This window comes from Actinopolyspora sabaoui, assembly GCF_051225635.1.
Lineage (GTDB): Bacteria > Actinomycetota > Actinomycetes > Mycobacteriales > Pseudonocardiaceae > Actinopolyspora.
The window spans coordinates 1-115,343 of record NZ_JBMIHH010000001.1; the positions used below are offsets into that span (position 1 = coordinate 1).

General features: G+C 67.9%; 95 protein-coding genes and 2 rRNA genes (1 of these 97 running past the window's edge). 56 read left to right on the forward strand and 41 right to left on the reverse strand.

What is annotated here, in order from left to right; genetic code table 11:
* The 6 genes from ACOQFL_RS00005 to ACOQFL_RS00030 all read left to right on the forward strand — a co-directional run.
* A 23S ribosomal RNA gene (locus ACOQFL_RS00005) occupies window positions 1–116 on the forward strand; the annotation flags it as partial.
* A gap of 137 nt (window positions 117–253) precedes the next feature.
* Window positions 254–371 (forward strand): 5S ribosomal RNA (gene rrf, locus ACOQFL_RS00010).
* 105 nt (window positions 372–476) lie between these two features.
* Window positions 477–1,322, forward strand: a complete 846-nt coding sequence (locus ACOQFL_RS00015; protein WP_435542004.1) for a GNAT family N-acetyltransferase — start codon at window positions 477–479, stop codon at window positions 1,320–1,322.
* A gap of 32 nt (window positions 1,323–1,354) precedes the next feature.
* A complete protein-coding gene (locus tag ACOQFL_RS00020; RefSeq protein WP_435542005.1) occupies window positions 1,355–2,107 on the forward strand; it encodes a type 1 glutamine amidotransferase in 753 nt (250 codons plus the stop codon).
* Between the two features lie 179 nt (window positions 2,108–2,286).
* Window positions 2,287–5,367 carry a bifunctional [glutamine synthetase] adenylyltransferase/[glutamine synthetase]-adenylyl-L-tyrosine phosphorylase gene (locus ACOQFL_RS00025; RefSeq protein WP_435542006.1) on the forward strand — a complete coding sequence of 1,027 codons (3,081 nt, stop codon included), beginning with the start codon at window positions 2,287–2,289 and terminating at the stop codon, window positions 5,365–5,367.
* Window positions 5,368–5,517: 150 nt separating this feature from the next.
* On the forward strand, window positions 5,518–6,453 hold the full coding sequence (locus tag ACOQFL_RS00030) for an NADP-dependent oxidoreductase (protein WP_435542007.1): 936 nt from the start codon (window positions 5,518–5,520) through the stop codon (window positions 6,451–6,453).
* A gap of 249 nt (window positions 6,454–6,702) precedes the next feature.
* Here ACOQFL_RS00030 and ACOQFL_RS00035 read toward each other — a convergent pair whose 3' ends face one another.
* Window positions 6,703–7,212 carry a DUF6194 family protein gene (locus ACOQFL_RS00035; protein ID WP_435542008.1) on the reverse strand — a complete coding sequence of 170 codons (510 nt, stop codon included), beginning with the start codon at window positions 7,210–7,212 and terminating at the stop codon, window positions 6,703–6,705.
* A gap of 44 nt (window positions 7,213–7,256) precedes the next feature.
* On the opposite strand from ACOQFL_RS00035, the gene ACOQFL_RS00040 reads away from it, so the two are divergent.
* Entirely contained in the window at window positions 7,257–7,982 is a 726-nt protein-coding gene (locus tag ACOQFL_RS00040) for a MerR family transcriptional regulator (protein WP_435542009.1), read from the forward strand.
* A 111-nt stretch (window positions 7,983–8,093) separates the two neighbouring features.
* Here ACOQFL_RS00040 and glnA read toward each other — a convergent pair whose 3' ends face one another.
* Window positions 8,094–9,518, reverse strand: a complete 1,425-nt coding sequence (gene glnA, locus ACOQFL_RS00045) for a type I glutamate--ammonia ligase (protein ID WP_092628816.1) — start codon at window positions 9,516–9,518, stop codon at window positions 8,094–8,096.
* 193 nt (window positions 9,519–9,711) lie between these two features.
* Between glnA and ACOQFL_RS00050 the strand changes: the two genes are divergently transcribed.
* Window positions 9,712–10,167 (forward strand): RDD family protein, encoded by a 456-nt coding sequence (locus tag ACOQFL_RS00050; protein WP_435542010.1) that lies wholly within the window; start codon window positions 9,712–9,714, stop codon window positions 10,165–10,167.
* 280 nt (window positions 10,168–10,447) lie between these two features.
* Here the strand turns inward: ACOQFL_RS00050 and ACOQFL_RS00055 are convergent, their stop codons facing one another.
* Window positions 10,448–11,173 (reverse strand): DUF4191 domain-containing protein, encoded by a 726-nt coding sequence (locus ACOQFL_RS00055; RefSeq protein WP_092628724.1) that lies wholly within the window; start codon window positions 11,171–11,173, stop codon window positions 10,448–10,450.
* Between the two features lie 373 nt (window positions 11,174–11,546).
* Between ACOQFL_RS00055 and ACOQFL_RS00060 the strand changes: the two genes are divergently transcribed.
* Window positions 11,547–12,734, forward strand: a complete 1,188-nt coding sequence (locus tag ACOQFL_RS00060; protein WP_435542442.1) for a molybdopterin-dependent oxidoreductase — start codon at window positions 11,547–11,549, stop codon at window positions 12,732–12,734.
* Between the two features lies 1 nt (window position 12,735).
* Window positions 12,736–13,221 carry a hypothetical protein gene (locus ACOQFL_RS00065; protein WP_435542011.1) on the forward strand — a complete coding sequence of 162 codons (486 nt, stop codon included), beginning with the start codon at window positions 12,736–12,738 and terminating at the stop codon, window positions 13,219–13,221.
* A 73-nt stretch (window positions 13,222–13,294) separates the two neighbouring features.
* On the opposite strand, the gene lipA is transcribed toward ACOQFL_RS00065, so the two are convergent.
* Both lipA and ACOQFL_RS00075 read right to left on the reverse strand, forming a co-directional pair.
* On the reverse strand, window positions 13,295–14,296 hold the full coding sequence (gene lipA, locus ACOQFL_RS00070) for a lipoyl synthase (protein ID WP_435542012.1): 1,002 nt from the start codon (window positions 14,294–14,296) through the stop codon (window positions 13,295–13,297).
* Between the two features lie 266 nt (window positions 14,297–14,562).
* Window positions 14,563–15,498: an oxidoreductase gene (locus tag ACOQFL_RS00075; protein WP_435542013.1), complete on the reverse strand. Its 936-nt coding sequence runs from the start codon at window positions 15,496–15,498 to the stop codon at window positions 14,563–14,565.
* Between the two features lie 147 nt (window positions 15,499–15,645).
* On the opposite strand from ACOQFL_RS00075, the gene ACOQFL_RS00080 reads away from it, so the two are divergent.
* Window positions 15,646–16,593, forward strand: coding sequence for an LLM class F420-dependent oxidoreductase (locus ACOQFL_RS00080; RefSeq protein ID WP_435542014.1), 948 nt, complete (start codon window positions 15,646–15,648; stop codon window positions 16,591–16,593).
* Between the two features lie 132 nt (window positions 16,594–16,725).
* On the opposite strand, the gene lipB is transcribed toward ACOQFL_RS00080, so the two are convergent.
* The 4 genes from lipB to lpdA form a co-directional block, all read right to left on the reverse strand.
* A complete protein-coding gene (gene lipB / locus ACOQFL_RS00085) occupies window positions 16,726–17,472 on the reverse strand; it encodes a lipoyl(octanoyl) transferase LipB (RefSeq protein WP_435542015.1) in 747 nt (248 codons plus the stop codon).
* Between the two features lie 113 nt (window positions 17,473–17,585).
* On the reverse strand, window positions 17,586–18,470 hold the full coding sequence (locus ACOQFL_RS00090; protein ID WP_435542016.1) for a TIGR01777 family oxidoreductase: 885 nt from the start codon (window positions 18,468–18,470) through the stop codon (window positions 17,586–17,588).
* A gap of 217 nt (window positions 18,471–18,687) precedes the next feature.
* Window positions 18,688–20,499: a 2-oxoglutarate dehydrogenase, E2 component, dihydrolipoamide succinyltransferase gene (gene sucB / locus ACOQFL_RS00095; protein ID WP_435542017.1), complete on the reverse strand. Its 1,812-nt coding sequence runs from the start codon at window positions 20,497–20,499 to the stop codon at window positions 18,688–18,690.
* 66 nt (window positions 20,500–20,565) lie between these two features.
* Window positions 20,566–21,936: a dihydrolipoyl dehydrogenase gene (lpdA, locus tag ACOQFL_RS00100; protein ID WP_435542018.1), complete on the reverse strand. Its 1,371-nt coding sequence runs from the start codon at window positions 21,934–21,936 to the stop codon at window positions 20,566–20,568.
* Window positions 21,937–22,167: 231 nt separating this feature from the next.
* Between lpdA and ACOQFL_RS00105 the strand changes: the two genes are divergently transcribed.
* Window positions 22,168–22,518: an oxidoreductase gene (locus ACOQFL_RS00105; protein WP_435542019.1), complete on the forward strand. Its 351-nt coding sequence runs from the start codon at window positions 22,168–22,170 to the stop codon at window positions 22,516–22,518.
* 228 nt (window positions 22,519–22,746) lie between these two features.
* Here ACOQFL_RS00105 and ACOQFL_RS00110 read toward each other — a convergent pair whose 3' ends face one another.
* The gene (locus ACOQFL_RS00110) at window positions 22,747–24,240 is read right to left on the reverse strand and encodes a leucyl aminopeptidase (RefSeq protein ID WP_435542020.1); all 1,494 of its coding nucleotides are present in this window, start codon (window positions 24,238–24,240) and stop codon (window positions 22,747–22,749) included.
* A gap of 450 nt (window positions 24,241–24,690) precedes the next feature.
* On the opposite strand from ACOQFL_RS00110, the gene ACOQFL_RS00115 reads away from it, so the two are divergent.
* From ACOQFL_RS00115 to ACOQFL_RS00130, 4 genes are all read left to right on the forward strand, one after another.
* Window positions 24,691–25,938: an APC family permease gene (locus tag ACOQFL_RS00115; protein WP_435542021.1), complete on the forward strand. Its 1,248-nt coding sequence runs from the start codon at window positions 24,691–24,693 to the stop codon at window positions 25,936–25,938.
* A 155-nt stretch (window positions 25,939–26,093) separates the two neighbouring features.
* Window positions 26,094–27,197 carry a branched-chain amino acid aminotransferase gene (locus ACOQFL_RS00120; protein WP_435542022.1) on the forward strand — a complete coding sequence of 368 codons (1,104 nt, stop codon included), beginning with the start codon at window positions 26,094–26,096 and terminating at the stop codon, window positions 27,195–27,197.
* Between the two features lie 92 nt (window positions 27,198–27,289).
* Window positions 27,290–28,375, forward strand: a complete 1,086-nt coding sequence (locus ACOQFL_RS00125; protein ID WP_435542023.1) for a WD40/YVTN/BNR-like repeat-containing protein — start codon at window positions 27,290–27,292, stop codon at window positions 28,373–28,375.
* Window positions 28,376–28,439: 64 nt separating this feature from the next.
* On the forward strand, window positions 28,440–28,724 hold the full coding sequence (locus tag ACOQFL_RS00130) for a MoaD/ThiS family protein (RefSeq protein WP_435542024.1): 285 nt from the start codon (window positions 28,440–28,442) through the stop codon (window positions 28,722–28,724).
* Window positions 28,725–28,980: 256 nt separating this feature from the next.
* On the opposite strand, the gene ACOQFL_RS00135 is transcribed toward ACOQFL_RS00130, so the two are convergent.
* From ACOQFL_RS00135 to ACOQFL_RS00155, 5 genes are all read right to left on the reverse strand, one after another.
* A complete protein-coding gene (locus ACOQFL_RS00135) occupies window positions 28,981–29,724 on the reverse strand; it encodes an adenosylcobinamide-GDP ribazoletransferase (RefSeq protein WP_435542025.1) in 744 nt (247 codons plus the stop codon).
* A gap of 21 nt (window positions 29,725–29,745) precedes the next feature.
* The gene (cobT, locus tag ACOQFL_RS00140; protein ID WP_435542026.1) at window positions 29,746–30,900 is read right to left on the reverse strand and encodes a nicotinate-nucleotide--dimethylbenzimidazole phosphoribosyltransferase; all 1,155 of its coding nucleotides are present in this window, start codon (window positions 30,898–30,900) and stop codon (window positions 29,746–29,748) included.
* A gap of 132 nt (window positions 30,901–31,032) precedes the next feature.
* Window positions 31,033–31,590, reverse strand: coding sequence for a bifunctional adenosylcobinamide kinase/adenosylcobinamide-phosphate guanylyltransferase (cobU, locus tag ACOQFL_RS00145; protein ID WP_435542027.1), 558 nt, complete (start codon window positions 31,588–31,590; stop codon window positions 31,033–31,035).
* Window positions 31,587–32,573, reverse strand: coding sequence for an aldo/keto reductase family protein (locus ACOQFL_RS00150; protein WP_435542028.1), 987 nt, complete (start codon window positions 32,571–32,573; stop codon window positions 31,587–31,589). Before ACOQFL_RS00150 ends, cobU begins: the two co-directional genes overlap by 4 nt.
* A gap of 57 nt (window positions 32,574–32,630) precedes the next feature.
* Window positions 32,631–33,269 carry a DUF3043 domain-containing protein gene (locus ACOQFL_RS00155; protein WP_435542029.1) on the reverse strand — a complete coding sequence of 213 codons (639 nt, stop codon included), beginning with the start codon at window positions 33,267–33,269 and terminating at the stop codon, window positions 32,631–32,633.
* A 301-nt stretch (window positions 33,270–33,570) separates the two neighbouring features.
* Here ACOQFL_RS00155 and ACOQFL_RS00160 point away from each other — a divergent pair, with 301 nt between their 5' ends.
* Window positions 33,571–33,936 (forward strand): HesB/IscA family protein, encoded by a 366-nt coding sequence (locus ACOQFL_RS00160; protein ID WP_435542030.1) that lies wholly within the window; start codon window positions 33,571–33,573, stop codon window positions 33,934–33,936.
* 242 nt (window positions 33,937–34,178) lie between these two features.
* Here ACOQFL_RS00160 and ACOQFL_RS00165 read toward each other — a convergent pair whose 3' ends face one another.
* The gene (locus ACOQFL_RS00165; protein ID WP_435542443.1) at window positions 34,179–35,483 is read right to left on the reverse strand and encodes a glutamate-5-semialdehyde dehydrogenase; all 1,305 of its coding nucleotides are present in this window, start codon (window positions 35,481–35,483) and stop codon (window positions 34,179–34,181) included.
* Window positions 35,484–35,850: 367 nt separating this feature from the next.
* On the opposite strand from ACOQFL_RS00165, the gene ACOQFL_RS00170 reads away from it, so the two are divergent.
* Window positions 35,851–38,007, forward strand: a complete 2,157-nt coding sequence (locus ACOQFL_RS00170) for a glucan 1,4-alpha-glucosidase (RefSeq protein ID WP_435542031.1) — start codon at window positions 35,851–35,853, stop codon at window positions 38,005–38,007.
* A 215-nt stretch (window positions 38,008–38,222) separates the two neighbouring features.
* A complete protein-coding gene (locus tag ACOQFL_RS00175; protein WP_435542032.1) occupies window positions 38,223–39,650 on the forward strand; it encodes an FAD-binding oxidoreductase in 1,428 nt (475 codons plus the stop codon).
* A gap of 525 nt (window positions 39,651–40,175) precedes the next feature.
* Here ACOQFL_RS00175 and asnB read toward each other — a convergent pair.
* Window positions 40,176–42,104 (reverse strand): asparagine synthase (glutamine-hydrolyzing), encoded by a 1,929-nt coding sequence (asnB, locus tag ACOQFL_RS00180; RefSeq protein WP_435542033.1) that lies wholly within the window; start codon window positions 42,102–42,104, stop codon window positions 40,176–40,178.
* Window positions 42,105–42,468: 364 nt separating this feature from the next.
* Between asnB and ctaC the strand changes: the two genes are divergently transcribed.
* The 3 genes from ctaC to ACOQFL_RS00195 all read left to right on the forward strand — a co-directional run bounded on the left by ctaC (window position 42,469) and on the right by ACOQFL_RS00195 (window position 44,233).
* Window positions 42,469–43,413: an aa3-type cytochrome oxidase subunit II gene (gene ctaC / locus ACOQFL_RS00185; protein WP_435542034.1), complete on the forward strand. Its 945-nt coding sequence runs from the start codon at window positions 42,469–42,471 to the stop codon at window positions 43,411–43,413.
* Window positions 43,414–43,482: 69 nt separating this feature from the next.
* Complete coding sequence (locus ACOQFL_RS00190) at window positions 43,483–43,881, forward strand: cytochrome c oxidase subunit 4 (RefSeq protein WP_092628695.1); 399 nt, start codon at window positions 43,483–43,485, stop codon at window positions 43,879–43,881.
* Between the two features lie 70 nt (window positions 43,882–43,951).
* Window positions 43,952–44,233 carry an Lrp/AsnC family transcriptional regulator gene (locus ACOQFL_RS00195; protein WP_092927044.1) on the forward strand — a complete coding sequence of 94 codons (282 nt, stop codon included), beginning with the start codon at window positions 43,952–43,954 and terminating at the stop codon, window positions 44,231–44,233.
* 358 nt (window positions 44,234–44,591) lie between these two features.
* On the opposite strand, the gene trpD is transcribed toward ACOQFL_RS00195, so the two are convergent.
* The 3 genes from trpD to ACOQFL_RS00210 all read right to left on the reverse strand — a co-directional run bounded on the left by trpD (window position 44,592) and on the right by ACOQFL_RS00210 (window position 46,650).
* Complete coding sequence (trpD, locus tag ACOQFL_RS00200; protein WP_435542035.1) at window positions 44,592–45,644, reverse strand: anthranilate phosphoribosyltransferase; 1,053 nt, start codon at window positions 45,642–45,644, stop codon at window positions 44,592–44,594.
* Between the two features lie 22 nt (window positions 45,645–45,666).
* Complete coding sequence (locus ACOQFL_RS00205) at window positions 45,667–46,077, reverse strand: hypothetical protein (RefSeq protein WP_435542036.1); 411 nt, start codon at window positions 46,075–46,077, stop codon at window positions 45,667–45,669.
* 108 nt (window positions 46,078–46,185) lie between these two features.
* The gene (locus tag ACOQFL_RS00210) at window positions 46,186–46,650 is read right to left on the reverse strand and encodes a hypothetical protein (RefSeq protein WP_435542037.1); all 465 of its coding nucleotides are present in this window, start codon (window positions 46,648–46,650) and stop codon (window positions 46,186–46,188) included.
* A gap of 85 nt (window positions 46,651–46,735) precedes the next feature.
* Here ACOQFL_RS00210 and ctaE point away from each other — a divergent pair, with 85 nt between their 5' ends.
* From ctaE to ACOQFL_RS00235, 5 genes are all read left to right on the forward strand, one after another.
* Window positions 46,736–47,347 (forward strand): aa3-type cytochrome oxidase subunit III, encoded by a 612-nt coding sequence (gene ctaE / locus ACOQFL_RS00215; RefSeq protein WP_092628688.1) that lies wholly within the window; start codon window positions 46,736–46,738, stop codon window positions 47,345–47,347.
* Window positions 47,348–47,463: 116 nt separating this feature from the next.
* Window positions 47,464–48,270, forward strand: coding sequence for a cytochrome bc1 complex diheme cytochrome c subunit (gene qcrC / locus ACOQFL_RS00220; RefSeq protein WP_435542038.1), 807 nt, complete (start codon window positions 47,464–47,466; stop codon window positions 48,268–48,270).
* A gap of 11 nt (window positions 48,271–48,281) precedes the next feature.
* Window positions 48,282–49,466, forward strand: coding sequence for a cytochrome bc1 complex Rieske iron-sulfur subunit (gene qcrA, locus ACOQFL_RS00225; protein ID WP_435542444.1), 1,185 nt, complete (start codon window positions 48,282–48,284; stop codon window positions 49,464–49,466).
* Window positions 49,463–51,148 carry a cytochrome bc1 complex cytochrome b subunit gene (gene qcrB / locus ACOQFL_RS00230; protein WP_435542039.1) on the forward strand — a complete coding sequence of 562 codons (1,686 nt, stop codon included), beginning with the start codon at window positions 49,463–49,465 and terminating at the stop codon, window positions 51,146–51,148. Before qcrA ends, qcrB begins: the two co-directional genes overlap by 4 nt.
* A gap of 140 nt (window positions 51,149–51,288) precedes the next feature.
* Entirely contained in the window at window positions 51,289–51,711 is a 423-nt protein-coding gene (locus ACOQFL_RS00235; protein ID WP_435542040.1) for a PPOX class F420-dependent oxidoreductase, read from the forward strand.
* Window positions 51,712–51,727: 16 nt separating this feature from the next.
* On the opposite strand, the gene ACOQFL_RS00240 is transcribed toward ACOQFL_RS00235, so the two are convergent.
* The gene (locus tag ACOQFL_RS00240; protein WP_435542041.1) at window positions 51,728–53,443 is read right to left on the reverse strand and encodes a DEDD exonuclease domain-containing protein; all 1,716 of its coding nucleotides are present in this window, start codon (window positions 53,441–53,443) and stop codon (window positions 51,728–51,730) included.
* Between the two features lie 269 nt (window positions 53,444–53,712).
* On the opposite strand from ACOQFL_RS00240, the gene ACOQFL_RS00245 reads away from it, so the two are divergent.
* Entirely contained in the window at window positions 53,713–55,107 is a 1,395-nt protein-coding gene (locus tag ACOQFL_RS00245) for an NYN domain-containing protein (RefSeq protein WP_435542042.1), read from the forward strand.
* A 428-nt stretch (window positions 55,108–55,535) separates the two neighbouring features.
* A complete protein-coding gene (locus tag ACOQFL_RS00250) occupies window positions 55,536–56,603 on the forward strand; it encodes a C40 family peptidase (RefSeq protein WP_435542043.1) in 1,068 nt (355 codons plus the stop codon).
* A 212-nt stretch (window positions 56,604–56,815) separates the two neighbouring features.
* Here ACOQFL_RS00250 and ACOQFL_RS00255 read toward each other — a convergent pair whose 3' ends face one another.
* The gene (locus tag ACOQFL_RS00255) at window positions 56,816–58,630 is read right to left on the reverse strand and encodes an AMP-dependent synthetase/ligase (RefSeq protein WP_435542044.1); all 1,815 of its coding nucleotides are present in this window, start codon (window positions 58,628–58,630) and stop codon (window positions 56,816–56,818) included.
* 236 nt (window positions 58,631–58,866) lie between these two features.
* Between ACOQFL_RS00255 and ACOQFL_RS00260 the strand changes: the two genes are divergently transcribed.
* From ACOQFL_RS00260 to ACOQFL_RS00275, 4 genes are all read left to right on the forward strand, one after another.
* A complete protein-coding gene (locus ACOQFL_RS00260) occupies window positions 58,867–59,655 on the forward strand; it encodes a metallophosphoesterase family protein (protein WP_435542045.1) in 789 nt (262 codons plus the stop codon).
* A 59-nt stretch (window positions 59,656–59,714) separates the two neighbouring features.
* On the forward strand, window positions 59,715–60,158 hold the full coding sequence (locus ACOQFL_RS00265) for an SRPBCC family protein (protein ID WP_435542046.1): 444 nt from the start codon (window positions 59,715–59,717) through the stop codon (window positions 60,156–60,158).
* A 79-nt stretch (window positions 60,159–60,237) separates the two neighbouring features.
* Window positions 60,238–61,452 (forward strand): ArsA family ATPase, encoded by a 1,215-nt coding sequence (locus ACOQFL_RS00270; RefSeq protein WP_435542047.1) that lies wholly within the window; start codon window positions 60,238–60,240, stop codon window positions 61,450–61,452.
* Between the two features lie 6 nt (window positions 61,453–61,458).
* Window positions 61,459–61,962 carry a hypothetical protein gene (locus ACOQFL_RS00275; RefSeq protein ID WP_435542048.1) on the forward strand — a complete coding sequence of 168 codons (504 nt, stop codon included), beginning with the start codon at window positions 61,459–61,461 and terminating at the stop codon, window positions 61,960–61,962.
* Between the two features lie 100 nt (window positions 61,963–62,062).
* On the opposite strand, the gene ACOQFL_RS00280 is transcribed toward ACOQFL_RS00275, so the two are convergent.
* Window positions 62,063–62,551, reverse strand: coding sequence for a DUF308 domain-containing protein (locus ACOQFL_RS00280; RefSeq protein WP_435542049.1), 489 nt, complete (start codon window positions 62,549–62,551; stop codon window positions 62,063–62,065).
* Window positions 62,552–62,977: 426 nt separating this feature from the next.
* Between ACOQFL_RS00280 and ACOQFL_RS00285 the strand changes: the two genes are divergently transcribed.
* The 4 genes from ACOQFL_RS00285 to ACOQFL_RS00300 all read left to right on the forward strand — a co-directional run bounded on the left by ACOQFL_RS00285 (window position 62,978) and on the right by ACOQFL_RS00300 (window position 67,396).
* Window positions 62,978–63,745, forward strand: a complete 768-nt coding sequence (locus ACOQFL_RS00285; protein WP_435542050.1) for a lysophospholipid acyltransferase family protein — start codon at window positions 62,978–62,980, stop codon at window positions 63,743–63,745.
* A 189-nt stretch (window positions 63,746–63,934) separates the two neighbouring features.
* A complete protein-coding gene (locus tag ACOQFL_RS00290) occupies window positions 63,935–64,438 on the forward strand; it encodes a polyadenylate-specific 3'-exoribonuclease AS (RefSeq protein ID WP_435542051.1) in 504 nt (167 codons plus the stop codon).
* 262 nt (window positions 64,439–64,700) lie between these two features.
* Window positions 64,701–65,738 (forward strand): 6-phosphofructokinase, encoded by a 1,038-nt coding sequence (locus tag ACOQFL_RS00295; RefSeq protein ID WP_435542052.1) that lies wholly within the window; start codon window positions 64,701–64,703, stop codon window positions 65,736–65,738.
* A gap of 218 nt (window positions 65,739–65,956) precedes the next feature.
* Complete coding sequence (locus tag ACOQFL_RS00300; protein ID WP_435542445.1) at window positions 65,957–67,396, forward strand: class II 3-deoxy-7-phosphoheptulonate synthase; 1,440 nt, start codon at window positions 65,957–65,959, stop codon at window positions 67,394–67,396.
* Between the two features lie 164 nt (window positions 67,397–67,560).
* On the opposite strand, the gene ACOQFL_RS00305 is transcribed toward ACOQFL_RS00300, so the two are convergent.
* Window positions 67,561–69,600, reverse strand: a complete 2,040-nt coding sequence (locus ACOQFL_RS00305; RefSeq protein WP_435542053.1) for a Stk1 family PASTA domain-containing Ser/Thr kinase — start codon at window positions 69,598–69,600, stop codon at window positions 67,561–67,563.
* 200 nt (window positions 69,601–69,800) lie between these two features.
* Here ACOQFL_RS00305 and ACOQFL_RS00310 point away from each other — a divergent pair, with 200 nt between their 5' ends.
* Window positions 69,801–70,166: an Rv2175c family DNA-binding protein gene (locus tag ACOQFL_RS00310; RefSeq protein WP_435542054.1), complete on the forward strand. Its 366-nt coding sequence runs from the start codon at window positions 69,801–69,803 to the stop codon at window positions 70,164–70,166.
* A gap of 187 nt (window positions 70,167–70,353) precedes the next feature.
* Here the strand turns inward: ACOQFL_RS00310 and ACOQFL_RS00315 are convergent, their stop codons facing one another.
* Window positions 70,354–71,475, reverse strand: coding sequence for a polyprenyl synthetase family protein (locus tag ACOQFL_RS00315; protein WP_435542055.1), 1,122 nt, complete (start codon window positions 71,473–71,475; stop codon window positions 70,354–70,356).
* A 189-nt stretch (window positions 71,476–71,664) separates the two neighbouring features.
* The gene (locus ACOQFL_RS00320) at window positions 71,665–72,339 is read right to left on the reverse strand and encodes a DUF3153 domain-containing protein (RefSeq protein ID WP_435542056.1); all 675 of its coding nucleotides are present in this window, start codon (window positions 72,337–72,339) and stop codon (window positions 71,665–71,667) included.
* A gap of 121 nt (window positions 72,340–72,460) precedes the next feature.
* Here ACOQFL_RS00320 and ACOQFL_RS00325 point away from each other — a divergent pair, with 121 nt between their 5' ends.
* Complete coding sequence (locus ACOQFL_RS00325) at window positions 72,461–74,143, forward strand: DUF885 domain-containing protein (protein WP_435542057.1); 1,683 nt, start codon at window positions 72,461–72,463, stop codon at window positions 74,141–74,143.
* A gap of 120 nt (window positions 74,144–74,263) precedes the next feature.
* On the opposite strand, the gene ACOQFL_RS00330 is transcribed toward ACOQFL_RS00325, so the two are convergent.
* Both ACOQFL_RS00330 and ACOQFL_RS00335 read right to left on the reverse strand, forming a co-directional pair.
* Complete coding sequence (locus ACOQFL_RS00330; protein WP_435542058.1) at window positions 74,264–74,842, reverse strand: GNAT family N-acetyltransferase; 579 nt, start codon at window positions 74,840–74,842, stop codon at window positions 74,264–74,266.
* A 94-nt stretch (window positions 74,843–74,936) separates the two neighbouring features.
* Window positions 74,937–79,562, reverse strand: coding sequence for an ATP-dependent helicase (locus tag ACOQFL_RS00335; RefSeq protein WP_435542059.1), 4,626 nt, complete (start codon window positions 79,560–79,562; stop codon window positions 74,937–74,939).
* 395 nt (window positions 79,563–79,957) lie between these two features.
* Here ACOQFL_RS00335 and ACOQFL_RS00340 point away from each other — a divergent pair, with 395 nt between their 5' ends.
* Window positions 79,958–80,152: a DUF3046 domain-containing protein gene (locus ACOQFL_RS00340; RefSeq protein ID WP_435542060.1), complete on the forward strand. Its 195-nt coding sequence runs from the start codon at window positions 79,958–79,960 to the stop codon at window positions 80,150–80,152.
* Window positions 80,153–80,184: 32 nt separating this feature from the next.
* Here the strand turns inward: ACOQFL_RS00340 and ACOQFL_RS00345 are convergent, their stop codons facing one another.
* Window positions 80,185–80,907 (reverse strand): DUF4383 domain-containing protein, encoded by a 723-nt coding sequence (locus ACOQFL_RS00345; RefSeq protein ID WP_435542061.1) that lies wholly within the window; start codon window positions 80,905–80,907, stop codon window positions 80,185–80,187.
* Between the two features lie 370 nt (window positions 80,908–81,277).
* On the opposite strand from ACOQFL_RS00345, the gene recA reads away from it, so the two are divergent.
* From recA to ACOQFL_RS00365, 4 genes are all read left to right on the forward strand, one after another.
* Window positions 81,278–82,354 (forward strand): recombinase RecA, encoded by a 1,077-nt coding sequence (recA, locus tag ACOQFL_RS00350; protein WP_435542062.1) that lies wholly within the window; start codon window positions 81,278–81,280, stop codon window positions 82,352–82,354.
* A gap of 17 nt (window positions 82,355–82,371) precedes the next feature.
* Window positions 82,372–83,049, forward strand: a complete 678-nt coding sequence (locus ACOQFL_RS00355; RefSeq protein ID WP_435542063.1) for a regulatory protein RecX — start codon at window positions 82,372–82,374, stop codon at window positions 83,047–83,049.
* Between the two features lie 146 nt (window positions 83,050–83,195).
* Window positions 83,196–83,876, forward strand: coding sequence for an HAD family hydrolase (locus ACOQFL_RS00360; RefSeq protein ID WP_435542064.1), 681 nt, complete (start codon window positions 83,196–83,198; stop codon window positions 83,874–83,876).
* 89 nt (window positions 83,877–83,965) lie between these two features.
* Window positions 83,966–85,021, forward strand: coding sequence for an iron-siderophore ABC transporter substrate-binding protein (locus ACOQFL_RS00365; protein ID WP_435542065.1), 1,056 nt, complete (start codon window positions 83,966–83,968; stop codon window positions 85,019–85,021).
* 176 nt (window positions 85,022–85,197) lie between these two features.
* Here ACOQFL_RS00365 and eda read toward each other — a convergent pair whose 3' ends face one another.
* On the reverse strand, window positions 85,198–85,821 hold the full coding sequence (eda, locus tag ACOQFL_RS00370; protein ID WP_435542066.1) for a bifunctional 4-hydroxy-2-oxoglutarate aldolase/2-dehydro-3-deoxy-phosphogluconate aldolase: 624 nt from the start codon (window positions 85,819–85,821) through the stop codon (window positions 85,198–85,200).
* Between the two features lie 22 nt (window positions 85,822–85,843).
* A complete protein-coding gene (edd, locus tag ACOQFL_RS00375; protein WP_435542067.1) occupies window positions 85,844–87,730 on the reverse strand; it encodes a phosphogluconate dehydratase in 1,887 nt (628 codons plus the stop codon).
* 194 nt (window positions 87,731–87,924) lie between these two features.
* Here edd and ACOQFL_RS00380 point away from each other — a divergent pair, with 194 nt between their 5' ends.
* Window positions 87,925–88,599, forward strand: coding sequence for a type 2 periplasmic-binding domain-containing protein (locus ACOQFL_RS00380; RefSeq protein WP_435542068.1), 675 nt, complete (start codon window positions 87,925–87,927; stop codon window positions 88,597–88,599).
* 141 nt (window positions 88,600–88,740) lie between these two features.
* Here the strand turns inward: ACOQFL_RS00380 and ACOQFL_RS00385 are convergent, their stop codons facing one another.
* From ACOQFL_RS00385 to ACOQFL_RS00400, 4 genes are all read right to left on the reverse strand, one after another.
* Window positions 88,741–89,607 (reverse strand): amino acid ABC transporter permease, encoded by an 867-nt coding sequence (locus ACOQFL_RS00385; RefSeq protein ID WP_435542069.1) that lies wholly within the window; start codon window positions 89,605–89,607, stop codon window positions 88,741–88,743.
* On the reverse strand, window positions 89,604–90,254 hold the full coding sequence (locus ACOQFL_RS00390) for an amino acid ABC transporter permease (RefSeq protein WP_092628642.1): 651 nt from the start codon (window positions 90,252–90,254) through the stop codon (window positions 89,604–89,606). The genes ACOQFL_RS00385 and ACOQFL_RS00390 overlap by 4 nt, the downstream gene beginning before the upstream one ends.
* Before the next feature lie 68 nt (window positions 90,255–90,322).
* Window positions 90,323–91,210, reverse strand: coding sequence for a glutamate ABC transporter substrate-binding protein (locus ACOQFL_RS00395; protein WP_435542070.1), 888 nt, complete (start codon window positions 91,208–91,210; stop codon window positions 90,323–90,325).
* A gap of 57 nt (window positions 91,211–91,267) precedes the next feature.
* Window positions 91,268–91,996 carry an amino acid ABC transporter ATP-binding protein gene (locus ACOQFL_RS00400; protein WP_435542446.1) on the reverse strand — a complete coding sequence of 243 codons (729 nt, stop codon included), beginning with the start codon at window positions 91,994–91,996 and terminating at the stop codon, window positions 91,268–91,270.
* A 525-nt stretch (window positions 91,997–92,521) separates the two neighbouring features.
* Here ACOQFL_RS00400 and miaB point away from each other — a divergent pair.
* On the forward strand, window positions 92,522–94,006 hold the full coding sequence (gene miaB / locus ACOQFL_RS00405; protein WP_435542447.1) for a tRNA (N6-isopentenyl adenosine(37)-C2)-methylthiotransferase MiaB: 1,485 nt from the start codon (window positions 92,522–92,524) through the stop codon (window positions 94,004–94,006).
* The gene (locus tag ACOQFL_RS00410; RefSeq protein WP_435542071.1) at window positions 94,000–94,524 is read left to right on the forward strand and encodes an Rv2732c family membrane protein; all 525 of its coding nucleotides are present in this window, start codon (window positions 94,000–94,002) and stop codon (window positions 94,522–94,524) included. Before miaB ends, ACOQFL_RS00410 begins: the two co-directional genes overlap by 7 nt.
* 128 nt (window positions 94,525–94,652) lie before the next feature.
* On the opposite strand, the gene ACOQFL_RS00415 is transcribed toward ACOQFL_RS00410, so the two are convergent.
* A complete protein-coding gene (locus tag ACOQFL_RS00415; RefSeq protein ID WP_435542072.1) occupies window positions 94,653–95,975 on the reverse strand; it encodes a DUF349 domain-containing protein in 1,323 nt (440 codons plus the stop codon).
* A gap of 419 nt (window positions 95,976–96,394) precedes the next feature.
* Between ACOQFL_RS00415 and miaA the strand changes: the two genes are divergently transcribed.
* The 4 genes from miaA (at window position 96,395) to ACOQFL_RS00435 (ending at window position 101,048) form a co-directional block, all read left to right on the forward strand.
* Entirely contained in the window at window positions 96,395–97,321 is a 927-nt protein-coding gene (miaA, locus tag ACOQFL_RS00420) for a tRNA (adenosine(37)-N6)-dimethylallyltransferase MiaA (protein ID WP_435542073.1), read from the forward strand.
* Window positions 97,322–97,411: 90 nt separating this feature from the next.
* Entirely contained in the window at window positions 97,412–98,290 is an 879-nt protein-coding gene (dapF, locus tag ACOQFL_RS00425; protein ID WP_435542074.1) for a diaminopimelate epimerase, read from the forward strand.
* 308 nt (window positions 98,291–98,598) lie between these two features.
* A complete protein-coding gene (gene hflX, locus ACOQFL_RS00430) occupies window positions 98,599–99,999 on the forward strand; it encodes a GTPase HflX (RefSeq protein WP_435542448.1) in 1,401 nt (466 codons plus the stop codon).
* Window positions 99,996–101,048 carry a hypothetical protein gene (locus ACOQFL_RS00435; protein ID WP_435542075.1) on the forward strand — a complete coding sequence of 351 codons (1,053 nt, stop codon included), beginning with the start codon at window positions 99,996–99,998 and terminating at the stop codon, window positions 101,046–101,048. Before hflX ends, ACOQFL_RS00435 begins: the two co-directional genes overlap by 4 nt.
* A gap of 124 nt (window positions 101,049–101,172) precedes the next feature.
* On the opposite strand, the gene ACOQFL_RS00440 is transcribed toward ACOQFL_RS00435, so the two are convergent.
* Together ACOQFL_RS00440 and lexA are read right to left on the reverse strand one after the other, a co-directional pair.
* Complete coding sequence (locus ACOQFL_RS00440) at window positions 101,173–102,375, reverse strand: MFS transporter (RefSeq protein ID WP_435542076.1); 1,203 nt, start codon at window positions 102,373–102,375, stop codon at window positions 101,173–101,175.
* A 730-nt stretch (window positions 102,376–103,105) separates the two neighbouring features.
* Complete coding sequence (gene lexA, locus ACOQFL_RS00445; protein WP_435542077.1) at window positions 103,106–103,876, reverse strand: transcriptional repressor LexA; 771 nt, start codon at window positions 103,874–103,876, stop codon at window positions 103,106–103,108.
* A gap of 974 nt (window positions 103,877–104,850) precedes the next feature.
* On the opposite strand from lexA, the gene nrdR reads away from it, so the two are divergent.
* From nrdR to ACOQFL_RS00470, 5 genes are all read left to right on the forward strand, one after another.
* Window positions 104,851–105,393, forward strand: a complete 543-nt coding sequence (gene nrdR / locus ACOQFL_RS00450; RefSeq protein WP_435542078.1) for a transcriptional regulator NrdR — start codon at window positions 104,851–104,853, stop codon at window positions 105,391–105,393.
* A gap of 157 nt (window positions 105,394–105,550) precedes the next feature.
* Window positions 105,551–108,394, forward strand: coding sequence for a vitamin B12-dependent ribonucleotide reductase (locus tag ACOQFL_RS00455; RefSeq protein ID WP_435542079.1), 2,844 nt, complete (start codon window positions 105,551–105,553; stop codon window positions 108,392–108,394).
* Window positions 108,395–108,647: 253 nt separating this feature from the next.
* A complete protein-coding gene (locus ACOQFL_RS00460; RefSeq protein ID WP_435542080.1) occupies window positions 108,648–110,450 on the forward strand; it encodes a Xaa-Pro dipeptidyl-peptidase in 1,803 nt (600 codons plus the stop codon).
* Between the two features lie 157 nt (window positions 110,451–110,607).
* Complete coding sequence (locus ACOQFL_RS00465) at window positions 110,608–111,717, forward strand: DUF4192 domain-containing protein (RefSeq protein WP_435542081.1); 1,110 nt, start codon at window positions 110,608–110,610, stop codon at window positions 111,715–111,717.
* Window positions 111,718–111,952: 235 nt separating this feature from the next.
* Window positions 111,953–112,534: a dihydrofolate reductase family protein gene (locus ACOQFL_RS00470; protein WP_435542082.1), complete on the forward strand. Its 582-nt coding sequence runs from the start codon at window positions 111,953–111,955 to the stop codon at window positions 112,532–112,534.
* A gap of 191 nt (window positions 112,535–112,725) precedes the next feature.
* On the opposite strand, the gene galE is transcribed toward ACOQFL_RS00470, so the two are convergent.
* The 3 genes from galE to ACOQFL_RS00485 form a co-directional block, all read right to left on the reverse strand.
* Entirely contained in the window at window positions 112,726–113,685 is a 960-nt protein-coding gene (galE, locus tag ACOQFL_RS00475) for a UDP-glucose 4-epimerase GalE (protein WP_435542083.1), read from the reverse strand.
* 118 nt (window positions 113,686–113,803) lie between these two features.
* Window positions 113,804–114,985, reverse strand: coding sequence for a galactokinase (gene galK, locus ACOQFL_RS00480; RefSeq protein ID WP_435542084.1), 1,182 nt, complete (start codon window positions 114,983–114,985; stop codon window positions 113,804–113,806).
* A protein-coding gene (locus ACOQFL_RS00485; protein WP_435542085.1) for an iron-dependent transcriptional repressor DtxR crosses the window boundary here: on the reverse strand, window positions 114,982–115,343 show its 3' portion. 334 nt of this gene lie beyond the right edge of the window; only the last 362 of its 696 coding nucleotides appear in the window; its start codon lies off the right edge, out of view — the gene reads right to left on this strand; the stop codon is at window positions 114,982–114,984. Before ACOQFL_RS00485 ends, galK begins: the two co-directional genes overlap by 4 nt.

Below are 115,343 nucleotides of genomic sequence, written 5' to 3' on the forward strand. Positions count from 1 at the left end.
CACCCCCCGTACGGGGGGATAAGGCACCCAGCAGATGACTGGGTTGATAGGCCCGACATGTACGCACAGCGATGTGTTCAGTGGACGGGTACTAACCCGCCGAACGACGACACCCCCATTTCCTCTGTCCCGGCAGGCACACCGGCAGGCAGGCACGCGATCTCGCCACCACTATACGGCTCCCACCCAACCACCACCCCCGATATCCTCGACAACCGCATACCGGCCGACCCGCTCGGCCCCCCAGTTTTGGGTCGGTGGCCACAGCGGAGGGGACACGCCCGGCATCCATCCCGAACCCGGCAGCTAAGCCCTCCAGCGCCCCAGGTACTGCACCCCCACGGGTGTGGGAGACACGGACACCGCCGACCCAACCCCCCACGATGTGGCCCGGACACCACCACGGTGCCCGGGCCACACGTGCATCCCCCGAAAACGAGTTGTCCGAACTCCGAGCACCGACGAGCATGTCCTTCATGCACGTCGAACGCCACGACTCGCTCGCTTCCTTCCGGAAAACCGCTGAGCGGTTCTACCTGGCCGATCCCGTGCGGCAGACCATTCCCGTGACGGTTCTGGCCGCGGCGGGAAATTACGAAGCCGGCCCCGCTCCCGTGCTGCTCACCCTGCACGAGAATCGAACCGTGCTCGGTGCTTATCTCCGCACCCCACCTTTCCCGGCACATATCGGTGCACTACCTGATCGGGACGCCGCGGAACTCGTGAACGCGCTTTGCGAACACGATCCTGACCCGGGGGCTCTGCTCGGCCCCACCGAACAGGTCAATCGGTTGGCGGCAGCATGGTGCGGCCGTACCGGAGCGAGAGGCGAACTCCGGATGCGGCAGCGGCTCTACGAATTGCACACGCCGGAATTCCCGGCCGAAGTGGTGGGTGAAGAACGTGATTTCGTCCGATCCGACATTCCCTGGCTGGCGGATTGGCGAGCGGAATACGCCCGCGAGGCCGTAGACATCGGAGTCGGCACCGAGCCGTCGGAGGAGAAATTGCGGTCCTTCCTGGACAGCGGTCGGGTTCCGGTGCTCTGGTCCGACGGTGTCCGACCGGTGGCGATGGCCTTCCACAGCACGCCGAAGTACGGGATGTCCCGGATCGGAAACGTCTACACCCCCGCGCGGTTCCGCCGTAACGGGTACGGAGCGGCTGTCACGCTGGCGGCGGCCCGACGAGCCGTCGAGGCGGGCGCGGAGCGGATCGTGCTGTTCGCGGACCTGGCCAACCCCACCTCCAATTCCGTCTACCGGCGCATCGGTTTCCGGCCGGTGCACGACACCGACGAGATCGTGCTGCACCGGATGTGACTCGGCTCGCAGCCGTTCGTATCCTGGCGGGCATGAGCGGAGTGCGGATTCTCGTGGTGCGGCCGTCCGAAAACTTCCCAGTCGGCATGTTGGGGGACTGGTTCACCGAACTCGGAGCCGACCTCGACGTGCTCGATCCGCGTCTGGAGGAGCTCCCGGAAACACCGGGGGACTATGCGGGGTTGGTGGTACTCGGCGGTGAGACGAACGCCGGAGCCGATCTCGAACACACCTGGTTGAGTTCGGTGCGGAAGCTGCTCAGCACCGCCACCTCGGCAGGGACGCCGGTACTGGCGCTCGGTCTCGGAGCACAGCTGCTGGCGATGGCGACCGGGGGACGAATCGCCACCCGCCGCGACGGGCCCGAAGCCGGGACGCTGCTGGTGGCTAAGCGGGACGCGGCGGCCGAGGACGTGCTCGTCGGCCCGCTGCCACTGACCCCGGACGTGTTCCAGTTCCACCGCGACGAGATCAGTACGCTTCCCCCGACCGCCCAACTGCTGGCGGCTTCTCCCATGGGTGAGAACCAGGCGTTTCGCGTCGGTAGCAGAGCTTACGGTTTCCAGTTCCACATCGAGACCACCCCCACGATGGTGCACGGCCTGGCCGAGGCGGATCCGGAGTTGGCGGAAGCGGCACGTAGTGGCCAGTTCGACGCCGAGCATCTCCGTGAATTCCACGCCGATCTCGCGGAGACCTGGCAGCCGGTGGCGCGGCGGTTCTTCGAGCTCGCCGCCACCCCACCGGAGGAACGGACCACCACACGTTCCCTGCCGTTGGCCTGAGCGGAGTCTTCCACCGAAGTCTTCCGCCGGCTTTCGGAACGCGTGGCCGTCACGGACCGTCTTGCCGCCGCGCTGCCGAGCACGGTTCCGCTGCGGCACGAAGCCGATTCGCGATCCGGTGTGCAACAACGATCACGACGGGATCCCCGTAGCCCGTCGCTTCGGATTACGGTACGGACATGGCCCAAGCCAACTGGCAGCGCTCCGGGGCGGTGCCGTCGCCCGCGCGGTACGGATTCAGCGACGTGGAACGAGCCGAGACCCAGCTCCGTGCGGCGGGCTGGTGGGGCGACAGCGGCCCGCTGCCCGCGACGGAACCGGTACTGGAGACTCTCTCCCGCACGCCGGATCCCGACCTCGCCCTGCATTCCGTCGATCGGCTGCGTGAGTCCTCCGAAGCGGAATGGACGGACCTCGAGCCTCGACTGTCGGCCGACTCGGAGCTGCGAACCAGGTTCCTCGCGACCCTCGGCTACTCGAGCGCGTTGGCCGACCACCTGGTCGCGAACCCCGCCGACTGGCGTCGCCTGGCGGGCGACGACATCCGGCAGCGCGGAGTCCGGGAATTCAGCGCCGAACTGTTGTACAGCGTGGGTGCGATGACCACGTCCTCGCCGGAAAACGGGATTCCGGATCTTCCGGTGGCCACAATGGACAGCAGTGTCGCGGTGACCCCACTTCGTGCCGCCTATCGTGGGCTGCTGTTGGAGATCGCCGCCGCCGACCTGGCCGGATCCGTCGATCCGAACATCACCGCTCCCTCGTACGAGGAGATCACCGGCAGCCTCTCCGACGCGGCGGTCGCCGCGTTGCGCGCGGCATGGGCGGTGGCCGCCTCCGAGCTGTCCGGGCAGCACCCACCCCGGCTCTCGGTGATCGCGATGGGCAAGTGTGGGGGCAGGGAACTGAACTACGTCAGCGATGTCGACGTCGTTTTCGTGGCTGCCTCGGAGGAGGACGTGGCACCGGCCACGCGGCTGGCGAGCACGCTCATGCGTGTGGCGGGCGCCGCCTTCTTCGATGTGGATGCCGCCCTCCGGCCGGAGGGCAAGTCGGGGGCGTTGGTGCGCACGCTGGAAGGGCATCTGAGCTACTACCGTCGCTGGGCCCGCACCTGGGAGTTCCAGGCGTTGCTCAAGGCGCGCCCGGTGGCGGGTGACACCGAGCTGGGCGAGCGTTACTCGGAGGCGGTTCGGCCGTTGATCTGGACGGCGGCGGAGCGGGAGGATTTCGTCGCCGACGTGCGCTCCATGCGGCAGCGTGTCGAACAGCACGTCCCCGCCGAGCAGACCGATCGTGAACTCAAACTCGGCAGGGGCGGATTGCGCGACGTCGAGTTCGCGGTGCAGTTGCTGCAGCTGGTGCACGGCAGAGGAGACGAGCACATCAGGTCCCGCTCCACGATGACGGCGCTTCGCTCGTTGGGAGAACGGGGATACGTGGCCCGCAGCGACGCCGGTGCGATGGCCGACTCCTACGCCTTTCTTCGTGGAGTGGAACACCGGTTGCAGCTGCGCAGGTTGCGACGCACCCACCTGTTTCCGCCATCGACGGAGCGGGCCACGCTACACCAGCTGGCGCGCGCGATGGGGATGCGTTCGCAGGGCAGTCAGGAAGCGGCCGACGTGCTGCTCGGCGAGTATCGCAAACAGGGCAACCGGGTGCGCCGGTTGCACGAGAAGTTGTTCTATCGGCCGCTGTTGGAGTCGGTCGCGAAGGTGCCCACCGAGGCGTTGCGGCTGACCACCGGGGCAGCGGTGGATCGGCTGGCAGCGTTGGGTTACACCTCCCCGGAGGGGGCGCTGCGTCATATCGCGGCGCTGACCTCGGGAATGACGCGTCGTGCCAGTATCCAGGGGACCCTGCTGCCGGTGCTGCTGGACCTGCTGGGCCGTACTCCCGATCCGGACGGCGGGCTGCTTGCCTACCGCAATGTTTCCGAGGCGCTCGCGGAGACCCCCTGGTATCTGCGGTTGTTGCGGGACGAGGCGGTGGTCGCCGAACGACTCGCCTTTTTGCTGGGCACCTCGAAACTGGTTCCCGAGCTGCTGGTACGCGCTCCCGAAGTGCTGCGGCTGTTGGCCGATACCGCGGAACTGTCCGAACGGGATCCGGCCGAGGTGGCCGGTTCGCTGTGCAGTGCGGTGTCGCGGCACGTCGATCCGGAACGCGCGGCCTCGGCGGCACGTTCGCTGCGCAGGCACGAATTGCTGCGTGTGGCGGCGGGGGACATGCTGGGGGTGATCCAGCCGCACGACGTGTTCGCCGCGCTCTCCACGGTGTGGGTGGCGGTGTTGCAGGCCACGTTGGACGCCGCTGTTCGGGATGTCGCTGCCAGGTCGGAGTGGTCGGCTCCGAACGGTGGGGGCGATGGTGGCGCGCGTCCCGCCAGGATCGCCGTGATCGGTATGGGCAGGCTGGGAGGTGCCGAGCTCGGTTACGGTTCCGACGCCGACGTGATGTTCGTCTGCGAGCCGGTCGAGGGAGTGGACGACAGTACCGCCGTGCGGTTCGCGACCGCCGTGGTGGAGCAGGTACGCAGACTGCTGGGCAAGCCCAGTCAGGACCCGCCGTTGGAGGTGGACACAGATCTACGACCGGAAGGAAGGTCGGGGCCGCTGGTCCGGACGTTGGACTCCTATCTGAATTACTACCGGAGATGGGCCCAGATCTGGGAGGCCCAGGCCCTGCTGCGGGCCCGTCCGGTGGCGGGGGACACCGAGTTGGGGGAGCGGTTCCGTTCCGCCGTGGCTTCGATCCGGTATCCGGAGGGCGGACTGGACGCGGGGAGGGCCCGTGAGATTCGACGTATCAAGGCCCGGGTCGACGCCGAGCGGTTGCCGCGCGGTGCCGATCCGGCCACCCACACCAAACTGGGGCGAGGTGGACTGGCCGATGTGGAGTGGACGCTGCAACTGTTGCAGCTTCGCTTCGCCCACGAGTTCCCCGAACTGCGTACCACTTCTACGATCGGCGGATTGCGCGCCGCTGCCGGGGCCGGACTGTTGACCGAAGAGGACGCGGCGACCCTGGAGAACGCGTGGACGCTGGCCATGCGAGCGCGTAATGCCGTGATGCTGGTTCGGGGGAAGGGGAGTGATCAGCTTCCCAAACACTCCAGAGAGCTCAACGCGGTGGCCGCTGCGTTGGGATATCCGAGCGGTTCGGACTCCGGCCAGGTGCTGGACGACTACCTGCGCGCGACCCGGCGTGCCAGGAGCGTGGTGGAGCGGATCTTCTACGAGGACGCGTTGAGCTGACCGGGGTTGTCGGGCGCGAGAGCCCGGCGGGTGGAACCCCCGCCGGTACTCGCCACGGTCGATGAGACTGGTGGAGGGTTCGACGAGCAGGCTGGACGCACTGCTCCGAATGCCGGAATAAGATCGCGACGAAATGTCGTTGCAGGAACCATGAAGGCTATCGCGCTCACCGAATTCGGCGAACCCGACGTTCTTTCGTATCAGGAGTTGGACGATCCGCTGGTCGGTCCCGACCGAGTGCTCGTCGAGACCAGGGCGGCGGGAGTGAATCCGGTGGACTGGAAGATCCGCCGCGGTTATCTGCGCGACCTCTTCCCGCACCACACACCGTTGATCTCCGGCTGGGACCTCGCGGGCGTGGTTCGTGCCGTCGGGCCCGCCGTGACCGAGTTCAAGCCAGGGGACGAGGTCGTGGGCTACGTGCGCGAGGACCACGTGCAGCACGGCACCTATGCCGAACTGGTCGCCGCTCCGGTGCGCACCCTGGCCCACAAACCGGGTGCGGCGGACTTCACGCAGGCGGCGGGACTGCCGCTGGCCGGGCTCACCGCGCTGCAGATGCTGCAGGCGGTGGAGACCGGCACCGATGATTCCGTGCTGGTACACGCCGCGGCGGGCGGTGTCGGGCACCTCGCGGTGCAGATCGCGTTCGCGCTGGGGGCCTCCCGGGTGATCGGGACCGCCTCGGAACGCAATCACGACTTTCTGCGGGAGCTGGGAGCCGAGCCGGTCACCTACGGCCCGGGGCTGCAGGGGCGCGTCGCCGAGCTCGTCGGCGGTGACGGCAAGGTCGACACCGCGATTGACATGGCTGGCGGAACCGCGCTGCGCGAAACCCCGGAGATCCTGCGGGACAGCTCGCGGCACGCCTCGGTGGAGGATCCCGAGACCGTGCTGCAGCAGGGCGGGCACTATGTGTTCGTCCGGCCGGACACCGAGGAACTGACCTGGTTGGGCAAGCTGATCGACCGTGGTCAGCTGCGGGTGGAAGTGCAGCGCACCTTCCCGCTGCGCGAAGCGGCCCAGGCGCACGAACTGCTGGAGCAGGGCCACGTGCGGGGCAAGCTGGTACTCACCGTCGACTGAATCGACTCCGCGCCTCTCCGGGCGAGCACGCCGGGCGTGGTGCCGAGCTCTTGAAGCCCGCACCGCGCCCGTCGTGGACGAATCCCGCCGCTCGGTTGTCCTCCGTGGGTGGGCTGCTGGGCCGATCCCGGTGATGATGGTGCTTGTTCGGCGCCTGCCGCACGCGTTCAGTGGCAGGCCGAACACCAGCACTCGACGTCACGGATACCGAACCGTTCCCCGACCCGTGGCAGCGGCCCAAGCGGTTTCTCACTGCTCCGGTGCCGTGCTGTCGTTGTGGTCACCCTCGCGTGCCCGGCGCTCGACGTGGCGCCGTTGTTTTTCGTACGCGGCGTGCAGGAGATCAACCAGGGGGGTCATGGTCCGCTCCGCCGGGTTCACGACAGCCACCCAACCGCGAGCACCGTACCCGGGATGGGGCATGAACACGTCCGATTCACCGAATTCTCGCGATTTCTTGTCGCTCGAATTGAAATCGCGGGGGGTTTCGCCGGTGAGCTCGGTGAATGTCGACCGGCCGACATCGACATTCACGCGGTATCGGTCCACTGACCCCAGGTTCGACGACGGCTCGCCGGGATAGTCCTTCGTGACGATCGTGGCGAATGGCTGGTGGTGCTGCGGGATTCGCCCATCCGGTGAGTAGTAGAAGAAGTGGTCGCCCCAGGCGATCTCGGGAAACCCACTTCCCTCACCGGGGGCGAGCTCGAGGATTCCTTCGAATTCACGGACTGTCTCGAGGATGTGGTGCATACTCATGGTTCGAGCGTGACATTGAAGTGCTTGTGGAGGGTTCGACAGCTGTGAATGCTTCGGGGGCCCACCGAGGGAGTCTCAACACCTCCGCCACTGCCGCGGCTGTTGGCTACTCGCCCCAGCAGGTTCGCGATCTCGAACGGCTCGGAGTCATTCCCGCCGCCCATCGCGCGGCGAACGGATACCGTGAGTTCTCGAGCGCCCATCTGCTCGCACTGCGCACCTACCGCAACCTGGCCGTGGCCCTCGGTCCGGTGGAGGCGAGACGTGTACTTCGACGAGTGCCCACGCTTCCCACCGACGAGGCGGTGGCGCTGATCAGTTCTTTTCACGGCACGCTCGTCCGGGCGCGGGAGGACGCCCTCGAAGCACAACGAGCGCTGCTCTCGATACGCGACGAAGCCGTGGACGAGGCCGAAACCGGTGCGGCGGACACCATGACGATCGCGGAGCTGGCCACGGCCCTCGGCGTCCGCACATCGACACTGCGGTTCTGGGAACAAGCCGGATTGGTGGTCCCCGACCGCGTGACCAGTCGCAGCGTTCGCCGGTATCCCTTGTCCGCGATTCGAGAGGCTCGGATCACCGCCGCGCTACGCGCAGCGGGCTACCGAATTCCCGATATCCGTAAAACCATGCACGAGATCCGAGAGCTCCACGAGGTCGACGACCCGCTCGCGGCACTGCGAACCAGAATCGACTCCATCGCGCAGCGCACACTCGCCCTTCTCGTCGCGGGCACCGATCTCACGGAAATCATCCGGAAGAGCTAGCCGTACCTCCTCGGCACGTATCGGGCCGATCGAACGGCGAGCGGAACAGCACACAACAGAGTGGGCCCCGCCGAGGCGGGGCCCACTCATGTCACGCGGTGCGGCTGTCGATCACACGTCGAAGTACAGCGCGAACTCGTGCGGGTGCGGACGCAGCCGGATCGGGTCGATCTCGTTCTCCCGCTTGAGCGAGATGAAGTTCTCCAGCAGGTCCTCGGTGAACACGCCGCCTTCCAGCAGGTACTCGTGGTCGGACTCGAGGTTGTCCACCGCGTCGCTGAGGCTGGAGGGAACCTGCGGCACGTTCTTGGCCTCTTCCGGCGGCAGCTCGTAGAGGTCCTTGTCGATCGGGTCAGCGGGCTCGATCTTGTTGCGGATGCCGTCCAGGCCCGCCATCAGCATCGAGGCGAAGCCGAGGTAGGGGTTGCCGGACGGGTCGGGGCAACGGAACTCGACACGCTTGGCCTTCGGATTCGTCCCGGTGATCGGGATGCGCATGCAGGCCGAGCGGTTCCGCTGCGAGTAGACCAGGTTCACCGGCGCCTCGAAGCCGGGCACCAGGCGGTGATAGGAGTTCACCGTCGGGTTGGTCAGCGCCAGCAGGCTCGGGGCGTGCTGCAGGATGCCGCCGATGTAGTACCGCGCCGTGTCCGACAGTCCCGCGTAGCCGGACTCGTCGTGGAACAGTGGCGAGCCGCCCTGCCACAGCGACATGTGGCAGTGCATGCCGGAGCCGTTGTCACCGAACAGTGGCTTCGGCATGAAGGTCACGGTCTTGCCGTGCCGCCAAGCGGTGTTCTTGATGATGTACTTGAACAGCTGCAGGTCGTCGGCGGCGTGCAGCATCGTGTTGAACTTGTAGTTGATCTCCGCCTGGCCGCCGGTTCCCACCTCGTGGTGGGCCCGCTCCACCTCGAACCCGGCCTTGGCGAGCTCGGTGCTCATCTCGTCGCGCAGGTCGGCGTAGTGGTCGTACGGCGAGACCGGGAAATAACCGCCCTTGTAGCGGGTCTTGTAACCCAGGTTCCCGCCGTCCTCGGCGCGGCCGGTGTTCCACCAGCCCTCGATCGAGTCGACCTCGTGGAACGAGGAGTTCGCGTCCTCGGAGTAGCGCACCGAGTCGAAGATGTAGAACTCGGCCTCGGAGGCGAAGAAGGCGGTGTCGGCGATGCCGGACTCGTTCAGGTACTGCTCCGCCTTGCGGGCGATGTTGCGCGGGTCACGGCTGTAGGGCTCCAACGTGAACGGGTCGTGCACGAAGAAGTTGAGGATCAGCGTCTTCTCGATCCGGAACGGGTCGATACGGGCCGTGTACGGGTCGGGCAGCAGCAGCATGTCCGACTCGTGGATCGACTGGAAACCACGCACCGACGAACCATCGAAGGCCAGTCCCTCGGTGAAGGTGTCGTGGTCGAACGCCGAGGCGGGAACCGTGAAGTGCTGCATGACGCCCGGCAGGTCGCAGAACCGGACATCGACGAACTTCACGCCCTCGTCGGAGATGAAGCGTAGGACCTCGTCTGGATTCTTGAACACCCTCGATGGCTCCTTCACGCATTGGTACCGCTCACCGGTCGTTCCTCGTCACCGGCTCGTGAACGAGATTAGGGGGGCGGTGTTGCCCGGTCGTCACCCGCGTGTTTCGCCGACGTTAACGAAACGGTCTGTTGTTCCCGGGACGGAGCGGGCGTCGGTTCGGAGTGGTCGAACGCCCCCGTATGCTGGTCACGTGGGTAGAATACTCGGTTCCTGGCTCTCCGGCCCCGCATCCGTGCGGGAGTCGAGAGAACCGGAGCAACACTGGCGGGGCGAACGTCTGGGGCTGCCCGAGCAGGGAGCCGGATCGGTGGCGCCCTCGGGACGGCGAGCACTGGGTTTTCTGGTGGACATCGTGCTCGCGGCGCTCGTGGCCGGGCTGTTCACGGCTCCGGAGCTGCCCGGTAACTGGAGTCTGGTCTCGTGGGCGCTGATCACGGTCTTGCCGGTCGCGTTCTTCGGATTCACACCGGGCATGGCCGTGACGCGGATCTGGGTGGCACGTATCGACGCCACCCCGAGCGTCGGGCTGCCGCGTGCGCTGCTTCGCTGCGTGCTGACCGCCGTGATCGTTCCCGCCGTGCTGTGGAACCTCGACGGTCGTTCCTGGCACGACCGGCTCAGCGGCACCGTGGTGCTGCGCCGCTGACCTCGGACGGGCCGCTGACCTCGGACGGGCCGCTGATTCAAGAGGGGCCGCTGATTCAAGAGGGGCCGCTGGTTCCCGTTGGCCCCGACCGGTTCACGTCCCGCGGCGCTTCGACGTCGCCGTGCGGGCTCGCGCGTACCGGAGGCCGTGAACCCGGCAACCGCCGTGTAACACCGGGCCGGATCGGTTCACTCCTTCGGAGGAGTCGAGTGATCCGCCCTTCATCGGCTGGAAAGCGGGGGCGGAAAGCGCGGCACGCGCCGCGCTCTGCCGTGCCCGGTTACTTCCTGCGGCTCGCGCGTTGCATGTTGCGCATCTTCGCACCCTGCGGCGCGGGACCCTTCGGCATCGGGTTTGCCCGGTTGCCCAACGCCTCGAGCTGCTTCTCCAACGAGTCGATCTGCCCGGCGTTGATGTTGCGGGGCAGCTTCATGATGTTGGACTGCAGTTTCCGCAGCGGAACCTGTTCCTGCCCGTCACCGACCATGATCTCGTAGATCGGAGTCTCGCCGACCAGCCGCGAGATACGCTTCTTCTCCTGGGCCATCAGGCTTTTGACTCGATGCGGTTCACCCTCGCCGACGAGGACGATCCCCGGCTTGCCCACGAGCCGGTGCACCGCGTCCAGCTGGCTGTTCCCGGTGACGCCCTGGGTCAGTTCCCACTTGCCACGCATGTTCTCCAGCGCCCAGCCCGCGGCACCCGGTTGGCCGCTGGCCTTGCTGTAGACGTTGCGCTGCACGCGCCTGCCGAACACGATCACCGCGCCCAACGCGCCGAGGGCCACACCCACGGGCAGGAAAAACCACTGCAACCCCCAGACGAGGCCGAGCAGGAACGCGACGACCGCCGCACCGAGCAGTACCGCCAGCATCAGCGGCACCAGCAGCCGGTCCTCGCGGCGTTGCATCTTGAACGCCTCGAACAGCTGTTTAAAACGACCGCTCGACGCCTGTCGTCTCTGTTTGGCCGCTTCTTTCTTCGCGGCTCGGTCCTGCTTGGCCATAGCTCCAGGATACGGCGCGGGCCTTCGGGGGCGTCCATACGGTCCGGGACGTTTCCCTCCGAAAAACGCCCCGGCGGGAGGTCTCGCCGTCGTACACTGCCCGTCAGGACCGTCGCCGACGGAGGTGCTGCAGGTGTGCCGGGCTGCCGTGTTCCAACTGGACGCCACTTACCGGGCCGTCGGCTCATCCCCACCACCGCGGCTCGTGAGTTCCCGGGCCGCTCCGCGCGAGGAAACACGTCGCGATCCGTTGGAGGAGCTCGAGTTCGGTTTTCCGGCCGGTGCCTGGCGGTTGTTGGCCCGACTCCGTCCCGCCGGGGCGCGTCGGAGTCGGCTATGGCGCAGTCCGCTACGCGGGCCGTGGCTGACCTCGATGCTCGGGGCCGTGTTGCTGGTGACGCTACCGTTGGTGACCATCACCGGGCTGCTTTCCTACATCGCCTACGGCCCGCAGTTCGGTCAGGCCTTCCCCCGTGAGGTCGGCTGGTTGCGACTGCCCGCCTTCGACTGGCCGACAAGCCCGGCCTGGTTGTACGTGCTCAACCAGGGGACGCACGTGATTCTCGGGCTGGTGCTCATCCCGGTGGTGCTGGCGAAACTCTGGTCGGTGGTGCCGAAGCTGTTCGAATGGCCCCCCGCCCGTTCTCCCGCCAAGGTCTTGGAACGCCTCGCGTTGCTGCTGCTGGTCGGGGGCGTGCTCTTCGAGATCGTCACCGGTGTCCTCAACATCCAGTACGACTACGTGTTCGGCTTCAGCTTCTACACCGCGCACTACTACGGCGCCTGGGTGTTCATCGCGGGCTTCGTCGTGCACGTGGCGCTCAAGATCCCTCGCATGATCCACGCGTTGCGGTCCCGTTCGCTGCGTTCCGAACTGCGAACCACGCGGGCCGAAACCCGCCCGGAACCGTTGGACGGGAGCGGCTTGGTGGCCGCCGAGCCCGCCGCGCCCACCATGAGCCGGCGTGGTGCGCTCGGCCTGGTCGGAGCCGGCTCGTTGTTGCTGGGGGTACTCAGCATCGGCCAGGTGGTGGGCGGCCCCGCTCGCCGCGCTGCCCTGTTGCTGCCCCGCGGCAGAAGCTACGGTTCCGGTCCCAACGATTTCCAGGTCAACCGCACTGCCGAGGCCGCGCGGATAGCTCCCGCCGATACGGGGGAGAACTGGCGGCTGGTGCTGCGCTCACCGAACGGGACCGCGCGGTTCTCCCGGCGGGAGTTGCTGGGAATGCCGCAGCACACCGCGACCCTGCCGATCGCCTGCGTGGAGGGGTGGGCGACGACGCAACGCTGGAGCGGGGTACGGCTGCGTGAGCTGGCCGTGCTGGCCGGGGTGCCCGAACCGACCTGGGCCAGGGTGAGTTCGATCGAGACCGTCGGTGCGTTCCGGGCGGCCACGCTGCAGGCCAACCAGGTGCTCGACCCCGACGCGCTGTTGGCGTTGCGGGTCAACGACGCCGACCTCGCCATGGACCACGGTTACCCGGCCAGAGCGATAGTTCCCGCGCTGCCCGGGGTGCACAACACCAAATGGGTGCGCGACATCGAGTTCGGGAGCGAGTGAGATGCGTGTGCTGCTCCGCTGGTTCGCGCGGGCCTACGGTGCCGGTCCGCACCAACTGCTACTGGTACTGGGGGCTTTCGCGCTGACCGCCTACGTGGTGGTGCTGCTCGTGCCCGATCCGAGGTTCACACGGATGTTGGTCTGGTTCCTCGCCGCGGTGGTGCTGCACGACCTGGTGCTGTTCCCCGTCTACGCGGGGGCGGATCGGCTGCTCCACGCCGGTGCCCGTGGTGGGAGGGCGGTCGTGGGATGGATCAACCACGTTCGCGTGCCGGTGCTCGGCTCCGCGTTGCTGCTGCTGGTGTTCCTGCCCGGCATCATCAGGCAAGGGGAGTTCACCTACTACGCGGCCACGGGGCAGACCCAGCAGCCCTTCCTGGGACGCTGGTTGCTGCTCACCGCCGGGATGTTCGCGCTTTCCGCGCTGTGGTACCTGGTTCGCGTCGTGCGATCCCGGTATCTCGACCTCGGCCGGGACGGGAACTGATCCACCGGGCGCGACTCGCCGAGACCGTTCCCCGGAACGCGTGGGAGACGCCCACGCGTTCCGGGTGAGCGGCTCAGCTGGAGAGCAGGTTGCTGGCCTCCTGCGCGGCGGTTCCCGCCTGCGCCAAGTGCGCGAGGTTCTCCGGCAGCGGCATACCGCGGTGCTCGGTCGCCTTGGCGTACAGCCGCCCCGCCCGGTAGCTGGAGCGGACCAGGGGGCCCGCCATGACACCGGGGAAGCCGATGCGCTCCGCGGCCTTGGTGTGCTCGACGAACTCCTCGGGCTTGACCCAGCGGTCCACCGGGTGGTGCCGGGGGCTGGGGCGCAGGTACTGCGTGATGGTGATGATGTCGCAGCCCGCCTCGTGCAGGTCCCGCAGGGTGGGCTCGACCTCCTCGGGGGTCTCGCCCATGCCGAGAATCAGGTTCGACTTGGTCACCAGCCCCGCCTCGCGCGCGAGGGTGAGCACCTTCAGCGAGCGGTCGTACCGGAACGCGGGGCGCATCCGCTTGAACACGCTCGGCACGGTCTCGATGTTGTGCGCGAGTACCTCGGGGCGCGACCCGAACACCTCGGCGAGCTGGTCCGGCTCGGCGTTGAAGTCGGGGATCAGCAGCTCGACACCCGTACCGGGGTTGAGCTCGTGGATCTGACGCACCGTCTCCGCGTACAGCCACGCGCCGCCGTCGTCGAGGTCGTCGCGAGCCACACCGGTTACCGTCGAATAGCGCAGCCCCATGGCCTGCACCGACTCGGCGACCTTGCGTGGTTCGGTGGTGTCGAGCTCGGCGGGTTTGCCCGTGTCGATCTGGCAGAAGTCGCACCGGCGGGTGCACTGGTCACCGCCGATGAGGAACGTGGCCTCCCGGTCCTCCCAACACTCGAAGATGTTGGGACAACCCGCCTCCTCGCAGACGGTGTTGAGGCCCTCGCGCCGCACCAGCCCTTTGAGCTCCTGGTACTCCGGACCCATGCGAGCGCGCGTTTTGATCCAGGACGGCTTCTTCTCGATCGGCGTCTGACTGTTGCGGGCTTCGAGCCGCAACATCTTCCGCCCCTCCGGCGCCACAGTCACGACCACAGGCTACGCCCCGCCCACCGGTGCTCGACAATGACCGAACTCACCCGAGCCCGCTCTTCACCGAAACAGCGTGCCGCGCCGGTGCGGCCGTGCGGTGGTCACTGTTCGAGGTGCCCCGCGACTGAGCGAGGCGTCGGCCCGATTGCCGGATCGGTGTTCACCTCTCCGGGGCCGCTACCCGATGTCGGGCCTCCCGGAGCGAGAGCGGGCGGGAGGTTCCGTCAAGCGGGTAGCTCCCCGACCCGACCGGAAAACCTTGTTCAGAACGGTTCGGGAGAGATACCGGTCAGCTCCGCGGTGACCTCCCACAGTCGTGCCGCGCTCGTGTCGTCGCGCGCGGCCGGATTGAGCGCGGCCCGCTTGGGATGGCCACGGCTCTCTGCCAGTCGTGCGGGCCCGAAGTAGTCCCCACCCGCCACGTTCGATGCGGTGGCCGCGTACAGCTGGGGCAGTGCTCCGAGTTCCACCCGTTGGGTGATCAGCGCGTTGCCCTTGCTCACCGCGTCACCGACGAACGCGGGCAACGTGCGTTGCCGTGCGGAGTTGGGGGCCAGTTCCGTGGCGGTCATGCCGGGGTGGGCCGCGGCGCTGGTGATGTCGAGTCCGGCGGTTCGGAGTCTGGAGTCGAGTTCCCGGGTGAACAGCAGGTTCGCCAGTTTCGACTGGCAGTAGGCCCGCAGTGGCGAGTAGTGGCGGCGCCGGAAGTTCGGGTCGGTGGTGTCCAGTCCGTTGCCGTGGTGCGCGAGGCTTGAGAGCGTCACCACCCGGGAGTACCGTCCACCGCGCAACGCGGGCATCAGCAGCCAGGTCAACGCGGCATGCCCGAGGTGATTGGTCCCGAACTGCAGCTCGAACCCGTCCGCTGTGCCGCGGAACGGGGTTGCCATCACGCCCGCGTTGTTCATCAGCACGTCGAGTCGGTCACCGGTGCGTTCCCTGATCCGCGAAGCCGCCTCGCGTACCGAGCCGAGGTCGGCCAGGTCGAGCTCGACGACCTCGGGTTGCACTTGCGCCGAGCCCTCGATTCCCTCCGCCGCCCGTTTACCGCGTTCGGGGTCCCGGCAGCCGAGCAGCACCCGGGCACCCCGGGAGGCCAGTACCTGCGCGCTCCGCAGCCCCAGCCCCGAGTTGGCCCCGGTGATCAGCACCGTCCGTCCCGACTGGTCCGGCACGGCGGTCTCGTCCCATTTGGTCATGGCCGCATTTCTATATCCCGCCGGATTTTCGAACAACTCTCGTATGGGGTTACCGGAGGCGTGCGGCGCCGCGTGGCCCGCGCGACGGTCGGCCGCCACACCGCACGTGTGACTCGCGAGTCCGCGCGGGCCGGTTAGCCTCGGGACGTGACCGAGGAATTCAAACTCAGAATCTTCACCGAGCCCCAGCAGGGTGCCACCTACGACGATCTGCTCCGTGTCGCCCGCACCACCGAGTCGGCGGGTTACGACGCTTTCTTCCGCTCCGACCACTATCTGCGGATGGGAGATTCGAGCGGCCTGCCGGGGCCGACCGACGCGTGGTTGACTCTGGCAGGGCTCGCGCGGGAGACCTCACGGTTGCGACTGGGGACGCTGATGAGCGCGGCGACGTTCCGCCTTCCCGGGCCGCTGGCCGTCTCGGTGGCCCAGGCCGACCAGATGTCCGGTGGGCGCATCGAGTTCGGAATCGGCAGCGGTTGGTACGAGGAGGAGCACACTGCCTACGGCATTCCGTTTCCTCCGTTGCGGGAGCGTTTCCAGCGTTACGCCGAGCAGCTGGAGATCATCACGGGGCTGTGGTCCACGCCCTCGGATGAGACCTTCGACTACTCGGGGACGTACTACCGGCTCGACGACTCGCCCGCGTTGCCCAAACCGGTGCAGCAGCCCCGTCCTCCGGTGCTCATCGGAGGGGGCGGCAAGAAGAAGACCCCGGAGCTGGCGGCCAGGTTCGCCGACGAGTTCAATCTGCCGTTCGTCGACCAGGAAACCGCGGCGGCACAGTTCGACAGGGTGGGGCAGGCGTGCACCGCGATCGGCAGGAATCCCGACGAGATCGTGCGTTCCGCCGCCTTGGTCCTCTGCGTCGGCAAGGACGAGGCACAGCTGGCGCGGCGTGCCGAGGCGATCGGCCGTGATCCGGTCGAACTTCGCGCCAACGGCCTCGCCGGTACTCCGGAGGAGGTGGTCGACAAAATCGGCCAGTGGCGGCGGAACACCGGCATCACCAGGCTGTACCTGCAGGTGCTGGACCTGTCGGACCTGGATCACATCGAGTTGGTAGCCGCCGAGGTAGCGAATCGGCTGGACTGATCGGACTTCCCGACCGGCACTCCGGCCTCGGGCTGGGAAGCGACGGCGGGGAACTCGTGGCCGGGTAACCACGGCGTGGTGGGTGAGCGGCTCGCCCACCACGCCGCGAGTGCTCGGAGGGAGCGGCGTCGCTCAGCGCAGCTCCGGATCCAGCGCGAACGTCACGCCCGCCGGGGCCTCCGACTGTTTCCTGACGTCGCGGTCGGTGACCGGGAGAACGCCGTCCAGGGCTTCCGGTACGGCCTGCTTCACCAGCGGCAACGCTTCGGCCACCGTGACGTCCCTGCCCAGTTCGGCCGACAGCGAGGTGACCCCGGCATCGCTGATTCCGCAGGGAACGATCCGGTCGAATTCGGCCATGTCGGAATTACAGTTCAACTCCAGGCCGTGCATGGTCACTCCACCCTGCACCCGAATGCCGATCGCCGCGATCTTGCGTTCGGGCCGCTCGCCGTCGGCGGCGAGCCACACGCCGCTGCGTCCCTCCACGCGGCCGGTTCGCAGTCCGAACCGTTCGCACACCCGGATCAGTGCCTGTTCCAGTCTGCGTACGTAGTCGACCACGTCGATCGGATCGGACAGGCGCACGATCGGATAGCCGACCAGCTGGCCGGGGCCGTGCCAGGTGATCTTGCCGCCGCGATCGACGTCGATCACCGGGGTGCCGTCCTGGGGGCGGTCCTCCGGTTCGGTTCGCTTGCCCGCCGTGTACACGGAGGGGTGTTCCAGCAGCAGCAGGGTGTCCGCTCCGGTTCCCTCCGCGCGGGCCGTGGCCAGCTCCTGCTGGCGTTGCCAAGCCGTCAGATAGTCGATCGTGCCCAGCTCGAGTTCCTCGATCGGCTGATCCGAGGCCCGGCACGAGTTCTCACCGTGACTCACGGGCGCCACCCTACCGTGGTCGGTTTCACCTGCGATATCGCCGCTTCGTGTTCGCCGCGGAACCACTGCTCGTACATTTCGCGCGAAATCGTCAACCGTGGTCCGGCAGCACGTCAGGCCGAGACCGCCGCTCCGAGCGCGGAGCGAACCGTCGGGTGCTGGAAGGTGAAGCCGTGTTCCTCCAGCACCGCGGGCACCGCGCGTTGGCCGGTCAGCGCGACTTCCTGGGCGAACTCACCGAGTACCCCGCGCATCGCGAAACCGGGGATGACCCAGGGTGCGGGGCGGCCGAGCGCCTCGCCCAGCGCTCTGGTGAACTCCGCGTTGGTCACCGGCTCCGGACCCGTGAGGTTGACCGGCCCCGAGATCTCCCGGTTCTCCAGTACGAACCGGATGGCGGCTATCTCGTCGTCCAGCGAGATCCAGGGCATGTACTGGGTACCGTCACCGAGCCTGCCGCCGAGCATCAGCGAGAACAGCGGTTTGAGTTGGCCGAGCAGTCCGCCGGAGGGGGCGAGCACCGGGCCGGTGCGCAACCGCACCACCCGGGCGGGGCGAGCGGCGTCGGCCGCTGCTTCCCAGCGTTGGCACAGATCGGCGAGGAAACCCTGGCCGGGACCGGCCGTTTCGGTGACCAGCCTGCCGCCCGTGTCGCCGTAGAAGTCCACCCCGGAAGCGTTGACCAGGGTGGGAATACCGCGTTCGGCGACGGCCTCGGCAAGCACGGCGGTGGAACGGGTGCGGGAACGCAGCAGCTCCCGCTTGCGCTCGGCCGTCCATCTCTTGCCGCCGAGTGGCGCGCCGCAGAGGTTGATCACGGCGTCGGCACCGTCCAGGGCGCCCGTCTCGATCTCGCCGGCCCCGGGGTCCCAGCCGCGTTCGTCCGGCGCCTGGGCGGCGCGTCTGACCAGGCGAATCACTTCGTGGCGGGAGTGCCGGAGCGCCGGCACCAGATGGGTTCCGAGCAGGCCGGAGGATCCGGCGATAACCACACGCATGCCCCGATCTTGTCGCAATGATCGCCACAGTGCGAGACCGTCGCCCGATCGAGTGGTTGGCGCAGTGCGGTGGCCCGTTCTCCGGGGCGTCACACGGGACGCGGGGCGGTTCGCGCGTGATCACCGGCCACGAGAACCGGGGCCGCCCACCGAGAGTGGACGGCCCCGGAAAGTCCCGCGGCACCGCCGCGTCACCGGTCGTGTTCGACCGGCGAACTCACAACCCGAGGTCGGCGTCGAAGGAGCCCTCCTCCAGCCGCTGCTTGACGGTGTTGAGGAAACGAGCGGCGTCGGCGCCGTCCACGAGGCGGTGGTCGTAGGACAGCGCGAGGTAGACCATCGAGCGAATGGCGATGGTGTCACCGCCCGCCTCGTCGGAAACGACCACGGGTCGCTTGACGACCGTGCCGGTGCCCAGCATTCCCACCTGCGGCGGATTCAGGATCGGGGTGTCGAACAGGGCACCGCGGCTGCCGGTGTTGGTCAGCGTGAACGTGCCCCCGGACAGCTCGTCGGGTTTGACCTTGTTCTCGCGGGTGCGATCGGCCACATCGGCGATCTTGCGGGCGAGTCCGCCGAGATTGAGGTCACCGGCGTCGTGGATGACCGGGCTCAACAGGCCCCGGTCGGTGTCCACGGCGATCGCCAGGTGTTCGGCACCGTGGTAAGTGATCTCGTTGGCCTGCTCGTCGATCGAGGCGTTGAGCTTGGGATGCAGCTTGAGCGCTTCCACCGTGGCCTTGGCGAAGAACGGCAGAAAGGAGAGCTTGACACCCTCCGCGGCCTCGAAGTCGTCCTTGGCGCGCTGGCGGAGTCGTGCGATGCGGGTGACGTCGACCTCGATGACGGTGGTCAGCTGGGCCGCGGTCTGCAGCGAGTCCACCATCCGCTGGGCGAGTACCTGGCGCAAACGCGACATCTTCTGGGTGGTGCCGCGTAGCGCCCTGTCCTCCGCGGAGGGCTCCCCCTGGCCCGAGGCCGAGGCGACCGGTTCGGCGGTGGCAGTCCCCGCGGGCTGTTCGTCAGCTCGTGAGCCGGTGGCCGCGCCGCTCGACCGCTGTGTGATGGCCGCCTGCACGTCCTGCTTGCGGATGCGCCCGCCGACGCCGGTTCCCTGCAAGGAGTGCAGGTCGATGCCGTGCTCGTTCGCCAGCTTGCGTACCAGCGGAGTCACGTACGGCGCCGACCCCTCCGCGCTCTGCTGGGCTGGGGCCTGCTGGGCCGGAGCGGATTCGGCCGGAGCGGACTGCTCCGGTGCGGCTTGTGCCGCCGCAGCGCTCGGGGCGGGAGCGGCCGCCGTGGGCTGCGGGGCGGCTTCCTGTCGCGGGGGTTCCGGAGCGGGCTCGGGTTCGGGCGCGGCGGGTTGCGGTTCCGGTGCGGGCTGTGGCGCCGCGGCCGGTTCCGCCGACTGGTCACCAACCACCGCGAGTTTGGCACCCACCTCGACGGTCTCGTCCTCGGCGGCCGACAGTTCCAGGATCGTGCCCGCCATCGGGGAGGGAACCTCGGTGTCGACCTTGTCGGTGGAGACTTCCAGCAGGGGCTCGTCGACCTCGACGGTGTCGCCGACCTGCTTGAGCCACCGGGTGATGGTGCCCTCGCTGACGCTTTCACCCAGTGCGGGCATGTGCACGTCGGTGCCCTGGGCCGCGGAAGCCTGGGGCTGCTGGGTGGCGGGCTCCGGCTCGGGGGTGGGTTGGGCTGCCGCGGCGGGTTCGGGGGCGGCCGGTTCCGCCGGTTGCTGCGGGGATTGTTCCGTAGCGGCCGCTTGCTGCGGTGCGGCCTGCTCGCCGCTGTCTCCGATCAGCGCGAGTTCGCCGCCGACCTCGACGGTGTCGTCCTCGCTGGCGATGAGCTGCTGCACCACCCCGGCAGCGGGGGAGGGGATCTCGGTGTCGACCTTGTCGGTGGAGACTTCCAGCAGGGGCTCGTCGACCTCGACGGTGTCGCCGACCTGCTTGAGCCACCGAGTGATGGTGCCCTCGCTGACACTTTCACCGAGTGCCGGCATCTGGACGGAGAAGGCCATCGGTTGCTGACTCCTCGTACTCGTGGCGTGTGATGGGCTCTGACGTGACCGGTTGAGCGGAGTGCGTCAGCCGTGTACGTGGAGCGGTTTGCCCGCCAGGGCGAGATGCGCTTCACCGAGCGCCTCGGACTGGGTCGGGTGGGCGTGCACCAGCGGAGCGACGTCCTCCGGCAGTGCCTCCCAGTTGTAGATGAGTTGGGCTTCGCTGATCAGTTCGCCCACCCGGTCACCGATCAGGTGCAGCCCCAGCACCGGCCCGTCCGCGGCACGAACGATCTTGGCGGCTCCCGCCGTCTTGAGGATCTGGCTCTTACCGTTACCCGCGAGGTCGTAGGTGAAGGTCTCCACCTTGTCGTACTGCTCCCGGGCGGCGCTCTCGGTCAGCCCGACCGAGGCGACCTCGGGGTGACTGTAGGTCACTCGCGGGATGCCCGCCTCGTCGATGACCGGCGGGTTCAGTCCCGCGATGTCCTCGGCGATGAACACGCCCTGCTGGAACCCGCGGTGCGCCAACTGCAGCCCGGGGACGATGTCGCCCACCGCGTAGACCCCGGGGAGGTTGGTGCGCAACCGCTCGTCGGTGCGCACGAAACCGCGCTCCAACGACACGCCCGCCTCTTCGTAGCCGTGTCCCGCGGTGTTGGGGCCGCGTCCCACGGCGACCAACAACAGATCGGCGTCGATGGTCTCGCCGTTCTCCAGGCTGACGGTCACGCCGGACTCGTTCTGCTCGGCGCCGGTGAATTTCACGCCGGTGGAGAACTTGATTCCCCGCTTGCGGAAGGCGCGTTCGAGCTGCTTGGAACAGTATTCGTCCTCGTTCGGCACCAGGTGGGGCAGCGCCTCGACGATGTTGACCTCCGCGCCGAAGGAGCGCCACACGCTGGCGAACTCCACACCGATGACGCCGCCGCCGAGCACGACGACCTTCTCCGGCACGTAATCGAGGTTGAGTGCCTGTTCGCTGGCGATGATCCGACCGCCGAACTCCAGGCCGGGCAGCGTCTTGGAGTAGGAACCGGTGGCGAGTACCACATTGGTTCCGGTGTAGCGGGTGCCGTCGACCTCCACCGTGTTGGCGTCGACGAGGGTGCCCGCACCCTCAACGTAGTTGATCTTGTGGGCCTTGGCGAGCCCCTGCAGCCCCTTGTGCAGTTTGGTGACGATGCCGTCCTTGTACGAGTTGACGCCATCGATGTCGATGCCCTCGAGGGAGGCCTTCACGCCGAACTGCTCACTCTCGCGGGCCGAGTCCGCGATCTCCGCGGCGTGCAACAGCGCTTTGGTGGGGATGCACCCTCGGTGCAGACAGGTCCCACCGAGCTTGTCCTTTTCGATGAGGGTGACGGAAAGGCCCAGCTCCGCCGCGCGGAAAGCGCAGGCGTAGCCGCCGGAGCCGCCACCGAGAATGACTAGATCGGCGGACGTGTCGGTCACTTCGCACTCCTCGACAGGCATCATTTCTGCAACTCGCTACCGGAACCCCAGAGGAGCTCCGACTCTGAAAGCCATCTTGTCACCACGCGAGTCACGGGCGCGAGACGGGCTGCCCGCGTTCCCGGGACAAATGGCGTGAAGATCACACTCACTGCTGGGTGCAACGTCACGAAAGGTGGTTTTTATGCCCCGACTGGCAATATCGTGGTAACCGGTCAAGGAGGGAGAACCGTGGGCCTGTTCGAGCGTCTACGCCGTCGTGGTCGGTCGCGACGCACCCGCCCCGAGCGGAACCAGGACACCGAACACCTCCGGCTGTGGGCTGCTCAACGTCACGGTGTCGAGGGGTTCCTCGAGCCACCGACGCAGGTGACCGAGACGACGATCGTCTTCGTCGCCCACGACGGGGAGTGGACGCGGCGTCGGATCGAGGGACGGGACGCCGCGATCCGTTTCACGCATCGGCTGGGTGTCCCGTTCTACGAGGTCAACAAAGTCGGGTACCCGCAACGGATGCGCGACTACCAGCGCAGGCAGCGCGTGCTGCGCCGCCGCGAGTACCGCCGTGGGCTCGAGAGGTGAGCCCACGGCGATAACCTGCGGGAATATCCGCAACAGGACTTCGCTTCCTGGCCGGTTAGCCGGCACGTGAGTCGGCGCCTTGTCGCGTTGGGCCTGCTCTTGAGTAGCGACCTACGCGGCGAGCGGCCCGGCCTTGCGATGCATCCGACTCACGCCCCGGGGACCACTGGACCGAGGACACTCGGACCGTGCGGAACGGTCATACGGGCAAGCTCCATCGCAGGGCTCTCAGTTTCGTTCGGCGATGTCGGCCAACACCGCGGCCATCGTCCGCACCGGGACCCCGGTGCCACCCTTGGGGGTGTAGCCCCACGGGGAGTTCGAGTTGTACGCCGGACCGGCCACGTCGATGTGTGCCCAGGCGACGTCCTCCGCCACGAACTCGCTGAGGAAACGGCCGGCCACGAGCATGCCCGCCCAGCGCTGGCCGGTGACGTTGGCGATGTCGGCCAGCTTCGAGTCGAGGTCGGCCCGCAGCTCCTCCGGCAACGGCATGGCCCAACCGGCTTCGCCGGTGGCCCTGGACAGTTCGGCCACGCGGTCCCGGAAATCCTCGCTGCCCATGACGCCAGGTGTCCGTTTGCCCAACGCGACCAGCTGCGCACCGGTGAGGGTCGATGCCTCGATCAGGTACTCGGGCTCGTCCTCGCAGGCACGGGTGATCGCGTCAGCCAGGATCAGCCTGCCCTCGGCGTCGGTGTTGAGAACCTCCACGGTCTTGCCGCCGTACATGCGCAATACGTCGCCCGGCCGGTAAGCGGTGCCGGAGGGCATGTTCTCCGCCATCGGAACGGTGGCGGTGATGTCGAGCGGGTAGTTGAGTTTGGCCGCCAGCACCATGGTCGCGATGACCGCGGCCGCTCCGGACATGTCCGAGGTCATGTCCTCCATGCCCGCGGCGGGTTTGAGGGAGATGCCGCCGGTGTCGAAGGTCACTCCCTTACCGACCAGCGCCACCTTCCGGGCCCCCTTCTGGCCCTTGTGCCGCATCCGGACCAACCGCGGTGGCCGGGAGGAACCCTCACCGACGCCCAGGATGCCACCGTAGCCGTGTTTGCGCAGATCGTCGGCGTCGAGCACTTCGACATCCAACCCGGCCGAACGGCCCAGCTCGGATGCGCGCTCCGCCATCGCGGCGGGCGGAAGGTCGTTCGGCGGGGTGTTGATCAGATCCCGGGCGGTGTTGACCGCCTCGCCGATCGCCGTGGCGCCCTTCAACGCGGACTTCGCGGACTCGTCCTTGGCCTCGGAGACCACGAGGTCCACTTTGGTCACGGGGTCGTCGCCGGGTGAGGACTTGTACCGGGTGAACGCGTAGGCGCCCATCACCGTTCCCTGCACGGTCGCCGAAACGTCTAGTTCGGACAGTGTGGTGGCCGCGTGCGAGACCCCGGTCATCGCGCGGGCCGCCGCGCCCGCGGCACGGCGCACCGACTCGCTCGGGATCTCCTCGTCCGGATCGCGCTTGCCGAGTCCGACAGCGAGCAGGACTTCCGCCCGCAACGACCCACTCGCCGCGATTTTGACGACTTCCTCGGCCTTGCCGGTGGCGCCCAGCAGGGTCAACGTCTCGGTCAGGTTGCCGTCGAACGCCGCGGCGATCTCGTTCGTCCCCGGCGCGAGTTCAAGGCCGTCCGTGCCTTCCACGGTTCCGATGACGAGGGTTTCCACCGTCAGCTTCGCCGCGGCGCCGTCGACCAGGGCGAGTTTGGGGGTTGTCACCTGTGGCTCCTCCCGGAGTTGTGTGCCGTCGGGCAGGCGCTTCCAGCACCTGCCCACCGCATATCGCTTCCGCGGGCACTGTAGAACGGTGCGTCCGCCGGTGCGTATACCAGCCCGTGTTCGTGTCGCCGTGTCGTCGGGGGAGCACGCGCGGTGCGGGATCTCGCTCGGAGTCCCCGGGCGCCGCGGTTTCGTTCCCGAGTACCGTTTCGGTGAGCGGTCGATGCCGTCGGCGTGTCGGCCGGTGGTGACGCGCTCGTCGTGGCTTCCGTGTGCCCGCGGTGCGGACCGCACCGAGAGGAAGACGCGTCGAACGGGCGGATGCGGCGAGAGCGGGAAACGCAGCGAGGGGAACCGGCGGAGCGTTCCTCCGGACGAGGACGAGGTTCCACCACTACGAGGATGGTTTGCTTGGCCGAACGATCGGGAATCTCGGTTGGTTCGACAGTCGTGAGGCGAGCGGTTCCGCTCGCGCTCGGTGCCATGTTGGGTGCCGGGGTGTTCCTCGGCGTGGCCCCGGCCGTGTCGATCGCGGGACCGTGGACGCCCTTCGCCGTGCCGGTGGCGGCCCTCACCGCCTGGTGCGCCGCGAGCGCCACGAGACACCAGGCCGATTCCTACGGGCCGACGGGTGCCGGATACGCGTGTGTGCGGGACAAACTGGGAGTGGTTCCCGGCCGCATCGCCGCCGGGACGGGACTGTTCGGTCATATCGCGGCGCTGACGGCCGTGGCGGGTGCGGCCGCCCGCTACCTACCCGCCCCACAGTCGTTGACGGCGGCCGCGCTTCCGCTGCTCGCGGTACTCCTCTCCACCGCCGGACTTCGGATCCGGGGGGCGGCGGGTCTGCTCTGGCTGGCGTCGACGATCGCGGTGCTCGGCGTGGTGATCGCCGCGTGCCTGGCGATCACTCCGGTGGACTCGCCGTCGATCTCGCCCCAGGGGCCGTTGGCGATTTCCGGAGCGGCGGGAGTGCTGTTCTTCGTCTTCGCCGGTTTCGAGCGGCTGACCGCCTCCGCCGACAGGGCGGATCGGTATTCGGCGGCTGTGCTGGACCGTGCTCTGCCCACTGTGCTGCTCACCGCCGGTGCGGTGTTGGCGGTGGTGCTGATGGTGGTGTCGTACCAGCTCGGTTCCGCGCGGCTGGCGTTGTCGCCCGCACCGCTGCTCGACGCGTTGCGTGCGGCCGACGCGGCAGCGCTGACCTCGGGAGTGGGGGCGGCGGCCGCGCTGGTCATGCTGCCGGTGCTGCTCGCCGTGCTGGAATCGGCGCGTTCCACCGGTGCGGCCCTGGTCTCCGACGGCGAGTTGCCGGTGCTGTCGCGTCGTGCCGGTCCCGCGGGCACCTCTTACCCGTTCGATCTGGCGTTGGCCGCGGTGGCCGCGTCGTTGACGTTGCTCCTCGGTCCGGAACAGGCCGTCTCGATCGCCGCGTGCTGTCTACTGGTCCACTACGCGTTGGTGAACGCGGCGGCGAGGGTCCTGTTGCTCGACGGTGGGAAACTGCCGAGGCGTACTGCCTGCCTGGGTATGGGCCTGTCGGTGATTCTGGCCATGAGCATGCCCGTGCCCGCGATGGCGATCACGCTGGCGGTGGTGGTTCTGGTGCCGGTGTCGGCTTGGTCGATCCCGCGGCTGCGGGGTTTCGGTCGTGGACCGCGCCCCGACCGTCCTCCCGAAGAGCACGACGTCCGGTGATCCCGCGAACACCCAACGCGCAACGGGCTCCGCGATGTGCCCCACGAGGTGCGTACGACTGTCGTACGACCGACCATAAGTGACGCTGATACTCGGTCGCCCAATCGTTACCGGTCAGGTTTCCACTGCTCTCGGGCGCGCGATACGGTACGTTCATGAGCCAACCCGTCGTTTTCACCCGGACCGAGACCTCACGACCCGCGAGTGTGGAACATCGTTCGAAGGTACTCGCCGATCCCGGGTTCGGGAATTACTTCACCGATCACATGGTCACCGCCAGGTGGAGCACCGAGCAGGGTTGGCACGACGCCAGGCTTGAGCCCTATCACCCCATCGAGTTGGATCCTGCCACCACGGTGCTGCACTACGGACAGGCCATCTTCGAGGGGCTGAAGGCCTACCACCAGCCCGACGGCTCGATCGCCTCGTTCCGCCCGTGGGCCAACGCGACCCGTTTCCAGGACTCCGCACGCAGGTTGGCCATGCCGGAACTGCCCGAGGAGACCTTCCTCGACTCGCTGCGCGAACTGGTCTCGGTCGACAACCAGTGGGTGCCCACCGAGGGTGAGAGCTCGCTGTACCTGCGGCCGTTCATGATCTCCACGGAGCGAACCCTCGGGGTCAACCGTCCGGCGGGCAGCTACCTGTACATGCTGATCGCCTCGCCCGCCGGTTCCTACTTCGCGAGCGGCGTCAAGCCGGTCACCGTGTGGCTCAGCAGGGAGTACGTCCGCGCCAGCCCGGGTGGTACCGGAGCCGCGAAGTTCGCGGGCAACTACGCCGCCTCGTTCGTGGCGCAGGCCCAGGCCGCCGAACAGGGCTGTGACCAGGTCGTCTGGCTGGATGCCGTGGAACGGCGTGCGGTCGAGGAGATGGGCGGCATGAACCTGTTCTTCGTGCTCGGTTCCGGTGCGGAGGCACGGTTGGTCACCCCGGAACTGACCGGCAGCCTGCTGCCCGGTATCACCAGGTCCTCGTTGCTGCGAATGGGCGAGCGGCTCGGACTCGAAGTCGAGGAACGCCGCATCACCACCGAGGAATGGGAACAGAAGGCCCTCTCCGGCGAGATCACCGAGGTGTTCGCCTGCGGCACCGCCGCCGTCATCACTCCGGTGGGCAAGGTCAAACACAGCGACGGTGAGTTCACGATCGGGGACGGCACCCCCGGAGAGCTGACCATGAAGCTTCGTGAGCAGCTGACCGGTATCCAGTACGGCAAACTGCCCGACTCCGAGGGCTGGATGACGAAGCTGGCCTGATCTCCTCCGATCCGGTTACCGCGGCACGGCGATTGTCGGTGGCTCGACGTACCTTCCAGGTGAGAATCCGCTCACACCTACTGGAGGCGCTCGTGTCCTCGTCCGTATTGCTCGTGATCGGTACCAGGAAAGGATTGTGGCTGGCACGTCGGAACGGTGGGCGTTGGGACCTCACCGGCCCCTGGTTGCCGATGACCGAGGTCTACTCGGTGGCCGTCGACACCAGGGGCGAACCGCGGGTACTGGCCGGTACTGAGAGTCCGCACTTCGGCCCTACCCTGGTGACCAGTGACGATCTGGGGGAAAGCTGGCAGGAGCCCGAGCACGCCCCGGTCGCGTTTCCCGCCGACACCGAGACCTCGTTGCGGCGCGTGTGGCAGATCGTGCCCGGATCGCCCGAGGAACCCGGGGTGGTGTACGCGGGAACGGAGCCGTCCGCCCTGTTCCGCTCCGAGGACGGTGGCAGCAACTACGAACTCGTGCGGGGGCTCTGGGACCATCCGCATCGCGCGGAGTGGTTCCCGGGATTCGGGGGGCAGGCGGTCCACACGGTCCTGCCCGACCCCCGCTACCCGAACCGGATTCTGGTGGGCATGTCCACCGGCGGTGTTTACCGCACCACCGACGGAGGCGCCGAGTGGAACCCCGCCAACCACGGCATCCGGGCCTACTTCATGCCGGAGAACGAATACCCGGAATTCGGGCAGTGCGTACACCGGATGGCCCGGAACACCGCCGCGCCCGACCGGATCTATCTGCAGAATCACCACGGCGTCTACCGCAGCGACGACGGCGCCGAGACCTGGGATTCCATCGCCGAGGGGCTCCCCGCCGACTTCGGTTTTCCCGTCGCGGTGGATCCGGCCGATCCCGACACGGTGTACACCTTCCCCCTGGTAGCCGACCAGCACCGCTTCCCGCCGGAGGGGGACTGCCGGATCTACCGCAGCAGGGACGGTGGTGAGTCCTGGGAAGGTCTGGGTGACGGACTGCCCCGGGAGGGATTCTGGTCCGCCGTCATGCGCGACGCGCTCTGCCTCGACGACGGTGACCCCGCGGGAGTGTATTTCGGCTCCCGATCCGGAGAGGTCTACGCGAGTTCCGACCGGGGCGAGAGCTGGACCCGGATCGCCCAGCACCTGCCGGACGTGCTGTCGCTGCGCGCGGCCGTGGTCTGAACACCGCCCGCGAACCGCTGCACCTCCCCGCGAACCGCTGCACCACCGCCATCGGGAGACGATCATGCGAATCACCCTGGTAATCCCGCAGATGCTTCGTTCCACTGTCGGCGGAGCGGGCACCCTGCGGCTGTCCTTGGACGAGGAGGCCACGCTGCGCCAGTTGCTCGACGAGTTGGCCGTCACTCACCCCGCGCTGGAACGCAGACTGCGGGACGAGACCCGGACGCTGCGTCGTTACGTCAACTTCTACGTGGACGGTACGGAGTGTCGTGCGCTGGACGGCGTCGCCACCGCGCTCGGTGACGGTGTCGAGGTCAGGATCGTGCCCTCCGTCGCGGGCGGATAGCCGCGTTGCGGGGCGGCGATTTCGCGAGAAATTGACGCGCCCTTGGTGATCCCAAGCCGAGCTCCCACCACCTCCGCGGGCCGAACCCCGACCCCTCTCGCAGCCCGCACCACCGCGGGTTCTCCGGGGAGTGCCTCGTGAGGACGGACCCGACGTTGTGTAGTAACTACCCGATGTCGGGGCACCCGCAGCGAGGCGCCCCCGGAGGTTCCGCCAAGCGACCGGCTACGCGAACCGAGTTGACAACCTCCAGCGCTCAGCCGAGGGCGCATACGGCGAGTAGGAGGGTGGTCCCCAGTTCGCAGCAGGCGCCGAGCACGTCACCGGTGACTCCGCCGAAGCGGCGTAGCACGTGCCTGCTCAACATCCACAGCGAGCCGAAGGTCAGCCCCACGGCGGTGAGACCGACCCACCACGTTCCCGGCGTGGCGAAGCCGCCCGCGAGCAGCAGTGCCGTCCACCAGGCGAACACGGTGCCGGGGGGCTGCGTGCCCGCCACCAGCGAACCCATACCCTCTTCCCGCGCGGCCGGGATTCCCCTGCGGCAGCACAGCGGGAAAGCGGCTCTTCCTCCGGCGCAGGCGAGTATGACGACCCCCCACGCGCCCTGGGAGGCGGCCGCGGCGAACCCCGTGGCCTGCACTCCGATCGTCAGTACGAGCCCGGCCACCGCGAACGGGCCGGTGCTGCCGTCGCGCATCACCGAAAGCGCGCGTTCGGCGGAGCCGTAGCAGCCCAACCCGTCCACGGTGTCGGCCAGCCCGTCGATGTGCATTCCCCTGGTGGCCAGTGCCAGCGCGGCCACGGTGAGCAGACCCGCCAGCAGTGCGGGGGCTCCCAGTGCGAGCAACGTCCACAGGACGAGGGCGGCGAGTCCCCCCAGGACGGCTCCCACCAGCGGAGCGAACGAGATGGCACTCCTGCCGGTGCGATCGTCGACGGTGTCGACCCGCACCGGCAGTACGCTCAACCAGGCGAACGCCAGTCGTAGTCCCTGCAAGCCGCGTCCCTGCACAGCCACTCAGTCCGCGGCGTCGCTCGGGGAGGCTCCCGCAGCCTCGTCGGCCGTGGGGCCCGCGATACCCGCTTCGGCGAAGCTCGCCATCTCGGCCAGCACCCGGATCGCCGCGTTGACCACCGGCAGGGCCGAGACGGCTCCGGAACCCTCGCCCAAGCGCATGTCGAGATCCAGCACCGGCCGCAGGTCCAGGTGCTCCAGCACCAGGGGTGCGCCCGGCTCGACGGAACGATGCCCCGCCAGCCACCACTGCGCTGCTCCCGGAGCGAGCTCCTCGGCGACCATCGCCGCGGAGCCGACCACCACGCCGTCGAGGAGTACGGGAGTGCGGCGCACCGCCGCTTGCGCGAGGAAGCCCGCCATGGCTGCGATGTCGGCACCACCCGCCGTGCGCAGCAGCGTCAACGGATCGTCCACCACTTTGCGCGCACGTCGCAGCGCATCCCGGATGGCCGCGGTCTTGCGCATCCACGCAGCGTCGTCGATCCCGGTGCCACGGCCGACCACCGCCACCGGCTCGTTCTCGGTCAGGGCCGCGATGAGGGTGGCGGCGGGGGTGGTGTTCCCGATACCCATGTCACCGGCGATCAGCAGATCGGCTCCGCTGTCGATCTCCTCGTCGGCCAGTGCCCTGCCCGCGGCGACCGCGTCGTGCGCCTGCGGGGCGGTGAGCGCGTCCTCGACATCGAGCGAACCGGACGACTTGCGGATCTTGTGCGCCGAGACGGTCCGGTTCGTCTCGCCGTCCACGGCCATGTCCACGACGCGTACTCCCGCTCCGGCGTTGGCGGCCAGCGCGTTCACGGCGGCCCCGCCGGTGAGGATGTTGTCGACCATTTGGGCGGTGACCTCGCTGGGGTAGGCCGAGACACCGTTGGTGGCGATCCCGTGGTCACCCGCGAAAACCACCACGCGGGGCCGGTCGAACGGCCTGGGTGGGCAGGCGCCCTGCCGGGCCGCCACCCAAACGCCCAGTTCCTCCAGCCTGCCGAGTGACCCGGCGGGTTTGGTGAGTCCGTCGTGCCGGGCCACCGCCTGTCGGTGTGCCTGTTCGTCGGGTGGCCGGACCACGCCGAATTCGATACCCGGCCGGTCCGTGCTGTCCTCCGGTTCTGCCGATGGGGTGTGCACCGGTTGTGGATCGGGCACCGTGGACAAGCCTTACCTCCGTAGTCGTTCGGCCGGAGTCGGGCGTGGCCACACCGCGCTCGGTTACGCACCGCCGCCGAGTTCACCCGCCGGGAGGGGAGCGCGGTGGCCGACTCCGGGGCTTCAGCGTAGGTCAGCCACTCAACGTAGTCGCAGTGGTAGTCCCGCGACCAGCAGCAGCACCTCGTCGCAGACTTCGGCGAGCCCGGCGTTGAGCGCACCCAGCTCGTCCCGGAACAGTCGTCCCGCCCTGCTCTCCGGGACCACACCCAGCCCGACCTCGGCCGAGACGAGGAGCAGTGGTGCCGAACACGATTCGCACGCGCGTACCAGTTCGCCCCGCTGTCGGCGCACGAGCGTCAGCGCCGAGGTCTCGCGTTCCCACGCCCCGGCATCGTCCAGCGCGCCCGTCAGCCAGGTCGCCAGATCGTCGACGAGGATCGGGGGGTCCGTCGCTCGCGCGTTGTTGAGCAGGTCGACCAAGCCGTCCGGATGCGGAGTCTCCACGGTCTCCCAGTCAGTCGGACGGCGCGCCACGTGGTCGGCGATACGCCGGTTCCATTCCTCGTCGCGGGGATCCCGCCGTGCGGTGGCGACGTAGGTGGCTGCCCTCTCCGGCGGGAGCAGCCCTTCGGCATGGGCGGACTTGCCGGAACGCGCTCCGCCCAGTACCAGCGTGCGGTGCTCGGCCCCGGTCACGGCGTGGTGGTGTGGCGGGGATCGGTCTCCGCCACGTGCCCGATGACCTCGTCGATCTTGTCGAGCACGTCCTGGTCGAGTTTCACCCCTGCCGCCCGCACGTTGTCGATGACCTGTTCCGGACGGGACGCGCCGATGATCGCGGCGGAGACGTTCGAGTTCTGCAGGACCCACGCCACGGCCAGCTGGGCCATGGACAGCCCCAGGTCCTCGGCGATCGGCTTGAGCTGCTGTACCGGTTCCAGCACCTCGTCCCGCATCCACCGCGAGATCATGTTCGCGCCGCCCGCCTCGTCGGTCGCCCTCGAACCGGCGGGAGCCTCCTGGCCGGGCAGGTACTTGCCGCTCAGCGCGCCCTGCGCGATCGGCGACCACACGATCTGGCCGAGCCCCTCCCGCTGCGAGGTCGGGATCACCTGGGACTCGATCACCCGCCACAACATCGAGTACTGCGGCTGGTTGGAGACCAGTGGTACCCGCAGTTCACGTGCCAGCTCGGCGGCCCGGCTGATCTGCTCGGCGTTCCATTCCGAAACACCGATGTAGAGCGCCTTGCCCTGGCGTACCAGATCGGCGAACGCGGTCATGGTCTCTTCCAGCGGAACGGTCCGGTCGAACCGGTGTGCCTGGTAGAGATCCACATAGTCGGTCTGCAGCCTGCGCAGCGAGGCCTCACAGGACTCCATGATGTGCTTGCGGCCCAGACCGCGGTCGTTGGCTCCCTGCCCGGTGGGGAAGTAGACCTTGGTGAACAGCTCGATGCTCTCCCGGCGCACCCCCGACAGCGCGCGTCCGAGCACTGCCTCCGCCCGGGTCGCCGCGTAGACGTCCGCCGTGTCGAAGGTGGTGATCCCCTCGTCGAGAGCGGTCAGCACGCACGCCTGCGCCTGTTCCTCCTCGACCTGCGACCCATGGGTGAGCCAGTTTCCGTAAGCGATCTCGCTGATGTTCAGGCCGCTGTGGCCGAGCCGACGAAACTCCATGCCGTCCAGCCTAGATCCACATCCCGGCGTGCGCCCAGCACCGTGACCGAGCCGTACTCACCGGACCTCGTTGATGTCCTTCGGAGTGACCCGGGGGCGGGGGACACGCAGTTTGCGCAGCTGCATCGCACGGGTGAAGGCGTACCACCCCATGCTGATCCCCCTGTCCTTGGCGTCGGGGAACTTGGCGCGCACCTGTTTCGTGACGATCCGGCCGAGCATGGTGCCCTCGAAGATCATCGTTATCAGCAGCGCCAGGCAGAACACCGTGGCGACCTGGACGACCATCTGGACCTGCACCAGGGTGGCCAGGAATATCACCAGCACCAGCGGCATGAACAAGCCCATCAGGTGCCTGCGGGAGTCCACGATGTCGCGAACGTGTGCTCGTACCGGTCCGCGGTCGCGCGGCATGAGGTAGCGGTCGTCGCCCGCCATCATTCGTTCGCGGCGTTCGGCCGCGGCCTTGCGCCGTTCCGGCTTGTTGCGACGCATCCGCTTGAACGCCTCGCGCTGGGTGCGCGGGGGCGGTGGAACCGGGCCCCGGCGTTTGCTCTCGGACTCGCGACGTTTCGGGGTCGGCCTGCCCTTGGCCTGGGTCGAATCGTTCGCGTTCTCCCGCGTCGCCTCGCCACCGTGCTCGTCGCTGTCGACGGTGGCGGTTTGCTCGGCGGTGTTGCGACGGAGGAACTTCACCCCACCAGCGTAAGTGAAACCGTCCGCGTCACGAATACCGACTCCACGGGTGGACGCCGATCGTGGCGATCGCTCGGGGTGGGGTGGGCCATGCCACCGGCGCCCCCGTCGTGGCGCGGGCCCCGGGCCGGTGCCCCGATTTCGTTCGCGATGCGCACCGTTTTCCGTGCGTACCATGTGTGGTGCTACCCGCGGGTGTCACAATCGGCGTGCGCGGGTTGGACCGCGGGAATACTCGCACTTACCGTGACCGTTGAGGTCGCGGGAACCTGCCAGCAGCCGCTAACCGCAAGGGAGAGCCATGACCGCCCAGGAGACAGCCGTGGAGACCGAGGCGCCCGCTCATGGCGTCACGTTGACCGACTCGGCGGCCAGCAAGGCCAAGACCCTCCTCGACCAGGAGGGGCGCGATGACATGCACCTGCGCATCGCGGTTCAGCCGGGTGGGTGTGCCGGACTGCGCTACCAGCTGTTCTTCGACGAGCGCACGCTCGACGGGGACGCGGTGCGCGACTTCAACGGCCTGGACGTGATCGTCGACCGGATGAGCGCCCCCTACCTGCAGGGCGCCGTGATCGACTTCGTGGATTCGATCGAGAAGCAGGGCTTCACGATCGACAACCCGAACGCCGGCGGTTCGTGCGCCTGCGGTGACTCGTTCCACTGAGCGGACGCGATCAGCCTTTTCCGGGGATGGTGCGACGAGGGGCCTCGTCGCACCATCCCCGTTCTCGTGGGTTGCCCCTCGCTGCCCCGACCGCCCCGAGGTGGTCGGGCGGCAGTCCCGATGTGGCAGGGCACGATGTGGCGGGACGCGGGATCAGTACCGGTGGCTCCCGGAGCCGATGCCCGCTCGCCCGAGCGGGCTCCGCCACGTAGTTCGGCGCGGTGACCCCGGAGGCCCCCTGATCAGGGACGGGTGTGTCCGTCGCCCCAGACGAGCCACTTCGTCGTGGTCAGTTCCGGCAGCGCCATCGGGCCGCGGGCGTGCAGCTTCTGCGTCGAGATCCCGATCTCGGCGCCCATGCCGAACTGGCCGCCGTCGGTGAAGGCGGTGGAGGCGTTGACCACGACAGCGGCGGAGTCGACCCGCGTGGTGAATCGGCGGACGGTGGAGACGTCCTCGCTGATGATGGCCTCGGTGTGTCCCGTGCCGTGCCGCGCGATGTGAGCCATCGCCTCGTCGGGGGAATCAACCACCGCCACCGCCAGGTCCATCGACAGATACTCGGTGTCCCAGTCCTGCTCGGTGGCGGGGGTGGTCGGTGCCGTGTTCCCGATCGCCTCGGCAGCACGTTCGTCGGTGTGCAGTGTCACCCCGGTCTCGCTCAGTTCCCGGCCCAGCTCCGGCAGCAGGGTGTCGGCGACCTCCCGGTGCACCAGCAGCGTCTCCGCCGCGTTGCACACGCTGACCCGGCGCGTCTTGGCGTTGCGGACCACCTGCCGTGTTTTCGCCGCGTCGGCGGCGCGATCCACGTAAACGTGACAGTTACCCACACCGGTCTCGATGACCGGCACCGTGGCCTCCTCGACCACCGCGTTGATCAGCCCGGCGCCGCCACGTGGGATCACCAGGTCCACCAGGCCGCGCGCGGTGACCAGATGCCCCACCGAGGAACGGTCCGCACACGGCAGCAGCGTCACCAGGTTCGGGGAGAAGCCGGATTCCACCAGCACGTCCCGCAGGATCGACACCAGCGCGGTGTTGGAACGTGCCGCCGAGGAGGAGCCGCGCAGCAACACGGCGTTGCCCGACTTCAGGGTCAGTCCGGCCGCGTCCACGGTGACGTTCGGGCGCCCCTCGTAAACGATGCCGACCACCCCGAGCGGCACCCGCACCTGCCGCAGCTCCAGCCCGTTCGACAGCATGTTGCCGCGCACCGTCTCTCCGACCGGATCCGGCAGCCCCGCCACCGTACGCAGCCCGGAGGCGACCTCGGCCACGCGTGACTCGGTCAACTTCAGGCGGTCCAGCATCGCCTCCGGCATCCCGGAGCCGCGTGCCGCGTTGAGGTCGAGCTCGTTGGCGTCGAGAACCTCCCCGGCACGGCGTGCCAACGCGTCGGCCATCGCGGTCAGCAGGGTGTCCTTGGTGTCCCGGGTCGCGGCGGCGAACTCGGCGGCGGCCTCGCGGGCACCCCGCGCCGCGGCCAGTACCTCTTCCCGGCCGGTGTCCGCTCCGGCGGCGGACCCCGTGGGTGACTTTTCCGGCATAGTGGTGCTCACACCGCCCAGGGTAGAAGATTCGCGCCCGGCAGTGGTCGCGTGGTGAGGTGGCCACCTCGCGTGATCCGGTGGTTCGCGGGGCACTCGGATTGCTCTTTCCGGAGTATCACGAAAAGCGCGAAAACCCTCCGGGCGTTCCCTCGTTGTGGTTCCGGTTTCGACGGGGATTCCTCGGGCTGCGGTGCCGCGGTTCCGAACAGCCGAAAGATGCCGTTTTCCGGGGGACTCTTCTGTATCGATTGCGCAAGTGATGTTGCGTATGTAGAACACCGTCCCGGGCGAAGCGTCGGCCGGGCGTCGCGCGGCGACCGGGAGACGTTTCGTCGGCCTTTCGAGCCCTGGAAAGGAATCGACGATGGGATTACCACCGAAGTGGGGATCGAGGAGGACGGGGAGTCGTTCGGCTGTGCTCTCCGCCGCTGTGCTCGCCCTGGTGACCGTCCTCGGAGGGGGTGTGCCTGCCGGAGCGGTTTCCACGAGCGCGCCGGGTGCTCCCGGCATATCCTCCGCGTGGACCACGGGTGCCAAACGAGGTGTCGGTACTTCCACCACACCGGAGTCGAAGGTCTGGCACACCCTGGGGCAGGGGATTCTCAACGAGGTCTACTACCCACGCCTGGACGTGCCGAACGTGCAGGACATGCAGTATGTCGTCAGCGACGGGCGCAGCTTCACCGAACTGGAGCGCGACGCCACCACGAGCCGGATTCTGCTACCCGACTCGCGATCGTTGCGGTACCGGCAGGTCAACACCGACCGCGACGGCAGGTATCGCATCACCAAAACCTACATAACGGACCCGGAACGCTCGGTGCTGCTGGTCCGCACGCGTTTCGAGGTGCTGGAAGGCGGCCCGCTGCGGCTCTACGCGCTGTACAACCCCTCCCTCAACGGCAGTGGGATGGGCGACAGCGGAGCCACTTCCGGGGACACCCTGGTCGCCAGTGACGGCGAGGTCGCCAGCTCGTTGGCCGCCTCGAACGGCTTCAGTGCCACCACCAGCGGCTACAGCGGTACGTCCAGCGATGGTTACCGCGACCTCGACGCCGACCACCGGCTCGACAATCGCTACGAGCGGGCGGGCCAGACCGGCAATCTCGTGCAGACGGCGCGCGTGCCTGTCAAGACCGACACCACGTTCACGCTCGCACTCGGCTTCGGCGAGGACAGGACGGCGGCGAAGACAGCCGCGCGCGGCGCGCTTGCGGACGGCTACGGCGCGGCCAGCCACGAGTACGACGCGGGCTGGCACCGCTACCTCGCCTCGCTGAAGCGGGTTCCCGAATCGGTGACCTCGCGGGGGCTGACCACCCAGTACAACGTCGCCGCCATGACGCTGAAGTCCCAGGAGGACAAGACCTATCGAGGTGCTTTCGTGGCGTCCACCTCGATTCCCTGGGGTGGTGCCAAGAACGCCGACAGCTGCTGCACCGGCGGGTACCATCTCGTGTGGTCGCGTGATCTGTACCACACGGCGACGGCCGCGATGGCGCTGGGCGATCGCGCCGCCGCCAACCGGGCCCTCGACTACCTGCTGAACGTGCAGTGGCGGGAGGACGGTTCGTTCCCGCAGAACACCTGGCTCGACGGCGAACCGCACTGGCCCAGCCTGCAGCTGGACGAGGTCGCCTATCCCATCGTGCTTGCGCACCAGTTGGGCAGGACCGGTGACGCGGAGTGGGCCAAGCTCCGGAGGTCCGCCGACTTCATCGTCGAGAACGGTCCCGCCACCCCGCAGGAGCGTTGGGAGGAGGAAAGCGGTTACTCTCCCTCGACCATCGCGGCCGAGATCGCGGGTCTGGTCACCGCGGCCGACATCGCCCGGCAGCACGATGACCGGCGAGCGGCGCGGCGGTATCTCGCCACCGCCGACAAGTGGCAGCGCAAGGTGGAGGACTGGACCTTCACCACGAGCGGACCGCACGGTGACGGCGAGTACTACCAGCGCGTGGACGACGACGGTGATCCGGACAACGGCCACCAGCTGTGTCTGAACAACGGGGGCGGATGTCACGACGAACGTGCCGTGGTCGACGCGGGATTCCTGGAACTGGTGCGGCTCGGCGTCAAACCCGCCCATGATCCAGCGGTGCTCGACTCGCTTCCCGAGGCCGACGACCGGCTGCGGGTTCGAACTCCGAACGGGCCCGGCTGGTACCGCTACAACCACGACGGCTACGGCGAGGCCCCGGGCGGCGAGCCCTACACCGGAACGGGCATCGGCAGGCTCTGGCCGCTGCTTACAGGTGAACGTGGTGAGTACGAGATCGCCTCCGGCGATCCGGCGGGTACTCATCTGGAAACGATGGCCCGGATGGCCAACGAGGGCTATCTCATTCCCGAACAGGTCTGGGACAGGGAGTCCGAGAACGGCTTCGCGTTCGGTGAGGGCACCGGATCCGCCACTCCGTTGGCGTGGTCCATGAGCCAGTTCGTGCAGCTGGCCCAAAACATGGACGCGGGCAGGAATCTGGAGACACCGGAAGTGGTGGCCCGGCGCTACACTGAGTGAGCGGTGTCGCGACGACCGCCCGGCCGAGCGCGGTGCCTCGGGAGAGCTCCGGGGTGCCGCCTCGGCGGCGGTCGAATTCCGATTTCCTGCCGGGTGCTATGGACTTCGTGCTCTGTGTTCCCCCGCCCGTTCCCCCTAACGTGCGTGCAACGGGCGGCGCGGTGCGGCCCGCCCACGTCCCAGATGTTGCTACTCGGGATCCGAGGTGACCGGACATGACCGTGCAGGATGTGGACCCGGCAACTGTCGATCAACTCCGCGGCGATTTCCACGGTGCGATTCACACACCGCGCGACGCGGATTACGAGAGGCAGCGCGAGATCTTCAACGCGATGATCGAATCGCGGCCCGCGGCGATCGCGGACTGCGCCGACGTGGACGACATTCGTCGGGCCCTGGACTTCGCGAGGGACCAAGGCCTCGAAGTCGCGGTACGCGGCGGCGGGCACAGCGTTGCCGGTGCCGGTCTCGTCGACGGTGGACTGGTCATCGACATGCGGCGCTTCAACCGGGTGACGGTGGAGCCGCAAACCCGGTTGGCCACCGCGGGGGGCGGCACCCGGTGGGGAGAGTTCGACGGGGCGGGACGCCCCTACAAGCTCGCCACCACCGGTGGGCGGGTCTCCACGACCGGAGTGGCCGGACTGACCCTCGGTGGCGGTTCCGGCTGGTTGGAACGGAAGTGGGGACTGGCCTGCGACAGCCTGGTGTCGATCGATCTCGTCACCGCTTCGGGTGGCCGAGTGACAGCCGACGCGGAACGGAATCCGGAACTGTTCTGGGCACTGCACGGTGGCGGAGGCAATTTCGGGATCGCCACATCGTTGACATTCCGGCTGCACGAGCTTCCGGAATTCTCGATGGCGTTGTTGCTCTGGCCCGCGGCACGAGGACGTGCCGTGGCGGGCGAGTATCGCGACTTCATAGCGGGGGCACCGGACGAGATCAGTGGCGGTCTGATGTACCTGACCGGGCCGCCGGAGGATTTCGTGCCTGCCGAACTCGTCGACAAGCTGTGCTGTGCCGTCCTGGTCACCTTCATGGGCAACGAGTCGGAGCTGCGCGAGCTGATCCGACCGTTGCTCGGGCTGCGCCCCGCCGGGCAGCTGATCACCGACATCGACTACGCCGACATGCAGTCACTGCTGGACGATCCCCCCGGATATCGCAACTACTGGTCGGCCGAACACATGGCCGAACTGCCGGACGAGGCGTTGGACCGGTTCTGCGCCCGGGCGTACGACATGCCGGTTCCTTCCCCCGCGCAGCACGCGCTGTTGCCGTGGGGCGGAGCGGTCTCGGCCAACGGGGTGGGCGCCGCGATGTCCGACCGTGCGGTCCCGTGGGTGGTTCACCCGCTCGGGCTGTGGTCGGATCCCGCCACCGATGAGAGCGCCATTCGCTGGGTCCGCGAACTGCGTGCGGACATGCGGCCGTGGACGACCGGAGCCGTCTACCTCAATTTCATCGGTGACGAGGGGCACGACCGGGTGGTGGCCGGTTACGGCGACGACAATTATCGACGACTCGCACGGGTCAAGGCGGAGTACGACCCGGACAACGTCTTCAACCGGTGGCACGACATCGTTCCTACGACCACGCCGGGGCGCAGCGCCGCGACGCCGACCCCCACCGGTACCTGAACTCGGCCCCTCGACCCTTGTAGGCGTCAATTTCCCACGAAATTGACGCCCCGGTGCGGCTGTGTGGTCCGCGGGCGTCAATTTCCCACGAAATCGCCGCGCCAACAGCGCCGAGGAGCAGCCGAACTCCGACCACCTTCGTAGGCCGAGCTCCGACCACTCCCGCAGTCGGCACCGCCGCGGGTTCTCCCGTGCGGCTCTCGCGAGGAAGGCCCGACGTTGTGTAGTAACTACCCGATGTCGGGCCTACCCGTAGCGAGAGCCCGCGAGAGGTTCCGCCGAGCGACCAGCTGTGCCAGCTTCTCCCGAAAGAGTGGTCCGGCAGGACGCGACGCCCGCGACGCGCGGCCGCGGTCGCCAACACGCGTCTTCAGCAGCGCGCGTGTCCCCGGTGCGTGAGTCGGATGCATTGCGAGGCCGGGCCGCTCGCCGCGTAGGTCGCTACTCAAGAGCCGGCCCAACGCGGCAAGGCGCCGACTCACGTGCCGGCTACCCGACCACGCACTCGGGTTGCACTGTGAAATTTCAAAGCTTCACGGGGTAGTGCGGTTCGGGCACCTCGGGCGTAAGCCGGTTCTCCACGAAAATCCCGTGCCAGATCATGAACACCAGCAATGCCCACAGCCTGCGACTGTGGTCCAGCACTCCGGAACGGTGTTCCTCCAGCAGCTGCAGCACCGCCGGTTTGTTCAACAGGGCGTCGGTCTGGGACTCCTTGATGATGTCGCGTGCCCAGTCGTGCATCTCGTCCCGCAACCAGTGCCGGATCGGGACGGGGAAGCCGAGCTTGCGCCGGTTGAGCACGTGGCCCGGCACCACCTTGGCAAGCGCACGGCGCAGCGCGTACTTGGTGGTGTCCTTGGTGATCTTCTGTTCCAGCGGGATCGTGCTCGCCGTGCGGAACACCTCGTTGTCGAGGAACGGAACCCGCAGTTCCAGGGAGTTGGCCATGGTCACCTTGTCGGCCTTGACGAGGATGTCCCCCCGCAGCCAGGTGAACAGGTCCACGTGCTGCATCCGGGTCACCGGGTCCCAGCCCTGCGAGGTCCGGTAGGCCGCCGCCGTCACGTCGGTGTGCGAAACGTGCGGGTCGTAGTCCGGCAGCAGGTTCCGCAGCTCGTCGTCGCGGAAGATCCGCGCGTTGCCGTAGTAGCGTTCCTCCAGCGGCAGCGCGCCCCGTCGGAGCAGGTCCTTGCCGCGAACCCCTTCCGGAATCGCGGTCGAGACCCGCCCCATCACCTTGCGCACGGATCCGGGGACCCGTTCGAACGGCGCCAACGAGAGCGGTTCCCGGTAGATCGAGTACCCGCCGAACAGTTCGTCGGCGCCCTCGCCGGAGAGCACGACCTTGACGTGCTTGCGTGCCTCCCTGGCGATGAACCACAGCGGCACCAGTGCGGGGTCGGCCACCGGATCGTCCAGGTACCAGATGATCAACGGCAGCGTCCGCATCATCTCCTCGGCGGAGACCGTCCGGACGACGTGCTTCACCCCGATGGCCGCCGCCGATTCCGCGGCCACGTCGACTTCCGAGTAGCCCTGCCGCTCGAACCCGGTGGTGAACGTGATCAGGTCCGGGTTGTGCTCCTTGGCCAGCGCTGCGATCGCCGTCGAGTCGATCCCGCCGGAGAGGAAGGCGCCGACGGTGACGTCGGCACGCATGTGCTTGGCCACCGAGTCGCGCATCACGTCGACGATCTCGTTGTGCAGCCGGTTGGCCTCGCCGTCGTTGTGAATCTCACGCGAGGTGAAGTTGGGGGAAAAGTACCGCTCGGTCACCAGTTGCCCGCCCGGGGCCACGGTGAACGAGGTGCCCGACTCGATCCGCCTGATCGAACGGTGCAGCGACTCCGGCTCCGGCACGTACTGCAGCAGCAGGTAGTGCTGCAACGAACGCCGGTCGACGTCCTCGTTGATGCCTAGCGTCGCCGCGAGGTGCAGCAGGCTCTTCTTCTCGCTGGCGAAGCCGACCCCGTTGGGGCCGGTCGCGTAGTACATCGGCTTGATCCCGAAGGGATCCCTGGCGCCGAACACGACGTGCCGATCGTTGTCCCAGATCAGGAACGCGAACATCCCGCGCAGCCGAGCCACCATCGAAGTCCCGAGGTAGTGGTAGGCGACGATGATCGTCTCGCTGTCCCCGTCGGTGTTGAACGCGGCGCCGTACTGCTCGGTCAGCTCGGCCCGCAGTTCCAGGTAGTTGTAGATCTCACCGTTGAACAGGATCGTGTACCTGCCCGGTGAATCCGGCGGCCCCCAGCTCAGCGGCTGGTGCGAATGCTCGACGTCGATGACCGACAGGCGGTTGAAACCGAAGACGACCTCGCCGCCCTGCCACGTGTCACTCTCGTCCGGTCCTCGGTGCCGCTGACACGGCAGCGCGTTGGCCACCGCGTTCGTTGCGTTGCTTGCGTTCTCTTCGGTGGGACAAACCAGTCCAAGCAGGCCGCACACGCGTCTCGCGCACCTCTCGTGTCGCGGGTTGTCGGATTTCGCTCAAGCCCAATAGGGGTGATCCGGTTCTACAGTATGCCGTGCTCCTGTGGGGGAACCGAACGCACGGGTTCATTGTGCCGGTGTTCCGGTCGAGGGCGCCCGGTACTCGCCGCGCGTCGCGCGACCGGAGAACCGAGTGGTGATCTTCGGTCACGGGCACGACCATGATTCGGGCGGTGGCGCGACCCCGGAGCAGTATCGCGGCTACTACTGGGCTAGGGTCGCTACAGTATTCCGGCGGCCGATCTTCCGTCCCGAACGCGGGCGGGGGAGCAACGCCAGCGCCGTGCCGGTGAGTTTCACATGGAGGAGGCGTCGCGCAGTGGCCCTGAAGGACGGGACCCGAGTGCCACGGCTGGCCAAGGTCGGTGGACTGGTCGGCTTGGTGTGTGTCGTGGCCACGGGCTGCTCCCCTGACCAGGTGCTGCGGTTCGGCTGGCCCACCGGCGTCACCAGTGACGCCGAGTCGATGCGCCAGCTCTGGACCTGGTCGGTGATCGCGGCTCTCGCGGTTGGTGTGCTCGTATGGGGACTGATCTTCTGGACGGTGGCCTTCCACCGCAAGAAGAGTGACGAGCTGCCTCGTCAGTTCCAGTACAACAACCCGCTCGAGATCATATACACGGTCATCCCCTTCGTGATGGTCGTCGTGCTGTTCTACTTCACCGCGACGACGCAGCAGAAGGTGCAGGCCGAGGAGGAGCCGGACGTCGCCGTCGACGTGATCTCGTTCCAGTGGAACTGGGAGTTCCGCTATCCCGGTTACACCACCCCGAACGGCGAAGCGGTCAACACCATCGGTACGACCAGTTGGACGCCGCTGCTGGTGCTGCCGACCGACTCCAACGTCGAGTATCGGCTCAGCTCCAAGGACGTCATCCACTCGTTCTTCGTCCCCAAGTTCCACTTCAAGCGGGACACCTTCCCGCATCCGGACAAGAACAACCAGGACAACGTCTTCCAGAACACGATCGACCGTGAGGGATCGTTCGTCGGACGCTGCGCGGAACTGTGCGGTACCTACCACTCGATGATGAACTTCGAGGTGCGTGCGCTCTCACCGGACAAGTTCGAGCGCTTCATGGACCTGCGTACGCAGGTGAACCCGAGCACGGGCCAGCCCTACACCACGGCCGAGGCGTTGACCGAGATGGACTGCGGTGAGCTCTGCAACCCGAACTCGGTGACGACCATCCCGTTCGATCCGGATCGGCAGAGCTCGACTCCGCAGCAGGGTGGTCAGGCCGTCGGCGCGGGTAATAACTGACGGTGTCGACGGGAAACCAGGTCACACGAGTGCGCCGGACGCGGCGCACGGGGTGAGAGTGAGGACTCCATGAGGGTCGAAGCCAAGATCTTCAACATCATTACCTTCTTCTTCTTCCTGTCGGCCCTGGTCTACGGGCTCTGGGCCAAGGAACCCGTGGGGACGGTGGCGCTGATCCTGGTCGGTGCGCTGTCACTGCTGATCGGCAGTTACTTCCAGTTCGTGGCTCGTCGTATCGAGTTGCGTCCGGAGGACCGTGAGGAGGCCGAGATCAGCGACGGTGCCGGTGACCTCGGATTCTTCAGCCCCGGCAGCTACTGGCCGTTCGGGTTGGCCGCCGCCTCGGCCCTGACCGGTGTGGCGCTGGCCTTCGGCCACGTCTGGATGATCGTGCTCAGCGCGGGGGCGGTACTGATCACCGTTTCCGGCCTGGTCTTCGAGTACCACACCGGCCCCAACCACGAGTGAGCCCGAGTGCGCTCCCTCGCGTCCGGCCGACGCGGGGGAGCCGAGCTGCCGCCGCAGGAGGTCCACAACCGTGATTACCGCGTTCGTGCTGATCCAAACCGCCGCTGATCGCCTGACGGAGGCCGCGCAGGAGATCGCCGACATCGACGGTGTCACCGAGGTCTACTCCTGCGCGGGTGACGTGGACCTGATCGCCGTGATCCGGGCGTCCGAGCACGAGCGGATCGCCGAGATCGTGCCGGGCGCGATAAACAAGGTCGACGGAGTGGTGGACACCGACACCCACATCGCGTTCCGCTCGTACTCGAAGCAGGACTCGGAGGACGCCTTTTCCATCGGCCTGGATTCCTGAAACCGGGTTCTTCCGCTCGGTTTGCCCGGAGGCACCTCCCGACGTCGGTCTCGGGCGCGGCGATTTCGCGAGAAATTGACACCGCCGCGAAGTCGGGTGGCGGAACCTCTCGCGGCTGTGCCGATCACGGGAGCGGTCGGAGTTCGGCGCTTCCGGTTGAAAGACGGGCCTGCTTCGGAAAACAGGCTGTGGCCGAGTCGGTGTTCTTCAGGCGGTTTCCCGACGAAAGTGGTGCGGGCACCGGTGAGCTCGGTTGATCGGAGTCGTGGTTCCGGGCTCACCGAGTAGCGATTCGCGGTAGGTGCCTCGGTCGTGGTTGGCCGGGCAGCTGAGCACCGGGGTCCGGACTCGTCCGTGCTCACCCGTGTTCCCGCAGTTTTCCGGAGAGTTCCGCCCAGGAGCCGAGTAGCCGGGCGGCCGCCCCCGAGTCAATGGCCTCGGCAGCGCGCTCGATGCCGTCGGCCAGCCGGCCGTTCAGTTCGGTGACGGCTCCCTCGTAGGCGGCGAGCGCACCCGCGGTGTTCAGCAGTACCGCGTCCCGCACCGGCCCCCGGACGCCGTTCAGCAGGTCACGGACCACTCCGGCATTCACCGTCGCGTCGCCGCCCTGCAGCTGTTCGGGCTCGGCCAGCGACAGCCCCAACGCGGTGGGGTCGATCCGTTCTTCCCGTACGGTGCCGTCGCCGATGACCCAAGCCGTGCTGGTCGTCGTCGTGGTGATCTCGTCCATCCCGTCGTCCCCGCGGACCAGCACCACCGAGTGGCCACGTCGGGCGAACACCTCGGCCATGACCGGTGCCAGTCTGCGGTCCGCGCACCCGATCAGACCGCTGGTGGGACGAGCCGGATTGGTCAGCGGGCCGAGCACGTTGAACGCGGTGGGAATGCCGATCTCCCGCCGGGGAGCGGCGGTGTGCTTGAAGGCGGGGTGGAACAGCCCCGCGAAGCAGAATCCGATCCCCAGTTCCGTCACACAGCGCTCGACGCCCTCGGGCGGCAGGTCGATCGTCACTCCGAGCTCTTCGAGTACGTCGGCGGTGCCGCACTTCGACGAGGCCGCGCGATTGCCGTGCTTGACCACCGCGCTGCCGCACGCGGCCAGCACGATCGAGGTCATCGTGGAGATGTTCACCGTACCGGCCCGATCGCCGCCGGTGCCCACCACGTCGACGGCGCGAGTGGAGATGTCGAGCTGCCGTGCGTGCGCGAGCATCGTGTCGGCCATTCCGATGATCTCGGAGGAGCTCTCCCCCTTGGCACGCAGCGCCACGGCGAACGCCGCGATCCTGGCTGGAGTGGCTTCGCCGGTCATGACCTGGTCCATGGCCCAGGAAGTCTCGGCGACCGAGAGGTCCTCGTGGGAGACGAGCCGGTTCAGCAGGTCGGGCCAGGTCGTTGTCGCTGTCTGCACGTGGGGTCCTCGAAAGTCCGTGTCAGCCGCCGGCGGTGGGCACGGCGTGGGCACGCAGCACCTCGGCCACCGACTCGGCCGCCGTCAGGGGGTCGAGTGGGTGGACCAGTACCGCGTCGGCCTGGGACCAGGTTGCCAGCCACCGGTCGTCCTTGCGTCGTACGGTTACCACGGTCGGCGGGCAGGAGGCGAGCTCGTTCTTCAGCTGCCGCGACACTCCCATTCCGCCGGTGGGCTGTGCCTCACCGTCGAGGATCAGGAGATCCGCGTTGCCCGCGTCCACCTCGCCGAGCACTTCGGCCACCGTCGATGCCTCAATGTAGTGCACGCTTCTGATGTCGGGGGAGGGGCGACGCCCGATGGCTGTGATGATCGCCTCACGGACTTCCTGGCGGTGGCTGAACACGAGGACGTTGCTCGTCGATGTGCTCATGGACACTCCTTGGCTGCCGGTGCGGCCCGCGCGGACGGGACGGTTCGTGTCGGGTGGTCACGAGTGTTCGTATCGTATCCGTAATGCCGCTCCGGAGGGTAATACACCTCACTCACGTGATCGATCACTCTCGTTCGGCGGCTGCAACGCCTGCCAACCGGCCAGGTGGCCGCCGTGCCGCTGTGCCAGCCCCACCATCCGGGAGGTCTCCCTGGCGCATGTCATCGCGTCTATCCGGCGAACACGCTGCGCGACAAGAATCAGGGAGTCCGAACCGGGCGCACTCCCCGAACCGGGCGGCGTCGTTTCGGTGCGCACCAGCCAACCCTCGGCCTCGAGGGGCTCGCGGAGTTCGGCCACGGCGGCGGACCCGATCGCGAGGCGGTACCGCAGCACAGCGGGAAATTCCGGAATCCACGCAGGTGAACGGGTCAGTACCGTGGAGGCCGACTCCGTCTCGTCGGTCGCTTCCACCACCACCGTCAGCTCCGGATCGTCCGGAGTGGGCCCTCTCGGTTCCCGCCTGCCGCGCCGGGTGCGGAACAGTCGGGACAGGCCACCGCGAATGCTCACGCGGGGTAACCTCCCGTCGATCTCGTAGTGGGCGAACGGGGCTGCGGCGGACCCGACCGGGCGTCCCGAAATCGTCCGCGACATAATGCGTCGCGTGACAACGGCAGCGCCCTCAATCAGTCAACGCGTGCACTCGCTGAACCGACCGAACATGGTCAGCGTGGGCACCATCGTTTGGTTGGCCAGCGAGCTGATGTTCTTCGCCGGGCTCTTCGCCATGTTCTTCACGGTGAAGGCCCAGAACGAGGGACCCTGGCCGCCGCCGCCCGCCGAACTCAACGTGGCCTACGCCCTGCCCTTCACTGTGATTCTGGTGGCCTCCTCGTTCACCTGCCAGTGGGGTGTGTTCGCGGCGGAGCGCGGTGACGTCTACGGCCTTCGCCGCTGGTACATGCTCACGCTCGCCATGGGCACCATCTTCGTGCTGGGCCAGGCGGGGGAGTACCACACGCTGATCACCGAGCACCACACCACGATGGCCAGCTCGGCGTTCGGCACGGTGTTCTACATGACCACGGGCTTCCACGGTCTGCACGTGATCGGCGGGCTGGTCGCCTTCGTGATCCTGATGATCCGCACCAGGATGAGCAAGTTCACACCGGCCCAGGCGGTGGCCTCGATCGTCGTGTCGTACTACTGGCACTTCGTCGACATCGTGTGGATCGGCCTGTTCATGGTCATCTATCTGGTGCCGTGACGCGGCGGCGAGGATGTCGCGACAGAGCCATGGGTAGGCAGTTAGGCGAGAAGTCAGAGCGTGATGTTGTTGCCGCTGAACCACCCCGAACATGACAGCAAGGGTTTTGCGCACTCATGACCACCAACAAGAAACGCAACCGCGCGGGTTCCAAGTTCCGGCGACGGCTTTCGGGTGTGCTGGCGCTCGGGATCGCCTTGGTGGCTGCGGGCGGCCTGTACAGCGTGCTGCTCCCCGAGCCGCAGACCGCCACCGCGGCCGAGGACCCGGCACTGATCAGGCAGGGTAAGGAGCTCTACAACAATGCCTGCATCACTTGCCACGGCGAGAACCTGCAGGGCGTTGAGGATCGGGGCCCCAGCCTGATCGGTGTCGGTGGTGCGGCGGTGCACTTCCAGGTCTCCAGCGGTCGGATGCCGCTGATGCGGCAGGAGGCACAGGCACAGCGCAAGCCTCCGAAGTACTCCGAGAAGGAGATCCAGGCACTGGCCGCGTACGCGCAGGCCGTCGGTGGTGGGCCCGAGCAGCCTGCTGAAACGGGCGAGCAGCTCCAGGGGGACGATCCCGCACGCGGTGCGGAGTTGTTCCGGCTGAACTGTGCCTCCTGTCACAACTTCACCGGACGCGGTATCGCGCTTTCCGCGGGCAAGTACGCCCCGAATCTGGATCCCGCGTCCGAGCAGCAGATCTACGAGGCGATGGAGACCGGACCGGAGAACATGCCCAAGTTCTCCGAGCGTCAGCTCACACCCGATGAGAAGAAGGACATCATCGCCTACGTGAAGTCGGTGACCGACGGCAACAACAATCCCGGCGGCAACGCGCTCGGCGGTTACGGACCCGGTCCGGAGACGGTCGTGGCCTGGGTCATCGGGCTGGGTAGTCTCGTCGGCCTCACGCTGTGGATCGGAGCCAGGGCATGAGTGAGCGGGATATGAACGAACACAGCAGCGGACAGCACGACGAGGAACACACCTCCGGCGAGCAGGCGAGCGGGAACGAGGGCGCCCACCCGACGGACGCCGAACTCGCCGAGATGAGCCGGGACGAGAAGGTCCGGCTCGGACTGGCCCAGGACGACGTCGAGCTCGTCGAGTACCCCGACCCGTGGCCGGTGAAGGGGACCCGAGCCGAGCGGCGCGCCGAGCGCGCGGTGGCGGCCTGGTTCTCCCTGGCCGGGCTGTCGGCACTGGCCTTCATCGGCGTGTTCGTCTTCTGGCCGTGGCGTTACGTCAATCCGCTCGTCGACGAGCGGGGACACTTCCTGTACTCGCTGTACAACCCGTTGATCGGTTTCTTCCTCGGGTTGTCGATCCTGGCGGTGGGTATCGGGGCCATCCTGTACTCCAAGAAGTTCATGCCGCACGAGACGGCGGTGCAGCAGCGACACGACGGGCACGGTTCCTCCGAACTGGACCGGCAGACCACCGTCGCGGAGCTCGCGGACGCGGGAGAGCGCAGCACCATCGCGCGTCGTTCCATGATCAAGCGGACCGCGGGTTTCGGCGCGGGGGCCTTCGGGCTGGGAACCGGGGTGCTCGTGCTCGGCGGCATGGTCAAGAACCCCTGGGCGGAGACCGGTGCGGACTCGCTGCAACACACCGGCTGGTTGCAGACCAACGGCGAGAAGGTCTACCTGCGGCGCAACACCGGCGATCCGCACGACATCTCGCTGGTGCGGCCGCAGGACCTCGCGCCGGGGGGCTTCGAGACGGTCTTCCCGTTCCGCGAGTCCGAACGGCACAACGAGGAAGCGTTGCTGCACGCGTTGCGTCGTTCCGACAATCCGACCATGCTGATCCGGTTGCGGCCGGGTGACTCGCCGGTGGAGCGCAAGGGCCAGGAGAACTTCAACTACGGCGACTACTACGCCTACTCGAAGATCTGTACCCACCTGGGCTGCCCCACCTCGCTGTACGAGGCGCAGACCGGCCGGTTGCTCTGCCCCTGCCACCAGTCGCAGTTCGACGTGGCCAACAGCTACGCCAAGCCCGTTTTCGGGCCGGCGACACGGGCGCTGCCGCAGCTGCCGATCACCGTGGACGAGGAAGGCTACTTCGTGGCGCGAAGCGACTTCATCGAGCCGATCGGCCCGGCTTACTGGGAGCGGAATTCATGAGTTCGATCACTACCCCGACCAAGTCGGAAGGTGCGTTGCAGCGTGCCGCGGGTCAGCAGGCCGACGAGGTCGACAAACGATTCCAGGCGGCGCCGGGCCTGCGTCGGCAGATCAACAAGGTGTTCCCGACGCACTGGTCGTTCCTGCTCGGCGAGGTGGCGCTCTACACCTTCATCCTGCTGCTGCTGACCGGGACCTACCTGGCGTTCTTCTTCGACCCCTCGATGGCCGAGGTGCAGTACCAGGGGGCCTACACCAACCTGCGCGGCATCGAGATGTCCCGCGCGTTCGCCAGCGCCCTGGACATCTCCTTCGAGGTGCGTGGCGGAATGTTCGCCAGGCAGGTGCACCACTGGGCCGCGCTGCTGTTCATGGCCTCGATCGTGGCCCACATGCTGCGGATCTTCTTCACCGGCGCTTTCCGGCGTCCCCGGGAGACCAACTGGATGATCGGCATCCTGCTGTTCATCCTCGGCATGTTCGAGGGCTTCACCGGTTACTCGCTGCCGGACGACCTGCTGTCCGGCACCGGTGTGCGGATCGCCTCGGGGATCACGATGTCCATCCCCGTGGTCGGTACCTGGATCCACTGGATCCTGTTCGGCGGGGAGTTCCCCGGTACCGAGCTGATCCCGCGCTTCTACATGATGCACATCTTCCTGCTGCCCGGGATCATCCTCGGACTGATCGCGGTGCACCTGGCGCTGGTCTGGTACCAGAAGCACACCCAGTTCCCCGGGGTGCGTCGCAAGGAGACCAACGTCGTCGGTGTGCGGATCCTGCCGGTGTTCGCGACCAAGGCGGGGAGCTTCTTCGCCGTGGTCACCGGGGTTACCGCCATCATGGGCGGCGTTTTCCAGATCAACCCGATCTGGCACCTGGGGCCGTACAACGCCTCACAGGTCTCGGCGGCTTCGCAGCCCGACTGGTACATGATCTGGACCGACGGTTCCAGCCGCCTCTGGCCCGCCTGGGAGGTCTACCTGTGGGGCGAGTACACGATCCCCGCGGTGTTCTTCCCGACGGTGCTGTTCATGGGGATGATATTCACCGTGGCGCTCGCCTACCCGCTGATCGAGCGCAAGCTCAGCGGGGACGAGGCGCACCACAACCTGTTGCAGCGTCCGCGGGACGTTCCGGTGCGTACCAGCCTGGGCATGATGGCGCTGACGTTCTTCTCGGTCCTGATGATCTCGGGTGCCAACGACATCATCGCGTTCATGTTCGACATCTCGTTGAACGCCATGACCTGGATCGGCAGGATCGGACTGTTGATCGCCCCGCCCATCGCCTACTTCATCACCTACCGCATCTGTATCGGGCTGCAGAAGTCCGACCGCCAGGTGCTGGAGCACGGCATCGAGACCGGCATCATCAAGCGGCTGCCGCACGGTGAGTTCGTCGAGGTGCACCAGCCGCTCGGGCCGGTGGACGACCACGGCCACCCCGAGGAGCTGGAGTACCAGGGTGCCCCGGTGCCGAAGAAGATGAACAAGCTCGGTGCCGCGGGCAGGCCCGTCGAGGGCGGTTGGCTCAAGCCGGATCCCTCGGTCGAGACCGCCGCGCTGGAGCACGCTCGGGCGGAGGAGCACGCGGTCACCTCGGAGGAGGAGTCCGTGGAGCCCGAGGAGTCCGAGCGGGGCGAGCTCGTCGGTGGCAAGGCTCGCGCACCGGAGGAGTGACCTCGCGGCGTTGAGTCCGTGAGTGTCCGTCCCGGGGGTGGTTCCCACACCCCCGGGACGTTTCTCGTTCGGCCTCGTCCGGTGCGGACCCGTTGCCGTGCGGCGTGCTCGAGTGGTACCGCGGCACTACTGTGGGAATCATGACGACGATCACTTCGGGCAGGGTCCGTTCCTTTCTCGACGAAGGGGGACGTACCGGCAAGGTCGGTTACCTGGGGGCCGACGGCAGACCGCTGGTGGCGCCGGTGTGGTTCGCCGTGGACGGCGAGGGGATCGTGTTCAACACCGCCGCCGACAGTGCCAAGGGGACGGCCATGGCGCGGGATCCGCGGCTGACGATGTGTGTCGACGAGCAGAGCGGCCGCACCTTCGTGCAGGTTCAGGGCATCGCCGAGACCACGGCGGAACACGGTGAGGTCCTCCGGGTCGCCACCGCTGTCGCCGCCCGCTACGTGGCCGAGGGCAAGGTGGACCGAGTGGCGGGCAAGATCGCCGGTCCCGGCCAGCTCGCGGTGTTCCTGCGTCCGACGCGAGTGGTCACCAGCGGTGATCTCTCCGATTAGGACGAATGGATTCGGCTCAGTCCGCCCCCTCGTAGGGGGTGCGTGCCGTCGTTGCCGCTTTCGCCCACTCGCGCCAGCTTCCCGCGGCACCGGCGGGTTCGGCCCAGGGGGCCTCGCAGCGCACCATGCGGGAGTCCTCGGCCGTGAGCCAGCGGTACACCGCCCCCAGCTCGTCCACCGGGGCGTCCCGCAGCGGGCCCGGCCCCGGCAACACGGTCTGGGCCGCGGCCTGGAGTCGGTCCACCACCGGCATCGGTGCGGTCCCGCGCGGAGCCGTTCCGGCCGAGGCCAGCCTGCCGTGCCGGATCACCGCGAACAGCCAGCCACCGGAGCCGTCCGGTCGCGCCGCCACTAGTTCCGGTATCGCCGCCAGCGCGGCCAGCCGCTGGCCGCGGTCCAGAGCCCGGACGAGCTCGACCAGCCTGTCCCGGTGCGTCGCCGCGTCCTCGAAGCGCCGTTCCTCGGCCAGTTCCTCGATCGTCCTCCGCAGCCGTCGCAACGCGGAGTCGCCGCTGCCCGACAGCACTTCCCGGACGGGCACCACGTGTGCTTCGTACTCGGCCACCCCTTCACGGCCGACGCACGGTGCCCCGCAGCGCCCCATCTCGTGGGCGGCGCAGGGGCGCTGCCGGGATCCCCCCGCCGGGATGCGATCGGTACAGCTTCGCAACGGGGTGGCGTCCTGCAGTGCCTCCACCGCGTTCTTGGCCGTGTTCCTGCTGCGGAACGGTCCCAGTGCGGCGGGCCTCGGTTTCCGGGTGATGGTCAGCCGAGGGAACACCTCATCGGTCAGCGAGACCCACCAGACCGCGCGTGGGAACTTGGACCGGCGGTTGTAGCGCGGCTGGTGCGCCTGCAGCAGCCGCAGCTCCCGAACCTCGGCCTCCAGCGCGTGCGTGCACTCCACGTGCTCGACCCGGTGTGCCAGCGCGACCATCTCGCGGATCCGGCCGCGTCGTTCTCCCGCGGTGAAATACTGACGCACCCGTCTGCGCAGATTCGTGGCGGTGCCGATGTAGAGCACTTCCTCGTTCGGACCGCGGAAGATGTAGACACCGGGCGTGTTCGGTAGTCCCTCGGCCAGCGTGCGGTTGCGCCGTTGCTGCGGGGTCACTTCCGGCAGGTAGTCGAGCAGGTCCTCGAGTGAGTACACGTGGTGTGTTCCGACCCGCTCCAGCAGGGCGTGCAACACGTCCACTGTGGCCCGCGCGTCGTCCAGGGCGCGGTGTCGCGGCGCGGTTCGCGCGCCGAGGACGTGGGCGAGCGTCGCGAGCTTGTGGTTCGGTGTCTCCTCGCGGGAGAGCACGCGACGGGATAATCGAACCGTGCACACCACCGGCGGTTTGGGCCAGCGCAGTTCCGCGCGTTCGCACGCGGCCCGGAGGAATCCGGTGTCGAAGCTCGCGTTGTGGGCCACCAGTGTGCTTCCCGCGCAGAATTCCAGCAGAGTGGGAAGTACCGAGGTGATGTCGGGCGCGTCGGCGACCATCGCATCGGTGATGCCGGTGATCGACACGATGCCAGGGGGGATAGGCCGTCCGGGGTTGACCAGGGTGGAGAATTCACCGACGGTTTCTCCGCCACGCACCTTGACCGCCGCGATCTCGGTGATCTCGTCCGAGGAACCGCGGCCGCCCGTTGTCTCCAGATCCAGCACGACGAAGCTGACGTCTTGCAGCGGCTGTCCCAGTTCGTCGAAGGACAGCTGCGGGTCCTGCGGCAACCGGCTCATCGACCACGACGGTATGCCCTTCCGTTCGGTAGCCGGTGGGCAGCCCGCTCCAGGGACTCGAGGGGCGGCGCGGTGGAGTGCTGCGGCCGTGTTCCGTCGTTCACCGTTCGGTGATCGGCCGTCGGGGGCGTACCGGGAACCTCGGAAGCAGCGGGAACCTCGGAAGCAGCGGGAACCTCGGAAGCAGCGGGAACCTCGGAAGCAGCGGGCCGCGACGCCGGAAACCGCCGGATGCGGGTAGCCGAATGGGCAGCACTTAGCCTGGAAGAGTGATACCGCCGACATCGGGCGACAACGTCGACCCCCAAGCAGCCAACGAGGGTCCCGAGACGGCGAGTGACCTCACCGCGAGTCACGAGGAACCGTCCGTCGACTGGGACGAGCTCCCCGGGCCGTTGCGGGGCCGGCTGGCCGAGCTGGCCGCTGCCGCCCTCGGAGGTATGCGTCCCGGTGACGTCCCGATGCGATTGCGGCCCGTCATGCGGTTCGCCGCCGCGAAGCGCGCCAAACTCGGCCAGTCGGACCTGTTGGTGGCGATGCGGGACTCCGCGGTGTTCCGCGCGGCGGTACTGGACTGGTGTCGTAGGAAACAGCCCGCGGCGCTGGAACAGCAGCAGGTGGACCCGCTGGGGGCGGCCACGGCGGCTGTGCTGCTCAACAGCGTCACCGCCGCCCACTACGTCGAGCTCATCGCTCACCGCGTGGAACAGGGGAAGCTGCGGGAGCAGCACGACGCCGCGGTGGCGCGCGCGGAGAAACTCGCGGCCGACAACGAGCGGTTGCGCGGTGAGCTCGAGGAGGCCAATCGGCTCGCGCGCTCGGCCGAACAGCACAACAGCTCCGATGCCGACCGGCTGCGTAACCGGCTGCGCCAACAGGGTGTTCGGCTGAAGGAACAGAAGGACGAGGTGGCGCGGCTCACCGCCGAACTGGAGCGGGTGGTCGAGGAGAAGGACCGCGAGCTGTCCGAGCTCGCCGCGGAGCGGGACCGGGACCGAGCCAGGGCGGCCGACGAGCGTGCCAGGGCCGAACGTTCCGACCGCGAAGCAGCCACCGCACAGCAGTCCGCCCGGGAGGCCAGGCGAGGGGACGAGGTCAGGTTGTCCTTGTTGTTGGACACGTTGGAGGGATCGATCGCCGGGCTGCGGCGTGAGCTGGGTTCCACCAGACGCGGGCAAGCCGGTGGCGGCCCCTTGCCCGCGGAAACCGTGGGTGGGGTGCGGGCCAACACCGCCGTCACGTCGGACGTGCCTGATGTCGCGGCGCTGGACAGGCTGCTGGCGCTGCCCGCCGTACATCTGGTCGTGGACGGTTACAACGTCACCAAGACCGGTTATCCGGACATCCCGCTGGCCGAGCAGCGTGACCGGCTGGCGCACCAGCTGGCCGTGCTGGCGGCCAGATCGGGCGCCGAGGTGACCGTCGTCTTCGACGGCGCCAACGTCGTCTCGGTCCCCAGGACGGGGCCGCGCGGGGTGCGGGTGCTGTTCAGCGAGCCCGACGTCCAGGCCGACGACGTGATTCGTGATCTGGTCGACGCCGAACCCACCGGGCGGCAGATCGTAGTGGCCACCTCCGATCGTGAAGTGGTCACCTCGGTGCGTAGGAGAGGGGCTTACGCGGTCGCGTCCGCCACGCTTCTGGAGCGTGTCAATCCACTCTGACGGCCCCTGATGGCTAGTCCTTTCACTGGGGGCGGTTGGCCGCCGTCCGAGCCGGCACCTCCGCTGTCAGCGGCGCGGCGATTTCGCGGGAAATTGACGCCGCCCGGCAGTTGAGTGGCGCAAAATCTCACTCGGTCAGATGAATTGATCACATTCTGTCGTATTACGCCCCCCGCTCTGGACTGTGCGGGCGACCTCTCGTAACCTAACCGAGACTTCGCGGCGATCAGTTGCCCAAACCGGGTGGCTCCGCGGAGTTGTCGCCTGATCGGCTCGTCGGGGGAGCCGGACCGGGAACCCTCCCGGACGCGCCGTCGGCTCGAACGGCCCGCACCGTGGTGGTGCGCTGGCACGTCGTTCTCACGTGCCCGCCGTCGCCGGTGGATTCCCGCGTTCGCCACGGAAGCGTTCTCCCGGAAGGCGACCGAGTGGACGAAGGAGCAATGCGCGACGTGGCCTCGCACGCACTCAAACGCTCGATGCGGGGAGCACTGACGGCCACGGCGGTTGCCACCGCCGTCACCGTGAGCTCCGCACCCGTCATGGCGGACCCCGAACTTCCCGACAACAGTTCCGAGGCGCTGCAGCAGCTGCAGGAGCTCTCCCACAAGGCCGAGAAGCTCACCGAGAAGTACAAACGGGCCAAGGACGACCACGAGGCTCGCCTCGCCGATCTGGAGAAGGCCGAGAAAAAGGCCGCCGAAGCGAAGAAGACCCTCCAGCAGGCCCACGCCAAGGAGGAGCAGTTCCGCGGCAAGGTGGACGAACTGACCAAGTCCGTCTACCAGGGCTCCAGGATGAACCAGATCTCGGCGTTGTTGTCGAGTGAGTCGCCGGACGCCTTCCTCGACCGGGCGTCCATCCTGGACGAACTGGCCCGCGACAAGCAGAACGCGGTCTCGGAACTCTCCGAGGCCACCCAGCAGGCCGAGGCCGCCAAGAAGCGTGCCCAGCAGGCCAAGGACGAAGCGGCCAAGGCCGAGGCCGATGCGAAGAAACTCCAGGACGAGATCGCCGAGAAGAAGGCGGCGATGGAGGATCGGATCGCCGAGGTCGAGGAGCAGCTCGAGGAACTGAGCGCCGAGGAGGAGCAAGCCTACCGAGGCGGTGGGCAGACGAACTACGAGTACGCGGGTGGTGCCGGTTCGGCTTCCGGCGCCGTGCAGGCGGCGCTGGGCAAGCAGGGGTCGCCCTATGTGTACGGGGCCGAGGGCCCCAGCCAGTTCGACTGCTCGGGCCTGATGTACTGGGCCTACGCTCAGGCAGGGGTGGATCTGCCGCGTTCCAGCAGCGCCCAGGCACAGGTGGGGCAGCCGATCTCCGCCTCACAGCTGCAGCCGGGCGATCTCATCTTCTACTACAGCCCGGTCAGCCACGTCTCCATGTACGTGGGCAACGGAAAGGCCGTGCACGCACCCACCAGTGGCCAGGTCGTCAAGGTGGTTCCCTACGACGACATCGCCCCGGTCAACCGGATGCGTCGCGTGGTGGGCTGATCCGAGGCGCGTTCACTCGGAAGCCGTCCTTTCGGTGACGGGCGAACCGGACGAGTGCGGACGAAGCGGGGCGGGGCACCGATGACGTGCCCCGCCCCGCTTTTCGTTCCTCACTGATGCTTCCTGTCGTGTTGTCGACAGGAAAGGGTTTCTTCGCTTCCGACCGTCGAAAGCCACCCCGCCAACGCGACCGCCCGAGCGGAAAACTCCGATCAGGAGTAGATGGCGGCTATCTCCGAGGCGTAGTTCTCGGCGACCTTGTTGCGCTTGACCTTCAGGCTCGGGGTCATCTCTCCCCGGTCCTCGGCGAAGTCCCTCGGCAGGATGCGGAACTGCTTGATCTGTTCCGCCTTGGAAACCGACTGGTTGGCCTCGTCGATCGCCCGCTGTACCTCGGCACGCATCTCGGGGTCCTCGGCGAGGTCGTTCGCCGGGGTGTCCGTGGGGCGTCCCCGTTCGGCGAGCCAGGAGGGCAGGAACTCCGGATCCAGCGTCACCAGCACACCGATGAACGGTTTCTGGTCGCCCACCACCATGCACTGACTGATCAGCGGGTGGGCGCGGATGTGGTCCTCCAGCACGGCGGGCGCCACGTTCTTGCCGCCCGCGGTGACGATGATCTCCTTCTTGCGGCCGGTGATCCGCAGGAAACCGTCCTCGTCCAGCGAACCGAGATCCCCGGTGTGGAACCAGCCGTCCTCGAGGGAGTTCTCGGTGGCTGCCTCGTTGTTCCAGTAGCGCCGGAAGACCACGTCACCCTTGACCAGAACCTCGCCGTCCTCGGCGATGCGGATCGTGGTCCCCGCGATGGGCTTGCCGACCGATCCGATCCGGTAGTCCTCCTCGACGTTGACCGCCGCCGCGGCGGTGGTCTCGGTCAGCCCGTACCCCTCCAGGATCGGAACTCCCACGCCGAAGTAGAAGTGGGTCAACCGTTCCCCGAGCGGGGCACCTCCCGAGACGGCGGCGACACAACGGCCGCCCAGTGAGGCACGCAGCTTGCTGTAGACCAGTTTGTCGAACACGAAGTGCTTGGCCCGCAGTGCCAACCCCGGGCCGCCCGTCGATTCGGCCTTGGCGCGACTGTAGGCCACCGCGGTGGCCTCCGCGGCGTCGAAGATCTTGCCCTTGCCGGCGCTGTGCGCCTTCTGCTTGGCAGTGTTGTAGACCTTCTCGAAGACCCGTGGCACCGCCAGCACGAAGGTCGGGCGGAACGAGCCCAGATCGTTGACCAGATCCTTCACGTCGCTGGTGTGCCCCAGGGTCAGCCGTGCGTAGACGCAGGAAACGGAGATCGCCCTGGCGAGCACGTGCGCCATCGGCAGGAACATCAGCATCGAGTTCCCGGGCCGCATCAGCTGCGGGAACGCGTCGAGATCCCCGCGAACCTCGGCGAGCATGTTGCGGTGCGTCAGCACGCAACCCTTCGGTCTGCCGGTCGTGCCCGAGGTGTAGATCAGGGTGGCGGTGTCCTCGGCGCCGACCGCGCGCCTGCGTTCGTGGACTCGTTCGTCCGCCAGCTCCGCGCCGGAGGAGGTGAGTTCCGCCACCGCCGTGGAGCGCTCCTCGTCGACCGGACCGTCGATCTGCCAGACGTGTTCCACAGTCGTGACGTTGCCGATGATCGTGTTCACCTCGGCGCGGTGCTCGGGCGTCTCCACGATCAGGGCGCGGGCCTCGGAATCGCCGAGGATCCACTCGATCTGGTCCGCCGAGGAGGTCTCGTAGATGGGCACGGTCACACAGCCGGCCGACCAGATCGCGAAGTCGAACAGGGTCCACTCGTACCGCGTTCGTGACATCAAGCCCACTCGGTCGCCCTGTCGCAGACCCGCCGCGATGAGCCCCTTGGAGACCGCGAGCACCTGCGCGGCGAACTCGGCCGTGGTCACATCCACCCAGGTGCCGTCCACCCTGCGACGGAAGCCGACCGCGTCGCCGAACCGCTCGGCGTTGGCCCACACCATGTCGGTGAGGTTCTCCTCGGCGGCCACCGTGACAGTGGCGGGGGCGCTGAACTCTCGCACGTTACATCCTCCGAAAGCACGCCAAATTGTGATGGACAACCTAACCCCGAGCGCTACTGGGCGGTAGCCCCCCGTGCCCACGGCATCGCGCCGCCGGGCCGGAATGTGTCGTATCCCGCATTGTTTCCGTAAGCTCCTCGCCCCGCGCGCCCGGTTCGTACCGGGTTGGTTCGTTCGAGGACACCTCGGGCGGTTAGGTTGGGCCGGGAGCGGACTCAGCGGCGAACGGAGACAACTTGCGGGTGCATGTGGTCTCGGATGTGCACGGAAACGTCGAGGACCTCAAACGGGCGGGTGAGGGAGCCGACGCGCTGATCGTACTCGGTGACCTGATCGACTTCGTGGACTATCTCGACCATGACAAGGGCATACTCGGTTCCGTGTTCGGGCGGGAGAAGGTCGGCCACTTCGCGTGGTTGCGTCGGAACAACCGGGGATCGGAGATCGGTGCTTATCTGCGCTCGCTGTGGGAGAGCCTTTCCGAGCCCGCCACCGTGGTGCGCCAGGCGGTCCGCGAGCAATACGCCGAGCTGTTCGCGGCGATGACGGCTCCCACCTACGCCACGGCGGGAAACGTGGACGACCCGACCCTGTGGCCGGAGTTCACCGGGGACGGCGTCCGGGCGTTCGACGGCGAGAGCGTCGAGATCGGCGGGTTGCGGTTCGGGTTCGCGGGTGGTGCTTTGTTGCCACCGGGCGGCACGCTGCGGCGTGATCTGCCGTGGGTGCCGAATCTGCGTACCGAGGCGGAGTTCGACGAGGTGCTGGACCGGTTGGGCCCGGTCGACGTGCTCTGTACCCACGTGCCGCCGCGGGTCCCCGAACTGGTTTACGACGTGGTGGCGCGCAGGCCGGAGCACGGATCCTCCGGCGCGTTGCGGCGAATCCGGCACGACCGTCCCCGCTGGTCGTTGTTCGGTCACGTGCACCAGCCGCTGGCCGCGCGTACACGTGTCGGCCCTACCGAGTGCGTCAACGTGGGGCACTTCAAGCAGCGGGGACAGCCTTATGTGCTGCGGTGGTGAACCTTTCACCTCTCCTGCCAGTGCCGGTGCCCGCACGGACGACATGTAATCTGCGCGGCATGGTCGACCAGTCCACCCAGTCCATCGTGATCGAGGCCCCGGCCACTGAGATCATGGCCGTGATCGCCGACTTCGGCGCCTACCCGGAATGGGCGGAGGCGGTCAAGGAGGCCGAGGTTCTCTCACGGACGGACGAGGGGGTCGCCGAGCGTGTTCGCTTCGTACTGGACGCCGGTGTGGTCAAGGACACCTACAAGCTCGCCTACGAGTGGAGTGCCGACGGTCTGTCGGTGAGCTGGGACCTGGTGGAGGGGCAGGTCCAGAAGGCACAGCGCGGTAGCTACACGCTGCGGCCGCTGGAGGCGGCACGTACCGAGGTGACCTACAGTCTCGCGGTGGACCTGTCCATCCCGATGATCGGGATGTTCAAACGCAAGGCGGAAAAAATGATCATGGATACGGCACTCAAGGAACTCAAGCGTCGGGTGGAGTCCGCCGAATAGTTTCCCGTGGATAGTTTCCCCATGGGCGCGTGCCGCACGCCCGAGCTCGGTTGAGCGAGGCCCTGAGTTGCGAATTCTGATGTTCACCGGAAAGGGCGGGGTCGGCAAGACCACGCTCGCGGCGGCCACCGCCGCGCGTGCCGCCGCTCACGGACGCGAGGTTCTGGTGGTGTCGACGGATCCCGCGCATTCGCTCGCCGACTGTCTGGACACGGAACTCGACGACACACCTCGGTCACTGCGGCTGTCGAACGACACGGGGTCCGGCCCGCTCCGGCTGCACGCCGCCGAGATACGAACCCGCGGCCTGCTCGACCGGACCTGGTCGGAGCTGCGGGAACATCTGCACACCGTGCTCGCCGGTGCCGGGGTTTCCGAAGTCGACGCCGCCGAACTCACCAGGCTGCCTGCCGTGGAGGACCTGCTCGCGCTCACCGAGGTGCGGCGCATGGCCACCGACGGCCCCTGGGACACCGTCGTCGTGGACTGCGGCCCCACCGCGGATACCCTGCGCCTGTTGAGCATGCCGGAAGTGCTGTCCGGGTACCTGGAGCGGCTGTTCCCCACCCATCGTCGGGTGGTGCGCGGCATGTTGGCGGGAATGGCGGGCAGTGATCTCACCGAGCGTTGGGACGCCGCCGCCGAGGCGCTCGGCGGACTCGCCGAGCGGTTGAACTCGCTGGCGGAACTGCTCGTCTCCGCCGACACCAGTGTCCGGTTGGTCGCGACACCGGAGTCGTTGGTGGCGGCCGAGACCCGCCGTATCCTCACCTCGCTCGCGCTGCAGCAGATTCACGTCGACGGGGTGCTCGCCAACCGCCTGGTGCCGGATCCCGGCTCCGCCCGTGGCACGGCGGCGGCGTGGCTGCGCACCCGCGCCGGGCAGCAGCGCGAGGTGTTGCGGGAGCTGGCACAACTGGGGCTGCCGCTGCACACCGTCGAGCAACGCGCGGCGGAACCCCGCGGGGGCGATTCGCTGCTGCGTCTGGGTGACGAGATCTACGGCGAAACCGATCCGACGGTGGGCGCCGAGCCCACCCCGGTGATTGAACTCGACGGGAACGGAAACGGTTCGGAAGCTCGCTACACGCTGCGTATCGCCATGCCGTTGAGCAGACAGGCGGATTTCGACCTCGCCCGCATCGGAGACGAACTGGCCGTGACCGTGGACGGCCACCGACGACTGATTACACTGCCCTCGGTGTTGCGTCGCTGTGTGGCGGTGGAGGCGGACGCGGGCGACGACGGCGTGATCGTGACCTTTCGGCCCGACCCGGCGCGATGGATGCGGTGATCGGCTTTGCACGAGGAACACACCGGCTCACGGGCCGAGGGCGAGTACGAGCGCCTCGCCGGGGAGCTGCGTTCGTTGCTGCCCGCCCTCGCGGCGAGGGCGGAGGAGTTCCTGCTGTCGCTTTCCCGTGGCGAGCACGCGTCCCGGCCCACCGGTGGTGAGTCCGCTGGCGGTGACTCACCCGTCGGGGAGTCCGTCGCGGGTGAGTCCGCTCGGGGGACGACGGGGTGCCCGTGCTGCACCCTCACGGCGGTGCTGCGCGAGGCGCACGCGAAACGTCCGGCCGATGGGCTGTACGATTGTCTCCTCGCGTTGTTGAGTTCGTTGCGTGAAGCGTTCACCGCCCCGAACGGGGAAACCGGCACGACCGATGCGGTGCACCGGGACGGAACGGGTGAGCCCCCCGAGCAGCGAGCGGACGAACCCCGGGTTCACCCGATCACCGTCAACCGTGTTCGGGGCGACGTACTCGGCGGGAACCCCGGCCGCGCCCGAAACTCGGCGGGCTAGGGGCGATGTCCGCTGGTCGTCCGCTCGAGACGTCGGCATCCGTACCGGTGGACGAGCGAACCGTCCCCGGTGGTCGCGAGGCCGAACGGAGACACTTCGGTCAGACCTGAGCCCCGTCGTCCCAGCCGGAGTCCTCGTCCGAGGATCCCTGCCGCAGCCGCAGCAGCAGCCAGCCGATGCCGCAGCTGATCGCGATCAGTCCGACCGGCAGCGTCAGCGGGCCCAGCGAACTCGCCGCGAAGGGCACGAACAGCGTCAACAGCCCCAACACGATGAGCACGACACCGCCCACGGTGCTTGCTCCGGGTTTGGGCAGCGGTGGTGGTTCCGGAGGTTCGTAGTGCCCCTCGTCCTCCTCCGTCTCCGTGGGAGCCCAGTCGCGGGGACCGCTGTCCGCATCGGCTTCGGACGGTGGTTCTGTACTCGTGTCCCCCGTGGTCGCGGTGCTTCCCGAAGTCGTCGGGGCGGCGGTTCCGGAGTCGCCGGGCCACTGCGGCAGTGAGGAATCGCGCTCCAACTCGGCCACGATTTCCGCGAAAGCCTTGTCGATGTCTTCGGGGCCGTCTGCGTTCTCATGGCGCGTGTTCATACGCATTCCCTGACGCGCTGGCGGTGGATGGTGGACTCGTCGGCGATCGGTACCGCCCCCGCGGTGCTCCGATCGTTCGGTGCGACTGTGCTTGCAACGATACGGTCGAACGCCGCACCGCCGAAGTGCGTCGTTCGCCCCCAGGGTCGCTGCTCGACGCCGAGTGGGCAAGGTCGTGTTCGGGGTGTGCCCCGAACCGTCGCCGCGAATCCGCCCGGGATTCGTCCGCCCACCTCGTTCGCGTGTTCGTGCACGGTCACACTCTGCCATGCCCGCCCGCGCCTACGTTCCGCCGTGGTGCGGCGGTTCCGTGATGTGATCGTGTCCTCGTGTTCCCCGATCGTGAATGCCGCCCCGCGATTGTGTGGCTCGTGGCGGCTCCGTACCCTGACAACGTAATCCGGCCGTGAGGGAGGCAGCGACGCGGTGCTGTACTGGGTGATGAAGTACGTTCTTCTCGGTCCCCTCATGAGGTTGTGGTGTCGTCCCAAAATCGAGGGCGCGCACCATGTTCCGGAGTCCGGTGGGGCGATTCTGGTCAGCAATCACCTCGCGGTGGCCGATTCCTTCCTGATGCCGTTGATGCTGCCACGTCGGGTGACCTTCCTCGCCAAACGCGAGTATTTCACCGGCAAAGGGTTCACCGGCGCGTTGAAGCGAATCTTCTTCAGCGGTGTCGGACAGGTTCCGCTCGACCGCTCCAGCGGCGCGGCGGCCCAGGCCGCGTTGGACACCGGTATCCGCCTGCTGCGCGAGGGGCAGCTGCTGGGGCTGTACCCGGAGGGCACACGTTCCCCGGACGGCCGCCTCTACAAGGGCAAGACCGGTGTGGCACGCATGGCACTGGAAGCCGATGTGCCCGTGATTCCGGTCGTGACGATCGGGACCGAGAAGATCAATCCGATCGGTTCCAAGATATGGCGCCCCTACAGCGTGCGGGTCCGGGTCGGAGAGCCGCTCGACTTCTCCCGTTACGAGGGGCTGGCCGGCGACCGGTTCGCGGAGCGTTCCATCACCGACGAGATCATGTACTCGCTGATGGAGCTTTCCGGGCAGGAATACGTGGACATCTACGCCGACCGCGCCAAGGACGACATCGCCGAAAGCGGACGCGTGATCAGCAAACGCGAGCGACAGGCGGCAAAGGAAGCCGGGAAGTCCGAGAAGCGGATGCCGGACTCGAAGGCCGGTTGAGACCACTGCGAGAGCGGTTGCGGGCTCACGCCGGGAGCTCCTCGCGAGTGAGTCACGACCCCCGCGCCGCCCTGAGCGCGTGCTTGCCTGCCCTCCCGAGCTCCGCGCCCGGTGCCCGCTGCTCCGTCAGGGGGCGCGGGATTCACGGGGTGTCTCCACCGGCGGTTCGGGGACGCATACCCTTTTCCAGTGCGGTTTTTCTACGACTGCGAGTTCATCGAGGACGGTCACACCATCGATCTGGTGTCGATCGGTGTGGTCGACGAGACGGGGAGGGAGTTCTACGCCGTCTCCACCGAGTTCGCGGCGGAACGCGCCGGACCGTGGGTGCGCCAGCACGTGTTACCGCAGCTGCCGTCGCCGGGGTCCGGTGCCTGGCGTTCCCGGGCCACCATTCGTGACGAGCTCTACGGGTTTCTGACCGCCCAGCGGTCCGACATCGAACTGTGGGCGTGGTACGCCGCCTACGATCACGTCGCGCTGGCGCAGCTGTGGGGTGCGATGCCCGCGTTGCCCCCGAAGATCCCCAAGTTCACCAGGGACCTGCGCCAGCAGTGGGAGGCTGTCGGAAAGCCCAGGCTTCCCTCCCCGCCCGCCAACGCCCACGACGCACTGGCCGACGCCAAACACAACCTGCGGCGCTGGCAAGTGATCGAACAGCGGATGCGGGAGCTGCGACATCCCGCTCGGTAGTGTGGGAGGTAGGGGCCTGCCCCGGCCCATGGCCTCTCCCGGGCGGCTCTCCTGGAAGGTTCGTGCCGCAGGAGCCCCCGGGAGCGAGCGGTGTGAACCACACGGCGTCCGAATCGGTTCGAGGCGACTCGCCACGTTTGTCGTCACCGCTGGTTACACGGTGCGCCCGATCGGATACTTGCTGCACCGATTTAGTCCGTGAAAGGCTCTTCCGCTGAGATCAATATCACGCCGACGGCGTGACGTGTTTCGAGGAGGCGGGATGTCGGCTGCCGAACGTATCGGGGTGCTGACCGGTGGTGGGGACTGCCCCGGTCTCAACGCTGTGATCCGTGCGGTCACCCGGAAAGGGATCGAGGTGCACGGCAAGGAGATCGTCGGTTTCCGGAGCGGCTGGCGTGGACCCCTGGAAGGGCTGACCATGCCGCTCGGGCTCGAGGAGGTCGAGCGGATCCTGGATCGTGGTGGCACGATCCTGGGCTCTTCCCGGACCAATCCCTACAAGGAGGCCGACGGTGTCGCCCGGATAAAGCGAACCATGGCGGAGCAGCGGATCGACGCGCTCCTCGCCATCGGCGGGGAGGACACGCTGGGCGTCGCCAACGGGCTGCACGAGGAGGGCGTTCCGGTGGTGGGGGTTCCCAAGACCATCGACAACGATCTGGACGCCACCGACTACACGTTCGGGTTCGACACCGCCGTGCACATCGCGACCGAGGCCATCGACCGGCTGCGAACCACGGCCGAATCGCACCACCGCGCGTTGGTGGTGGAGGTCATGGGAAGGCACGCGGGGTGGATAGCCCTGCACTCCGGGCTGGCCGGGGGAGCGAACGTGATCCTCGGTCCGGAGCAGCGCTTCAGTGTCGACTGGGTCTGCGACTGGGTCACCCGGCGGTTCGAACGGCAGTACGCCCCGATCATCGTGGTCGCGGAGGGGGCGATTCCCGAGGACGGTGCCGAGGTGCTGCAGGCGGGCGAGCGGGACGCCTTCGGGCACGTGCGGCTCGGCGGTGTCGGCACCTGGCTCGCGGAGGAGATCTCGCAGCGGACCGGTAACGAGTCACGTGCCGTGGTGCTCGGCCACACCCAGCGCGGTGGGACTCCCACCGCCTACGACCGCGTGCTGGCCACCCGTTTCGGGCTGCACGCGATGGACGCGTTGAGCGAGCGGGACTTCGGCTCGATGGTCGCGCTGCGCGGGACGGAGATCGTGCGTGTTCCGCTGGCGGAGGCCACCGCCCAGCTCAAGACCGTGCCGCTGCACCGCTACACCGAGGCCCAGGCGCTGTTCGGCTGAGGCGCGCGGCCTCGGCGAGCGCGGCAGCGTGCCGCGATTGCTCGGGCGTCGCCCAGCTGGGCGACGCCCAGCGGTGTGGGGCTAGCCAGTGTGGGACCAGCGGGGTGGGACCAGCGGCAGGGAGGCACACAGCGGTGCCAACCGGGCGCATCGACCGTGCCGTTCAGCACTCGGGACAGCATCACAGCATGCGGGACGGAACCGCTACGCTGGGCAACATGCCCGTTGACCCCGAAACAGCAGCTCAGGGCGCACCTTCGGCCGGTCTCAAATCCTGGACCGTCGACGTGCCGGTGGACACTCTTCCCGAACTCCCGCCGCTACCCGCCGAACTGCGTACCCGTCTCGACGATGCACTGTCCCGCCCGGCAGCTCAGCAGCCGCGGTGGCCGGATCCGGAGCAAGTGCGCAACGTGCGCTCGGTACTGGAGAGCGTACCGCCGGTGACCGTTCCTCCCGAGGTTCAGCAGCTGCGCAGCAATCTGGCCGCCGTGGCGCGCGGTGAAGCGTTCCTGCTGCAGGGCGGGGACTGCGCGGAGACCTTCGCGGACAACACCGAACCGCACATCCGCGCCGGTATCCGCACCCTGTTGCAGATGGCCGTGGTGCTGACCTATGGCGCGAGCACCCCGGTCGTCAAGGTCGGACGGATGGCCGGCCAGTACTCCAAACCGCGTTCCAAGGACACCGACTCCCTCGGGCTGCCCGCCTACCGCGGGGACATGGTCAACTCACTGGTGGCCAACGAGCAGGCCCGTGAGCACGATCCCTCCCGCATGATCCGCGCCTACGCCAACGCGAGCGCGACGATGAATCTCTCGCGTGCGCTGACCAACGGTGGTATGGCCGCGCTGGAGCAGGTGCACGACTGGAACAAGGACTTCGTCCTCAACTCCCCGGCGGGCGAACGGTACGAATCCATCGCCGCCGAGATCGATCGTGCGCTCCGTTTCATGTCCGCCTGCGGTGTGGACGACACCAGCCTGCACGGCGTGGACTTCTACTCCAGCCACGAGGCACTGGTGCTGGATTACGAGCGCGCGATGCTGCGGCTGGACACCAGCGGCCCGGAGCCGAGGTTGTTCGACCTTTCCGGCCACTTCCTCTGGGTGGGGGAGCGGACCCGGCAGCCGGAAGGGGCGCACATCGCCTTCGCCGAGCTGATCGCCAATCCGATCGGACTCAAGATCGGACCGTCGACCACACCGGAACAGGCGGTGGAGTACGTCGAACGGCTCGATCCGCACAACGAACCCGGCAGGCTCACCCTGATCAGCAGGATGGGCAATGACAAGGTCCGTGACACGCTCGGTCCCATCGTCGAGAAGGTCACCGCCTCGGGACACCAGGTCATCTGGCAGTGCGACCCGATGCACGGCAACACCCACGAGTCCAGCACCGGTTACAAGACCCGCCACTTCGACCGGGTGGTCGACGAGGTGCAGGGCTTCTTCGAGGTGCACCACCGGCTGGGAACGCATCCCGGCGGTATCCACATCGAGCACACCGGTGAGGACGTCACCGAGTGCCTCGGAGGAGCGCAGGACATCTCGGACACCGATCTGGCCGGACGTTACGAGACCGCGTGCGATCCGCGGCTGAACACCCAGCAGTCGCTGGAACTGGCGTTTTTGATCGCCGAGATGCTACGCGACTGAGGCGATCCGCGGGGTGCCGAGTCGGCTCGGCACCCTCCCTCCCGCGCCGTGGAGTCGGTGGGCGGCGCGGATCGGCTCCCGAGTCCGGTCCCGCCTCGGAGAGTAGGGCCCGCCTCGGTGCCCGAGAGCGGTTCCCGAAGCGGTTCCACCGCCGGGCGATTTCCTCAGAAGGCCGTGACCTTGACCTGCGATCCGCGTTTGACGGTGCTTCCCGGGCTCGGTTGTTGCCGCACCACCCGACCGTTGTCCCTGCCGAACAACGAGTCCACGCGTAGGGTCAGTCCGACCCGCGCCGCCTGCTGCTGCGCCTGTTGCACGGTCTTCCCTCTGAACTCGGGCACCTCGACCGCACTGGAGAGCACCACACCGACCCGTGGTTCACCGCTCATCGGCACTTCGCTGCCCGCCGAGGGGTCGGTCCGCACCACGTGGCCGTTCGCCACTCCCTCGGCGAATTCCCGCCCGGCCTCGTAGGGTTCGAACCCGGCCTCGCTGAGTGCGGTGAACGCCTGGTCGCGGCCCATTCCCCTCACGTCCGGAACCGGCTCGGGAGCGGGTCCCTTGCTGACGATGATCGTGACTGAGCCGCTCGTCTTGATCTTGCTCCCCGGCTCCGGCGTGACTCCGATCACTCGCCCTTTCGGTACGCTGTCGTGGTAGCGGTTGGCCGAGGAGTCCAGTTTCGGGGACAACTTCGCGTTGCGGAGCTTGCTCTGCACCTCGCTGACCCGGCTGCCCGATTCGATCTCGGGAACCGTGGGGCGACCCCGTGAGACGCGCAGTTCCACCTGGTCACCGCTGCGGATGCGGGTACCCTCCTGCGGCGCGGCGCTGATCACGGTGTCCGCGGGGACCGTGTTGTGGTAAGTCTTCGAGACGTCTGCTTTCAGTTCGTTGGCGCGGAGGGCCTCCTTCGCCTCGGAAAGGGAGGACCCCGCCAGCTCCGGTACCCGCACGTACGAGTTTCCGCCCAGCAGCCAGGCACCCCCGGCGATCAGGGCGCCCACCAGCACCACCACCCCGACCACCGCCGCCACGCGATTTCGACGGCGGGAACCACCCCGGGACTCGTCCTCCGGGACCGAGGCGAACTCGTTGGTGGTTTCGGAGGCTTCCGGGGTCGGTGCGGATGACGGGCGTCGCAAGGCGCGGGTTCCCCGCGGCCCCGGTTCGCTCGACGTGCCGTTGCCGACAGCGGCGGGTGGTACCGGCGGGATCTGCTCGGTGGGCGGCCCGTCGGGTTCGGGCGGCTCGGTGCTGCCGGGGTGCGGTACCGGCACCGGAACACCGGCCAGGCCGATCCAGTCCCGATTCTGCCGCAGCTCGCGAAGCGCGGCGGCCCCGTCCGCGGGACGCCACGCGGGGTCACGCCGGGTGAACCGCAGCACCAGCTCGTCCACGGCGGGCGGTAGCTCGGGAAGCTGTTCGCTCGGCGGGCGGACGTCGTCGTTGACGTGTCGATACGCCACCGACAGCGCCGTGTCACCGGTGTAGGGGGGATGTCCGATCAGCAGTTCGTAAAGCACGATCCCCGCCGCGTACACGTCCGATCGAGCGTCCGCGGCCCCGCTGGTCACCTGTTCCGGAGCGAGGTAGGCCACCGTCCCCAGGATCACGTCACCGCTGGTCGAGCCCGCGCCCGCGGCCGCCCGCACCAGTCCGAAGTCGGCCACCTGCACCGACCCGTCGCGGCCGATCAGCACGTTCTCCGGCTTGATGTCCCGGTGCACCATGCCCGCGTGGTGCGCCGCCGAGAGAGCGGCCAGCACCGCCTCCAGCACGCTCAGCGCCACCGACAGCGGCAGCGATCCCCGAGCGCGCAACAGGTCCCGCAGTGTGCCGCCCTCGACCAGCCGCATGACCAGGTAGAGCCGGTCCTCGCCCGGTATCTCCCTGTCCACGCCCTGGTCGTAGACGGAGACGATGTTGGGGTGGTGCAGGCGTGCCGCTGCCCTCGCCTCGCGTTCGAACCGGTCGGTGAACGACTGGTCACCGGCGTAGCGTGTGTCCATTACCTTCAGGGCCACCGGCCGGTCCAGCCTGGTGTCCAATCCGCGGTAAACCGTGGACATGCCGCCGTGCGCGAGCACGCTGTCCACGCGGTAGCGGCGCTCCAACATGTGCCCGAGCAGCCCGTTGGCCCCGTTGTTCGGGTCGCCCCTGTTGTTCGGATCGGCACCGCTGCCCGGCTCGGCCGGGCTCATCGTCTCGCCCTCGCCCGGGCGGAGCCCGGTCGGCTCGACTCGGCCTCGGTTGCCCGGACGGAAGTCATCGCGTCGCAACTCGTGCGGATCCTCCCGAACTCACCCTCGAACACGCTACCGATGGTAGGCGAGGTCGCGGTGGCCTCGTGGGCGGCATACCGAGGTGGAAATCTGATCGGCGTACTGGCAAGCTGGGCGATGTGAGTTCGGTTCCTTCCGCTCCGGATGTGCTTTCCACCGAGGTGGACGTGGTTTCCATCTCCGCCGTCGCGGAGCGTCTCGGTTATCCGTTGACCAGAGTGCACCAGCTGATCCGTGACGGTCAGTTGGTCGCGATGCGCCGGGAACGTGAGCTGGTGATTCCCGAGGCGTTCCTGACGATGGGGTCCGTCGTCAAGGGGCTTCCGGGCACCATCACGTTGCTGCGGGACAACGGCTACACCGAGGACGAGATTCTCGAGTGGCTGTTCACCCCCGACGACACGCTCCCCGGTACTCCGATCGACGCGTTGCGTGGTGATCGTGGCCGCGAGGTCAAACGGCGAGCGCAGGCCATGGCCTTGTGATCGACACGCCGGTGCGAAGCGGCCGGACGGGACTTCCGCACCGGGTGATCCGCTCCGTGCGGGCGTCCGCTCCTGGTGAGTGCCGGTTCTCGTGAGTCCCGGCTCCGGGGAGTGCTGGCTCAGGGGGAGTGCCGAACGAGTTCGGACCGCGTTCGTTTCAGCGGCTGCCGTGTCATCGGCTCCCGTGTCATCGGCTGCGGTCGGTCACCGTGATCGCGAGTTCCTTGAGTCGTGTCGCGGCCGGTTCCGCGAGTACGTCGGTGTGCAGTGCCGCCATCGCGGACTCCGTCAGCCCGTCGATGCGTCGTTCCACGGCTTCGACCGCACCGAGCCGGGTCAGTGCCTCCTGGACCAGTTCCACGCGGGGCCGGGTCAGCTCGGAGTCGCCGAGTGCGGAGCTCAGCAGGCGTGCGGCGGCCTCGTCGTGCTGCTGCCGGGCACGCAGCATCCCTTCGGCCACCAGCACCGTGCGCTTGCCCTCGCGAAGATCGTCGCCCGCCGGTTTACCGGTGATCTCGGGGTCGCCGAACACGCCGAGCAGGTCGTCGCGCAGTTGGAACGCGATTCCGATGTCCGCGCCGAAGCCGCGCAGTGTCGAGACCGTGGCCGGATCAGCTCCCCCGACGCGCGCACCGAACTGCAACGGACGTTCCACCGTGTAGGAAGCGGACTTGAGCTGATCGATCCGCAGTGCCGAATCCGGGGATTCGTCCGCGCGGGCCTGCCCGAGCATGTCCAAGTACTGGCCCGCGAGTACCTCGGTACGCATCGACCGCCACGGCTCCAGCGCTCGTTCCAACGCGTCCTGCGGCAATCCGGCGGCGTGCAGCATGTCATCGGCCCAGCTCAGCGCCAGGTCACCCAACAGCACGGCCGCCGCGAGCCCGAAGTGCTCCGGGGTTCCCGCATAGCCGTTCTCCCGATGCGTGGCCGCGAACCGCACGTGCACGGTCGGTTTGCCCCGCCTGGTGGCCGATCCGTCGATGAGGTCGTCGTGGATCAGCGCGCATGCCTGGATCAGCTCCAGCGCGCTGGCTGCGCGCAGCATGCTCCCGGCGTCCCGGTCCCGTTCCTCTCCTCCGGTGGCGCGCCAACCCCACCAAGCGAAGGTGGGACGGATCCGTTTGCCGCCGCGCAGCACGAATTCCGACACTTCTTCGGCGGCCTCGGAGATGGCAGGATCCAACTCGGCGCACTCTCGGACCCGGAAGTGAAGATACTCGGTCAGTTCTCGGCGTACGTGCTCCGCGACATCGTGATCCACGTCCGGTGTCGTCTCGTCTCCTGCCAGCGGGTTCTCCAGGGACATGTTTTCATCCTCCGTGACGAGCGGGTGCGTCCGCACCACGGGGTGCGCCGGCGCTTCATGGGCGCACCCGGCGGGCGCGCCGTGGGCCGTACCGGCTCGGCGCGCGCCGCTGTGTACCGGTCCCACCAACCGGTGGCACCGACTCCCCGGTCGGGAGACCGGTCGTACGGACGGGTTCCGTCGTGTTCCTCAGCGTCTTCCGGAGTCGGCTCGGGCACGTTGGCGGGTGACCAGTGCCAGTACCGCCACCAGCAGTGCCGTGCCGAAGGTCACGCCGCCCAGTACCAACGACCAGCCGAACAGTCCTGCGCTCCTGGCATCGGTGAACTGGAAGGTCGCCGATATCTCGGTGACCTCTCCGGGGCGGGGCTGCCAGCTCACCATCCCGGCGTTCGTCTCGCCGTTGGTGGTGGTCACCTCACCCGGCGCGCTGATCTCCACCAGCACCTCCGAATCGGTTTCCGCCAGTGGAGTCAGATCCACCGAGCCGTTCACCTCGACGAGTGAGCCGGATCTGGAGATCGACAGCTTGTACCGCGAATCGGCCCGGTTCAGTTGGGCCGCCAGCCGCTCCACCTCGTCGAAGCTCAGTTCGTCGAACTCCAGTTTGGAACCACGAGCATCCCCTTCCCGGTACGAACTCAGCCGGACCTTGTCGGAAAGTTCCTCCGGCACCCGCAGTCGGAACTCGTGTCGTTCCGAGGAAGGTGGGACGGCGACCATCACCTCACCGGAGACCTCGTCCTTGCCGTTGATACTCAGCGACACGGTCGCGTTCAGACACCCTGAGACGAGGATGCCCACGAGCATGATCATCAGCGACGCGCCCCATCGGGAACGAGTCGCGTTACCGGAACACCGCACACCCCGCACCTTTGTGATCGTGCCACGTCACAGCGTTTTTCACCGGCTGCGCGCAGTGGTGTGCCGTCCGAGGCGACGGATCCGTGTTCGGTGCCGCGGAGCGGCGAGGTAGCGTGCTGCCATGTCAACCGAGGCCCGGGGCGTGCACGAGATCAGCAACCGTTACGTGGAGGAGCTCGCGGCGCTCGATCCCATAGCCGCGACCATGCTGGGGTTTTCCGTGGGGCAGCAGGAGCTGCCCGACTACTCACCGGACGGTCATCGTGCACGGGGGGACCTGGCCCGTCGTGCCCTGGCAGAGGTCGCCGCCGCCGAACCCGTCGACGAGTCGGAGCGGATCGCCAAGGCGGTGTTCACCGAACGGGTCGGTCTGGACGTCGAACTGCACGAGGCCGGTGCCGACATGTCGGCGCTGAACGTCATCGCGAGCCCGGTCCAGGAACTGCGGCAGGTTTTCGACCTGATGCCGGGCGAGACCGAGCGGCACTGGGACGACATCGCCAAACGGATGGCCGCCATGCCCGCGGCCGTCAAGGGGCTGACCGCGGGGCTCTCCGAAGCGGCGGCCAACGGCGACGTCGCGGCGGCACGACAGGTCAAGCGCGTCGCGGAACAGTGCGACACCTGGTCCGGCAGGACCGACGGCAAGTCCTTCTTCGGAGGCATGGTCGCACGTGCCGAGAACCTTTCGCCGAACTTGCGTGCGGAGCTCGACACCGCCGCTGACCTCGCCTCGGAAGCCTACGCCGGACTCGCGGACTTCCTGCGTGGTGAGCTGTTGCCGCAGGCTCCGGCGGAGGACGCCGTGGGGGAGGAACGCTACCGTCTCTGGTCGAGGTACTTCACCGGCGCGAAACTGGACCTGCACGAGGCTTACGAGTGGGGATGGCGGGAGTTCGCCGCGATCGAGGCGGACATGAAACGTGTCGCCGATCGGATCAAGCCCTCGGCCACCCTCGCGGAGGCCGCCGCGGCCCTGGATGCCGATCCGCGTTATCGGGTGCACGGTCAGCGGGCTTTCGCGCAGTGGATGCAGCGGTTGTCCGATCAGGCGTTGCGGGACCTGAGCCGAACGCAGTTCGACATTCCCGAGCCGTTGCTGAACCTGGAGTGCCTCATCGCCCCGCCCGGTGGTGGAACGGGGGCCTACTACACGCCGCCGAACGACGACTTCAGCAGGCCCGGTCGGATGTGGTGGTCCGTCCCGCCGGACAAGGACGAGTACTCCACCTGGCGTGAGGTTTCCACCGTGTACCACGAAGGTGTGCCGGGCCATCACCTGCAGGTGGCAACGGCGGTGCACCAGGCCGAGAGGCTGAACAAGTTCCAGCGGCTGGGCTGTTTCGTCTCCGCTCACGGCGAGGGATGGGCGCTGTACGCCGAGCGGCTGATGCGCGAGCTGGGCTACTTCGCCGACGACGGCAATCTGCTCGGCATGCTCAACGAGCAGCTTTTCCGGGCGGCCCGGGTGATCGTGGACATCGGTATGCACCTCCGGCTCCGCATTCCGGAGGGGACCGGCTTCCACGAGGGGCGGACCTGGACCCCCGAACTCGGGCTGGAGTTCATGCTCACCCGCACCATTACCGACACCGCCCTCGTGCGCGACGAGATAGACCGTTACCTGGGGTGGCCGGGCCAGGCCCCGTCCTACAAACTCGGTGAGCGGCTGTGGCTGTCCGCGCGGGACGAGGCACGGCAGCGTCACGGCGAGGACTTCGACCTCAAGCGGTTCCACCGCGACGCACTCGAAATGGGGCCCATGGGGTTGGACACGCTGCGGGAGCAGCTCTCGTACCTGTGACCGGTTCCGCCGCCCCGGAATACGGCGGCCCGGTCGGAAACGAGCCGCTTCGCCGGGACGCGCGGCTCCGGAAAGGGCCTGCCGGTGCCCTCGCGGCCCGCCGGGCACCGGCGCCGCCTCTCAGGAGGACTCTTCCAGCGGCAACTCGCGTCCCAGGACGGCGAACGGGCGAGGGTCACCGCTGAATCGGTAGTCGCGCAGCACGTCTACGAAACCGACCCGCCGGTAGAGTTGCCACGCTCTGGTGGGGCCCTCCGGGGTGGAGAGCAGGACCCTCGTGCCCGGCGCGGACGCCAGCAGGGTGCGCAGGATACTTTCCCCCAGGCCGTGTCCCTGCGTGTCCGGGTGGACGTGCAGCTCGGTCAGCTCGAAGTAGTCGTCCAGCCATTCGTGCGCCCGTTGTTGGGGCAGACGTTCCAGCATCCCGCGGCGCACCTGTTCGTGCCACCACTGCCCGGTGGCCCCCGAGTAGCCGTAACCGACGCCGCTCACCTCGTCCCGATCGTTGAACGCCACCACGCAGCGCCATCCGGCGCGTGACATGTGTGCCGACCAGATCGGGATACGCTGCTGCGTGGCCCAGGTGGGATACCCCATGGCCGTGACGTATACCCGCACGGCTTCGGGCAGCCTGGCACGCAGCTCGTCGGCGGAGAGTTCCACCACTCGTTCGCAACGCGGAGACGGTGCAGCGGTCACAGCTTCGCACCCTAGAGGATTCACCACCGCCCATGCTTCCCGGTGGGGGGATCGACGTCACGGTGGCGCCCTTCGTGCGTGGCTCGCCGCCGATTCAATTCCGCAGGCGCAGTCCCTGCGGAGTGGGCCGGAATCCGGCCGCGACGAGAATTCCCGCCAGCTCGCTGCCGATCGCGCCTTCCCCGTCGGCACGGCGGAACACCAACTGCTCCAGTTCGCCCTCGGCCACCGCTTCGGCCAGCCGTGCGGCCGCGGCGCGCAGTGGCGCCTCCCGCTCGGTGAACGACAGCAGCGACTTGCCTCCCCGTTCGATGTAGAACACCGGCTCCCCGGCGAGGAGCACCACCAGCGCACCGGCTTTGCGTCCCGGCCGGTGCCGGGTGTCCCCGGCCACCTCCGGCCAGGGCAGCGCCGCCCCGTACGGCTGTGCCGGATCCGTCGCGGCGAGCAGCACCGCCCGCTCGTGCTCCTGCTGCCGGGGCGAGCCGTCGAAGTCGCGCAACCGGTCGACGGCCCCGGGTGCCGCGAACTGCGCGGGGCCCAACCCGGCCACCACGTAGCCGCGTCCGCAGCCGCCCGTCTCCTCCATGGTGCGCAGCACCTGGTAGACGGCCGCGAACCCACCCGTGACCCGTTCGATCTCCAGCGAGCCGCGGGTCAGCACGCCGTGGCGCTGCAGGAAGGTCTCGGTGCGCGCGCTCGCGCGGCGGGTGGTCTCCCCCGAAGGGGTCGGCGCCAGTGACCAGCGGCCCGTCACGCTGGGTGGCCCGGAGCCCGTCGTGGCGACCGCCCTGACCGAGGTCGGTCTGGCGTAGCGCCTTCGCGGTGCGCGGCGGGGAGGACTAGTGGCGTGTCGCCCGGAGAGCAGGGCGCGCAGCGGCGCCAGGGTGTCGTTGGTGACCTCACCGGACCAGACCAGGTCCCACAGCGTCGAGACCAGCGTGGCGTCGCTCGGTTCCGTTCCCAAGCGTGGGACGAGCAGTTCGGCGGCCCGGTCGGCCAGTTGGCGGAAGAACAACGCGCCGTCCCCCAGCACCTCCCGGACCGCGTCGTGGGTGTCCGAGTTCTCGTGGCTGCTCACCCGGTCCGGTAGCACCAGATCGGCGATGTCGGACGGTGCCAGCGCCACCCAGCCGTCGTCGCGCGCCAACGGACCGGCTCCGACCCAGACCACCTCACCACCGGTGGTGAGTTCGTCCAGCATGGCCGGTCGATAGCCCGGAACCCGTGCGGGCAGCACCAGTGATTCCAGCGAACCCGCTGTCAGCGGGACCCCGGCCAGCTGTTCGACCACCGCGAGCACGTCCGCGGCGGAACCGTCCCGCCGCGTGCGTACATCGTTCGAGCCCACGCCGTGCCAGACCGGCAGGAACCTGCCCAGCGCCGCCGGTTCGGCCGGTTCGATCTCGGAACGGAGCTTGGCCAACGAGACACGTCGTAGCCTGCGCAACACCTCGGCGTCGCAGTACTCCGCGCCGCCGTCACCGCCCGCCTCCACTGGACGCAGTGCACCCCGCACCAACCGGCCGGAGTTCCGCAGTCGCTCCAGGACTTCCGCGACCACCGCCGTCCCGAGCCCGAACCGCTCCGCGAGCGTGGCGACACGGAAGGGCCCACGAGACCTCGCGAACCGCGACACCAGTTCCCCCAACGGATCCTCGACCCGTTCGGTGAACACCTCGGGCACACGGTCGGGCAGCGCCACGCCCAGTCCGTCCCGGACCCTGCCCGCGTCCTCGACGGCGATCCACCTAGCTTCGCCCGCGATACGGACCAGCAGCGCACGCTGCTGTCGCGCCAGATCGGCGAGCCACTCCCGCCGGATGCCCCGCGCCGCTGCCTCGGCCTCGGCGAGATCGCCCAGCACCCGCAGCATGTCCGCCGTGTCCTCCGGACCACGGGCGTGCCGTCGTCGGTCCAGCCGCTGCAGCCCGTTCTCCGTCTCGACAACGCTCTCGGCGTCCAGCAGCTCCCGCATCTCCTCCGAGCCGAGCAGTTCGGCCAGCAGTGCGGTGTCCAGACTCAGCGCCGCCGATCTGCGTTCGGCGAGCGGAGCGTCCGACTCGTACAGGAACATCCCGGCATAGCCGAACAGCAGGCTCCGCGCGAAGGGGGACGGGCCGGTGGTGGACACCTCGACCACCCGGATGCGGTGTCGGGCTATCTCCGACATCAGCTCACGCAGTCCGGCCACGTCGTAGACGTCGCGCAGACACTCCCGCATCGCCTCCAGCACGATCGGGAAGCGCTCGTAACGCGCGGCAACCTCCAACAGCCGGGTGGCACGTTGTCGCTGCTGCCACAGCGGAGCGCGGCGTCCCGGGTCCCTGCGAGGTAGCAGCAGTGCTCGTCCCGCGCATTCCCGGAATCGGGAGGCGAACAGTGCCGAACCGGCTATCGAGTCGGTGACCAGCTGCTCCACCTCATCCGGGGCGAGCACGACATCCTCGGCGTTCGGCACCACCTCGGCCCCGGAGTCGTCGAGCGCGTCGCCGACGCGCAGCACGATTCCCTCGTCGGCGGAAACCGGTCGAACGTCCGAGACCCCGCGTTCGCGCAGTCGTGTGCCCAGCGCCAGGGCCCACGGCGCGTTGACCCGCTCGCCGAACGGGGAGTGCACCACTATCCGCCAGTCGCCGAGCTCGTCCCTGAACCGCTCCACCACGATCGTGCGATCGTCCGGTACGTGGCCGGTCGCCGCCCGCTGCTCCTCCAGGTAAGCCAGCAGGTTCTCCCGCGCCGGGCGGTCCAGGCCCGCCTCGTGGGTGCGCTCGTGAGCCTCTTCGGGAGTGGCCGAGGAGATCTCGCGGAGAAAACCACCAACCGCACGGCCCAGCTCCACGGGGCGGCCCGTCGAGTCGCCCTTCCAGAACGGCATCCGCGCGGGGGTGCCCGGAGCCGGGGTCACGATCACCCGGTCGTGAGTGATCTCGGAGATCCGCCAGGAGGAGGTGCCCAGCAGAAAAGTATCCCCGACCCGGGACTCGTGGACCATCTCCTCGTCCAGCTCGCCGACCCGCTTCCGGCCGGAACCCCCCGTGGAATCGGCGGTTCGCGTGACCACTGTGAACAGTCCCCGGTCCGGGATGGTGCCGCCGGAGGTTACGGCCAGCCGCTGCGTGTCGGGACGGGCACGCAGTTCGTCGGTGGTCCTGTCCCATACGATCCTGGCTCGCAATTCGCCGAACTCCTCGCTCGGATAGCGCCCCGCGAGCATGTCCAGCACCGAGCGGAGCGCCGAGTCGGATAGCCCGGCGAACGGTGCCGACCGCCGCAGCAGCGTGGCGAGCTCCTCCACTCCGCGGACATCCATGGCCACCGCGGCCACGATCTGCTGTGCCACTACGTCCAGCGGGTTGCGAGGTACCGACAGTGCCTCGATCGCTCCCGAACGAAGCCGTTCCGCCACCACCGCGCATCCGACGAGGTCACCGCGGAACTTGGGGAAAACGATCCCTCGAGAGGGTTCGCCGACCCGGTGGCCGCCCCGCCCGATTCGCTGCGTCCCCGAGGCGACGCTGGGTGGCGTCTCGAGCTGTACGACCAGATCCACCGCACCCATGTCGATGCCCAGTTCCAGCGAGGAAGTGGCCACCACGCACGGCAACCCGCCCGATTTGAGTTCTTCTTCGACCGACGTGCGCTGCTGCTTGGACATCGAACCGTGATGCGCACGCGCCACGACCGCTGTCACCCCGCTGGTGACGCCCGAGGCCCCCACGGCCTCGGCGGGAAACGACCGGGGAGTGTCCGGTGGTCTCGTGCCGTCCCGGGTGGTCGTGCTTGCCCCGGCGTCCGGATCGCGCTCCGCGGCGAGTTCGTTGAGGCCCGATGTCAGCCGTTCGGCCAGTCGCCGCGAATTGGTGAACACGATCGTGGAGCGATGCTGTCGCACCAGTTCCAGGATCCGTTCCCGCAGCGCCGGCCAGACGGAGACCGCGCGTCCACCCGGGCCGTCCGCTTCGGTGCTCCCCGACGCGGGATGGGCCATGTTCTCCACCGGAGCCCGCACCGAAACGTCGACCTGTTTCGGTTCGGGCGGGTGGACCACGCGGACCGGCCTGCCTCCCGCCAGGAACTCGCTCGCCTCGTCGACGGGCCGCACCGTGGCGGAGAGCCCGATCCGCTGTGCCGGACCGGGCAACAACTCGTCCAACCTGTCCAGCGAGACCGCCAGATGCGCGCCGCGCTTGTCGCCCGCCATCGCGTGCACCTCGTCCACGATGACCGTCTCCACGCCGCGCAACGCCTCCCGTGCGCTCGAGGTCAGCAGCAGGAACAGCGACTCCGGGGTTGTGACCAGGATGTCGGTCGGACGCCGTCCGAACGCTCGTCGTTCGTCGGTGGGAGTGTCACCGGTGCGGGTGGCCACGGCGACATCCGTGATCTCCTCGCCCAGCCGGTGGGCCTCCCGTTCGATTCCCGCGAGCGGGGCGCGCAGGTTGCGGCGCACGTCCGCGACGAGTGCCTTCATCGGCGAGACGTACAGCACCCGACACCGACGTTTCGGGTCTTCCGGCGGGGCGGTGTGGGTCAGCCGGTCCAGGGCGGCCAGGAACGCGGCCAGCGTCTTGCCCGAGCCGGTCGGCGCGATCACCAGGGTGTGCTGTCCGGAGGTGATCTCCCGCCATGCCTCCGCCTGCGAGGGGGTGGGGGCCTCGAACGTCTCGCGGAACCACCCCCGTGTGGGCGGCGAGAACCGTTCCAGTGGATCCGTCACGGTTCCATGCTGGGGTCAATGTCCGACACGCGCGCCCGATGAGCAGTGTCTCGTCGAAGGAACATCGCCTCGTCCGATTCGCCGGTGTAGCTCGCCCGGCGGAGGTTCCCGCCCGCTGCCGCGGGGTGCGCGGGGCCGGTTACTCGGGGTTCGGAGCGGTGCTCCCCACGCACCGTGGAACCCGTTCGGTGCGCACGGCACCACCTTCGTCGTCAGCGTCCCCGCTGATTCCACAGCCTGCGCAGCAACAGGATCACTATGATCAGCAACATGGCGGCCAGCGCCACCTGCCCCCATACCGAGGACAATCCGGTCAGTTCGGCCTGCGACATGGCACCAGCCTATCCGGCGGACGCGGAGCTCCCCATCCGTACGGGACCCGTAGCCTGGTCAGGATGCGTTACACGGTTTTGCGGCGGCGAATGGCCGAGGAGTTCGGCGAGGTCCGAGCCGACACGCTGGCCAGGGACCACGTGCTGGCGGCGTTGGGTGAGCGCACCGTCAATCAGGCCCTGGAAGCCGGCTGGGAGCCCAAGCGGGTCTGGTCGGTACTCTGCGACAGCTTCGAGGTGCCAGGCGGCAGGCGCTGAGCGGGCTCAATACCCGGACGGGAGGACTCCCGTCAGCCGCCGGAGCCGGTCTCTTCCGTTCCTGTCCCGGAGGATTTGCGTTCGTTCCGCAGTGCCTGCTGGATGTGGGCGTAGTGCTCGTAGGCGCGTTGCCGCTCCGCCCTCGCCAGGCGCAGCGTCTCCGCCCGAACCAACTGCTCCTGCTCCGGCGTGGCGTGTCCCTCGCCAAGAGCCATCTCCGCGTCGGCCAGCGGTTTCAGCTCGGCGGCTCGGTGCTCCTCCGCGTCGCGTTGTGCGGGGACCTCGCCCTCCGGTGGTTCCCGGTGCCGGTAGAGCACGAACGGATTGTCCTCGGGCAGCCCGCCACTGACCCGGCCGTACAACCCGACGAACAACAGCAGCATGCCCGCTATCAGGCTGAACACCACGTTCTGCATCTCGAACGCGAGCAGGTTCCACCCGGTTTCGAGCACGGCGAGGTTGGCCAGGCCGGACAGCAGGAACAACGCGCCGATCGTCGCGGTGACCGTCGATGCCAGCGGCCCTCCGATCGCGGCCGCCGCGATCAGCAGCGCACCCACCACCACGGAGATCAGCGAAAGCAGGCCATTGGTGTTCAGCCCCAGTACCTGCTGACCGCTGGTCGAGAAGAACCCGAGGTTGTTGGTGAATCCGAGTACGCCGAAGGCGATCAGTGCGCCGCCGAAGGCCGCGGCCCCGCCCCGGTAGACCTTGCTCAGCCAGTGTGTCGGCGGCAGATAACGATCGATGCGCATCCGGCCACCTCCTGACGCCCGTCGTGCGGGCCGTAGTGGTCGTTCGTCCAGCCGGGTGGACCCCGGGGTGAGCTCCGGGAAAGCCGCCGGTTTGGGTTTTCGGCCCGGGTGCTCGGTGCGACTTCCCGCGGTGTGCCCGCCGGAATGACTCCAGTGTCCCCCGGGAGAGCGACAGATCGCACCTGATCAACAGGGAGAGACCGTGGCCGGGACGGTGTGTCGACGAGCTTTCGAACATTAGTTCGGTTAGAATGGGTCCACAGCCGGGCAGGTTGTCCACGGATGCGTGGACCCGGAGCCGGAATGTCGGCCCTGACCCGTAGCGTCGGCCCTGAGACCACGACCTTCGAACCGACCGAGGTGGACCCCGATGGCAGCAGCATCCGACAAGGGTGGCGACAAGAGCAACGACAAGAACAAGGCTCTTGAACTGGCCATTGCCCAGATCGACAAGCAGTTCGGCAAGGGATCGGTGATGCGGCTGGGCGAGGACAACCGCCCGGCGGTGGAGGCGATCCCCAGCGGCTCGATCGCGCTGGACATCGCGCTCGGCATCGGTGGGTTGCCGCGCGGACGCGTCGTCGAGATCTACGGTCCCGAGAGCAGTGGTAAGACCTCGGTCGCCCTGCACGCGGTGGCCAACGCTCAGAAAGGGGGCGGAACGGCGGCGTTCATCGACGCCGAGCACGCCCTGGACCCCGAGTACGCCAAGGCGATCGGTGTGGACACCGACTCGCTGCTGGTTTCCCAGCCCGACACGGGCGAGCAGGCGCTGGAGATCGCCGACATGCTGATCCGATCCAATGCGCTGGACATAATCGCCATCGACTCGGTCGCCGCCCTGGTGCCCAAGGCCGAGATCGAGGGGGAGATGGGTGACAGTCACGTGGGGCTGCAGGCGCGGCTGATGAGTCAGGCGCTGCGTAAGCTGACCTCCGCGCTGTACACCTCGCAGACCACCGCGGTGTTCATCAACCAGCTTCGCGAGAAGGTCGGCGTCATGTTCGGCTCGCCGGAGACGACCACCGGTGGTAAGGCGCTGAAGTTCTACGCCTCGGTGCGGTTGGACGTACGGCGCATCGAGACGCTCAAGGACGGTTCCGACGCGGTCGGCAACCGCACCAGGGTCAAGGTGGTCAAGAACAAGGTCAGCCCGCCGTTCAAGCAGGCCGAGTTCGACATCATCTACGGACAGGGCATCAGCCGCGAGGGCTCGTTGATCGACATGGGAGTCGAGCACGGCTTCGTGCGCAAGTCCGGCGCCTGGTACACCTACGAGGGCGATCAGCTCGGCCAGGGCAAGGAGAACGCGCGCAAGTTTCTGCGGGACAACCCGGACGTGGCCAACGAGATCGAGAAGCGGATCAAGGAGAAGATGGGCATCGGACCGGGCGCGGGTGCCGACACGGCCGAGCAGCAGAGTGAACCCGCCCCCGTCGACTTCTGAGCGGAGTGGTGACTTCCTTGACCGAGACCGAATCCGCCGCGGACGAGACCGTGCCTCCCGCTGACGGGGCGTCGAGTCCGGTTGCGAGGTCGGCCGCCGAGATCTCCGAAGTGGCCCCGGACGACACCGCGGCGGCGCCGGAGGGCACTGCGGCGGACTCGGACGACACCACCGGTGAACCCGGTGACGAGCGAACGGCACGCGAGACCGTCTACCGGTTGCTCGCGATCCGGGCACGCAGCCGGGCGGAGCTGCTGCGTGCCCTGCTGCGTGGCGGGGTGGCCCCGGAAACGGCAGAGGCCGTGCTCGACAAGTTCGTGGCGGCCGGGTTGGTCGACGACGCCGCCTTCGCCGCGGATTGGGTACGCGGTCGTCACCGGCAGCGGGGACTGGGGCGCGGTGCGCTCCGGGAGGAACTCCGGGAAAAGGGGATCGACGAGGAGACCGCCGCCGAGGCGCTGCACGAGGTGGACACCGATGCCGAAGTGGAACGTGCCCGCGAGCTGGTACGGCGCAAATCGCGCGGTATGACCGGTGTCGAGCCGCGTGCCAGGATGCGCCGACTGTTGGGGATGCTCGCGCGCAAGGGCTACGGTCAGGCGTTGGCCTTCCGAGTGGTGCGGGAGGAACTGGAGGCGGCCGATTCGGAAATGTCCACACCGGACGACGAGCTGTGGCTCGAACCGGAGGACTGACACCACACAGCGGTATTCGCGTCTCCCGAAGCCGTAGTTCCGGACTCGACGGTCACTTTTCCTCCGAGTGTTCGATGGTGCCCGCTCGCCAACGGTTCGGGGGAGATCTCGACTCGAAGCCCAGTGGGCAACGATAGGCTCCGCCGGTGAGCGGATCGAGTGAACTGCCGCCGACGCGGCACATCGTCTGGGACTGGAACGGCACACTGCTCGCGGACAACGAGGCCGTGGTGGCCTCGGTCAACGCGGTCTGCGAGGCATACGACGCCGAACCGGTCGATCTCCCCGGCTGGCGCGCCGTGTTCGGCAGGCCACTGCGCGACTCCTACGAGCGAGTGCTGGGACGCGAGATCGATCAGCGGGACTGGCGGACCATTGATCGTATCTATCACGACGCCTACCGGCGGTTGCTGCACACCTGCGAACTCGACCCCGAGGCACCGCACGTGTTGCGGGACTGGCGGGATCGGGGCGGCAGCCAGTCGCTGTTGTCCATGTTCTTCCACGACGAGTTGGTGCCGCTGGTCGACCGTTTCGGACTCAGTTCGGTGTTCGGCCGGATAGACGGGTTGCGCGATTCGGAGGTCGGCGGTTCCAAGGCGGCGTATCTGGACGCGCACCTGCGCTCGTTACGGCTGGAGCCGTCCGAGGCGGTGCTCATCGGCGACGTTACCGACGACGCCCGTGCCGCCGCGGAGGTCGGGGCGGAGTGCGTGCTGGTGAGTACCGGCGTCATGTCGAGATCGGCGCTGGAAAGCACGGGGCGTTCCGTTGCCGACTCGCTGCGTGCCGCTGTGTCCCGAATCACCCCGACGATGGCGCGGTGATCCCGTACGCCGGGTGGGGCGCTCTTGAACCTGGCATTTCGTTTTGTTTAGGCTAACCTAAACGTCGACTCCGGTAGTTGAGGTACGCAATGCCACGCGACAAGTCCGGCCCCACCCGTTCCGAGATCAGCCGCAGAGGTCTGCTCGGTGGTGCGGGGTTATTACTCCTCACGGCCTGTGCTCCCGGCAACGGGGGCGGTTCCGGCTCGGGATCCGGTTCCGGCTCGGGTGCTTTCCCGGTAAGCATCGAGCACAAGCACGGAACCACCGAGATCACCGAGCGTCCCGAACGAGTCGTCACCGTGGGGATGACCGATCAGGACACCGTTCTCGCGCTCGGTACCGCCCCGGTGGCCACCCGCGAGTGGTTCGGCGGCAAGGAGGGCGCGCTGTGGCCCTGGGCCCGGGAGAAACTGGGCGATCGCGAGGTGCCCGAGGTGCTGGCGAGGCAGGAGCTGGAGTTCGAACGGATCGCGGCACTGGAACCGGACGTGATCATCGGCCTCAACTCCGGTCTGACGAAGCAGCAGTACGACAAGCTCTCCGCGATCGCCCCCACGGTTGCCCAGCCCGGCGAGTACGCCGATTACGGTGTGCCCTGGCAGGACATGACCAGGACTGTCGGCAGGATCCTGGACCACAGGGAGAAGGCGGAGCAACTCGTCACCGACATCGAAGCCAGATTCGAGCGGGCCCGTTCGCAACATCCGGCGTTCGACGGGGCCACAGGGTTGTTGGCCGCGTCCATGAGTGGGAAGGCATGGGTCTACGCCGAAGGACCGGCTCCTCGATTCCTGCGCACACTCGGGCTTCGGATGCCCTCCGCGACCGAGGATCTGTTCTCCGGTGAGAGCCGGGAAGCCAAGCAGCTCAGTAAGGAACGTTTCGAGTTGCTCGAAGCCGACGTGCTGGTGCTGGGGGTTTACGGTGCCCCGGAGGACAGCATCGCTCGTGAAGGGGTTTACCAGCAGCTCGACGTCGTCGAGCAGGGCCGGGACATCACCATGCGGCGGCAGAGCACGCTCAACGGGGCGGTGACCTTCTCCAGTCCGCTCAGCCTGCCCATAGCGCTCGACGGTCTGGTGCCACGCATGGCGGCGGCGATCGACGGTGATCCGAGTACCAAGGTGCGGCCGGTCGAGTGATCGCGGTCCGCTCGGCCCCGGAACGGACACTGCCGGCGCGTGCGGGGCCGCCTCCGGAGGCACCCGCCGCCCGTACCGGCGTACATTTCGCGCGAAATCGACGCACGTGGGGCCACGCCGCCGTACTTGGTGGCGTCAATTTCGCGCGAAATCGACGTCGCCCGCGCAGCGCCCGATCAGCCCAGCGCGACCGCCTGGCGAGCCAGGGCCTCGATATGGCCCCAGTCACCCTTGGTCAGCGCTTCCTTCGGGGCGAGCCAGGAGCCGCCGACACAGCGCACGTTCGGCAGCGCCAGGTAGCGTCCGGCATTGTCCGGGGTGACTCCTCCGGTCGGGCAGAAGGAGAGATCTGGCAGCGGGCTGCTCAGCGACTTGAGGTACGGCACCCCGCCCGCGGGCTCGGCCGGGAAGAACTTCAGCGCCCGCATGCCGCGCTCGGCCAGTCGCAGCGCTTCCGAAACGGTGCTGACTCCCGGCAGCGCGGGCAGCTCGGTATCGGCCACCTCGTCCAGCAGCCGGTCGGTGGTACCCGGCGTCACCAGGTAACCCGCTCCGGCACGGGCCGCTTCCTTGGCCTGCCCCGGCTGGGTGATCGTCCCCGCTCCCACGGTGATGCCCTCGACCTCACCGTTGATCCGCTCGATCGCCTCCAGTGCGACCGGGGTGCGGAGGGTGACTTCGATGGTTCGGATACCGCCGCGCTGCAACGCCTGGGCGAGCGGGACGGCGTGGGCCGCGTCGTCGAGTACGACGACGGGGATGACCGGGCTGATATCGAGGATGTCGGTTGCGGCTCGCATCGTGGAATCCGTTCGTGCTGGCTCAGGCGGAGACTTCGTCGCGGGACTGCTGTTGTGCCTGTGGCTGTTGCGCCTGCGTCTGCTGTTCCGGTGTGGGGAAGACGCTGGCACCCTGGTCGGCCCTGCCGACAGCCTGCCGGAAGGTGGCGAACAGTTCGCGTCCCGTGCCGAACTGGTGCAGTGCCGCCGGGGCGGCGGGCTCTCGCGAGGCGAGCTCCTCGTCGGGGACCAGCACCTCCAGAGTGCCCTGTTCACCGTCGACCCGGAGCATGTCACCGTCGCGGAGTCTCGCCAACGGGCCCCCCGTGCTGGCCTCGGGGGTCACCTGGATGGCGGAGGGGATCTTGCCGGAGGCACCGGACATGCGGCCGTCGGTGACCAGCGCCACCTGGTGGCCCCGATCCTGCAGCACACCGAGGCCGGGGCTGAGCCCGTGCAGCTCGGGCATTCCGTTGGCCTGTGGCCCCTGGTTGCGCACCACCACCACGACGTCGCGGTTGAGTTCGTCGGCCTGGAACGCGGCCTTGAACTGCTCCTGGTCGTCGAATATCCGTGCCTGGGCAGTCACGGAGCGGTGCTGCTGCTTGACGGCCGAGACCTTCATAACCGAGCGCCCCAGGTTGCCCTCGAGCACCCGCAGGCCGCCCTCGGTGTCGAACGGGTCGGAGACGCCGCGCAACACGCTGGTGTCCAGACTCCGACCGGGGCCTTCCCGCCAGACCAATTCACCGTCCTCCAGGAAGGGCTGTTCGCGGTAGCGCTCCAGCCCGTCACCGGCGACGGTTCGCACGTCCGGGTGCACCAGTCCCGCATCGAGCAGTTCGGAGACCAGGGTCTGCACCCCGCCCGCTGCCGTGAAGTGGTTGATGTCGGCGGAGCCGTTGGGGTAGACGCTGCCCAGCAGCGGCACCACCGAGGAAAGATCGGAGAAATCGTCCCAGGTCAGTTGGATTCCCGCGGCCGAGGCCACGGCGGGCAGGTGCATCGTGTGGTTGGTGGAACCGCCGGTGGCCAGCAGCGCCACGACACCGTTGACGATGGCGCGCTCGTCGATGATCTCCCCGATCGAAGGGGCTTCCTCGGACTTCGCGGCCCGGACCGCGTTCCTGGCCGCTTCCTCGGTCAGCGCCCTGCGCAGCGGTGTTCCCGGCGGAACGAAGGTGGAGCCAGGCAGGTGCAGCCCCATCATCTCCACGACGAGCTGATTGGAGTTCGCCGTGCCGTAGAACGTGCAGGTGCCGGGGGAGTGGTAGGAGGCGGCCTCGGCCTCCAGCAGTTCCTCCCTGGTGGCCTTGCCCTCCGCGAACAGCTGCCTGATCCGGCTCTTCTCCCCGTTGGGGAGTCCGGAGGGCATCGGACCGGCCGGTACCAGGGTGATCGGCAGGTGCCCGAAGGTCAGTCCGCCGATCAGCAGTCCGGGCACGATCTTGTCGCAGATCCCCAGCAGCAGCGCGGAGTCGAACATCTCGTGCGACAGCGCCACACCGGTCGCCATCGCGATCACGTCGCGGGAGAACATGGACAGTTCCATCCCGTCGCGTCCCTGCGTGATGCCGTCGCACATGGCGGGAACGCCGCCCGCGAACTGCGCGACGCCGCCCTCGTGGCGGGCGGCCTCCTTGATCCAGTCCGGGAACTCCGCGTAGGGCTTGTGCGCGGACAGCATGTCGTTGTACGCCGAAACGATCGCCACGCCCGGACGTACGAGGCCTTTCACGGACTCGCGATCGGTGCCGCTGATGGCGGCGAAACCGTGGGCGAGGTTACTGCAGGCCATGTTCGCCCTGGCGGGCTCGGTGTGTTTCGCGGCGCGAAGCCGTTCCAGGTACTCGCGGCGCGTCGTGGAGCTGCGCTCGGCGATACGCTCGGTAACTTCGCGGATTACTGGATGCACACTTGTCGGTGTCACTCATCGCCTCCCGGTGCGTACGGGGGTGCGGTACGGACGGGCGACGACATTGGCGCCTCGATTGGTATGAACCGATTGCGGACTTTATCCGGTGTTAACCGTGTATCACAACCGATCCAGTCGGCCCCGAGCCTACAGCAATGTTCTCCGAGGCAGGTGGACACCGAGTGACGAACGGGACGAGGATTACGGGCATGTGGCTACGAGCGGTTCCCCGTGCGGTGCTCGGACTGGTTTTCGTGTCGCTATTTTCGGCCTGTGCGAGCACCGACGGTGAGCGGGGAGCCGCGGTGCTTCCGCCCGAGCAGCGCAGTGCGGAGTCCTCCGTCGGTGCGGAGCCCTCCATCGGTGCGGGGACCTCGGCGACGCCCCCGAGCGAGGGCGCGCGGCTGCCGGGTTCGCCCGCCCTCTCCGAGATCCGTCGACGCGGTGAGTTGCTCGTGGGCGTTCCCGCCGACGCGGCTGACTTCCTGCGCCGGACCGACGGGGAATACCGCGGTTTCGACGCCCGGATGGCCGGTCTGCTGGCCGAAGGGGTGGGGCTGGAGTCCCGGTCCGACGTCGCGTTCCGTAGACTGCCCGACTCGCTGCGGACCGGAGCCCTCTCACGTGGCAGCGTGGATGTGCTGCTGGGCGGGTTCGACCGGAAGGCGACCGGGGTGACCGTGGTGGCTCCCTATGTCGTCACCGGCCCCGAGGGCCGGCCGGTGGAACGGCTGGTCGGGGTCGCCGAGGGCGACGCGAGGTTCCGTGATCGGTTGCGTGCGGTGCTCCACGCCGCGATCGACGACGGGCGCTGGGCGGAGGCGGCGGACAAGACGCTGCGCGACAGGCGTCCCGAAGCTCGGGCCCCCGAGCTGTCCGGATGAAACGTTCGTCGGCGATCTCCCGTGGTTCGCACGGGCCGGTAGATCCGACGGATTCCGCCACCCCGCCGGTGCCGCGGAGCGATCGTCGCCCGTGGGGCACGGCCGCGGCCGTGCCCCACCGGTCCTCCGGTCGGAATCGGCTCAGTCCCCGGTGGCGGCGGCGCTTTCCGGCTCCGCGGTCGCCGATGACTTGCGACCACGGCTCAACCTGCGCTCGGTGTACACCGCGAGCTTGCTCAGCGTGTAGTTGATGACGATGAAGATCAACGCGATGAACAGGTACAGCTGGATGGGATTGCCGAGGTTCTCGATGGCCGTCTCACCCCGCTGCACGAACTCGGGATAGCTGATCGTGAAACCGAGCGAGGTGTCCTTGAGAACCACCACCAGCTGGCTGATCAGCGCGGGCAGCATGGCCCGGAACGCCTGCGGCAGCAGCACGTTGAACATGACCTGGCCGCGGCGCATCCCCACGGCGTAGGCCGCCTCGCTCTGCCCCTTGGGCAGTGAGTCGATCCCCGCACGCACGATCTCGGCGATGATCACGCAGTTGTACGCGGTCAGCCCGATGACCAGCGACCACATCACCGGCAGGTCCAGACCCATCACCGGCAGCGCCTGGTAGGCGAAGAAGATCAGCACGACCACCGGGGTGCCGCGCAGCAGCTCGATCACCCCGACCACGGCCCAGCGGTACCAAGCCGCGGCCGTCACCCTGGTCAACGCGAGGATCGTGCCGATCACCAGTGAGAACAGGATGGACCAACCGGCCGCCAGCAGGGTGTTGCCCAACCCCTTGCCGAGCAGGGTCCACAGTGGCGTGAAGCTCTCGTTGGTGGGGTCGATCAGCGGACCCCACTTCTCGTAGGTGAACTCACCGCCCTGAGCCAGTCGGTAGATCACCCAGCCGAAGACGGCGAGCAGTACGAGACCGGTGATCACGCTCGCGTAGCGGGCGCGGAGCTTGGCACGTGGTCCGGGAGCCTCGTAGAGCACGGAGTCGCTCATCGTGCGATCGCCACCTTCCGTTCCACGTAACCCAGCAGCAGTCCGGCCGGGATGGTGATGATCAGATAGCCCAGCGCCACACCCAGCAACACCGGGATGATCTCCTCACCCTGGGCGGAGGACTGTCGGATCCCCACCGCGTAGAGATCGCCCCCGATTCCGAACGCCCCCGCGATCGCGGAGTTCTTGATCATCGCGATCATCACGCTGCCCAGCGGGGGGATGATGCTGCGCACCGCCTGCGGCAGGATCACCAGCCGCAGGGTCTGCCCGAAACCGAGTCCCACGGAGCGAGCGGCCTCCGCCTGACCCGGGGAGACGGCGTTGATGCCGCTGCGGATCGCCTCGCAGACGAATGCCGAGGTGTACAGCGCGAGTCCGATGGTGCCGAACACGAAGTACGAGGCGTTGATCCCCAGCGCCGGGATGCCGAACGCCATGAAGAACAGCACCACGGCCAGCGGACAGTTCCGGAACACCGTCACCCAGGCGGTGCCGAACGCACGCAGCGGGGTGAGCGGGGCGACGCGGCAACCCGCGATGAACGTGCCCACCACCAGGGTCAGCAGTCCCGCGTAGAGGCAGATCTGCAGCGTCGTGCCCAGCCCCCGCAGATACAGATGATAGTTGTCGATAAGGACTTGCACGTTTCACTCCAGCGAGCTGAAAGGGGGCACCGGGATCGCCGGTGCCCCCTCACACAGACGGATGAGGCTCAGCCGCAGGACTGCAGCTCGGGCAGTTCCGGTGTCTTCTCCGAAACCTGGCCCGCGCTGGAGTTCCAGGCCTCCTGGTAGGTGCCGTTCTCGGCGGCGGTCCGCAGGCTGTCGTTGATGAACTGGCAGAAGTCCACATCGCCCTTGACGATCCCGACGCCGTAGGGCTCCTCGCTGAAGGTGTTGCCGACCACCTTGAACTGGTTCTCGTTCTCGCTGACCAGGCCCATCAGGATCGAGTTGTCCGTGGTGACCGCCTGCGCCTGGCCGTTGCGCAGCGCGTCCGCGCACTTCGAGTAGGTGTCGAACAACACCAGCCGGGAGGAGTCGACGTACTCGCGGATCCGCTCGGAAGGCGTGGAGCCCCTGGCCGAGCACACCTTGGCGTCGCTGTCGCGCAGCGACTCCGGACCGGTGATCGAGTTGTTGTCCTGCTTGACCATCAGGTCCTGACCGGCCTCGTAGTACGGCCCGGCGAAGGTGACCCGCTCGGCGCGTTTGTCGTTGATCGTGTAAGTGGCCACGACCATGTCGACCTTGCCCTGTTCGAGATACAGCTCGCGGTTCTTGCTCGGGGTTTCCTTCCAGTTGATCTTGTCAGCCGGAATGCCGAGCTTGCCCGCGATGATCTCGCCGATGGCGACGTCGAAACCCTGCATCTCGCCGTTGAGGTTCTCCAACCCGAACAACGGCTGGTCCTTCTTGGTCCCGATGGTGATCTCGCCGGAGTCGGCGTATTCGGCCATCGTGGTGCCCTGCTCGAACGAGGGGTTCTCGGCGACGGGGGCGGAGAAGCCCTCTTCGGAGCTCGAACCGCTGCCACAGGCGCTGAGCAGCAGGCCCATCGAGGCCGCGATCGCCGCGGCGGTCAGCTTGCCGTTACGCATGGGTGTCCCTTCCAGTGGTGGTCTTGGAACCGATCGACGTCCGGGAGTGAACCGGACCTAGTGAGTGAGGATCTTGCCGAGGAAATCCTTGGCGCGATCCGACTCGGGCGAGTCGAAGAAGGTCTCGGGGGAGGTGTCCTCGACGACCTCACCGTCGGCCATGAACAGCACCCGGTGTGCGGCGCGGCGGGCGAATCCCATCTCGTGACTGACCACCAGCATCGTCATGCCCTCTTCGGCGAGCCCCGCCATCACTTCGAGCACCTCGTTGACCATCTCCGGGTCCAGTGCCGAGGTCGGCTCGTCGAAGAGCATCACCTTGGGGCGCATGGCCAGTGCCCGTGCGATCGCCGCGCGCTGTTGTTGCCCGCCGGAGAGCTGTGCGGGGTACTTCTCCGCCTGGTCGGCGATCCCCACCCGGCGCAGCAGCCGCATGCCCTCTTCGCGCGCCTCGTCCTTGCCGAGCTTTCGGACCTTGATCGGCCCCAGCGTGACGTTGTCGATGATGCTCTTGTGCGCGAACAGGTTGAACTGCTGGAACACCATCCCGACATCGGCCCTGAGTTCGGCCAGCTCGCGCCCCTCCTCGGGGAGCGGTACTCCGTCGACGGCGACAGCGCCCGAATCGATCGTTTCCAGCCGGTTGAGTACTCGGCAGAGGGTGGACTTGCCCGAACCGGAGGGTCCGAGAACCACCACGACCTGACCACGGGGGATTTCAAGGTTGATGTCCTTGAGCACGTGCAGTGACCCGAAGTACTTGTCGACCGCGGACACCCGGATCATCGGCGTATCCGTGGAAACTTCGGTCATTCGATCTCCAGATCGGTCGGAAACGGCGGACACGATGAAGGCAACCTAAGGTGCATGGGCCGCTGAGTCCAGCGCCGATCGATTGACTGATGTTGCGACTCGATTACATTCACCGTTTTCGGGGTGTTGTTCGCGGTGCCGAACGCGTCGGCGGTTCGACACGTCACGGACCGTGTCCACGCTCCGTGAGCGGGGGATCGCTCCGGTGCGGCACGAAACTCGTCCGGAGGGAGCGCTGCGTCCGGCCGGTTCCGGCCTCGCTCCCGGTTCACAGCTGTCTATTCGACGCGTCGATGCGGGGTGCGGCAGCGAGCAGCGGCGGTTCCTCGCCCGGGGGCGAGCGCGTCCCGAGCTCGCCACCAATGTCCGACGAGCAGCACCGCGAAGCCGATGACCTGGACCATGATGCCGGTTCCCCACGGACGACGACCCTGGTTCCCGTACCACGAATGAGTGCTTTCCACCAGGGGATATGGTGGGAGCGTGACGGACAAGCGGGTGCCTCAGTCATTCGAAGTGCGCACGTATGGCTGCCAGATGAACGTGCACGACTCCGAGCGGTTGTCCGGGGTGCTGGAAGAAGCCGGTTACGTGCGGGAGGCGGGCGACGACACCGCCGATCTGGTCGTGTTCAACACGTGCGCGGTACGGGAGAACGCCGACAACCGGCTCTACGGAAACCTCGGACGGTTGCGTGCTGCCAAGCGGGAGAACCCCGGCATGCAGATCGCGGTGGGGGGATGCCTGGCGCAGAAGGATCGTGGCGAGATAGTTCGGCGTGCGCCCTGGGTGGACGTCGTCTTCGGCACGCACAACCTGGGCTCGTTGCCGACGTTGCTCGAACGAGCCAGGCACAACCAGGAAGCCGAAGTGGAGATCCTGGAGTCGCTGGACCAGTTCCCCTCCACGCTGCCCGCTCGTCGCGAGTCCGCCTACTCCGGGTGGGTCTCGGTCTCGGTCGGTTGCAACAACACCTGCACCTTCTGCATCGTTCCCTCGCTGCGCGGCAAGGAGAAGGACCGTCGCCCCGGCGACGTGTTGGCCGAGGTGGGCGCGCTCGCCTCCGAGGGGGTTCTCGAAGTCACCCTGCTCGGACAGAACGTCAACGCCTACGGCGTCGAGTTCGGCGACCGCTACGCCTTTGGGAAACTGCTGCGCTCCTGCGGCGAGATCGAGGGGCTGGAGCGGGTGCGTTTCACCTCACCGCATCCCCGTGACTTCACCGACGACGTCATCGACGCGATGGCCGAAACTCCCAACGTGTGTCCCCAGCTGCACATGCCGCTGCAGTCCGGCTCCGACCGCATGCTCAAGGCGATGCGCCGCTCCTATCGTGCCGAGCGTTTCCTCAACATCGTGCACAAGGTGCGCGAGGCCATGCCGCACGCGGCGATCACCACCGACATCATCGTCGGGTTCCCCGGGGAGACCGAGGAGGACTTCGAGGCGACGCTCGACGTGGTGCGCAGGGCACGATTCGCCAGCGCCTTCACCTTCCAGTACTCCAAACGGCCGGGCACTCCCGCCGCGGAGATGGAGGGGCAGCTGCCCAAGGAGGTCGTGCAGCAGCGCTACGACCGACTGATCGAGCTGCAGAACGAGATCTCGCTGGAGGCCAACCAGCAACTGGTGGGGAGCGAGGTCGAGCTGCTGGTCGCCGAGGGCGAGGGGCGCAAGAACGCGCACACCGAGCGCAGGTCGGGCCGTGCCAGGGACGGGCGGCTGGTGCACTTCACGCCGGAGGGGGACACGGACGGTGAACTCCGTCCCGGTGATCTCGTGCACACCACGATCAGCAGGGCGGCGCCCCACCACCTGCTCGCGGACGGTGGTGTGCACCGACACCGTCGTACCGTGGCCGGTGATCGCTGGGAAGCCGGACAACGTCCCAAGACCTCGGGAGTCGGTCTCGGTCTGCCCTCGTTCGGCGCTCCGAGCACCGCGAGCAACGACAGCACCGCCGGGCAGGGGTGCGGATGTTGAGCGAGAATTCCGGTGCCGGGCAACCACGTTCCGATGGAGACGAGCCAGTGGACCAGGGCGACCAGCAGCGGTTCCGTACCGAGTTGTCCCACGCCGAGCGGGACATCGGCCGTGTGATCGATCCCGGCGTGCGGGCGCTGGTCATCACCGGGATCATGCTGGTTCTCGTGCTGACCGCGGTGTTGCCGTGGGTCGGCGGTGCCCCGGGTTGGCAGATCCTGGCCGGGCAGGCGGATCCGGCGCTTGGCATCGGTCTGCTGCCCCGGCTGTTCTCCATCAACTCCGCCATCGCGGGAGTGCTTCTCGGGGCCCTGGCCCTGGCCACGCGTCGGTGGGCGATCGCATGGCTGGCGGCGATGTTCTGCTGCGTGGTCACGGTGGAGGGAGTCATCGCCATCTGGTCCAGGCAGACGGCCGAGGCCGGCGAGCCGGGTCCCTCGTTCGGGTTGGTCATCGCGGTGATCGCGATGGGCGTGCTGGCCGGCCAGTGGCTGCGGATCGTCTGGTCCCGCGCCTGACCCTCGTGGCCCGTGGTTCTTCGCGGTGATGGCTCGGCGGCACCGATCGGCGGGCACCGACGTCGTCCGTTTCCCGGCACGGGAACGCGGCCGACTACGCTGCGCCCGCCGATCGGTTCAACCGACACTCAGCGGTCCGTCAGGGCGTTCTCCGCTGCGGTGAGCCACTCCTGCCACTGCTGCGCCTGCTGCTCGGCCTCCTTGGCACGTTTCTCGTTGCCCGCCGAGCGTGCCTTGGCGGCCTGCTGCTCGTACTGCTCCACCCGCTCGCGGAACTGTTCGACCCTGGCCTGGGCCTCCGGGTCGGTGCGACGCCATTCGTGCTGGGAAGCCGAGCGCACCCGGTCGTTGACCGCGCGCAGCCTGCCCTCGAGTTCGCGGATGCGTTCCCGGGGGACCTTGCCGATCTCGTCCCAGCGTCGCTGAATGCGCTGCAACTGGCTCTGGGCGGCGTTCGGGTCCGCGTCGGCGTCGATCCGCTCCGCCTCGGCCAACAGCTCCTCCTTGAGCCTGGCGTTCTCGGCGAACTCGGCGTCGCGCTCGGCGAACGCCTCGGAACGGCGGGAGAAGAACTTGTCCTGCGCGGCCCGGAAACGCTTCCACAGGGCTTCGTCACTGTCCTTGGGCGCGCGCCCCACCGCCTTCCACTCGCTCATCAACTGCTTGTAGCGGTCCGCCGTGGGACCCCAGTCGGTGGATTCGGTCAGTGACTCGGCCTCGTCGGCCAGCTCCTGTTTGCGTTCCTTGGCGGCGTTGCGCTGCCGGTCCAGTTCCGCGAAATGCGCCCCCCGGCGGCGGTTGAAAGCGTCACGGGCCTTGGTGAATCGCTTCCAGAGCTGCTCGTCGGTCTTGCGGTCGACGCCCCGGACGCTCTTCCACTCCTCGAAGATGGCACGCAGCCTGTCGCCCGCGGCTTTCCAGTTGGTGGCCTCCGCCCCGATCTGTTCCGCCTCTTCGACCAGCGCTTCCTTGCGTGCCACCGCATCGGCGCGTGCCTTCTCCCGCTCGGCCTTGGCCTGCTCCACCGCGTGCTCGGCGCGCGTCACGATGTGTTCCAGCCGTACGGCCAGCGAGTCGACATCGCCGACCACGGAGGCCTCGGGGAGCCCGTCACGCAGATGTTTGGCGCTGGACAACGCCTGTTTCGGATCTCCCGAGCCCGAGGAGAGACGTGTCTCCAGCAACTCGGCCTCGGTGCGGAGATCGTCGAACCTCCGGGCGAAATGAGCCAGTCCTTCGTCGGCGTCTCCCGCCTGCCACGATCCGACGAACCGTTCTCCCCCGGAGGTTCGTACGTAAACCTCCCCCTCGGAGTCGACCCGGCCCCAGCGCGCCGGATCGCCGGAAGCGATCGGTACCGCGGGTGCGGCGCCACGTCCCGAACCGCTCGTTGTCGAGTCCGCGGCCGCCGACGCGTCGGCGGTGTTCGGCGTCGTGTCCTGGTCTGTCATGGCCGGCTTCCTCCTTCTGCCCGCTCAGTGCTCGTGCGGAGCACGAGCGCCCCGTCGTCGGACGGGGCCGAAGCACCCGGCGACACGCGTCGGATATGTCGCCGTCGGCGCATTCAAACAGCCCGGGCGCGTGTCGACCAGCCCGAGACCGCCGAAACCGTCGGTTCCCGGTATCGACACTGCCGGTGCGGACCGAGCGGAACGCACACCGGGTTCGAAAGAAACCCCTGGTCCGCACGGGCCGACAGCGCCGCTGACGGCTTTCGTCATGAATGTGCCTCTACCACGATATTGGACGGCACCACCCTGTTGACGGTAGGAAGGCCTTTTCCCGACTACCGCGTGTCGAGCACGCGTGCGTGCCGAGCGGATCGGGTGTGCCGCTGCTTCGGCTGTGGGAAGCACCCTAGGCTGGAGGAATGCCCGCCACCACGCCACGCCCGGTGGCCGTTCTCGGCCCCACCGCCACCGGCAAGTCCGAACTGGCGCTGCGACTGGCCGAACGGCTGGGCGGTGAAATAGTCAACGTCGACGCGATGCAGCTGTACCGCGGGATGGACATCGGTACCGCCAAGCTCCCGCCGGAGCGGCGACGCGGCGTCCCGCACCATCAACTGGACGTCCTCGATGTCACCGAGACGGCCTCGGTGGCCGCCTATCAGCGGCACGCCAGGGCCGATGTGGAACGGCTGCTGGGGTCCGGGGTCCCGTCGGTGCTGGTCGGCGGTTCCGGACTCTACGCACAGGCGGTGCTGGACGAGCTGAACTTCCCGGGAACCGACCCGGTAGTGCGGCAGCGCTGGCAACAGCGGCTGAGCCTGATCGGCCCCGAAGCGCTGCACCGTGAACTCGCCGAGCTCGATCCACCCGCGGCGGAGTCGATATCGCCCGCCAACGGCAGGCGAGTGGTTCGCGCGATGGAGGTGATCGAGATCACCGGACGTCGCTTCTCGGCCAATCTTCCCGAACCCGGACCGCCTCGTTACGACACCCTGCTCGTGGGGCTGGACCGTTCCGTGCCCGAACTCGACACCAGGGTCAACGCGCGAGTGGCCGAGATGTTCGACGAGGGGCTGGTCGACGAGGTTCGTGCGTTGGAGAACCGCGGGCTGCGGGAGGGCCGCACCGCCTCCAGGGCGCTGGGGTACCAGCAGGTACTGGCCGAGCTGGACGAGGCGGCTGACATGACGGCTGCCGCTGCCGAGACCGCGCGGGCCACCCGACGGTTCGTGCGGCGGCAGCGTTCCTGGTTCCGCAGGGACAAGCGCATCAACTGGTTCGACGCGGCACGGACCGACACCGTGCCGGAGGTTCTTCGACTCCTGGACCGTGCCGTCGCGGGGTGAGTGAGCGTTGGCGGCCGTTGCGGAACGGATGAGGGCCGGATCCTTCGGTGTGTTCCGGATCCGTGCACATCCGGCGGTTAGACTGTGGCGGTGCAGTCTTATGCGGGACCGGAATTTCTCAAGGGGCACGGAACCGAGAACGACTTCGTCGTGCTGCCCGACCCCAGGGGCGAACTCGACCTGACGGCGGCGCGGGTACGCGCGCTGTGCGATCGGAGGATCGGCCTGGGCGCCGACGGCGTGCTGCGGGTCGTTCCGGGCGGTCTGCTGGGCGAGGAACTTCCCGCCGACGTCCCCACCGACGCATGGTTCATGGACTACCGCAACGCCGACGGTTCCGTGGCGGAGATGTGTGGCAACGGAGTGCGTGTCTTCGCGCGTTACCTGCTCGAATCGGGGCTCGCCGCCTCGGGGAACGTTCCGGTGGGCACGCGTGCGGGGCTGCGGGGAGTCGTCCTCGGTGCGGACGGACGCGTGACCGTGGACATGGGTGGAGCTGCCGTTGCCGGGCACTCCAGCGTCACCGTCGCGGGGTATGCGATGTCCGCGCTGGCGGTGGACCTGGGAAACCCGCACTTGGTCTGCGTCACCTCCGGGATCGGTGAGCTCGACCTGTCGGTGCAGCCCGGTTACGACCCCGAGCTGTTCCCCCACGGCGTGAACATCGAACTGGTGGAGCCGCTCGACGAGCGGGAGCTGCGGATGCGGGTCTACGAGCGGGGCGTCGGCGAAACCCGTTCGTGTGGCACCGGGACCGTGGCCGCCGCCGTGGCGGCACTGCGTGCCGACGGCGGTGAGAACGGTGTCCGCCTGGTGCACGTTCCGGGGGGAACGGTGGAGGTCGAGGTCACGCCGGAAACCACTACGCTGACCGGCCCCGCGGAACTCCTCGCCCGCGGTGAGCTCGACGCCGACTGGTGGCGGCGTACCGGCGAGCCAGTACTGGTCACTTCGGGTACGAACCGGTGAAAATCAGTGGACGGTCGTGCCACAATACAGGGTGGCAGGACCGAACCGGCCACCCCCCGAGGGGCGGGGCCGACCGGAGCAGGGTAGCTCGGGCAGGGCAGCTCGGGCAGGGTCGACCGCGGTGTCACCGTGGGTCTTACCCACCGGCGGTTCGTTCGGATCGGTCGGGCCGTAACCGGATACCCCACTAGTGACTGAGTAAGGATTACTTGAGAAGCCGTTATCACACCGATGAGCGCCCCGAAGTGACCGAGTGGAAGACCGGCGCGGACGGCGCTGACGTACAGACGGCCGGTGAACACCTGGGCATGGAATCCCGGGAACCCTCCATCGGCGAGATGGAGCGGGCGGAACGTGCTTCGCTGCGCCGTGTTTCCGGTCTTTCCACCGAGCTGTCCGACATCACCGAGGTCGAGTACCGCCGGCTGCGACTCGAGCGGGTCGTGCTGGTCGGGGTCTGGACGGAAGGTACCTCCGCCCAGGCGGAGAGTTCACTCGCCGAACTCGGCAGACTGGCCGAAACCGCCGGCTCGGAAGTGCTGGACGGTGTGGTCCAACGCAGGGATCGTCCGGACCCCGCCACCTACGTGGGTGCGGGCAAGGTGCGCGAACTGCGGGACATCGCACTCGCGGCCGGAGCCGACACCGTCATCTGTGACGGTGAGCTCGCACCGGGCCAGCTCAGGCAGCTGGAGGAGAAGCTCAAGATCAAGGTCGTGGACCGCACGGCCCTGATCCTGGACATCTTCGCCCAGCACGCCAGTTCCAAGGAGGGCAAGGCCCAGGTCGAGCTCGCCCAGTTGCAGTACTACCTGCCGCGGCTGCGTGGTTGGGGTGACAAGATGTCCCGGCAGGCCGGTGGGCGTGCCGGTGGCGGCAACGGCGGTGTGGGTACCCGTGGTCCCGGTGAGACCAAGATGGAGACGGACCGGCGGCGGATCCACAAACGAATCAGCAAGCTCCGCAAGGAGCTGGCCTCGATGAGCACCATCCGCGAGACCAAGCGCTCGCGCCGTGCCGCCAACGCCGTTCCCGGGGTGACCATCGCGGGGTACACCAACGCGGGCAAGTCCAGTCTGCTCAACGCACTCACGGGCAACGGGCTACTGGTGGAGGACTCGCTGTTCGCGACGCTCGACCCGGCCACCCGCAAGGCCCGCACTCCGGACGGCAGGCCCTACACCCTCAGCGACACCGTGGGGTTCGTGCGGCACCTGCCGCACCAGCTGGTCGAGGCGTTCCGCTCCACGCTGGAAGAGGTGACCAGGGCGGATCTGTTGTTGCACGTGGTGGACGGCACCGATCCCGCGCCGCAGGAGCAGGTCAGCGCGGTGCGTGAGGTCGTCACCGAGATCAGTGCCGAGCAGGGCGGTACGGTCCCGCCGGAGCTGGTCGTGGTGAACAAGGCCGACGCCATGGACAACACGAAGGTCGTGGAGTTGCGCAGGCTCCTTCCCGAGGCCGTCTTCGTCTCCGCCCGTTCCGGAACGGGAGTCGAGGAGCTCAAGCGCGCTGTCGCCGACTGGCTGCCCCAACCGGATGTCTACGTGGACGCGCTGGTGCCCTACACCAGGGGAGAGCTCGTTTCCCGGGTGCACACCGAGGGTGAACTCGTCGCACGGGAGCACACCGCGGAGGGAACCAGACTGCGTGCCAAGGTCCGGACGGATCTGGCCAACGCGCTCGAACCGTTCGCCACGACGGGATGAGTCGGTTCCGGCGCGTCGCCGCGGTACTGCTGCTGACCGCCGGCTCCGCGTTGACCGGTGGGCACGCCTCCGGACAACCGGGCACCGGTGCGCCACCCGCACCACGGGTTCGGTGCACGCCAGGGGACGAGCGGCTCGCCGAGCTCTCGGGGCTGGCGGTCGGGGAGCGGAACTGGTTCGCCGTGGGAGACGGCGGTAGCCGGGTGCGGCTCTACGAACTCGACCCCTCGGACTGTTCGGTGGTCCGTGTCCACTCCGCCGAGGCGGATCCCTACGACGTGGAGGACCTCGGGCGGCGGGCCGACGGCACGCTGTGGCTGGCCGACACCGGGGACAACAGCTCACGCAGGGACACCGTGGCGCTGCACGTGATCGACCCCTCCGGAGCGGCCGAGCTCTACCGGATGAGATACCCGGACGGCCCGCACGACGCCGAGGCGCTGCTGCTGGGCAGGGAGGGGAACGTCTACCTCGTCACCAAGAGCCCGTTGGGTGAGGCGGGCGTGTACCGCCCGGTAGGACCGTTGAACACTTCCGAGCCGGTCGAGCTGGAGCGGGTGATGACGCTGTCGTTGTCCCCCACCGACACGCCGGGTGGGCCGCTGCCTGCCTCGTTCGGGTCGGTGGTCGTCACCGGTGGTGCCGTTTCACCGGGGCGCGACGTGGTGGCGGTACGCACCTACACCGACGCGTACCTCTATCCGGCTCCGAACGGCAGCGTGCCGGATGCGTTGCGGCGGGAGCCGCTGCGTGTCCCGTTGCCGAACGAGGCGCAGGGGGAGGCCATCGCGTTCGAACCGGACGGTGATCTGCTGTCGGCGACCGAGCGACTGGGGCCGATTCGGAGTGTGCCGAACGCGGTGGGCGCCGTCCCCGCGCCGGCTCGGGACGCCGCGTCCCCCACGAACTCCGCGGCCCCCACCACTTCGTCCTCCGAGTGGCGCTCCCCATCGGAGCGTCGCGTCCTGCTGGGCCTCGGGGGAGCGGGCCTGGTGCTGCTGCTTGTCGTGCTAAGCGGGTTGCGCCGTCGCGCCCGGCGTTCGCGGTGAGGGACGACTCCGGTATCCGTGCGGCGTCCAGCGGGCGTGGCCGAGCCGAGGATATGTCGCCACCGATGGCGACAGTAACGAGTACCGGCTCCTCCGGTTTCCCACGAGCGCGTTGTACCACCGCTCAGTGGACCGGACTCATGGAGGCCTCCTCCGGCCGTGTCGTGGCTGCGCGCTGCCGCACTCGTGGTGTCAGCGAGAGGGCGACGAGCATCAGTACCGCCCCCGCGAAGGGAACGTAACCGGCTCCCAGGGTGCCGACCACGAGACCGCCGATGGCGCCGCCCACACCGGTACCCAGGTACAACCCCGATATGTTCAGGGCCATCGCCGTCATACCCGCCTGTGGCGCCGCGGCGAGCACACTTCCCTGCATCGGCGGATTGAGGCTCCAGGCGAAAGTGGACCACAGTGCCACCAGAACTCCCAGCACGATCGCGCTCGTCACGCCGGAGACGCCGAACAGCCCGGCCAGGATCAGCGCGGCCAGGTGGCCGCCGACCACCAGTTTCAACGTGCGGTGCGGGCCGAGGGTGTCACTGACCCTGCCGCCGAACAGCGCTCCCACGAGACCGAGCAGTCCCACGATGAGCAACATTCCCGCGCGCAGATCAGCGCCGCCACCCACTGTCGCGGTGGTGAACGGCCCGATGTAGTTGTAGAACATCAGACCGCCTGTTCCGCACAAGAACGTCACGGTTACCAGCCGTGCCACCGGTAAACTGCGCAGTGGACTGAGCCGTTCGGCCAGCGGTGCGGCGGGACTGCCCGCGATCCTGGGAGCGGTGGCGAAAACACCGAGCGCCGAGAGTGCTCCCACCGCCGCGATGAGCCAGAACGTGGCGCGCCACCCGTAGAGCCCGCCGAGCAGTGTTCCCAGCGGAACCCCGGTGAACAGTGCCACGGTCATTCCAGCGGTAACCACGGACAGATAACTGCCCTGTCGGCCTTCGGGTGCCCCGGAAGCCGCTGTGGCGAAAGCGGCCGAAGTAACGCTCGCCGCGGCCAGCGCGGCGACGATGCGAGAAGCCATCAGCGTCCAGTACTCGGGCGCGAGAGCGGCGGCAGCGTTGGCCACCGTGAAGACCACGAGCCCTCCACCCAGGACGAGTCGTCGCGGCAGCCTGTCGAGCACGACGGCCAGTGTGGGTGCTCCCAGGGCGTAGACCACGGCGAAAGCGGTTACCAGCTGCCCGGCCACACTCACGGTGACATCCAGGCTTTCGGCTACTTCGGGGAGAACTCCCGCGATGACGAACTCGTCGGTGCCCGTTGCCAGTAGTGCCGCGAACAGCACCAGCAACCAGGGCGGTGTCCGATGGGCCACGGCGAACCTCCTTGCGTGTCACTCGTCGAGTCGAAGTCGGTGGCACGACGAGTGGCTGTGCGGGCCACCCCGGCACTTCGATCAGGTGCGTTCCTCGAACATCGGGTTCGAATGACGCTCTTCCTCCGTGGTGCCGCTCTCGAAGTCCAGCCGAACCTTGCTCCGAGATTAAAAAACCAACCGCCCCGTTTTGTCAAAGCGGATATATCGTGGTTCGTGTCACTTGACGTGTTGCGTGCGCGTGGCGACCCGGCGTTCTCGGAGCTGAGAGGGTGTATCGGGTGCACGCCTGAGATTGAGGGGTCTTTGCGAGTTTTTCCGCCGGTGCCGAGGTTGATTCCAGTTCGGGAACTCATCGCTCGTCACATGTTCGAAGGCGAACAAAGTGGCAATTAAGAAGACGAATGGTCGGTTTTTCGTCGTGAACAGGTGTAGCGGGAGGGCGGGACATTCGTTCGGAGGCTGTGGGGCGCCATCGTCGAACAGGCCGCTCCGAGCCGGTCGATTCCGGGACTTCCGGCCGCCTTCGGCGGTGGCTCCGGCGAAAGCCGGGTTCTCGTTCACCGCCGAAGTTCGTGGCGGGACTCCGGGAACGGCGTCTCACGAGGAGAAGCGGAATAGGCGGGGTCCGTGAAACGGTTTCCGTGTCGGAACACCCCGGCTGAGCTCCCACGAGTCGAGCCGACACGAGTCGGGTCACACGCTGGAACCGTACACCGAAGTGATCGATTCACATTTTGCGCAGCACGGCGACCACCTTGCCGAGCACTGTGGCCTGATCGGCGATGATCGGTTCGTAGTCGTCGTTGTGCGGTATCAGCCACAGGTGTTCCGCCGTACGTTTGAAGGTCTTCACCGTGGCTTCTCCGTCGAGCATCGCGGCTACGACGTCGCCGTTCTCCGCGTCGGGCTGTTGCCGGACCGCCACCCAGTCACCATCCGTGATGGCCAGATTCACCATGGAGTCGCCCACCACGCTCAGCAGGAAGAGGGAACCCTCTCCGACGACCTCCCGAGGCAGCGGGAACACCTCGTCCACGGACTGTTCGGCGAGGATGGGTTCGCCCGCCGCGATACGCCCCACCACCGGCACGTAAGCGGGGTTCGAACCGTCCGGGAAAGTCGGGGCGCCCGAGTCGTCGTTGGTGACCACGCCGACCGTGCGGGGGCGGTGCGGATCACGCTTCAGGTGCCCGCGCTTTTCGAGTACACGCAGCTGGTACGCCACCGAGGAGGTGGACGTCAATCCGACGGTGTCGCCGATCTCGCGCACACTGGGTGGGTAGCCGTAGTCCCGCATCCATTGCCGGATGGTGTCCAGCACGCTTCGCTGGCGCGAAGTGAGTTCGTCGTTCGGCTCCGAGGTGGCGTCGCCGTGGTTCTCGGAGTCGCTCGCCCGGGTCGTTGGGTCGGCTTCGCCGGAGATCCCGCCGTCGAACCGGTCGGAAGCGTAGCCGTCCACCGTGCCCTCCTGTCCATCGCCGCTCGCGCGTGCACGCACGTATCCAGATTAGACGGCACCCGAAGGCGAATCAAACACCAGTTCGAGTGAATTCGGTGCGTCGCCGCTACGGAGAGGCATCCAGCGGCCGGATGTGAGCGGGCACGCCCGTGTCGATCACGGTGAACCTCTCGCGCTCGGCTGGATTCGATGCTACACCGTTCGTACTGCAGTTCGATCGAACTCGTGTTCGATTTCGCTCGGATTTGCCGCGGGCGGCTCGTCCCGGCGGGGAGGGTGTGCGGTTCCCGCCGGTGGAGTTCCCGCCCTCGGGCCGTGGATACCGCCGATTCGTACGGGGAGGCGCGATGCCGGTGTTTCGTGTTGCCAGCCGGGTCGAGGACCGCGAATGCTGGACGGTGGGCGGATGCCACGCTGCCGATGATCGCGGTGCGAGGTATCTTGCCGCGGCGTTCTCGTGTGCTCCCACGGCATCGAGCGCGGCGGACGTTGGGTCGCGAAGCGGTTCCGAGGCCTGGCGTGGTGGCTCGCGGTGCCCGGTTGCCTGCTCCGAAGCGTCGTACTCGTCGGTCAGGCGCCGGGGCGGCGCGCCCGGAGGGGAGCCGCTCTCCGGTACTCCGCGATCGACTGTCCTCGAGATGGCCCTGCTCGCCGTGGTGGCCCTGTGGGTGGGTGCGCTCGTCGTGCTCGTGGGAGTGTCGCTCTCGCTCGGCTGAGGCGGAAGTCGTCCCGCTCCGGGGCGGGGCCCTTCCCCCCGGGGGCTGGATCGGCGCTGTGATCGCCAGTCGGGGGGTGGTCGACATCCCGCTTCCCGAATTGCTTATGATTCGGTCCGGGGTTAGGCTCAACCACAACATCTAGTAGTTGCATCGTTGTGATTAATCCATAGCTTGGGTGTGGCCGTCTTGTCGGCGGCTGTTCGCCTCCAGCGGTGTCAACCGTCCGCGAGGTATCGGGCGGCGCGTCGTGCGCGCCCGTGGACCATTGGACTGTGTCGAGGGGATGACTGGCGAGTGCGTTGTCCGTTCTGTCGAGGTGACGATTCGCGTGTCGTCGACTCCCGTGAGGTGGAGGAAGGGCAGTCGATCCGGCGCAGGCGGTCCTGTGCGGGCTGTGGACGCAGGTTCACCACTGTCGAGGAACTGGTGCTCACGGTGGTGAAACGTTCGGGGGTGACCGAGCCCTTCAGCAGGGAGAAGGTCGTACGTGGGGTTCGTCGCGCGTGTCAGGGGCGCCCTGTGGCGGAGGACGACCTACAGCAGCTCGCCCATCGGGTGGAGGAGACGATCAGGTCGCTCGGCGTTCCGGAGGTGCCCAGTCACGAGGTGGGGCTGGGGATCCTCGGTCCGCTGCGTGAGCTGGACGAGGTCGCTTACCTGCGGTTCGCCAGTGTCTATCGTTCGTTCACCTCGGTGGAGGACTTCGAACGTGAGATAGCCGAACTGCGCAGGGCGGAGGAGCCGGATCCGGAGAGTTCCGGAGCCGGGGGGACTCCCGCCGACGGCGAGGAAGACGAATCCGCCGGTCAACAGGACGAGGCGAGTGCGAATGCCTAAATCGGGCAAAGGGGCGGCGCGCCGCCGAAAGGGCGGTGCGAAACGCGAGCGGGAAGCCCGTTCGGGCGATAACCCGCAGCGTGAGAAACCACCGGGACGGACGGGGAACCCGGACGGTGGCAGTAGGAGAGCGAGCGACAAGGGAGAGGCCCGAATCATGACAGAAACCGTCGGTAACCCGACCGCCGTAGGGGAGTCGGAGTCGGGTAGCCGTGAGGCGGGCATCCGGGTGGAGCGTGTCTACACGACCGAGGGTGTGCATCCCTACGACGAGGTGAACTGGGAACGACGCGACGTCGTCATGACCAACTGGCGCGACGGCTCGGTCAACTTCGAGCAGCGTGACGTCGAGTTCCCCGACTTCTGGTCGCTGAACGCGGTCAACATCGTCACCAGCAAGTACTTCCGCGGCGCGCTCGGCACCCCGGAGCGGGAGAGCAGCCTGCGGGAACTGATCGACCGGGTGGTCAAGACCTACGCACGCAACGGTGTCGAACACGGCTATTTCGCCACCGAGCTGGACGCCGAGATCTTCGAACACGAACTGACCTACATGCTGCTGCACCAGGTGTTCAGCTTCAACTCGCCGGTCTGGTTCAACGTGGGGACCACCTCCAAGCAACAGGTCTCGGCCTGTTTCATCCTTTCGGTGGACGACACCATGGAGTCGATCCTCGATTGGTACAAGGAGGAGGGGCTCATCTTCAAGGGAGGCTCTGGTGCGGGACTGAACCTCTCGCGCATCCGTTCCTCCAAGGAGCTGCTCTCCTCCGGCGGCACCGCGTCCGGTCCGGTGTCGTTCATGCGGGGAGCCGATGCCTCGGCCGGGACCATAAAGTCCGGTGGTGCCACTCGCCGTGCCGCGAAAATGGTCGTGCTCGACGTCGACCACCCCGACGTCGAGGAGTTCGTCGAGACCAAGTCCAAGGAGGAGCACAAGATCCGCGCGTTGCGTGACGCGGGATTCGATGTGGACCTCGGCGGCTCCGACATGGTTTCGGTGCAGTACCAGAACGCCAACAACTCGGTGCGGGTGAGCGACGAGTTCATGCGTGCCGTCGAAAGCGACGGCCAGTTCGGACTGCGGGCGCGCACCGACAATTCGATCACCGACAGTGTTCAGGCCAGGGATCTGTTCAACCGGATGGCTCGGGCCGCCTGGGAGTGCGCGGACCCGGGGATCCAGTACGACGACACGATCAACGACTGGCACACCAGCCCGGAGTCGGGCCGTATCACCGCCTCGAACCCCTGCTCGGAGTACCTGCACCTGGACAACTCCAGCTGCAACCTGGCCTCGCTGAACCTGATGAAGTTCCTCCGCGAGGACCTCACCTTCGACGCGGACCTGTTCCGGCGCACGGTCGAGCTCGTGATCACCGCGATGGACATCTCGATCAGTTTCGCCGACTTCCCGACGGAGTCGATCGGCCGGACCACCCGTGACTTCCGGCAGCTCGGCATCGGGTACGCCAACCTGGGCGCGTTGCTGATGGCCACCGGACACGCCTACGACTCCGACGGTGGGCGGGCGTTGGCCGCCTCGATCACCTCGCTGATGACCGGTACCGCCTACAAACGTTCCGCCGAGCTGGCCGGAGCGGTCGGACCGTACGCGGGCTACGCCCGCAACGCCGACTCCCACCAGCGTGTGATGCGTAAGCACGCCGCGGCCAACGATCTGGTGCGCACGTACCACCACAACGACGTCGCCGTGCACGACCTGGCGACCCAGGTCTGGCAGCGCGGGCTGGAGATCGGCGGACGCAACGGTTGGCGCAATGCCCAGGCTTCCGTGCTGGCCCCCACCGGCACCATCGGCCTGATGATGGATTGCGACACCACCGGTGTCGAACCGGACCTGGCGCTGGTCAAGTTCAAGAAGCTGGTCGGCGGCGGTTCCATGCAGATCGTCAACCGGACGGTACCCCGCGCGCTGCGTGCGCTGGGCTACCCGGACGAGCAGGCCGAGGCGATCATCGAGTACATCTCCGAGCACGGTCACGTCGTCGACGCCCCTGGCCTGCGCCCGGAGCACTACGACGTCTTCGACTGCGCGATGGGCCAGCGTTCCATCGCCCCGATGGGGCACGTCCGCATGATGGCCGCCGTGCAGCCGTTCCTGTCCGGCTCGATCTCCAAGACCGTCAACATGCCGGAACACGCCACGGTCGAGGACGTGCAGGAGATCTACTTCGAAGGATGGCGACTGGGACTGAAGGCCCTGGCCATCTACCGGGACAACTGCAAGGTCGGTCAGCCGTTGTCCGCGGGCAACGGAGGCAAGGGGCGGAACGAGGACAAGGAGCAGGCCGAGAAACGGGTCGAGAAGGAGATCGAGTACCGGCCGGTCCGCAAGCGACTGCCCAAGAAGCGTCCCAGCCAGACCGTGTCGTTCACGGTCGGCGGGGCCGAGGGGTACCTGCACGCCGGGTCCTACCCGGACGACGGTCTTGGTGAGATCTTCATCAAGCTCGGTAAGCAGGGCTCCACGCTCGCCGGTGTGATGGACGCGTTCGCGATGTCCATCTCGGTCGGACTGCAGTACGGGATTCCGCTGGAGTTCTACGTCGCCAAGTTCCAGAACGTTCGTTTCGAGCCCGCGGGGATGACCGACGATCCGGACGTGCGGATGGCCAGTAGCGTGCTCGACTACCTGTTCCGCAGGCTGGCGCTGGACCACCTGTCCTACGAGAAGCGGGCGCAGCTGGGCATCTTCACCGTGCAGGAGCGCACCGAGCAGGTCAACGGTGCGGAGGAGGCGGAGACCACCAACCAGGTGGAGTCGATGCGCGAATCAGTCGACTACTCCCAGCAGCCCACGCCGTTGGTGCAGAATCACTCCGACGATTCCGAAGCCGGAAGCTCCACCGAGCTGCTGGAACTGAAACTGGGCAAGGCGGCGGACGCTCCGCTGTGCATGACCTGCGGCACCAAGATGCGGCCGTCGGGCTCCTGCTATCTCTGCGAGGGCTGCGGCGCCACTTCCGGATGCAGCTGACCGCCGCTCGGCGGTAGTCCGCATCGGAAGGATTCGTACCGCGTGAGTTCGGGGAGCCGGTCCGCCGACCGGCTCCCCGCTTCTTTCGCCCGAACGGTGGAAGCGGGTGATGCCCCACTTTCCGTGCGGCCGGGCGAAAGCGTTCCGATCCCTCAGCCACACGTTGGCGCAAAACCGCCGCGCTTCGTGATTGACATTCCATTGGTGGGTGGCAAGCTGCTGGTTGACCTTGCAACCTGATCGTGGAGTTCGCATGTGGCGAGCGCGAGCGGCCGTTGTCTCCGCCCTGGTGGTCCTGCCGCTGACAGGTGCCCCCGCGAGCGCCGGAGAGACCACACGGCCACCGGAGCCGGTGATCGAGCACGGGGCGGCGCAACCGGTGTTCGACGCCTCGAACGCGGTGCGTGAGGATCTGTTCGTAACGGCCGATGTGGACAGCGATGACGACGGGCGCGACGACCGGGTCCACGTGCAAGTCGTCCGTCCGGAGGAGACCGAGCACGGTATGCGTGCTCCGGTCGTCTACCGGGCCAGCCCCTACTTCGCGGGCGGTAACCCGGTCACCAACCACGATGTCGATCGTGAGCTCTACGTTCCGGACCGGGCCGCGGCACGCGCCGCGGGAGTCGGAGCCTCCTCCGCCAGATCCGCCGAGTCCGGGATCGGCTGGGCTTACCAGGACTTCCTGCTGGAGCGGGGCTACGCGGTCGTCTACGCCGAGTCGCTGGGGAGCGGGGCCTCCGAAGGATGCCCGACCTCCGGCGGACGCAACGAGACCCTCGGCGCCAAGTCGGTCGTCGACTGGCTGAACGGGCGGGCCCCCGCGCACGATGCCGCGGGTGATCCTGTTAAGGCCGACTGGTCCACCGGCGAGGTCGCCATGATGGGGGTCTCCTACAACGGGACCCTGCCCAACGCGGTGGCCACGACCGGCGTGGAGGGGCTGGAGACCATCGTGCCGATCGGGGCGATATCCAGCTGGTACGACTACTACCGCGCGGACGGGGCGGTGGTGGCGCCCGGCGGTTACCAGGGTGAGGACACCGACGTGCTCGCCGAGTACGTGCACACCAACGACCGGGACTGCTCGGCCGTCCTCGACCGGTTGCGCCGTGAGCAGGACCGGCTGACCGGGGATTACAACGAGTTCTGGAACGAACGCGACTATCTCGACGAGGTCTCGAACATCGACGCCTCCGTGCTGATGGTGCACGGCCTCAACGACTGGAACGTCAAGACCAAGCAGGCGGCACAGTGGTACGAGGCGCTGCGCGAGAACGGCGTCGAGCACCGGATCTGGTGGCACCGGGGTGGGCACCTCGATCCCATCGGAGTGCGTCGGGACGAGTGGCTGCGTACGTTGAACCGCTGGTTCACGCATTATCTGCACGGTGTGAACAACGGAGTTCGCTTCGAACCCAGGGCGACCATCCAGCGTGCCGACGGCAGCTGGCACCGCGAGTGGGAGTGGCCCGCACCCGCCGCGCGCGAGATCTCGCTGAGCCCGACCGCCGGTGGCTCCGAGCGCGGTGGTCTGCGGTTGTTCCACCGCGGTTCGACGGACGTCGTCGAAGGTCTGCGCGACGACGCGGGCGAGACGGCCGAGGAACTCGCGAGGGCGGCGAGCTCACCGCATCGGCTGGCCTACTTCACCCGTGACCTCTCGCGCAGTGTCCGGATCAGCGGCACGGCGCGGGCGGAACTCGCGCTGTCGTTCGACCGGCCCGCCGCCAACGTCACCGCCATGCTGGTCGATCGTGCTCCCGACGGCACCGTCACCCCCATCACCCGGGGCTGGACCGATCCGCAGAACCGTCGTTCCGTGGCGAGGACAACCCCGATCGAGCCGGGTGAACGGTACCGGATCGAGGTGAGCATGATGCCCGACGACTACGTCCTCCAGCGGGGGCACAGCCTCGGGTTGGTCGTGCTCTCCAGCGATCACGACTACACGTTGCGCCCGTCCACCGGGACCGGACTGCGTATGGAGCTGTCGGACAGTGAGCTCCGTGTTCCCGTGGTGGTCGATCGTGGTGGGCGTGCTCGGTTCTTCTGAACCCGCCCAGCGGCACCGTTCGGTGTGGCCGGGTGGCGACATCACCGGGCCACACCGAGCGGTCCGCCACCCGCTCGTTGTCCACACCGCCTCGAACTCTGCACAAGCGGCGGAATCCGGGATGCCGTGTCAACTCGGTGACGCCGACTTTGGAGGTATGGGTTCTACCGCGAAGCAACGCACTGTCCGACTCTCGGCCCCGGCGGAATACCTGGCGGCGATTCCGCACCTGCTCGGCTTCTACCCGACCGATTCACTGGTACTGACCACGCTGCACGGCGGTCCGGAAACAGCGAAGCTGGGAATGACCGCTCGGGTGGATCTCCCCGAACCGAACCGCCGTCGTGAACTGGTGGCGGAACTGGTGCGTGGGCCGGTCTCGCACGACGCTCCCGACGGTCTGCTGGTCGCCGTGGTCGCGGCGCCGGACGCCGAAACGGCGGAGTCCGAAAGTGACTCTTCCGCATCCGTCCGGCCACCGGAAACACATCCGGAGCCCGCCACGGCGGATCCGCCGCGGTCCGAACTGGTGGAGTCGCTGCGGCGCGAGCTGCGCACGGCCGACATACCGCTGGTCCGGGCACTCTGGACACCCGGGATCCGGTCGGGTGGCATCTGGCGATGCTACGGCGAGCAGTGGGAAGGAACGGTCCCCGATCCGAGGTCCTCGCCGCTGGCGGCCGAGCTGGCCGTGTCGGGAGCGATCACGTTCTCCAGCAGGGAGGAACTCGCGGCGAGTATCGCCCCGGAGTCCCCGGAGACCACGGCCAGATGGTCGGCACGGCTGAACCTGATGCAGGACGAGGCGGAGCCGCACCGGGGTGACGCGACGATGTGCGCCGCCGACGCCGAGGCGGTGTTCGCCGCGATCCGCCGTACCGCACGGGGCAGTCCGCTGACCGAGGAGGACCTGTTGCGGGTGCTGGTGGCGTTGTCCGATTACCGGGTGCGGGACCTGGCCATGGGAATCGCGCTGACCGTCTGGTCCCGTGCCGCCGAACAGCTGTGGTTCGTGCTGGTCAGAAAAGCGCCGGACCCCGAGGTCGCCGATGTGGCCGCGCTGCTCGCGTTCTCCGCCTACCTGCGGGGTGACGGTGCTCTCGCGAGCGTGGCGTTGGACCGGGTCGAACGGACCAGACCCGCGCACCGCCTCGGCGAACTGTTGCGACGAGCCCTGGACAGCGGGATAGGGCCCGAGGAACTCGCCGTCGTGGTGCGCGACACCGCGGTGGACGCGCGGTTGATGATCGAACAGGACGAAACCTGACGTCGTTCCCCGTACGAGCTTCGATGGGCGCGAGACACTTCCGGACACACGTGCACTCGATTGGATGCGCGCGCGGGAGCGATGAAGCGCGGCTGGATCCGACATGCGAGGTCGTTACGTCGGCATGGTGTCGGCGGTAACCGTATGCTTACTCGTATCGCGGCCCGAGCCGGCGAGGTTCCGTCTCGTGGGCTGCCGCTATCGAGACGCCACACGATCCGGATGGGAAAACACCGTGTCAAGTTTGATGGTGGACTTCATCGTTTCGCTCGACGGCTATGCGTCCGCGGACGGATGGCCGGGTTACTGGGGAATGGAGGGCCCCGAATACCTCGCCTGGATAGCGGAAGGAGCCGAACAAGAGCACACCGTGCTCATGGGTGCGACTACGTACCGGCTGATGTCCGATTTCGCGCCCCAGATGCCCGATGATCCCGGCATCGCCGCATTGACCGCGATGCCCAAGGTGGTGTTTTCCTCCACGTTGGAGACACCGCTGTCATGGGACAATACCGAGTTGACCGAAGGGGACGCCGTCGAAGCCGTGCGGAACATGAAGCGGCGTGGCTCGCTTCCCCTGCGCACCATAGGCAGCCTCACCCTGAGCAGGTCACTACTCGAAGCCGGGGTGGTGGACCGTTTCCGCCTCGTCGTTTTCCCGGTCATCACCGGCGCTACGGGGAGGGAGCGCGTCTTCGACGGGTATCCCGATCTCGCCCTCGACCTGGTCGACAGCCGTACGTTCGACGGTCGGATCCAGCTGCTCGAGTACGTTCCCACCGTGCTCGACGGCCCGCCGGCGTTGGTGGCTGAGTGAGCCGTTCCGGGTGGACGCGATCCCGGGTGCCGTTCTCGGCTCATTGGCTGGACCGGTGCCGTCTCCCCGCACCACGGAGCGAACCGGTACGGCGGGTGCGCACCGGGCCCTCATCGAGTGAAAAAGCTCGATCCGGCCCGGTGGTGTACCCGGCCGGTCGTGGTGTACCCGGCCGCTCGTGGTGTACCAGGTCAGTCCCTGTCGTCGCGGACGAAGTCCCACGCGTCGCGTACGATCTCCTCGATCTCCCGGCGCTGTGGGTACCAGCCCAGTTCCTGCTGGGCCCGCTCGCTCGAGGCGACCAGCGTGGCGGGGTCTCCCGGGCGTCGTTCCGCCACTTCCGCGGGGATCTCCCTGCCGGTAACCGCGCGGCACGCGTCGATGACCTGCTTGACCGAGAAGCCCGTGCCATTGCCGAGGTTGTAGATCCGGTGGTTGCCCGGGAGTGATTTCTCCAGGGCCAGTACGTGCGCCTCCGCCAGGTCCCGCACGTGGATGTAGTCCCGCAGACAGGTGCCGTCCGGCGTGGGCCAGTCGTCCCCGGCGATGTGGACGCGGTCGCGCAGCCCACGTGCCACTTCGAGCACGATCGGAATCAGGTGCGTCTCCACGGTGTGCCGCTCTCCCAGCCCCGCGTGGGCACCAGCCACGTTGAAGTACCGCAGGCTCGTCGCCGCGATGCCGTACGCGGTCGCGTAGGAGGTGATGGCGTGGTCGATGGCCAATTTGGTGGCCCCGTAGGGATTGGTGGGCCGGGTGGGGGCCTCCTCGGTGATCGGCACCGACTCGGGCTGTCCGTAGACCGCGGCGGTCGAGGAGAACACGATCCGCTCGACGGCGTGCTCGCGCATCGCGTCCAGCAGTCGCACGGAGGTCAGCACGTTGCCGTGCCAGTAACGCGCCGGATCCTTGGTCGACTCCGCCACCAGCGACTTGGCGGCGAAATGCAGCACCCCGTCGAAACCCTCCGCGAGAACCTCCGCCGCGTGTTCGGCGACATCGCCGGTCACCAGCCGACATCCCTCGGGCACGGCGTCCGCGTGCCCGGTGGACAGATCGTCCAGTACCACCACCTGATGACCCGCTTCGAGCAGCCGGGCGGCACAGACGCTACCCACGTATCCGGCGCCTCCGGTTACCAGCAGTTTCACGTTCTCCTACCTTCCGGCCTCATCGATTCACAATGTAGGGCGAGTCATGGGCGCGTGCCGCGGCGAGCCCCCCGGTCACCAGCTCGCACCGGGGCGGGCGGGCCGGCCCTCGGCTCGACTAGCGATCCCGTGCCGCTCCGACGGAGGGAACGGCGGTGAACAGCCGAGGCGCGGGGAAGCCGTGCCGCTCGAACGCGTCGGTAACGGCCTGTTCCGTCCTGGGACGCAGCTCAGTGGAGACCAACGCGATCGCCGATCCCCCGAAGCCACCCCCGGTCATCCGAGCACCCGACGCGCCCGATTCCAGCGCCGCCTCGACGGCGACGTCGAGCTCCGCGCAGGAGACCCGGTAATCGTCGCGCAGGCTCGTGTGCGAGGCAGTCAACAGTTCGCCGACCTCGGTGAGCTCGTCGCGCCGCAGACGTCGCAACGTTTCCAGCACCCTGTCGTTCTCGGTCACCACGTGTCGAACCAGCGGACGCAGCTCCTCGGGCAACCGGCGCAGCGCGTCGTCCAGTTCCGCCGCCGAGATGTCCCGCAGCGCGGAGAGCCCGAGCAGTTCGGCCGCCCGTTCGCAGCCCTTCCGCCGATCCCCGTAGCCGGACTCGCTGTGCGAATGGTTCGCGCGGGTATCGACGACCAGCACTTCCAGCCCGCTGCCCGCGGCGTCGAACGGGATCTGCTCGGTCTCTCCCGAGCGTACGTCGAAGAACAGCGCGTGAGCCCGTTCGCAGCGCAGCGAGGCCGTCTGGTCCAGCAGTCCCGTGGGCGCGCCGACGAACTCGTTCTCGGCCCGCCGGGTCCAGCGCGCGATGTCCATGACGTCCGGTGCGTTCGGACCGTCCAGTGCTCGCCCCGCCGCGTCCAGCAGCGCCAACGCGGTGGCGCACTCCAGTGCGGCGGAGGAGGAGAGTCCAGCACCGGTGGGCACCTCGCCGGAGATGACCAGGTCCGCCCCGGGCAGCGGGATGCCGGATTCCCGGAGGGCCCAGGCAGCTCCCGCCGGGTAGCTCGCCCAGCCGCTCGGTTCACCCGCTTCGAGGTCCGCGATCCGGAACGTTCCGGCGCGCTGCAGCGTGTTGTCCGAACCGTGCGTGGCCAGCGACAGCAAACCGTCGTCCCGCCGCCGTACGGTGACCGCCGTGCGGTGCGGCAACGCGAACGGAAAGACGTAGCCGTCGTTGTAGTCGGTGTGCTCGCCGATCAGGTTGACCCTGCCGGGGGCGGACCAGACCGAATCGGGCTCCGCTCCGTGCTCCGCCACGAAAGCCCTCGTGGCTCGCTCCGCCGCCCCGCTCAACGCGGCCGAACCAGGACGGCGTGTGCGACGGACGGGGGCAGTTGGGTCTCGCCGGAGGTGCCCCGTACGTCGATCGGCTTGTTGCTGCCGACCACGGAGATTATCTCGATGTCGTTGCCCGGGACCACGTCCACCGTTTTCAACGAGTTCATCAGCTCCGGGTCGAGTTGCACGTGTTCGGCGATCCTGCACACCAGCGCGCGGCCACCACCGTTGCGGGCGATCTCGTCCACCCGTTGCAGTTCGGTGTCCACCTCGGGAGCACCGTCGCCGACACCCAGATCGTCCAGACCCGGGATCGGGTTTCCGTAGGGAGAAGTGCTGGGGGTGCCGAGCAGATTGACGAGCTTGCGCTCCA

Bases quoted from the DNA above. Each gene is read 5' to 3' on its own strand.
- ACOQFL_RS00025 (WP_435542006.1), top strand. From the start codon at position 2,287: ATGGCCCAAGCCAACTGGCAGCGCTCCGGGGCGGTGCCGTCGCCCGCG.
- ACOQFL_RS00065 (WP_435542011.1), top strand. From the start codon at position 12,736: ATGCGTGTGCTGCTCCGCTGGTTCGCGCGGGCCTACGGTGCCGGTCCG.
- ACOQFL_RS00165 (WP_435542443.1), bottom strand. From the start codon at position 35,483: ATGCCGGAAAAGTCACCCACGGGGTCCGCCGCCGGAGCGGACACCGGC.
- recA (WP_435542062.1), top strand. From the start codon at position 81,278: ATGGCAGCAGCATCCGACAAGGGTGGCGACAAGAGCAACGACAAGAAC.
- ACOQFL_RS00190 (WP_092628695.1), top strand. From the start codon at position 43,483: ATGAGGGTCGAAGCCAAGATCTTCAACATCATTACCTTCTTCTTCTTC.
- ACOQFL_RS00120 (WP_435542022.1), top strand. From the start codon at position 26,094: ATGAGCCAACCCGTCGTTTTCACCCGGACCGAGACCTCACGACCCGCG.
- ctaE (WP_092628688.1), top strand. From the start codon at position 46,736: ATGCGTCGCGTGACAACGGCAGCGCCCTCAATCAGTCAACGCGTGCAC.
- ACOQFL_RS00030 (WP_435542007.1), top strand. From the start codon at position 5,518: ATGAAGGCTATCGCGCTCACCGAATTCGGCGAACCCGACGTTCTTTCG.
- ACOQFL_RS00305 (WP_435542053.1), bottom strand. From the start codon at position 69,600: ATGAGCCCGGCCGAGCCGGGCAGCGGTGCCGATCCGAACAACAGGGGC.
- ACOQFL_RS00325 (WP_435542057.1), top strand. From the start codon at position 72,461: ATGTCAACCGAGGCCCGGGGCGTGCACGAGATCAGCAACCGTTACGTG.
- ACOQFL_RS00300 (WP_435542445.1), top strand. From the start codon at position 65,957: ATGCCCGTTGACCCCGAAACAGCAGCTCAGGGCGCACCTTCGGCCGGT.
- ACOQFL_RS00280 (WP_435542049.1), bottom strand. From the start codon at position 62,551: ATGAACACGCGCCATGAGAACGCAGACGGCCCCGAAGACATCGACAAG.
- ACOQFL_RS00435 (WP_435542075.1), top strand. From the start codon at position 99,996: ATGAGTCGGTTCCGGCGCGTCGCCGCGGTACTGCTGCTGACCGCCGGC.
- ACOQFL_RS00365 (WP_435542065.1), top strand. From the start codon at position 83,966: ATGCCACGCGACAAGTCCGGCCCCACCCGTTCCGAGATCAGCCGCAGA.
- ACOQFL_RS00090 (WP_435542016.1), bottom strand. From the start codon at position 18,470: ATGCGTGTGGTTATCGCCGGATCCTCCGGCCTGCTCGGAACCCATCTG.
- ACOQFL_RS00295 (WP_435542052.1), top strand. From the start codon at position 64,701: ATGTCGGCTGCCGAACGTATCGGGGTGCTGACCGGTGGTGGGGACTGC.
- ACOQFL_RS00055 (WP_092628724.1), bottom strand. From the start codon at position 11,173: ATGGCCAAGCAGGACCGAGCCGCGAAGAAAGAAGCGGCCAAACAGAGA.
- ACOQFL_RS00460 (WP_435542080.1), top strand. From the start codon at position 108,648: ATGTGGCGAGCGCGAGCGGCCGTTGTCTCCGCCCTGGTGGTCCTGCCG.
- ACOQFL_RS00035 (WP_435542008.1), bottom strand. From the start codon at position 7,212: ATGAGTATGCACCACATCCTCGAGACAGTCCGTGAATTCGAAGGAATC.
- ACOQFL_RS00315 (WP_435542055.1), bottom strand. From the start codon at position 71,475: ATGTCCCTGGAGAACCCGCTGGCAGGAGACGAGACGACACCGGACGTG.
- ACOQFL_RS00345 (WP_435542061.1), bottom strand. From the start codon at position 80,907: ATGCGCATCGATCGTTATCTGCCGCCGACACACTGGCTGAGCAAGGTC.
- ACOQFL_RS00410 (WP_435542071.1), top strand. From the start codon at position 94,000: ATGTTGAGCGAGAATTCCGGTGCCGGGCAACCACGTTCCGATGGAGAC.
- ACOQFL_RS00060 (WP_435542442.1), top strand. From the start codon at position 11,547: ATGCTCGGGGCCGTGTTGCTGGTGACGCTACCGTTGGTGACCATCACC.
- ACOQFL_RS00075 (WP_435542013.1), bottom strand. From the start codon at position 15,498: ATGACCAAATGGGACGAGACCGCCGTGCCGGACCAGTCGGGACGGACG.
- ACOQFL_RS00395 (WP_435542070.1), bottom strand. From the start codon at position 91,210: ATGCGTAACGGCAAGCTGACCGCCGCGGCGATCGCGGCCTCGATGGGC.
- ACOQFL_RS00265 (WP_435542046.1), top strand. From the start codon at position 59,715: ATGGTCGACCAGTCCACCCAGTCCATCGTGATCGAGGCCCCGGCCACT.
- ACOQFL_RS00380 (WP_435542068.1), top strand. From the start codon at position 87,925: ATGTGGCTACGAGCGGTTCCCCGTGCGGTGCTCGGACTGGTTTTCGTG.
- ACOQFL_RS00020 (WP_435542005.1), top strand. From the start codon at position 1,355: ATGAGCGGAGTGCGGATTCTCGTGGTGCGGCCGTCCGAAAACTTCCCA.
- miaA (WP_435542073.1), top strand. From the start codon at position 96,395: ATGCCCGCCACCACGCCACGCCCGGTGGCCGTTCTCGGCCCCACCGCC.
- qcrC (WP_435542038.1), top strand. From the start codon at position 47,464: ATGACCACCAACAAGAAACGCAACCGCGCGGGTTCCAAGTTCCGGCGA.
- ACOQFL_RS00175 (WP_435542032.1), top strand. From the start codon at position 38,223: ATGACCGTGCAGGATGTGGACCCGGCAACTGTCGATCAACTCCGCGGC.
- qcrA (WP_435542444.1), top strand. From the start codon at position 48,282: ATGAACGAACACAGCAGCGGACAGCACGACGAGGAACACACCTCCGGC.
- ACOQFL_RS00205 (WP_435542036.1), bottom strand. From the start codon at position 46,077: ATGAGCACATCGACGAGCAACGTCCTCGTGTTCAGCCACCGCCAGGAA.
- ACOQFL_RS00400 (WP_435542446.1), bottom strand. From the start codon at position 91,996: ATGATCCGGGTGTCCGCGGTCGACAAGTACTTCGGGTCACTGCACGTG.
- sucB (WP_435542017.1), bottom strand. From the start codon at position 20,499: ATGGCCTTCTCCGTCCAGATGCCGGCACTCGGTGAAAGTGTCAGCGAG.
- ACOQFL_RS00015 (WP_435542004.1), top strand. From the start codon at position 477: ATGCACGTCGAACGCCACGACTCGCTCGCTTCCTTCCGGAAAACCGCT.
- eda (WP_435542066.1), bottom strand. From the start codon at position 85,821: ATGCGAGCCGCAACCGACATCCTCGATATCAGCCCGGTCATCCCCGTC.
- ACOQFL_RS00235 (WP_435542040.1), top strand. From the start codon at position 51,289: ATGACGACGATCACTTCGGGCAGGGTCCGTTCCTTTCTCGACGAAGGG.
- ACOQFL_RS00415 (WP_435542072.1), bottom strand. From the start codon at position 95,975: ATGACAGACCAGGACACGACGCCGAACACCGCCGACGCGTCGGCGGCC.
- ACOQFL_RS00160 (WP_435542030.1), top strand. From the start codon at position 33,571: ATGACCGCCCAGGAGACAGCCGTGGAGACCGAGGCGCCCGCTCATGGC.
- ACOQFL_RS00465 (WP_435542081.1), top strand. From the start codon at position 110,608: ATGGGTTCTACCGCGAAGCAACGCACTGTCCGACTCTCGGCCCCGGCG.
- ACOQFL_RS00385 (WP_435542069.1), bottom strand. From the start codon at position 89,607: ATGAGCGACTCCGTGCTCTACGAGGCTCCCGGACCACGTGCCAAGCTC.
- ACOQFL_RS00340 (WP_435542060.1), top strand. From the start codon at position 79,958: ATGCGTTACACGGTTTTGCGGCGGCGAATGGCCGAGGAGTTCGGCGAG.
- ACOQFL_RS00150 (WP_435542028.1), bottom strand. From the start codon at position 32,573: ATGGAGTTTCGTCGGCTCGGCCACAGCGGCCTGAACATCAGCGAGATC.
- ACOQFL_RS00455 (WP_435542079.1), top strand. From the start codon at position 105,551: ATGACAGAAACCGTCGGTAACCCGACCGCCGTAGGGGAGTCGGAGTCG.
- ACOQFL_RS00240 (WP_435542041.1), bottom strand. From the start codon at position 53,443: ATGAGCCGGTTGCCGCAGGACCCGCAGCTGTCCTTCGACGAACTGGGA.
- ACOQFL_RS00170 (WP_435542031.1), top strand. From the start codon at position 35,851: ATGGGATTACCACCGAAGTGGGGATCGAGGAGGACGGGGAGTCGTTCG.
- qcrB (WP_435542039.1), top strand. From the start codon at position 49,463: ATGAGTTCGATCACTACCCCGACCAAGTCGGAAGGTGCGTTGCAGCGT.
- ACOQFL_RS00270 (WP_435542047.1), top strand. From the start codon at position 60,238: ATGTTCACCGGAAAGGGCGGGGTCGGCAAGACCACGCTCGCGGCGGCC.
- ACOQFL_RS00130 (WP_435542024.1), top strand. From the start codon at position 28,440: ATGCGAATCACCCTGGTAATCCCGCAGATGCTTCGTTCCACTGTCGGC.
- hflX (WP_435542448.1), top strand. From the start codon at position 98,599: ATGGAATCCCGGGAACCCTCCATCGGCGAGATGGAGCGGGCGGAACGT.